Origin of the sequence: Sphingomonas fuzhouensis, from assembly GCF_034659795.1 — a bacterium.
GTDB classification, from domain to species: Bacteria; Pseudomonadota; Alphaproteobacteria; order Sphingomonadales; family Sphingomonadaceae; genus Sphingomonas; species Sphingomonas fuzhouensis.
This window is the reverse complement of record NZ_JAXSQY010000006.1, coordinates 170974-276664: the sequence shown is the minus strand read 5'-3', so window position 1 is coordinate 276664 and position 105691 is coordinate 170974. Positions and strand designations below refer to the sequence as shown.

General features: G+C 64.8%; 93 protein-coding genes, 1 tRNA gene and 2 pseudogenes (1 of these 96 cut by a window edge). 50 read left to right on the top strand and 46 right to left on the bottom strand.

What is annotated here, in order from left to right; translation table 11 throughout:
* Positions 1–29 precede the first annotated feature (29 nt).
* A protein-coding gene (locus U1H82_RS14335; RefSeq protein WP_322962882.1) for an IS3 family transposase occupies positions 30–1237 on the bottom strand; the annotation gives its coding sequence in 2 pieces (ribosomal slippage) (positions 30–913 and positions 913–1237; 1209 coding nt in all).
* Between the two features lie 675 nt (positions 1238–1912).
* Complete coding sequence (locus U1H82_RS14330; protein WP_322965637.1) at positions 1913–2503, bottom strand: NADPH-dependent F420 reductase; 591 nt, start codon at positions 2501–2503, stop codon at positions 1913–1915.
* Between the two features lie 127 nt (positions 2504–2630).
* Between U1H82_RS14330 and U1H82_RS14325 the strand changes: the two genes are divergently transcribed.
* The gene (locus tag U1H82_RS14325; protein WP_322965636.1) at positions 2631–3356 is read left to right on the top strand and encodes a helix-turn-helix domain-containing protein; all 726 of its coding nucleotides are present in this window, start codon (positions 2631–2633) and stop codon (positions 3354–3356) included.
* Positions 3357–3575: 219 nt separating this feature from the next.
* The gene (locus U1H82_RS14320; RefSeq protein ID WP_322965635.1) at positions 3576–4556 is read left to right on the top strand and encodes an alpha/beta fold hydrolase; all 981 of its coding nucleotides are present in this window, start codon (positions 3576–3578) and stop codon (positions 4554–4556) included.
* 119 nt (positions 4557–4675) lie between these two features.
* Here the strand turns inward: U1H82_RS14320 and U1H82_RS14315 are convergent, their stop codons facing one another.
* Positions 4676–5353 (bottom strand): helix-turn-helix transcriptional regulator, encoded by a 678-nt coding sequence (locus tag U1H82_RS14315; RefSeq protein ID WP_322965634.1) that lies wholly within the window; start codon positions 5351–5353, stop codon positions 4676–4678.
* An 86-nt stretch (positions 5354–5439) separates the two neighbouring features.
* Here U1H82_RS14315 and U1H82_RS14310 point away from each other — a divergent pair, with 86 nt between their 5' ends.
* From U1H82_RS14310 to U1H82_RS14295, 4 genes are all read left to right on the top strand, one after another.
* On the top strand, positions 5440–6036 hold the full coding sequence (locus U1H82_RS14310) for a hypothetical protein (protein ID WP_322965633.1): 597 nt from the start codon (positions 5440–5442) through the stop codon (positions 6034–6036).
* Between the two features lie 177 nt (positions 6037–6213).
* Entirely contained in the window at positions 6214–7047 is an 834-nt protein-coding gene (locus tag U1H82_RS14305) for a LytR/AlgR family response regulator transcription factor (protein ID WP_322965632.1), read from the top strand.
* Positions 7048–7391: 344 nt separating this feature from the next.
* Entirely contained in the window at positions 7392–9467 is a 2076-nt protein-coding gene (locus U1H82_RS14300) for a TonB-dependent receptor domain-containing protein (protein WP_322965631.1), read from the top strand.
* Positions 9468–9566: 99 nt separating this feature from the next.
* Positions 9567–10133 carry a recombinase family protein gene (locus U1H82_RS14295; protein ID WP_322965630.1) on the top strand — a complete coding sequence of 189 codons (567 nt, stop codon included), beginning with the start codon at positions 9567–9569 and terminating at the stop codon, positions 10131–10133.
* A gap of 110 nt (positions 10134–10243) precedes the next feature.
* Here the strand turns inward: U1H82_RS14295 and U1H82_RS14290 are convergent, their stop codons facing one another.
* Positions 10244–11200 carry a bifunctional helix-turn-helix transcriptional regulator/GNAT family N-acetyltransferase gene (locus U1H82_RS14290; RefSeq protein WP_322965629.1) on the bottom strand — a complete coding sequence of 319 codons (957 nt, stop codon included), beginning with the start codon at positions 11198–11200 and terminating at the stop codon, positions 10244–10246.
* A gap of 78 nt (positions 11201–11278) precedes the next feature.
* Here U1H82_RS14290 and U1H82_RS14285 point away from each other — a divergent pair, with 78 nt between their 5' ends.
* Complete coding sequence (locus U1H82_RS14285) at positions 11279–11743, top strand: GNAT family N-acetyltransferase (RefSeq protein ID WP_322965628.1); 465 nt, start codon at positions 11279–11281, stop codon at positions 11741–11743.
* 65 nt (positions 11744–11808) lie between these two features.
* Here the strand turns inward: U1H82_RS14285 and U1H82_RS14280 are convergent.
* Positions 11809–13240, bottom strand: a pseudogene (locus tag U1H82_RS14280) (ISNCY family transposase).
* A 532-nt stretch (positions 13241–13772) separates the two neighbouring features.
* Between U1H82_RS14280 and U1H82_RS14270 the strand changes: the two are divergent.
* Together U1H82_RS14270 and U1H82_RS14265 are read left to right on the top strand one after the other, a co-directional pair.
* Entirely contained in the window at positions 13773–14450 is a 678-nt protein-coding gene (locus tag U1H82_RS14270; protein WP_322965626.1) for a DUF4145 domain-containing protein, read from the top strand.
* A gap of 9 nt (positions 14451–14459) precedes the next feature.
* Positions 14460–15275: a hypothetical protein gene (locus U1H82_RS14265; RefSeq protein ID WP_322965625.1), complete on the top strand. Its 816-nt coding sequence runs from the start codon at positions 14460–14462 to the stop codon at positions 15273–15275.
* On the opposite strand, the gene U1H82_RS14260 is transcribed toward U1H82_RS14265, so the two are convergent.
* On the bottom strand, positions 15268–16179 hold the full coding sequence (locus tag U1H82_RS14260; protein WP_322965624.1) for a hypothetical protein: 912 nt from the start codon (positions 16177–16179) through the stop codon (positions 15268–15270). The two genes, U1H82_RS14265 and U1H82_RS14260, sit on opposite strands and share 8 nt — an antisense overlap.
* Before the next feature lie 279 nt (positions 16180–16458).
* Here U1H82_RS14260 and U1H82_RS14255 point away from each other — a divergent pair.
* A pseudogene (locus tag U1H82_RS14255) lies at positions 16459–16991 on the top strand (IS5 family transposase); the annotation flags it as partial.
* Between the two features lie 13 nt (positions 16992–17004).
* Here the strand turns inward: U1H82_RS14255 and U1H82_RS14250 are convergent.
* From U1H82_RS14250 to radA, 13 genes are all read right to left on the bottom strand, one after another.
* The gene (locus U1H82_RS14250; RefSeq protein WP_322965623.1) at positions 17005–18318 is read right to left on the bottom strand and encodes a hypothetical protein; all 1314 of its coding nucleotides are present in this window, start codon (positions 18316–18318) and stop codon (positions 17005–17007) included.
* A 21-nt stretch (positions 18319–18339) separates the two neighbouring features.
* Positions 18340–19185 (bottom strand): hypothetical protein, encoded by an 846-nt coding sequence (locus tag U1H82_RS14245; protein ID WP_322965621.1) that lies wholly within the window; start codon positions 19183–19185, stop codon positions 18340–18342.
* 67 nt (positions 19186–19252) lie between these two features.
* A complete protein-coding gene (locus U1H82_RS14240) occupies positions 19253–19912 on the bottom strand; it encodes a hypothetical protein (protein WP_322965619.1) in 660 nt (219 codons plus the stop codon).
* A gap of 432 nt (positions 19913–20344) precedes the next feature.
* The gene (locus U1H82_RS14235; protein ID WP_322965618.1) at positions 20345–21352 is read right to left on the bottom strand and encodes an IS30 family transposase; all 1008 of its coding nucleotides are present in this window, start codon (positions 21350–21352) and stop codon (positions 20345–20347) included.
* A gap of 113 nt (positions 21353–21465) precedes the next feature.
* Entirely contained in the window at positions 21466–22041 is a 576-nt protein-coding gene (locus tag U1H82_RS14230) for a retropepsin-like aspartic protease family protein (protein WP_322965617.1), read from the bottom strand.
* The gene (locus U1H82_RS14225) at positions 22038–22802 is read right to left on the bottom strand and encodes an MBL fold metallo-hydrolase (protein ID WP_322965616.1); all 765 of its coding nucleotides are present in this window, start codon (positions 22800–22802) and stop codon (positions 22038–22040) included. Before U1H82_RS14225 ends, U1H82_RS14230 begins: the two co-directional genes overlap by 4 nt.
* Positions 22799–23575, bottom strand: coding sequence for a TatD family hydrolase (locus U1H82_RS14220; RefSeq protein WP_322965615.1), 777 nt, complete (start codon positions 23573–23575; stop codon positions 22799–22801). Before U1H82_RS14220 ends, U1H82_RS14225 begins: the two co-directional genes overlap by 4 nt.
* Positions 23575–25131, bottom strand: a complete 1557-nt coding sequence (gene metG / locus U1H82_RS14215) for a methionine--tRNA ligase (RefSeq protein ID WP_322965614.1) — start codon at positions 25129–25131, stop codon at positions 23575–23577. Before metG ends, U1H82_RS14220 begins: the two co-directional genes overlap by 1 nt.
* A gap of 50 nt (positions 25132–25181) precedes the next feature.
* Complete coding sequence (locus U1H82_RS14210) at positions 25182–25511, bottom strand: DUF423 domain-containing protein (protein ID WP_322965613.1); 330 nt, start codon at positions 25509–25511, stop codon at positions 25182–25184.
* Positions 25512–25513: 2 nt separating this feature from the next.
* A complete protein-coding gene (locus tag U1H82_RS14205) occupies positions 25514–27262 on the bottom strand; it encodes a cation:proton antiporter domain-containing protein (protein WP_322965612.1) in 1749 nt (582 codons plus the stop codon).
* On the bottom strand, positions 27262–27702 hold the full coding sequence (locus tag U1H82_RS14200) for an iron-sulfur cluster assembly scaffold protein (protein ID WP_322965647.1): 441 nt from the start codon (positions 27700–27702) through the stop codon (positions 27262–27264). The genes U1H82_RS14205 and U1H82_RS14200 overlap by 1 nt, the downstream gene beginning before the upstream one ends.
* The gene (locus tag U1H82_RS14195; RefSeq protein WP_375339536.1) at positions 27702–28205 is read right to left on the bottom strand and encodes a CvpA family protein; all 504 of its coding nucleotides are present in this window, start codon (positions 28203–28205) and stop codon (positions 27702–27704) included. The genes U1H82_RS14200 and U1H82_RS14195 overlap by 1 nt, the downstream gene beginning before the upstream one ends.
* A gap of 176 nt (positions 28206–28381) precedes the next feature.
* The gene (gene radA, locus U1H82_RS14190; protein ID WP_322965610.1) at positions 28382–29755 is read right to left on the bottom strand and encodes a DNA repair protein RadA; all 1374 of its coding nucleotides are present in this window, start codon (positions 29753–29755) and stop codon (positions 28382–28384) included.
* A 96-nt stretch (positions 29756–29851) separates the two neighbouring features.
* Between radA and U1H82_RS14185 the strand changes: the two genes are divergently transcribed.
* Entirely contained in the window at positions 29852–30988 is a 1137-nt protein-coding gene (locus U1H82_RS14185) for a glycosyltransferase family 4 protein (RefSeq protein ID WP_322965609.1), read from the top strand.
* Here the strand turns inward: U1H82_RS14185 and U1H82_RS14180 are convergent.
* Positions 30985–31275 carry a DUF2218 domain-containing protein gene (locus U1H82_RS14180; protein WP_322965608.1) on the bottom strand — a complete coding sequence of 97 codons (291 nt, stop codon included), beginning with the start codon at positions 31273–31275 and terminating at the stop codon, positions 30985–30987. The two genes, U1H82_RS14185 and U1H82_RS14180, sit on opposite strands and share 4 nt — an antisense overlap.
* A complete protein-coding gene (locus U1H82_RS14175) occupies positions 31272–31886 on the bottom strand; it encodes a PadR family transcriptional regulator (RefSeq protein WP_322965607.1) in 615 nt (204 codons plus the stop codon). The genes U1H82_RS14180 and U1H82_RS14175 overlap by 4 nt, the downstream gene beginning before the upstream one ends.
* A gap of 125 nt (positions 31887–32011) precedes the next feature.
* On the opposite strand from U1H82_RS14175, the gene U1H82_RS14170 reads away from it, so the two are divergent.
* From U1H82_RS14170 to U1H82_RS14110, 13 genes are all read left to right on the top strand, one after another.
* Positions 32012–33352, top strand: coding sequence for a replication-associated recombination protein A (locus U1H82_RS14170; protein WP_322965646.1), 1341 nt, complete (start codon positions 32012–32014; stop codon positions 33350–33352).
* Positions 33333–34196: a hypothetical protein gene (locus U1H82_RS14165; RefSeq protein ID WP_322965606.1), complete on the top strand. Its 864-nt coding sequence runs from the start codon at positions 33333–33335 to the stop codon at positions 34194–34196. Before U1H82_RS14170 ends, U1H82_RS14165 begins: the two co-directional genes overlap by 20 nt.
* Positions 34197–34214: 18 nt before the next feature.
* A tRNA-Thr gene (locus U1H82_RS14160) sits at positions 34215–34289 on the top strand.
* A gap of 64 nt (positions 34290–34353) precedes the next feature.
* Positions 34354–35049 (top strand): endonuclease/exonuclease/phosphatase family protein, encoded by a 696-nt coding sequence (locus tag U1H82_RS14155; protein WP_322965605.1) that lies wholly within the window; start codon positions 34354–34356, stop codon positions 35047–35049.
* On the top strand, positions 35049–37331 hold the full coding sequence (locus tag U1H82_RS14150) for a patatin-like protein (RefSeq protein ID WP_322965645.1): 2283 nt from the start codon (positions 35049–35051) through the stop codon (positions 37329–37331). The genes U1H82_RS14155 and U1H82_RS14150 overlap by 1 nt, the downstream gene beginning before the upstream one ends.
* A 97-nt stretch (positions 37332–37428) precedes the next feature.
* Positions 37429–37737 carry a hypothetical protein gene (locus U1H82_RS14145; RefSeq protein WP_322965604.1) on the top strand — a complete coding sequence of 103 codons (309 nt, stop codon included), beginning with the start codon at positions 37429–37431 and terminating at the stop codon, positions 37735–37737.
* A gap of 7 nt (positions 37738–37744) precedes the next feature.
* Positions 37745–38419, top strand: a complete 675-nt coding sequence (pyrF, locus tag U1H82_RS14140; protein WP_322965603.1) for an orotidine-5'-phosphate decarboxylase — start codon at positions 37745–37747, stop codon at positions 38417–38419.
* Positions 38420–38457: 38 nt separating this feature from the next.
* Positions 38458–39099, top strand: coding sequence for a phosphoribosylanthranilate isomerase (locus tag U1H82_RS14135; RefSeq protein ID WP_322965602.1), 642 nt, complete (start codon positions 38458–38460; stop codon positions 39097–39099).
* Positions 39100–39146: 47 nt separating this feature from the next.
* Positions 39147–40379 (top strand): tryptophan synthase subunit beta, encoded by a 1233-nt coding sequence (trpB, locus tag U1H82_RS14130; RefSeq protein ID WP_322965601.1) that lies wholly within the window; start codon positions 39147–39149, stop codon positions 40377–40379.
* Positions 40376–41188 (top strand): tryptophan synthase subunit alpha, encoded by an 813-nt coding sequence (trpA, locus tag U1H82_RS14125; protein WP_322965600.1) that lies wholly within the window; start codon positions 40376–40378, stop codon positions 41186–41188. The genes trpB and trpA overlap by 4 nt, the downstream gene beginning before the upstream one ends.
* The gene (gene accD, locus U1H82_RS14120; protein WP_322965599.1) at positions 41185–42039 is read left to right on the top strand and encodes an acetyl-CoA carboxylase, carboxyltransferase subunit beta; all 855 of its coding nucleotides are present in this window, start codon (positions 41185–41187) and stop codon (positions 42037–42039) included. Before trpA ends, accD begins: the two co-directional genes overlap by 4 nt.
* Before the next feature lie 86 nt (positions 42040–42125).
* The gene (locus U1H82_RS14115) at positions 42126–43445 is read left to right on the top strand and encodes a bifunctional folylpolyglutamate synthase/dihydrofolate synthase (RefSeq protein ID WP_322965598.1); all 1320 of its coding nucleotides are present in this window, start codon (positions 42126–42128) and stop codon (positions 43443–43445) included.
* Positions 43446–43538: 93 nt separating this feature from the next.
* Positions 43539–43967: a DUF6628 family protein gene (locus U1H82_RS14110; protein ID WP_322965597.1), complete on the top strand. Its 429-nt coding sequence runs from the start codon at positions 43539–43541 to the stop codon at positions 43965–43967.
* On the opposite strand, the gene U1H82_RS14105 is transcribed toward U1H82_RS14110, so the two are convergent.
* A complete protein-coding gene (locus U1H82_RS14105) occupies positions 43961–45286 on the bottom strand; it encodes an AmpG family muropeptide MFS transporter (protein ID WP_322965596.1) in 1326 nt (441 codons plus the stop codon). The genes U1H82_RS14110 and U1H82_RS14105 overlap by 7 nt on opposite strands.
* A gap of 86 nt (positions 45287–45372) precedes the next feature.
* Entirely contained in the window at positions 45373–45804 is a 432-nt protein-coding gene (locus tag U1H82_RS14100) for a response regulator (protein WP_322965595.1), read from the bottom strand.
* Between the two features lie 108 nt (positions 45805–45912).
* On the opposite strand from U1H82_RS14100, the gene U1H82_RS14095 reads away from it, so the two are divergent.
* Positions 45913–47325, top strand: a complete 1413-nt coding sequence (locus U1H82_RS14095; RefSeq protein WP_322965594.1) for a pseudouridine synthase — start codon at positions 45913–45915, stop codon at positions 47323–47325.
* Positions 47325–47861 carry a 16S rRNA (guanine(966)-N(2))-methyltransferase RsmD gene (gene rsmD, locus U1H82_RS14090; protein WP_322965593.1) on the top strand — a complete coding sequence of 179 codons (537 nt, stop codon included), beginning with the start codon at positions 47325–47327 and terminating at the stop codon, positions 47859–47861. The genes U1H82_RS14095 and rsmD overlap by 1 nt, the downstream gene beginning before the upstream one ends.
* On the opposite strand, the gene U1H82_RS14085 is transcribed toward rsmD, so the two are convergent.
* Together U1H82_RS14085 and U1H82_RS14080 are read right to left on the bottom strand one after the other, a co-directional pair.
* The gene (locus tag U1H82_RS14085) at positions 47852–49126 is read right to left on the bottom strand and encodes an MFS transporter (protein WP_322965592.1); all 1275 of its coding nucleotides are present in this window, start codon (positions 49124–49126) and stop codon (positions 47852–47854) included. The genes rsmD and U1H82_RS14085 overlap by 10 nt on opposite strands.
* Before the next feature lie 46 nt (positions 49127–49172).
* Positions 49173–50813, bottom strand: coding sequence for an inorganic phosphate transporter (locus U1H82_RS14080; RefSeq protein WP_322965591.1), 1641 nt, complete (start codon positions 50811–50813; stop codon positions 49173–49175).
* A 200-nt stretch (positions 50814–51013) separates the two neighbouring features.
* On the opposite strand from U1H82_RS14080, the gene U1H82_RS14075 reads away from it, so the two are divergent.
* Together U1H82_RS14075 and U1H82_RS14070 are read left to right on the top strand one after the other, a co-directional pair.
* The gene (locus U1H82_RS14075) at positions 51014–53305 is read left to right on the top strand and encodes an ATP-dependent helicase (protein ID WP_322965590.1); all 2292 of its coding nucleotides are present in this window, start codon (positions 51014–51016) and stop codon (positions 53303–53305) included.
* A gap of 85 nt (positions 53306–53390) precedes the next feature.
* Entirely contained in the window at positions 53391–53954 is a 564-nt protein-coding gene (locus U1H82_RS14070) for a glycine zipper 2TM domain-containing protein (protein ID WP_322965589.1), read from the top strand.
* A gap of 53 nt (positions 53955–54007) precedes the next feature.
* Here the strand turns inward: U1H82_RS14070 and U1H82_RS14065 are convergent, their stop codons facing one another.
* Positions 54008–54349 (bottom strand): hypothetical protein, encoded by a 342-nt coding sequence (locus tag U1H82_RS14065; protein WP_322965588.1) that lies wholly within the window; start codon positions 54347–54349, stop codon positions 54008–54010.
* Positions 54350–54457: 108 nt separating this feature from the next.
* Positions 54458–56575: a prolyl oligopeptidase family serine peptidase gene (locus tag U1H82_RS14060; protein WP_322965587.1), complete on the bottom strand. Its 2118-nt coding sequence runs from the start codon at positions 56573–56575 to the stop codon at positions 54458–54460.
* Positions 56576–56796: 221 nt separating this feature from the next.
* Here U1H82_RS14060 and U1H82_RS14055 point away from each other — a divergent pair, with 221 nt between their 5' ends.
* The gene (locus U1H82_RS14055) at positions 56797–57621 is read left to right on the top strand and encodes an alpha/beta fold hydrolase (protein ID WP_322965586.1); all 825 of its coding nucleotides are present in this window, start codon (positions 56797–56799) and stop codon (positions 57619–57621) included.
* A 32-nt stretch (positions 57622–57653) separates the two neighbouring features.
* On the opposite strand, the gene U1H82_RS14050 is transcribed toward U1H82_RS14055, so the two are convergent.
* Together U1H82_RS14050 and eno are read right to left on the bottom strand one after the other, a co-directional pair.
* Positions 57654–57977 carry an FtsB family cell division protein gene (locus tag U1H82_RS14050; protein WP_375339533.1) on the bottom strand — a complete coding sequence of 108 codons (324 nt, stop codon included), beginning with the start codon at positions 57975–57977 and terminating at the stop codon, positions 57654–57656.
* A 23-nt stretch (positions 57978–58000) separates the two neighbouring features.
* On the bottom strand, positions 58001–59281 hold the full coding sequence (gene eno, locus U1H82_RS14045) for a phosphopyruvate hydratase (protein ID WP_322965584.1): 1281 nt from the start codon (positions 59279–59281) through the stop codon (positions 58001–58003).
* A gap of 158 nt (positions 59282–59439) precedes the next feature.
* Between eno and U1H82_RS14040 the strand changes: the two genes are divergently transcribed.
* The 5 genes from U1H82_RS14040 (at position 59440) to U1H82_RS14020 (ending at position 63080) form a co-directional block, all read left to right on the top strand.
* Positions 59440–59973 carry a hypothetical protein gene (locus tag U1H82_RS14040; protein WP_322965583.1) on the top strand — a complete coding sequence of 178 codons (534 nt, stop codon included), beginning with the start codon at positions 59440–59442 and terminating at the stop codon, positions 59971–59973.
* The gene (locus U1H82_RS14035; protein ID WP_322965582.1) at positions 59970–60326 is read left to right on the top strand and encodes a phage holin family protein; all 357 of its coding nucleotides are present in this window, start codon (positions 59970–59972) and stop codon (positions 60324–60326) included. Before U1H82_RS14040 ends, U1H82_RS14035 begins: the two co-directional genes overlap by 4 nt.
* Positions 60323–60574, top strand: coding sequence for a phosphatase (locus tag U1H82_RS14030; RefSeq protein WP_322965581.1), 252 nt, complete (start codon positions 60323–60325; stop codon positions 60572–60574). Before U1H82_RS14035 ends, U1H82_RS14030 begins: the two co-directional genes overlap by 4 nt.
* Positions 60575–60629: 55 nt before the next feature.
* Positions 60630–61106, top strand: a complete 477-nt coding sequence (locus U1H82_RS14025) for a hypothetical protein (protein WP_322965580.1) — start codon at positions 60630–60632, stop codon at positions 61104–61106.
* 150 nt (positions 61107–61256) lie between these two features.
* Positions 61257–63080 carry a DUF885 domain-containing protein gene (locus U1H82_RS14020; protein WP_322965579.1) on the top strand — a complete coding sequence of 608 codons (1824 nt, stop codon included), beginning with the start codon at positions 61257–61259 and terminating at the stop codon, positions 63078–63080.
* 19 nt (positions 63081–63099) lie between these two features.
* Here U1H82_RS14020 and U1H82_RS14015 read toward each other — a convergent pair whose 3' ends face one another.
* Genes U1H82_RS14015 through cyoA form a run of 7 tightly spaced genes read right to left on the bottom strand, consistent with a single transcriptional unit; the run spans position 63100 to position 69838 of the window.
* Positions 63100–63633 (bottom strand): response regulator transcription factor, encoded by a 534-nt coding sequence (locus U1H82_RS14015; RefSeq protein WP_322965578.1) that lies wholly within the window; start codon positions 63631–63633, stop codon positions 63100–63102.
* Between the two features lie 2 nt (positions 63634–63635).
* Positions 63636–64910, bottom strand: coding sequence for an ATP-binding protein (locus U1H82_RS14010; RefSeq protein WP_375339535.1), 1275 nt, complete (start codon positions 64908–64910; stop codon positions 63636–63638).
* 32 nt (positions 64911–64942) lie between these two features.
* Positions 64943–65653, bottom strand: coding sequence for an SURF1 family protein (locus U1H82_RS14005; protein ID WP_322965576.1), 711 nt, complete (start codon positions 65651–65653; stop codon positions 64943–64945).
* Positions 65653–66060 carry a cytochrome o ubiquinol oxidase subunit IV gene (gene cyoD, locus U1H82_RS14000; protein ID WP_375339532.1) on the bottom strand — a complete coding sequence of 136 codons (408 nt, stop codon included), beginning with the start codon at positions 66058–66060 and terminating at the stop codon, positions 65653–65655. Before cyoD ends, U1H82_RS14005 begins: the two co-directional genes overlap by 1 nt.
* Entirely contained in the window at positions 66057–66695 is a 639-nt protein-coding gene (gene cyoC / locus U1H82_RS13995) for a cytochrome o ubiquinol oxidase subunit III (protein ID WP_322965575.1), read from the bottom strand. Before cyoC ends, cyoD begins: the two co-directional genes overlap by 4 nt.
* 3 nt (positions 66696–66698) lie before the next feature.
* A complete protein-coding gene (gene cyoB, locus U1H82_RS13990; RefSeq protein WP_322965574.1) occupies positions 66699–68696 on the bottom strand; it encodes a cytochrome o ubiquinol oxidase subunit I in 1998 nt (665 codons plus the stop codon).
* 11 nt (positions 68697–68707) lie between these two features.
* Positions 68708–69838, bottom strand: a complete 1131-nt coding sequence (gene cyoA / locus U1H82_RS13985) for a ubiquinol oxidase subunit II (RefSeq protein ID WP_375339534.1) — start codon at positions 69836–69838, stop codon at positions 68708–68710.
* Positions 69839–70075: 237 nt separating this feature from the next.
* Here cyoA and U1H82_RS13980 point away from each other — a divergent pair, with 237 nt between their 5' ends.
* The 3 genes from U1H82_RS13980 (at position 70076) to U1H82_RS13970 (ending at position 72306) form a co-directional block, all read left to right on the top strand.
* A complete protein-coding gene (locus U1H82_RS13980; protein ID WP_322965572.1) occupies positions 70076–71410 on the top strand; it encodes an MFS transporter in 1335 nt (444 codons plus the stop codon).
* 122 nt (positions 71411–71532) lie between these two features.
* Complete coding sequence (locus U1H82_RS13975; RefSeq protein ID WP_322965571.1) at positions 71533–71964, top strand: DUF2147 domain-containing protein; 432 nt, start codon at positions 71533–71535, stop codon at positions 71962–71964.
* A gap of 69 nt (positions 71965–72033) precedes the next feature.
* Positions 72034–72306 carry a DUF1488 family protein gene (locus U1H82_RS13970; RefSeq protein ID WP_322965570.1) on the top strand — a complete coding sequence of 91 codons (273 nt, stop codon included), beginning with the start codon at positions 72034–72036 and terminating at the stop codon, positions 72304–72306.
* Positions 72307–72321: 15 nt separating this feature from the next.
* Here the strand turns inward: U1H82_RS13970 and U1H82_RS13965 are convergent, their stop codons facing one another.
* Both U1H82_RS13965 and U1H82_RS13960 read right to left on the bottom strand, forming a co-directional pair.
* Positions 72322–74370: an ATP-binding protein gene (locus U1H82_RS13965; RefSeq protein WP_322965569.1), complete on the bottom strand. Its 2049-nt coding sequence runs from the start codon at positions 74368–74370 to the stop codon at positions 72322–72324.
* Positions 74371–74410: 40 nt separating this feature from the next.
* Entirely contained in the window at positions 74411–76216 is a 1806-nt protein-coding gene (locus U1H82_RS13960; protein WP_322965568.1) for a glycoside hydrolase family 15 protein, read from the bottom strand.
* Between the two features lie 124 nt (positions 76217–76340).
* Here U1H82_RS13960 and U1H82_RS13955 point away from each other — a divergent pair, with 124 nt between their 5' ends.
* From U1H82_RS13955 to U1H82_RS13910, 10 genes are all read left to right on the top strand, one after another.
* The gene (locus tag U1H82_RS13955) at positions 76341–77474 is read left to right on the top strand and encodes a Gfo/Idh/MocA family protein (protein ID WP_322965567.1); all 1134 of its coding nucleotides are present in this window, start codon (positions 76341–76343) and stop codon (positions 77472–77474) included.
* A gap of 91 nt (positions 77475–77565) precedes the next feature.
* Positions 77566–77823 (top strand): DUF2934 domain-containing protein, encoded by a 258-nt coding sequence (locus tag U1H82_RS13950; protein WP_322965566.1) that lies wholly within the window; start codon positions 77566–77568, stop codon positions 77821–77823.
* A gap of 107 nt (positions 77824–77930) precedes the next feature.
* Entirely contained in the window at positions 77931–80033 is a 2103-nt protein-coding gene (gene glgX, locus U1H82_RS13945) for a glycogen debranching protein GlgX (RefSeq protein WP_322965565.1), read from the top strand.
* Positions 80030–81724, top strand: coding sequence for a malto-oligosyltrehalose trehalohydrolase (treZ, locus tag U1H82_RS13940; RefSeq protein ID WP_322965564.1), 1695 nt, complete (start codon positions 80030–80032; stop codon positions 81722–81724). Before glgX ends, treZ begins: the two co-directional genes overlap by 4 nt.
* Complete coding sequence (gene malQ, locus U1H82_RS13935; protein WP_322965563.1) at positions 81721–83607, top strand: 4-alpha-glucanotransferase; 1887 nt, start codon at positions 81721–81723, stop codon at positions 83605–83607. The genes treZ and malQ overlap by 4 nt, the downstream gene beginning before the upstream one ends.
* Positions 83608–83631: 24 nt before the next feature.
* On the top strand, positions 83632–86031 hold the full coding sequence (gene treY / locus U1H82_RS13930) for a malto-oligosyltrehalose synthase (protein ID WP_322965562.1): 2400 nt from the start codon (positions 83632–83634) through the stop codon (positions 86029–86031).
* Positions 86028–86591 carry a DNA-3-methyladenine glycosylase gene (locus U1H82_RS13925; protein ID WP_322965561.1) on the top strand — a complete coding sequence of 188 codons (564 nt, stop codon included), beginning with the start codon at positions 86028–86030 and terminating at the stop codon, positions 86589–86591. Before treY ends, U1H82_RS13925 begins: the two co-directional genes overlap by 4 nt.
* A gap of 105 nt (positions 86592–86696) precedes the next feature.
* On the top strand, positions 86697–86885 hold the full coding sequence (locus tag U1H82_RS13920) for a hypothetical protein (RefSeq protein ID WP_322965560.1): 189 nt from the start codon (positions 86697–86699) through the stop codon (positions 86883–86885).
* A gap of 89 nt (positions 86886–86974) precedes the next feature.
* Entirely contained in the window at positions 86975–87601 is a 627-nt protein-coding gene (locus U1H82_RS13915) for a retropepsin-like aspartic protease family protein (protein ID WP_322965559.1), read from the top strand.
* A gap of 88 nt (positions 87602–87689) precedes the next feature.
* A complete protein-coding gene (locus tag U1H82_RS13910) occupies positions 87690–90800 on the top strand; it encodes a PAS domain-containing protein (RefSeq protein WP_322965558.1) in 3111 nt (1036 codons plus the stop codon).
* Between the two features lie 363 nt (positions 90801–91163).
* On the opposite strand, the gene U1H82_RS13905 is transcribed toward U1H82_RS13910, so the two are convergent.
* From U1H82_RS13905 to U1H82_RS13890, 4 genes are read right to left on the bottom strand one after another with little or no spacing between them, the layout of a single operon-like run.
* Positions 91164–92492 (bottom strand): ATP-binding protein, encoded by a 1329-nt coding sequence (locus U1H82_RS13905; RefSeq protein ID WP_322965557.1) that lies wholly within the window; start codon positions 92490–92492, stop codon positions 91164–91166.
* On the bottom strand, positions 92489–93199 hold the full coding sequence (locus U1H82_RS13900) for a response regulator (protein WP_322965556.1): 711 nt from the start codon (positions 93197–93199) through the stop codon (positions 92489–92491). The genes U1H82_RS13905 and U1H82_RS13900 overlap by 4 nt, the downstream gene beginning before the upstream one ends.
* Positions 93200–93208: 9 nt before the next feature.
* Positions 93209–93778 carry a gamma carbonic anhydrase family protein gene (locus U1H82_RS13895; RefSeq protein WP_322965555.1) on the bottom strand — a complete coding sequence of 190 codons (570 nt, stop codon included), beginning with the start codon at positions 93776–93778 and terminating at the stop codon, positions 93209–93211.
* Positions 93778–95856: a malate synthase G gene (locus tag U1H82_RS13890; protein ID WP_322965554.1), complete on the bottom strand. Its 2079-nt coding sequence runs from the start codon at positions 95854–95856 to the stop codon at positions 93778–93780. Before U1H82_RS13890 ends, U1H82_RS13895 begins: the two co-directional genes overlap by 1 nt.
* Positions 95857–95954: 98 nt before the next feature.
* Between U1H82_RS13890 and U1H82_RS13885 the strand changes: the two genes are divergently transcribed.
* Together U1H82_RS13885 and U1H82_RS13880 are read left to right on the top strand one after the other, a co-directional pair.
* Entirely contained in the window at positions 95955–96827 is an 873-nt protein-coding gene (locus U1H82_RS13885) for a LysR family transcriptional regulator (protein WP_322965553.1), read from the top strand.
* Between the two features lie 79 nt (positions 96828–96906).
* On the top strand, positions 96907–97842 hold the full coding sequence (locus U1H82_RS13880; RefSeq protein WP_322965552.1) for a DUF808 domain-containing protein: 936 nt from the start codon (positions 96907–96909) through the stop codon (positions 97840–97842).
* 5 nt (positions 97843–97847) lie between these two features.
* On the opposite strand, the gene U1H82_RS13875 is transcribed toward U1H82_RS13880, so the two are convergent.
* Together U1H82_RS13875 and U1H82_RS13870 are read right to left on the bottom strand one after the other, a co-directional pair.
* Positions 97848–98048 (bottom strand): DUF5818 domain-containing protein, encoded by a 201-nt coding sequence (locus tag U1H82_RS13875; RefSeq protein WP_322965551.1) that lies wholly within the window; start codon positions 98046–98048, stop codon positions 97848–97850.
* Positions 98049–98085: 37 nt separating this feature from the next.
* Positions 98086–101082 (bottom strand): ligand-binding sensor domain-containing diguanylate cyclase, encoded by a 2997-nt coding sequence (locus tag U1H82_RS13870; protein WP_322965550.1) that lies wholly within the window; start codon positions 101080–101082, stop codon positions 98086–98088.
* A gap of 160 nt (positions 101083–101242) precedes the next feature.
* On the opposite strand from U1H82_RS13870, the gene dinB reads away from it, so the two are divergent.
* A complete protein-coding gene (gene dinB, locus U1H82_RS13865) occupies positions 101243–102403 on the top strand; it encodes a DNA polymerase IV (RefSeq protein ID WP_375339531.1) in 1161 nt (386 codons plus the stop codon).
* 8 nt (positions 102404–102411) lie between these two features.
* Here dinB and U1H82_RS13860 read toward each other — a convergent pair whose 3' ends face one another.
* Together U1H82_RS13860 and U1H82_RS13855 are read right to left on the bottom strand one after the other, a co-directional pair.
* Positions 102412–104169, bottom strand: coding sequence for an ATP-binding protein (locus U1H82_RS13860; protein ID WP_322965548.1), 1758 nt, complete (start codon positions 104167–104169; stop codon positions 102412–102414).
* A gap of 32 nt (positions 104170–104201) precedes the next feature.
* A protein-coding gene (locus tag U1H82_RS13855) for a putative bifunctional diguanylate cyclase/phosphodiesterase (protein ID WP_322965547.1) crosses the window boundary here: on the bottom strand, positions 104202–105691 show its 3' portion. Its footprint extends 385 nt past the window's final position; 1490 of the gene's 1875 nt are visible here — the last part of the coding sequence; its start codon lies beyond the right edge, outside the window; it ends in the stop codon at positions 104202–104204.

Below are 105691 nucleotides of genomic sequence, written 5' to 3'. Positions count from 1 at the left end.
TGATCTGGCCCCCGTTTGGCCGGACGGATTCAAGCGGTTGCAGAAACCATTGCGCGATGCTCGCGCGGGGAACGCATTTTGAGCCCTGAATGAGGGTGGTTGTCGTTGTAGTCTTCGATCCATCCGGCAAGCGATGTCAACGCGGTGAGTGCATCGGGTAGCGACGAGACGCGGACGTAATCGCGTTTGAGGGTATGCACGAAGGCTTCGGAGATGCCGTTGGATTGCGGGCTGCGGACAGGGGTGAAGCAGGGTTTGAGCCCGAGTTGCCGGGCAAAGGTCCGCGTTTCGCGGGCGGTATAGGCCGAGCCGTTATCGGACAGCATCTCAACCGGCGCGACCGTGCGCATACCGCCGAAGCGGGCCTCCACGGCTTCCAGCATGATGTCGCGCACGTCCGAACCGCTGATGCCGGCATTGGTGACGGCGTGCCAGGCGATGATCTCGCGGTCGTGGGCGTCGATGATAAAGGCGCCGCGCACGACCTCGCCGTTCCAGCAGGTGAACTCGAACCCGTCCGAGCACCAGCGCAGGTTCGAGCGGATCGCCACCACGACGCCGTCATGACCGTAATCGGTTCGCTCGGTATAGCGCCGCGCCAGCAGCAGGCGGTTGGCTGCCATGATGCGGTAGACGCGTTTGTGGTTGACCGGCACCAGTCCTTCGGCGCGCTGCTGTCGATTGAGGACCGCCGCGATGCGGCGGTAGCCGTATGTTGGCCGCTGCGCGGCGATCTGGCGAATGCGGGGCAACAGGTCCGCGTCGTCGGCCTTCGTGTATGGCCCGCGCGTCTTGGTGCTGCCGGTCAGGCGGTCGTACACCGTCGAGCGTCCGACGCCGAGCGTGCTGGCGACCAGGCTCACCGGATAGTCTCCGGCAGCGGCGAGTGCATGAGCAAGCTCGCTTTTTTTGGGCGCGAGCGCTCCAGCGCCTCCTTCAGTATCTCGACCTCCAGCGTCTTGCGGCCGAGCTGGCGCTCCAGTTCGCGGATGCGGGCTTCCATCTCACGGACCTGACGGTTGCTGGTTACGTCATCGTCGCCGACGATCGCGACGCTTCCGCCTTCCAGCATCAGCCGCCGCCAGCGGTACAGCAGGTTCGGGGCCACGCCATTGCGGCGCGCCACCACCGATATGCTCTCGCGACCATCGAGCGTTTCCTCAACGATCCTCAGCTTCTCGGTGGAACCCCAGTGACGACGCCGACCGCCGTCGGTGATGATCTCGGACACGGACATAAGCCTATGCTCAGGGGATAGCCCCAAGCCTCCTTCTTAGGCTTGAATCCGTCCGGTCAAAACGGGGGCCAGCTCAAAAGCGCTTGGTGAGCCAATGCCTGGAGCGTCAACGATGGTCATGATGTATGGTCGCGGGGGGCATCTCTCGACAGAAGAATATAGCGTTATCCTGGCGCGGGGAGCCGATGATGTGTGGCGAGGGACGGCAGTTGGGCGCAGGCAGATCTGGATAAAAGATGCGCCGTACACCCCTATGAAACGGATCGAATGGGTTCTCGACAAGGACAAGGCTCGAGAACTTGATGACGCAATCTCACGGCGTTGTTCGATCGATCGATCGGCCCTCACGCCTAAGGACACTGGGCCACCCCCTCTAGGTTACATAGCGCAGCGGATCGACGTGGTTCAGCCGAGGCAGGCTCCCGTCACCTTTTATGCATCCGAAGGAGACGGTGTAGTTGCTGCGATTATCCATCCGCCCGAGTAGAAGGCGATAACGCGACGGATTCCCATTCGTCTCGCTCGGCCAAGTTTGGGACGGCGGTGATGTTCCCGATCAACAATCCCAATGGGAAAGCCCCGGCCGTCTCGCTGGCCGTTCCCTTCGTGACAGCCCTGCTCGCCTCGCCAGATCCGTTAGCCGGCGGTCTGGCGAGGCGCAGGTTCTCATGTCGCTTACCTACCGGTGACCAGGCCAAAGCCGATCTGGTCACCACGACCCAAGCCGTAGCCGAGTTGGATCATGAGTTCGGTCATCGGTTCGAGATAGCGGGCATTCTTCAAGGGGCCGACAGCAATGGCTTCGAAGCCGAATGCCTGCGCAAGCGAGGCGACGGTTCCCACGGCATCCTCGTTATCGCCCGCGATGAAGACGGGAACAGCTGTTTCGGCACCTTCGGCGCGCCGCTTCAGGACGGCCGCGAAGACGGTGCTGAATGCCTTGACCACGCGCGCGCCAGGCAGCAGCCTAGCGATCTCTTCGGCCGCTGACGTGGTGTGGCCGACCATAAGGCTCATGAAGTCGTCGGCGAGCGGATTGGTGACGTCGACGACGATCTTGCCCGATAGCGCGCTGGCAGTGTCTGGCACCGCGGCCAGGTCAAGGGCCTGCTGGTACTTGGTCGCGATCACGACGAGGTCCGCGCTCTCCAGCGCCTCGATGGGTGCGCCCTCCCGGCCGAAGGATTGGACGTCATGCCCGGCCTTTGCCGCGAGCGCTGCGATCGGGGCTCCCATGTTCCCCTTGCCAAGGATTACGATGTTCATGGATTTCTCCTTTCTCGCTGGAATGGCCGAGACATAATCACGCGGGATGCGGTATCCTTGCCGTAGAGCGACAATGAATAGGGCGAACCGGACACATTCCGTTGACTGCGTGGACCCGGACTCCACCGTGCGCCCGGTGTTCGTGCTGGCCGATCGGCACGACCGTGCAGAGGGTCCGTGGCACCACCACCGGCGCGCGCAACTTCTGCATGTCAGCGCGGGAGCGCCCTTCGTCGAGGCGCACCGCGTCAGGATCGTCATCCCGCCGCAAAGGGCGGTCTGGATCGGCCCCGGCATGGAACACCGCATCATCAGCCGATCGCCCTTCTGGCTCACGACCTGCTATATCGAGCCGGAGCTAGTCATGGTGCCGGATGGGGTACAGGCCGTCAGCGTCGATCATCTGACTGACCAACTGCTGATCGCCGCGGCCCGCTTCGGAGGCGACTATCCGCCGGATGGACCCGAGGCGCGGTTGATCGCGGTACTGCTCGATCGGCTACCCGTCCTGGCGCCTGCGAACATCTACCTGCCCCAGCCTCAGGACACCCGACTGCGTCGGATAACCGAACGACTTCTTGCAGCGCCAGCGTGCAACGACACACTGGCTACCTTGTCCGCCAACGCCGCGCTGACCGAGCGGACGGCCGCGCGGTCGTTCGTGAAGGAGACGGGGTTGACGTTCGGTCGATGGCGTCAGCACCTGAAGTTGCAGGCGGCCCTAGAGCATCTGTCGGCCGGGGCGAGCGTTACCGAAGCCGCCTTCGCGGTCGGATATGCCGACGTGTCGTCGTTCATCGCGGCATTCAAGCAGCTCTTTGGAACGACCCCGTCCCAGATCCTGATGAGTTAGCCCGCGGCGAATGACGATGGATGCCTGAGCCGGTTGCGAGAACGCTGGTGCTTTCTCTTCTGCCCATCGCGATCGAGAATGCCCCGGCCGTCTCGGTTGTCGTTCCTAAATGGGAAAGTCTCACTATGCCCCGGCAAGTCCCCATTGCCGCCACGATCCCCGATCATGCAGCCGCTTCAGCCTTCAACTCTGATGGCGATCGGCTGACGGGGGGCGGCAGTGAAAATTTTGAAGCGGATCGGGATCGTCATAGGCGTCCTGTTGGTGTTTGGTTTTCTATATCAGCAATGGGCCGAGCATTGTGACGCTGCGCGTTTCCCGCCCCCCGGCGCATTGGTATCGGTAGGCGACCATCGCCTGCATCTATGGTGCGCGGGTCGAGGAAGTCCGACCGTCCTTCTTCTGTCGGGTGACGGCACCCCATCCGTGACGATGTATGCCGCGCAGAGCAGGATTGCGAAGTTCACCACGGTATGCAGCTATGATCGGGCGGGCCTTGGGTGGAGCGATCCCCCCGCAAAGCCGATGGGGCTTGCCGATCAGGTTCGCGATCTGAAGGAGATCGTGCAAAGAGCGCATCTTGCGACCCCGCTTGTCCTCGTGCCGGAATCCGGGGGCAATGTGATCGCCCTGTCATTCTTCGATCAGTTCCCATCCAGCGTGGCGGGCATGGTGATGGTGGATGGCTCGGAACCCGATCTGTGGTTTCGCGGCAGCCCGGACGAGTTCTCCTCCATGCGGATGATGGACCCCATCTGGCAGGCGGGATGGCGCGTCGGCGCTGTCCGGCTGTTGCTTCCCTTCTCCGTGCCGGAATGGGTGGACGCCCTTCCGGCGAACCTGCGTGGGCAGTTCGATGCCGTCTGGTCGAAGCCTATGCCAAGCTACGCGCTGGATACGATAGACCGTTGGGAGCGAACCCCGGTGGCCATGCGACCGAAGGTCGTGGCGGGCGCACTAGGATCACGCCCCTTGATCGTCATCCAGCATGGCCGTCCCGGTGGCATGGGTGTTCCCGAGAAGTACGAACCCGAATGGCCTGCCGCTCAAGCCAAGCTGGCGACCCTGTCGAGGGACACCGAAACGGTCATCGCGAGGGGCAATCATCATCCTATTGCAGAGGAAAATCCCGGATTAGTGGGCGACCAAGTGGAGAGGCTTGTCGCAAAGGTCAGGTCGGAAAATGGCGTTCCCAAATGATCGGCCTCAACAGGTTTCGGGAAGCCTTCACCGTTCCCAAATTTGATCCTTCTGGGAAGGCCCGGATCGTCTCGCAGGCCGTTCGCAATCGGGAAGCGAACTCTGACGGGTTTGGGCCGTCAGAGCGTCTTCAGATAGTCCTCGAAACGCCGACCCTTCTCGTGTCTGAATGTGGTGCCCGTGCCGCTGACGGCAGCAATTCGGTCGGCGCGGAAGTTGCGAAAGGCGTTCCTGACTTCACACCAAGCGGTAAGGAGCCAGGCTGAATCGAACAGCGTCAGCCCAAGCGGCCTTATGGTCCGCTCGCTCTCGTTATCCGAAAGGCCCACATAGATGATCCGGAGGATCAGGCGCTGGCGTATGGCATCGCGCAGTAGGGACAGGTGGGCCTTGGCGCCCTCGTTCTCCGATGTCTGCTTCGACACTGCGCGCAGCGGCAGGTTCGAATAGGCTGCTTGCCTGTCGGGTTCCATCGAGGCGGCAAACTTCGCCGATGCCCGTCGCGCGGCGGCCGCCAGCGGTTCGTCGCTACGCGCCGCGATCAGCCGCATCCCCAGCATGACCGCATCCATTTCATCATGATCCAGATGCAGCGGCGGCAGGAAATAGCCCTGCTCCAATTGATATCCGATGCCCGGTTCACCGCGAACCGGCGCCCCCATGGCCTGCAATGTCACCATGTCGCGATAGATCGTCCGCACCGACACGCCGAGCATCTCGGCCAGCGTGTCTGCCGAGATCGGGACGGACCGTCCGCGCAGGTGATCGAGAAGCGCAAAAAGCCGCAGTGGGCGCATGGGAAGGTTGTCGTTCCATCCTGACCGAAACTGTCAGGGGCGATGTGTATCTCGCGGCTTCACGAACGTCATCGTCAGGAAACGCCATGACCGCCATTTGCTATGAGATCGTCACCTACAGGACCAACGATGCGGATCAGGCGGACAGGATTCGCGACGACGCACGGGCGCTGCTTGCCCACCAACCAGGCTTCGTCGCCTGGACGTCCTTCAAAGGTGTGGACGATGCGAACGCGCGGGTCGATCTGGTCGCCTGGACCGATCATCATAGCGCCCGCGTCGCCGCTCAAGTGGTCGGGAACGCCGCTGAATTTGCGGACTTTCGCGGCTCGGTCGCGACGGTCACGAGCATGGCTCACTATATCGCGCCATCACTCGAACCGCAGCCGGTCGTGGCGGGAAATGGCATCGAGCTTGGTCGCTTCAAACTGAAACCCGGTGTCGAGGAAAGCGCGATGCGAGCCGCCTATGCGGTGATGGTGTCCCGTCATCTGGGGCACCAGGCTGGATGGCGGCGCCAGCATCTTGTGAAGCTACAGGATGGCACGTTCATCGATCTGGCCTTTGCCAGTGACCAGGATCATGCCGAAGCGATCTGCGCCGGTTGGATCGGCAACGTGGATTGTGAGCATTTCCTCTCCATGATCGATCCAGTGAGCATGGAGTTCGGCACGATCGTTTGAGTTGGTCGTTAGCGTCCGGGCTTTCCCGAAATTGATCCGTTGAGAGAAGGGGCCCCTCGTTTCGAGCCGCACTCGAGCGACCCGTGGCGAGATCGCGAGAAAAGAAGCCCCACGCCCCGCGCCGAGGGTTATTTGAACCGTTGACTAACCCCGTCTCGTTTCGCGTACCAACCGGGAATGTCGGTTCCGCAACCATCTCCTCTCGCCCGGCTGTCGGCGATGCCGTTACGGCCACCGAGCCTGCTCGTTCTCTGGACGGTCGGCGCACTGCTGCTGACTGCGCTGTATTGGGTCGTCTTCTACAATTTCTGGCCGAATGTGACGCCGCTTGTCGCGTTGCTGATGGCGGCATCGAATGTCGGGCCGCTTGCCTTGCTGGCAGCACTGACCCAGGCGGTCCTGAAGACCTACGTCATGCCGCAAGGCGTAGCGGTGCAGTATCTTGCGCATATCGTTATGGCGCCATCGTTCGCCGTGATATGGTACTGGGCCGTGCTGCTGCTGCAGGCACTGGGGGCTGCGACGCATAATGGCGGCATCCGCATCTACAGTTTCCCGCCGGTCGCGCAGGTGTGGCAGGCATTCCAGGGGTTGGTCCTCTACGCCCTCGTCGCGGCCATCTGCTATGCCGTGCGCGGCGGGCGAGAGGCGTCGCCGGTGTCGTTCGTAGAGGCCGCCCCACCGCTTGAACGCTATCTGATCCGCACCGACGACGAGTTCGTGCCGGTGCAGGTGGCGAACATCGTCTCGATCGTCGGCGCGCAGGATTATAGCGAAGTGACGACGTCGACGGGCAAGTGCCACCTCGTCCGAATGAGCCTTGGCGAGTTCCAGCAGCGGCTTGACCCGCATCGGTTCGTCCGGGTCCATCGGTCGAGCATCATCAATCTCGACCATCTCGAGCGACTGGAACCCGCCGGCAACGGCCGGATGATCGCGCATCTCACGAGCGGCCCGCAGGTCGAGGTCAGCCGATCCGGCGCGCAACTCCTCCGCAGCTTCGTGGTCTGACCTGCCACTCGGCGGACGAAGATGACCGTTCGCCGAGCAACACAGCAGTTCGCCTCAAATGGCCTGTCCGTTCGTCGTTGGACGTGTTCGTTCACGGCATTTTCCGCAACAAGCCACTGAAAAACCATAGCCCGGCTCGACCAGACACCTTTGGGAAGCCGAAGCACATGCCTCATCGAACCGCTTCACTCCGGGCCGCAATACGGGTCGCCTCGCTGCTGGGTGCCGCTCTGCCCGTACCGACCTCGGCCCAGAAGACGCCGGCAACGGTGGCTCCCTCACGCCCAGCGCCACCCGCAACCACGGTTCCTGACGGACAGAAGGAGAAGGATGGCACGATAACGGTGACGGGGTCCCGCGATGGCGTTCAGACATCGATCGACGCGACCAGTTATAGCCTGTCGAAGAACCTCCAGGCGACCAATGGCACGCTGGCGGATGCGCTGCGCGGCGTGCCGTCCGTCGACGTCGATCCTGAGGGAAACGTATCGCTCCGCGGAGATCCGAGCGTCACCATCCTGGTCGATGGTCAGCCATCCGGGCTGCTCACCGGCCCGTCCCGCGGCCAGACGATCCTGCAACTCCCGGCGGATCGCTACGCACGGGTCGAGGTGATGACCAATCCCTCCGCCGCCTATAGTCCGGAAGGATCGGGCGGCGTCATCAACCTCATCACCAAGCCGACCGCGCCCCGCGCCGGTACGACGGCGACCGGCTCGATCCGCGGCGCAGTCGGCGATCGTGGCCGCTGGACGGGCGCGGCCAGCGGATCATGGCAGCGCGGACGCTGGACCTTGTCGGGTGACATCAGCAGCCGGTACGATCCCGTCACGCTCAGCTTGTTCCGGGTGCGGGAATTGCTGGACCCCAGTACCGGGGCCGTGACGTCGACGACCCGCGACGATCAGGAGATCACGTCGAGCCAGCGGGGCACGGTCGGTCGACTGACCGCCGAATATCGGCTAGACAGCCGCACCCAATTGACGGCTGAGGCACGCGGCACGTCGATCCGGACATTCGGTACGGGCCTCGACGTGTTCGACATCCGCGATGCATCAAGCAATCAGACGGGCGCCTTCGCGCGAGATGGTTCGGCAGCGTTCGACGTCACCAACTGGGGCGGCACGCTGCGCATGCTCCGCCGCTTCGACAACGCCGGTCATGAATGGACCAACGAGTTGCGGTATGACACCAACGACACGGATAACCTGTTCCGTGTCACGACCCGCTACGACCTGCCGGCGGGGCCGGATCTGTTCGAGCGATCCGACCAGCACATCGGCCTGGCGACGCTCGGTTTCACCAGCGCCTACGTCCGGCCTCTCGCCAGTGGTGGAAAGCTCCGCCTCGGGTACGAACTGACCGACCAGCGCCCCGAGCAGCGGTTCGGGTTCCGGCGTGGTGCGGCAGTGGATCAACTCGCGGTCGTCGACGCGCTGACCAACGCCTTTCGCGGGCGCCAGACCGTCAATGCCCTCTATTCCACATACGAATGGCCGTTGAGCGCCGACCTGTCCGCGCAAGCCGGACTGCGGCTCGAACACACGGAAATCCACATCGACGATCTGAACGGCAGCGCGCCGGAGGGGCCGCACTATTTCCGCGCCTTTCCAACCGCGCATGTCGAATATCGGCTGTCCCCGACCGAGACGCTGCGCGCCAGCTTTTCCCGGCGCATCCAGCGGCCGCAGCCAGGTCAGCTCAATTCCGCCATCATTTTCGTCGACCCCCTCAACCGCCGGTCAGGCAATGCCGGATTGCGGCCGCAGGAGACAAATGCGGCGGAAATGACCTGGCAGCGACGCCAAGGTCAGGGGTTCTACCAGGCGACGCTATACCTCCGCGATACGAACCGGTCGTTCACCGATATTGCCCAGGATATCGGCAATGGGCTGCTGCTTACCCGACCCGAGAACCTGGGCGCGCGACGCGACATCGGCATGGAGCTGTCGCTGAACGGCCCGTTGCTGCCGACGCTACGCTACAGCGCCGGGACCAATCTGTTCCATCAATCGGTTCGCGCGGACGGCATTCCAGGCGGCGCGCATCGAGAGGCTTTGCTCGCCAGCGGCCGGTTCAGCCTCGACTGGCAACCCACCAAGGCGGATTTCGTCCAGCTGTCGGGCTTCTGGGTGGGCGATACGCTGCTGGCCCAGGGCGAGCGTGAGGTGGGCGGGATGCTCAATTTCGGTTACCGCCGGAAGCTCGATAGCCGCTTCTCCCTCAACCTGACCGGGCGCGACCTGCTGAACAGCTTCAGGATTCGAAGCGCCTATGACACGCCCCAGTTCCGCGACCAGTCCGGGCAGCATTTGAAGTTGCGCTCGGTGTTGATCGGCCTGACCTACAATCTGGGTTCGACACCACGGCGACAGCCGGAACAATTCGATTTCACGACGCTACCGACAGCGGGATCGTAGGGGAACGTGCGACCCAATGAGCCAGCCCTTCGGCGGAACCTCGAGTGCGGCGATCAACCACGCCGCACTCCCCGCGAACTGACAGCAAGGGGACACAAAATGCTGATAGGTTACGCGCGTGTCTCGACAGCCGATCAGGATCTGGCCCTGCAAATCGATGCGCTGACCAAGGCGGGTTGTGAAAGGATCTTCACCGACAAGGCAAGCGGTGCAAAATCCGACCGCCCCGGGCTTGCCGACGCTCTCGAGTTCGCGCGAGCCGGCGATGCGGTCGTCATCTGGAAGTTGGATCGGCTCGGTCGATCCATCCGAGGCCTCATCGAACTGGCGGCGGGCCTATCAGCGCGCAATGTCGATTTCCGATCGCTGACTGACGGCTTCGATACCGCAACATCGTCCGGACGGCTGCTTTTTCACATCCTCGCCTCGGTTGCTGAAATGGAGCGCGAACTCATCAAGGAGCGCACCATCGCTGGCTTGGCCGCCGTTCGAGCGAAGGGTGGCAGTGGTGGAGGACGGAAGGCAGCGATGACACCTGACAAGATCGATACGGCGCGCAAACTGCTCGCTGCGGGCGACAAGCCAGCCAAGATCGCGAAACTGCTCCAGGTGGGCTTATCGACGTTCTACCGTCACTGCCCCGGTGGCCAGCGACCGACAAACTGAACCGGCCTGCCTTTTCTCGCATCCAGAACCTCCACGGCAATCGGGAATGAGATGGTCGCCTCACTGGCCGTTCGTTTATGGGAACATAGCGGCCCTTGGCTGGCACAGTTCTATGCGCTCGCCCGATTGTAGCGCATGGCAACGTCGCACCTGGCATAGCGCGCGCCATAGTCTGCCATGATGCCGGGATCGTGCTGGAAGCCCAGCTTCTCATAGAGGTGGATCGCCGCGGCACAGCGACCGTTCGTCAACAGGTAGAGGGGATCGGCGCCCAGTTCCTGCGCCTTGTCGATGACGGCGTTCAACAGAAACTCGCCGGCCTTGAGCCCTCGTGCGGCCTTGCGGACTCCCATCTTGGTCAGCTCGAAGCCCGTCGTGCCGGTCTTCTGTAGCGCGCACGTTCCGATGATCCCCATCCCTACCGCCTCCACGAACAGGATGGCACCGCCAGCGTCGATGATGCTGGCGCGCGGATTTTCCAGCGTTTTTCGGTCCGTCTCTTCCATGCGGAACATGTCGGAGATCCATTCGGCGTTGATGTCGTGAAACTCTCGGGCGAGATCGTCGGAATAGTCGCGAATGGACAGCACCTCGGGCCGGGCCTGCGCCGCCAGTTGATCGAGCGGGGTTGACGCGAGCGCATCTTCCACTTGCGCGAGAATCGCCAGAAGTTCTTCGGAGCGTCCGCCCAAAAGCCGATCGACGGCCTCGGTGACCTGCGGCCAGACGAAGAGTTTGGCGCGGGCGATCGCGGCAGCACCATCGTCAGTGAGCGATATGGTTCGGTGTCGCTGATCGCTGCCTGTCTCCGCCTGCACCAGCCCCATGTCCACGAGCTGGCCGACGCCCCGCGTCACGCCGGGCTGACTTATGCCTACCGCTTGCACGAGCTGGCCGATCGTCAGGGCGCGGCCGTCCAAGGCGACGAGCAGGGGCATATGGGCGGGCTGCACTTCCAGGCCGGCACTGGTGATAACCCGTGCCGCGCCAGCCTGCATCCGTTCTCCCAACCTCTTCAGCCGACTTCCCAGGAAGCCCGCCCCCATTTCGCGGATCACATCGCTCATAAAAACCCCATTGCCTGATATATACCGCGTTATATACTGGATAGGTCAGATGGGAAGCAGGAAAGGCGGGACGGGGTTATGTCGGTCATCAGGCATGCAGAGTTTCCGGCGGACAGCGTGGCTGTTCTCGGCATCTGGCGGGAGTTCATCGCCAACTCCCCAGTGAATCTCGATTATCAGGACAACGAGGTCGAGTTCGCGACCTTCACCGAGAAGTATACCGCTCCTAAGGGCTGCGTGCTGCTCGCGGAGGCGGATGGCGCGATCGAGGGGTGCGTCGCCATGCGACAGGTCACTCCCACTATATGCGAAATGAAGCGACTGTACGTCCGCCCCCAGGCGCGTGGTCGGCAGCTAGGCCGCGCGTTGGCGGAGCGGCTAATTGAGGAGGCTCGTGCCGCTGGCTACCGCGAAATGCGGCTCGACGTGCATGGGAAGTTTGTTCCAGCCCGCACCCTGTATGCGAACCTTGGCTTTGTCGCGGCCGAGCCCATCTCTTTCAATCCCGTTCCCGGCGCTTCATTCCTCGGATTACACCTTTAATCAATCGAGGTCGGGCTTTCCCAAAATTCGATCGTTTTTGAGACACCGGCAGGCGCGGTATCCGGTCATCCTGTCTGCTGGTGGACGTACTCTCCCAAGCCACGCCCAACGAGTTCATCGTTGGAAAGGCGGGGACCTCGCTTGAGGCGCTGATTGCCCAGTTTGCGGCGATCCAGCTTCGGCCCAGGGGGTACGGGCGAGGGGGTCTTGAACATGCCGCCGGGCTGGGCGGTACGCGCAGGCTCGTTGTTGTTGCGCTTGGCGTGGTGCGGCTGCACTTGCTGGATGGCGTGAGCGAGGGCGAGTGCCGCGTCGAGGTGCTTATTGTCGACCACCGGCGCCTGGTTCACCCGGCGCATCTTGTCGAAGACGCGATAGGGCAGGACTTCGCCGTCGTGCTGGATCTCGAGCCGGCCATCCGGATACTCGCACACATCCACCTTCTTGCGGGCGAGGCCCTGTGCGACCGGGGACGGCTCCAGGATGAACATCGCCTTGTTGTAATGGAGGGTGAGGGCGCCCGTGACTGTGCGCTGCTCGCGCCAGACCATCTCGGCTTCGAGGTTCTCGTGGATGGCGAGCGGCCGGTGCAGATCGCGCGGGTCGAAGGGCGCCTTGGCGAACCGTTGATTGTGCTGCGCCATGTAGGAGGGGAGGAAGGCGTTGGCTTCGTCGATGGTGTTGATGCGGTGGAGCCGCATCGCCTTGACGAGCCGGTCCTGCAGTGTGGCATTGGCGCGCTCCACACGGCCCTTCGCCTGCGGCGAGTTTGCGCAGATCAGCTCGATGTTCAGCCGGTCCAGCGCGCGCCCAAGATGGGTCATCCCGTCGCCGTTTGCCGAGGCCGTGTTGTTGCGAAAGGCGCTGTGCTTGTCCGTGTAGAAGGCGACCGGCTTGCCGTGCCGCTCAAGGTACGTCCGCGTCGCGCGCATGTAGGAAAACGTGCTCTCGCTCTCGACCATCTCGAGGTGCATCAGCTCGCTCGTTGCGTCGTCGATGAACACCAGCAGCGTGCATTGCGGGCCGCGGTCCTCGAACCACCAGTGTTTTGAGCCGTCGACCTGGACCAGCTCGCCGCGACAGTCGCGCCGGTAGCGGGGCTGATAGGGGCGAGGGCGCCTAGCTGCGCGGTCTTTCCAGAGGCCGGCTTCCATCATGATCTGTCGCAGCGTTTCACACGACAGTCCCAGACCATGGCGCTCGGCGAGGTACTCGCGCGCGAGCGTCGGGCCAAAGTCGGCATAGTGTTCGCGCACCAGCGCGACCACCTCGGCGCGGAAGGCATCGCTAAAGCGCCGATTGCTCGGCCGCCCGCGCTTGCGCGAGACGAGGCCCGCAGCGCCTTCCTGCCGAAGACGGCGGAGCAGCCGGTAAATTTTGCCGCCGCTGGAGGCCCAGCAGTTCCATCGCGTCCGGGATCTGGATCTCGCCGCGGTCGACCCGCATCAACGTGTCGAACCGGGTGATCTCTGCAGCACTCATCGTCAGCACCGTCATACCATGCGCGTCCTCGTTGCCGAGGAAGGCTATGACACCGGCGACCCGCTGACAGCACCGGCAGTGCCATTTCTATCTAGCAGAGTGGTGTCATTTGTATTTGGCGCTGCAGTTTCAAGCCGAAGTGCGACACGCCTCGTGGCAGCGGGGGCAGCGTGGAGCCCCTCAAGCAGCGCAGCGCTGCCCCCGCTGATGCGATAACTTATCGGCTCCTGACCCCGGACCCGCTGCGCCAGCAGCGGGCTTGGTCAGCCCGGGCGAATGTCTGAGGGTGGGACAAAGCTGTCGGTACTATGCTGACAGTGGAATGGCCGAGTGCGCATAAAGCGGCCATTCCCACCAAAAAAGCCGCCGGGCAGCGCCGCGCGAAATGGCCGAGAACCGCTCATGAGCGGTTCCAGGGCATGAAGTTTAGTGCTTTGGCTAGACGCGTTGCTCGCCAAGTGGGGAACTTGCGACATCGATAACAGCAAGGACTGACTTCCAATCAGCCGTCCTTGTGCTAGGTCCGCATCAGCACGCGGGGGAAGATATGGCTAATCACCAACTAGCGGCACCCGTTGCCGCGCCTGCGCCGGTCAAGCCGGTAGCGTTGCCGCCCGGGAAGGTGGAGACACCTCAGGTAATTCAGCTGGTTATCGGCAAGCCGGAGAAGGCCGATGAAGGCATGGGCGGCCTAGAATTTTTCGCGTCGGCTATTGGTTCGCTGGCGTGGCCAGTCGCTGCCGTCATCATCGCGGCCATCTTCCACAAGCAGATCGCCAGCTTGCTCGCCAAGATACGCAAGCTGAATTGGGGCGGCGCTTCCGTGGAATTGTCTGAGCAGCTGGATAGGGTCGAGGACAAAAGCCGCGAGGTCCCTGACGATCCGGCTGTGGACCTGACTTTGCCTGACGTGCGCTTCCAACAGCTAATCGCGATTTCACCGAGCGCAGCAATCCTAGATAGCTGGGGCACGATCGAACGGCTGCTCTACCAGCTTGGCAAGGACATGAACCTCGCCCCCAAAGAGATGCGGAACCCGATCGTCATTGGCAACAACCTCCTTCATCAGAAGCGCATCACCCCTGCCGTGTTTGAAATGCTGAGAGATTTGCGAAGTATCCGAAATGCCGCCGCGCATCAGCAAGAGGTGACAACCACCGATGCGCTGCGCTTTTACGAACTGGCGGACAAGGCCATTCGCGCGCTCGACAAGATTGAGATTTAGGCTGACATCATGGCTCGATTTCGCTGGATCACCTTCTGCCGCGCACTCGACGTTCTCGAAAAATGCTGCACCAATGCCGAGTTCATCCGGCTCTTTGAAGAGCACGGCTTGGGCGAAGATCTAGACGCGGCGGCAGGATATAGCCTAACCACGCCCAAACTCCGCAACCTCCTGACGGCTACCATCCGACGCAACATGGAGCGCAGGGACACCGAGGGCGACCTAATATTCGACGTTCTCATCCGCGATGCCACGAGGCAAGTGCCCACTCGACGCAAAAGCCTGTTTAGCGACGAACCTGCCGAAGAGCTGCCGATCTTCGCGGCGCTGAGAAACAGCCTCGCTGTCGATGGTTGGGCAATCGAAGAGGGCACCCTGTTGCCCACCGCGCCGCTCCCCTTGCAGGATCAGCGATCCCGCCTCCGTCAGAACCTAGCGGATCCCATGTTCAACGAGGCGTTGAGCCGTCTCGAGCAATATGAGACGGCACTTGATGCCGGGAGTTGGGAAGCTGCCAATGGTATCGGAAGAGGCTTCCTGGGTTCTCTCTTTGTGGCAATCTGCCAAGTCGCTGAGCGGGCCAGCCAACCCCGCGAGGAAAGCGATGCCCGGAAGAAGCTGGAGGAGTCCGGCTTCTTTGCACCTTCACGGCAGGAAAAGCGCGGCTCGCCGGAGGCAGAGTTCGTGTTCAAACTTAGCGGTCTGATGGGCACCGAAGGCGTCCACGCCGGAGTGAGCACGCAGGGCACGGCCACCTATCGCTATGCCATGTCATTGCTCACTGCCGACTATTTCATGGACCGGCTCAAGCGCGGCTCTATTTGACTAGCGCTTCCTTCGGAGCCGGGGACGCAGCTCGCGTGCGCTTCTGCCGCTCAATCAAATGCAGGCAAGCGTTGATCGTCGCCAGATAGTGATAGAACATCCAGCTCAGCCAGACGGCTCGATCATAATCCAACTTCTGATCCTGCCTGAGGTGCCTGATACCAAAGTTGTTAGCCAGCTTAAACAACTCCTGCTCATCCGCCCTTAGCAGCGTTTCCTTGATCTGTGGGCGCAGCCACTCCAGCACATCGGCAAGGTCGCGAACTGCGCTTTGCCGCTCGTCCATGCTGCTACCGTAGCGACGGAACTTCTCGACCGCGATACTCACCTTGTCATTGACCGTTGCGTCCCGGGTTGGCAGCTGCGCTCTCAGAAGGTGCTGAACGCCCTCTGGCGCCACCACCATCAGTTCGCCCTTGTCGGTTAGCTCATAGCCCTCACCATACCGCACGAGCAGCGGATTGACCCGGTTGCGATATTCTTGCTGGCCCTTCGCCTTGTCGAAGTCGCTATAATGATACCCACAGCCGCTCCAGTCGTGATAATCCTTCTGCTGAGGCTCGCTGACGTGATCGAACAGGAACTCGATGACGTCGAATAGATCGGCTTCCTCATAGGCTTCCAGTTTTTCACGGATCGGCCAAATATTCTTCTTCATCAGCGTGAAGAGTACATACGCTTCGACGTTGCTGCCGATCGTGCCCTCAATGTCACCTGCATCGACGCAATACGAGCCGAATGCCTCATCGAAGAAGCCGTTGGTTTGCAGGTGCGAGTAGACGCTATCAAAAAGCGTTTTCAGGGTGTCTAGGTCGAGCCGCATCGCTCGGCTGCCGCCGCGACGTGCGCTGTAATAAGGGCGAGACTGAGCTAGGTCGGACATGCCTGCATCATACTGGATCACTGGTATGTTCGCAAAGCGTTCCGGTATTCATCTATGTGCTGCCTGAGAAACAGCAACTAGCCATCGTGGAGGAAGCGGTTGGGCGTGGTGCGCTCGTCCTCGATCGCGCCGATCAAATCCCTTACGTCGTGCCGATCGCATTCAAGGGCATTGCAGACCTATTAGACGAGCACGGAATTATCGTAGGGCGTGTTCATGTTGCGATATTAACCTGCTCGCTCAGGCGTCGAGTAAAATGTCGGCTTAGCAGTCGAGAGCCGCCCTTTTATCTCACGCCGCGAACGGTTGTTCCATGCCATGGCCGACACGCCTGACTTCGAATATGTCCTGATCGACAGCACTATCTCAAAGGTGCACGCCGATGCGACCGGTGCAAAAGGGGGGCTGAAGCTGCCGCGATCGGTCGCTCCCGTGGTGGCCTGACGACCAAGCTGCATGCAGCCGTTGACGCGATCGGCCTGCCGATCCGCATCCACCCCACGCCCGGGCAGCATGGCGACAGCCCACAGGCCAAAGCTCTCCTGACCGGCCTTCTGGGCGTCGGCCACGTCATTGCCGATGCCGCTTACGACGCCGATCCGCTACGCGCCTTCATCGCCGACGACCTCAAGGCCGCCGTGCAGATCAAGACCAATCCAAGCCGTACCAGCAAGCCGCCGATCGATTGGTGCCTCTACAAGGAACGCCATCAGGTCGAATGCTTCTTCAACAAGCTCAGGCGGTTCCGCCGCATCGCCCTGCGCTGCGAAAAGACACTCCCCGCCTTCATGGGCTTCGTCCACCTCGCCTGCGCCATGATCTGGCTACGCTAAATGCAGACAGCGCCTAGGGGTACAAGCGGTCGGGAAACCCACGTTCGCCGTAGTCGGTATATTGCCCAGTATAGCCGATAACGTGGAAGATGATGGTGTGGAGCAATCTGTAGATACGATGAAGCTGGTCGACGCGCTTCTGAAAGCTGTCCCGTTCGACGTCTGCCGCGCTTGATTTTCGGGTGTGCACGGCTGAGTTCCGTGCCTTTGTCCACGTCTTGATGTCATCCTCGATGAGCCAGCCACCCGGCACCAGGCTCATCATGCGATCTCTCGGTCGGATAGCGCTCAGCTGACCGATAAGACCCACGATACGTTGCCGATTGCCTGCGGATATGCCCTTGTCGTCCATCCAGACCGTCGCGGCCTTCTGAAAATCTGCCAACTCGGCGGTCAACGCTGACGGTGCCAATTCTATCAGGCCGGCCAGGCCCTCCACTGCGACGCAAATCCCGATGAGCCACCCGTCGATCGAGCTCTCGCTTGATCGACGTACCAGCGAGAGAAAGCTCGACGGCGCGCTCCAGATGCCTTCGTCAGGAGCGTCTGCCAGATATTGCAGGTAACACCGCAATAGTTCGACCAGTTGCTTGCTGTACAGGCCGGTGTTCGTTGCCAGCGGCGGGTAGGCTGGTACGCGACGGATGTCGGGCCGGGCCCCGCTAAGCGAAAGCGTTCGGCACGACGACACGACCTCATCAACGATAGCCGGGTTAAGCGACTGACCAACCACGAACTGCATCGCCTCGATCAAACGCCGTTCGAATGCCGGCGGGAACGGCAAATCGCACTTCGCTACGACCTTAATCTGCTCGCCCGTGAGATCCTCGAACGTAAGGTGCAGATCAGTATCATTGATCTTGATCGTGTGCGGCTCGCCGATCAGACCTTCCCAGTCTCGCTTGTTCTGTTCGAAAAAATATAGCGCCAGGATCGACGCTGTACTCCGCGTGGGCTCTTGCCTGCGCAGCGTTTTGGGAACCGCACGGATCGTCCCTGAGGCCGCCGGCAGCGAGATCGAATGGTTGGTCAAGATCCGGCCGAGATCCCAAGCAGCGTTGGTGTGATCGGTTGCCGTGGCGAGATGGTAATTGTCTTCTGGCACGAGGGCGCCGGCTTCTGAACGCATCGATCGGTTGATCATATCGACCATGGGCTGAAGCTCGTCGAAGGCGACATGGCATTTGAGTTCGATGTCGCCTCTCGCATTCTGACTAAGGCTTCCTGGCCCCTGCATCCGGTGATCGCCCGCGACCATCTCGATGCGCGGCATATCGATCTCAAACTCGCCGCGGCGGAAGGCCGCTATCGTTTCATCGAACGTCATTTGGGCTCCACAACAGGCCGGTCATTCGATTGCAAGGGCGTTCGGGCGCCCGAACCGTCGGGCACCTCGTGTAGCTTTTCCCGTCGCCGGATCAGCGACCTCGCCGAGTTCATTTCGCCATTCGATTCTTTCAAGCGTCGGTGTCATCTCGACAGGGAGGCCGTTGAAGTAGCGGCCTTGGTCGAACACCATTCCGATCTGGCGCGGGGTATCGCGCGTATACAGGGCGGCGAGCTGCGGGGGGCCTCCGGAAAGAGGGTCATCTCCAGATCTGATCGCATCGCAGAACGATGCGAGGAGCGCTCTGCTCCGTCCCGCAGCATCCGATTGCTCCCATCGATCTCGGTGAGCCTTCGCCGCCGACTTCCCCGAACCGAATGAACCGATGATGTCGGTGTTGGTGGGTATCGGCACCTCGTGAGCTTGCGTCGTGCGAGCGGTGGCGTCGAACTGGATATTCCAAGCGCGGAACGACGTGTTTGGCCAGGATTGGTCCCGGAACAGATGATGGATCGTGAAATCCAACGTCGGGGTGTTGATCGCGCTCGCGATGGCTCGCTTCACGGTCTCGAAGATCAGCGCCTGTCGCTCCTGCGCGGTTGCGATCGGCTCGAACAATATCCCGGCGTCGATCGCGCTCACGATCTGTCCCAGGATCAATGCGGGGAGCACGACATCTCCGCAGAAACCAAAAAGGTGGGGTTCGGTTTTCGCTGCGAATATTTTGCGCCCAGCTTCCCAGCGCTTCTCGGCAGAACCCCAGGTAATCTTGCTGTCCGACACCAAATAGACGGCTCGCGGCAGGTGCGTCGCTTCACCGTTATCCGAGTACGAAATCCAGGACATCAACGTCGTCATCAGGTTCAAGGCCCCGGCTGCATCTTTGACTTCGAACGTGGGGCGGCCAACCCTAGGGTCGGCCGCCCCAGGAACCTTAGTCGTCGTAATAGCGAGAATCGTCCACCTCGCCGGTCGTGGCGAAGCTGGGGTTCGAATAACCAGTCCGGCCGGCGGCCCGGTCGAAGGTGATCACGGATTCAAACGCAATCGAGTCGCCGTGGAAAGCGCGGTCTTGGTCGTTTTCGCCGTTCAGATGGCCGTTAACGGTAGCGATCAGGGCATCGTCGCCGTGCTCGACGGTCACCTCTTCAGGGTAGAGCTCATCGAAAAAGGCGTTGGTCGATGCGATCTCCCCTGACAACGCATCCTCGATCGTGAAGGCATTGTCCTGAATGAATTCGGCACCGATGTGATCAACCAGATCGCGTGTCAGCCAGACGGTTCCCGTGAACTGTCCGGACGCCTCGAGATGTTCGACTAGCAAGTCGACGATGACGTCGTTGGCCGGCAGATCCTCCGGCAGGCCGGAAAGCGCGGCACGTCGACTGTCGAGCAGCGGCAGATCGGGGACCATGATGTCCGCCTGCGACAGAAAATCGAGCGGACGCTGGGTCTCTGCCCTGAGCGCCGAGCCAGTTCCATAGCCGAAAAAGGCAGCGACGAGCTCATGTGCGTGGCCGGACGACAGCTTGCCGCCGGTAAGCGCTGCATAGTGCGTGCGCAGATGATCCGCGCAATCTTTGTGAATGGTCATTCGATCCTTCCTCCAGGCCGGCGGCTTTCTGGTGATCACAAGCGCTTCATGACCACCAAGCGCCGGCGAAAGAAGTCGCCGTTGTCGTGGTGTCGTTTGGTCGTATGCCGCCTTTAGGGTCGCTTGCAGCCCGGGCGATCGGCTCCTCCACAGGATTTGGAGTGGTGGCCTCGACGTTGCAAGCGGCACTTCGGGATTTTCTGGATCGGCGCGCTCTGGCTTGGCCAAATGGCAAGGCCGACGCAACGCGCGCTACATCCCGTTCTGGGTATGTCGCTCAGATGGCAAAGCTCCCCATGGTGGGCGGCGACTTTACATTGGCAGCAGCCATGGCATGGCGGATCCTGGCAAAAGCTGTCGGTCGCATCAATGACGCCAAATGTCTTGAGTTGGTCGGCATGGGACGCACCGTCGCGCTGACCATGAGGTCAGTCATGATCGCGTTGCAATCGCAAGGCTCACCTGCTCGGCCAGTACCTCGCTCGGCGTCCGGTAGGAGAGGCACTTCCGTGGCGTTCGATTGAGCCGATCGACCAACTGCTCAATCTCGACCGTCGGTACACACGCAATGTCGGTCTCGAGGGGCAAGAAGCGGCGCACCCTTCCGTTGCTGTTCTCCACGCTGCCCTTTTGCCAGGGAGCCGATGGCTGACAGAAATAGGCGATCATTCCGAGGCTTTCCTGAAGGCGTCCATACCCGGCGAACTCGGTGCCACGGTCAAACGTGATGGTGCGACGGAGGGAAGGGGGTAGGGCACGGAGATGACGCTCGATGCCGTCCATGATGCCCGCAGAGTGACGGCTGCCGTTGGGCGTGAGCACGATGTAGCGGCTTCGGCGCTCAACCAACGAGGTGAGGTTCGCCTTACCATTGTGTAACTTGAACGCGATAAGGTCGCCCTCCCAGTGACCGAACGCCGCGCGCTCGGCGACCTCTGGAGGGCGAGCCGCGATGGTGTGAGAAGGCGGGATATTCAGACCGCGTGGCTTGCGAGCGTAGCGCCGGCGCCGCTTCCGTCTGCCGGTGGGTAGCAGGCGTGCCAGCTTGGCGGCCTGACCGTCTGGTCCATACACGAACTGGTAGATCGTCTCGTGACTGACCCGCAGTCGACCGGTTGCCCGGTACCGAAGGTAGCCTGCGATCTGTTCGGGCGACCAAGCTGCCTTGAGGCGGTCAACGACATAATTGGCCAGTTCGGGATATCGGCTGATCTTCGCGCCTCTCAACCGTCGTCCGGCCGCCATGGATTGCGCCGTCACCGGAAAGTAACCCCGGAACATTGGTTCTTCGTCAAACCGGTGATTGCGCTTCAGCTCGCGATAGATCGTTGACGGGTGGCGCCCGAGCTCGGCTGCAGCTTGGCGCGGACTTCTGCCGGCGCCGATGAGCTGATATAGCTTACGACGTTCGTCGAGATCGAGATGCGTGTAACTGCCCATGTGCAGCCCTCAGCCGGGTTGAACCCGCACTTAAGCCGGGTTTTCGCACTTCGATCTAGAATGCACCCGCTTACATGCTGAAAGATCGATAATATGTATTATGTAAAAAGAGTTCAGTCGGCGGCGTTGAGAACCAGCACCCCCCGCTCGACCCGCCATGAGCGCAAACGGCGCAGGACGTTCATGCCGATGATGTCCTGATCACCGAAGCTGGGCGATACATCCGCGCCGACATCGGTGAGCTGGATCGGGCCGATCGCCATCTTGGCCACGGTGGTATGCGAAGCCACGACCCGGCCATTGGCGGTTTCGATCATCGTGCCGAACGGACTCTCGCCCAGGTTCAGGCCAGCCGCCCGTGCGGTGGCTTCGGACAAGGCGGTGGTCGTCGCACCGCTGTCGATCAGCATCCGCCGTGCCACCCCGTTGATGTGGACATCGGCATAGAAATGCCCATTCTGCGCCATTGGAATGCGGACGACGCCCTCTGGTGCTGCCTCATGCGGCCATAGCCCCGTCAGCCGGTCGCGTTGTGCGACGACCAGAAAGGCGGCTCCAAAGATCGCGATCCACATCAACGCCATGCGGAAGGTCTGGCCGATCGGAATACGGCGGGCCATCAAGGCGCTGAGCGGCAATAGAAGGATCAGGCCATAATAGACGATGTCCATGGCCCGATCCGTGCTCACGGGATCAACTCCATGCCGTCAAAGGCAGGTTCGACGCCGTCCGGCAGTTCGCGGCAGAGCGTCGCATAATCCATCGACTGGTCCATATGGATCAGGACGCTGCGGCGGGGCCGCAACTGCTCGACCCAATGCAGAACGGACGGCAGATCGGCATGGGCGGGATGCGGATGCCGCCGCAGCGCATCGACGACCCAAAGATCGAGGTCGCCGTACAGCGCGGCCATCTCCGGCGTCAGTTCATGAAAGTCCGTAGCATAACCGATGCTCTTGCCATCGCATTCGAAACGCAGGCCCGCCGACAGGATACGACCATGGGGTTGATCGACCGTTCGCACCCGGATCGGCCCGATCGCGACCTCGTCCTCCAGCAGCGTCATCGTTGCGGTGGGCGGATAGCCCGTCTTGCCGCGAAAGACATAGCCAAAGCGCCCCTCTAGCGAAGCGGCAGTCGTAGGTCGGGCATAGCCGGAAACGGGAGCGCCGAGAGCATGGAATATCTGCCGAACATCGTCGATGCCATGGCAGTGATCGGCATGATCGTGGGTCCAGATCACCGCATCGACCGTACCGACTTCAGCGGCCAGCAATTGCTCACGCATGTCGGGGCCGGTATCGATCAGGATGCGGGTGCCGTCATGCTCGACCAGCGCCGAACAGCGCATCCGCCGGTTGCGTGGCTCGGCAGGATCACATGCACCCCAGTCATTGCCGATCCGGGGCACGCCCGATGACGTGCCGCAACCGAGGATGCGAATTTTCACGCGCGAGTCTTTGCAAACAGCCGGTGGAAATTCTCGGCGGTCGCGCGGGTCAGTTGCTCGACCGTTTCTCCACGCAGTTCGGCGAGGAACTTGGCCGTGTCGGCCACGAAGGCTGGCTCGCCGGTCTTGCCCCGATGCGGTACAGGCGCAAGGAACGGTGCATCGGTTTCGATCAACAGCCGGTCGAGCGGCAGACGCGCGGCGATTTCCTGCAAATCCTTGGCGTTCTTGAAGGTCACGATACCCGAAATGGATATATAAAAGCCTAACGCCAATGCCTTATCGGCAAAATCTCCACTTGCTGTGAAGCAGTGGATGACGCCGGGATAGGCCCCCTTCCCCATCTCATCCGCCAGGATTGCGGCGGTATCCTCTTCCGCATCGCGCGTGTGCACGATGAGCGGTAAGCCGGTTTCGCGACAGGCGGCGATATGCGCGCGGAAGCTCGCCTGCTGGCGTTCGGGGGCGCTATGGTCGTAATGATAATCGAGCCCGCTTTCGCCGATGCCGACGACGCGCGGGTGCCGGGCACGCTCGATCAGCTTGGCGGTATCGATATGGGGATGCGCATCCGCCTCGTTCGGATGGATGCCGACGGTCGCCCAGACATCGGGCTCCCGCTCGGCGGTGGCGATCACGGCATCCCACTCGCTCTCGCGCGTCGAGATGTTGAGCATCGCGGTGACGCCGCGATCGCGCGCGCGGCCGAGGATCGCGGCCTGATCCTCCGCCAGCCCCTTGTAATTCAGATGACAATGGCTGTCGGCGAGCATCAGCCTTCTGCCTCCGCCGGAATTTCCAGACGGGGAAAGGCCGGGGTCGGTGCGGCCAGCGGTACGCCATTTGCGGCGCGGCGGGCATACCAGCCGTCATCGTCGATCGCGGCATGATCGCGCTCTTCGGCTCCCAGCGTATCCAGGACCAAGGCCGCCCCGCGCGGCACGACCGGAAGGATCGCGATCGCCAGCATCCGGATCGCGCGGACCAGCGTGCCGAGCACGGCATGCATCCGCTCCGGATCGGTCTTGCGCAGCGACCAGGGCGCCTGCACGTCGATATACTGATTGCAGGCATAGACGCCGCGCATCCAAGCCTCGATCCCCTGGCTGAGCATCAGATCGTCGAACGCGGTCTTCAACCCGGCGCAGGCGACGACGACTTCCTCGATAAGGGTCGCGTCGGCAGGATCGCTCCGTCCGGCTTCGGGCAGCGCGCCGCCCAGATTCTTGGCGATGAACGACAGAGTGCGCTGGGCCAGATTGCCGAAGCTGTTCGCCAGCTCGGCATTGACGCGGGTGACGATCGCCTCGGCGGAATAGGAGCCGTCCTGGCCGAAGCTGACCTCCCGCAGGAAGAAATAGCGCAGCGCATCGACGCCGAACGCATCGGCCAGCCCCATCGGATCGACGACATTGCCGACCGACTTGGACATTTTCTCGCCCCGGTGGAGCAGAAAGCCATGCCCGAACACCGACCGGGGCAGCGGCAGGTCCGCCGACATCAGGAAGGCGGGCCAATAGACGGTGTGGAACCGCACGATATCCTTGCCGATCAGGTGCAGATTGGCGGGCCAGAAGCGCGCCAGATCGCTGTCCTCGTTCGGGTAACCGGTGCCGGTCAGATAGTTGGTCAGTGCGTCGACCCAGACATACATGACGTGGCCGGGGCTGTCGGGCACCGGCACCCCCCAGTCGAAGCTGGTCCGCGATACGGACAGGTCGGACAGCCCACCCTCGACGAAGCGCATCACCTCGTTGCGGCGGCTTTCGGGGCGGATGAAATCGGGATTGTCGCGGTACAGGTTGAGCAGCGGCTGCTGATATTTGGACAGGCGGAAGAACCAGGTTTCTTCGGCGGTCCATTCGACCGGCGTGCCCTGCGGGGACAGCTTGGTGCCATCGTCGGCGACCGTCAGTTCGCTCTCGTCGTAAAAGGCTTCGTCGCGGACGGAGTACCAGCCTTCGTAGCGATCCAGATACAGGTCGCCCTTGGCCTGCATCGCCTTCCAGATGGCCTGACTCGCGGCATAGTGATCCGCGTCGACCGTGCGGATGAAGCGGTCGTACGAGATATCAAGACGATCAGCCATCACATGGAAATGGCTGGACATTTCGTCGGCGAACGCGCGCGTGGAAATGCCTCGCGCGCGCGCTGCCTGGGCCATTTTCAGGCCATGTTCGTCCGTACCGGTTTGAAACAGGACGTCGCGGCCCGTCTGACGCTGGAACCGGGCGATGACGTCGGCCACCACCATCTCATAAGCATGGCCGATATGCGGGCGGCCATTGGGATAGTGGATGGCGGTGGTGATATAGAATGGATCGGCCATGGCCGGTCCCTAGAACATCCCCAGGCGCAGGTGAAGCCTGCCATGTGTCTTCAGCCGCGAAGCGACCAACCCAGCCAGAGCCAGCCAATGATGAGCAGCGTGCCCCCGATCGGCGTGATCGCGCCTAGCCAGCGTGGCGCGCCAAAGGCCATCGCATAGAGCGTACCGGCAAAGATCGCCGCACCGATGACGAAGGTCCAGGCGACTCCCTTCGCCTCCATCCGCAACGCGACGAGCGCGGCGACGGCGTGGATCAACTGATACTGCCCGCCGGTGCGCAGCCACTCGACCGCGACACCCTCGGCCCGGTGTGCGCCGAACGCCCCGGCCGCGATCGCGACCGCCCCGGACAATGCCGCCAGAATCGCCACAAGTCCCATGGTCAGCCGTTCCTCTCGTCCTGCGTGATGATCCGGTCGTTGGCGGCGCGTAGATCGCCCGCGGCCGCCTGCGCGGCGAGCCGTTCCTTGTCGCGGGCCCGGTACATGGTTTCGACCCGGTCGATCTCGGCATGGTCGATCTTCAGGCTGCCCAGCGCCAGTCGCGCCATCTTCACCGCCGATTCGAGCACTTCGCGCACGACATAGGCGGCGGGCCCGCCCTTCAGGCGAAGGACCGCGCGCCGGTCATAGGCGCGGACGAAGATCGAGGCATTGGGGAAGGCCGCATGAACGCTTTCGAGCAATTCTAGCGTGATCTGATCGTCGTCCAGACAGAAGAGGATCAACTCCGCCTCCGCCGCACCCGCCTGTCGCAACAGGTCGAGCCGGGTGCCGTCGCCATAATAGACCTTGGCTCCGAAGGAGGCGGCGATGTCGATCATTTCGATATCGCGGTCGATCAGCGTGACGGGAATGTCGCTGGCGATCAGCATCTGCGCGACGGTCTGGCCGAAGCGGCCATAGCCGACGATCAGTGCATTGGCGCCGTCGGTCACCGGACCTTCGCGCTGGCCACCACGGGTGATGACCGGCTCCTCGCGGATGCGGCGGGTCGCGGCCATCAGGAACGGCGTCGTCGCCATCGACAGGGTGATGATCGCGCCGAACAGGCTGGCCGCTTCGGGGGCGATCAGATAGCCCTGCTGGGCCTGGGCGAACAGGACGAAGCCGAACTCGCCCCCCTGGCTCATCAGCAAGCCCAGCGCCAAGGCCGATCGCCAGTTCATCTTGAACGCCAGGCCGATCAGCGAAATGACCAGCGTCTTGGTCGCGATCAGCGCCAAGGCCATCACCGCGACGAACAAAGGCCGCTCGGCAATGGCGGGCAGGTCGAGCATCATGCCGACCGCCAGGAAGAACAGGCCGAGCAGGATCGAGCGGAACGGCTCGACATCGGCTTCCAGCTCATGCCGGTACGGGCTGTCGGCCAGCATGACGCCCGCGATGAACGCCCCAAGCGCGGTCGACAGGCCGAGCAGCTCCATCACGGCTGCGCTGGCGATCACGGTGAAGAGACCAGCGAAGACGAACATCTCGCGCTCGCCCATATTGCCGATCAGGCGGAAGAGCGGCCGCAACAGGAAGCGCCCGGCCACGATCAACCCGATGATCGCGCCAACCGTCTCCAGCGCAAGAATCCAGCCCGGTGGTCCGGCATGATCGGCCGGATTGCGCGACATGGCCGCAACGATAGTGATGAGCGGGACGATCGACAGGTCCTGGAACAACAGGATGGAGAAGGCCCGCTCGCCAAAGGGGGTCCGCAACCGCCCCGAAGATTGCAGCATCGGCAGCACCTGCGCCGTCGACGACAGGGCGAGCGGCAGGCCGAGCGCCAGCGCCGCCTCCATCGAGAAATGGGCGAGCAGGACGATGCCGGTGATCGCCAGACCGCACGCCGCGACCTGAAGCAGCCCCAGCCCGAAAATTTCGTGCTTCATCCGCCACAGCCGCGCGGGGTTCAGTTCCAGCCCGACGATGAAGAGAAGAAGCGTGATGCCGATTTCGGCGATGCCCAATTTGGACTCGGCGTCGCCCACCAACCCCAACACATGCGGGCCGACCACCGCGCCCGCGATCAGATAGCCCAGCGTCGCGCCCAGTCCCAGCCGTCGGAAAACGAGAACAAAGGCCAGCCCGAACCCGAGCAGAATGGCGCCGTCGCGGAGTAGTGATATCTCGCCATGCATCAGCGCTGCCCTCCGGCGATCGCCGCGTCCTCGGCCGCCTGCGCCGCCGCTTCGAACGCCAGGCGGATCGAGGGGTGGCGCGCGGTATAGGACAGCGCTGGCGTGAAGATATCGAGGCCGGGCCATTGGGGGGCCTCCCCCTGCCCGTCCGCCAGCCAGCGGGTCAGGTCGTCACGCGCTTCGGCTAGCTCGGTCACGCTGCGCCCAACGACATGGGCGGATAACAACGCGGCCGAGGCCTGTCCCAGGGCACAAGCACGGACGAGCATACCGACCTCCGCCACGCGCCCGTCTTCATCGAGATTGACGTCGACCGTCACCCGGCTGCCGCAAATGGGCGAGCGTCGCTCGACACTCGCCATCGGGTCGGTCAGACGCCGGTCGTGCGGGATGGCCGTGGTCAGCCGCAGGATTTCCGCATTGTAGAGGGGCGCGTTCATCACGGAGTCTCGCTGCTGTTGGTCGGGCCGCTATTGCCCGAGGACGTGGGGGCGCCGAATACAGGCAGACCGCGACGGCGTCGGTCGACGAAATCGGCGATGCCTGCGCTCGTGGCGTTGAGCAGCTTGTAGGTACGGCTCTTGACCATCCATTCGGGCCGCCGGGCGGGACCGCCGCTGACCGTATCGACCAGGAGGGCGACGACGAGGAAGATCAGGCTGGCGAGGATCAGACCTTTCAGCGCGCCGAAGCCGAAGCCCAATGCGCGGTCGACGGGTCCTAGCACTGATGTCCGCGTCCGGTGCCCGACCGCACGCGCGATCATCCGCCCACCCAGATAGGTCACGCCGACGATCAGCGCGAAGGCCAGCACCGCCGCACCCGATACCGTCCCGACCACACCGGTCAGGGCCTGGGCCAGCGAGATGTGGAACATCTTCAGAGCGGCGACGATCGCAACCCAGGCGAACAGGGCCAGCACTTCGGTTACGAAGCCCCGCATGAAGCCCTGGACCGCCGCGCCGAACACCGCGATCAGGACAAGAATATCTAGGGCCGTCAACGCGCTCTATCCCATATCTCAGCCCGCCCATGAACGACGCCGGTCGGGCACCCCGACCGTATCGCCGCGTCCGTTATGGGGCAAGAAACGGGCATGGCGGCGTCTTCGCTCCCTCGCTACCCGCGCCCCAGCATATGGTCAACGAACTCGGCCAGCGTGCGAAAGCCGGTCATGCGCAGACCGCCCTCGTCGCCGATCATCGAACGGGGCACCATGGCCTTTTCGAAACCGAGCTTGCCCGCTTCCTTCAACCGCAGCGCACCGTGCGCGACCGAGCGGATTTCACCCGACAGCGCGATCTCGCCGAAGACGACTGCATCGGCAGGCACCGGCCGCTCGGACAAAGCGGAGATCAGCGCCGCCGCCACCGCCAGATCGGCAGCCGGGTCCTGTACCCGGTAGCCGCCCGCGATGTTCAGATAGACTTCCGCCGACGAGAAGCTCAGCCCGCACCGCGCCTCCAACACGGCCAGGATCATCGCGAGCCGTCCATTGTCCCAACCGACGACCGCACGCCTGGGGGTGGCACCCGAGGCGAGCCTAACGGTCAGCGCCTGGATTTCGACCAGCACGGGCCGCGTGCCCTCCAAAGCCGGAAAGACGGTCGCGCCGGTCACGCCTTCGTCGCGATTGGTCAGGAACAGCGACGAGGGATTGCCGACCTCGGTCAACCCCTCGGTCTGCATGGCGAAAACGCCGATCTCGTCGGTGCCGCCGAAGCGGTTCTTGATCGCGCGCAGGATGCGGTATTGGTGGCTCCGCTCGCCTTCGAAGGCGAGGACGGTGTCGACCATATGCTCCAGCACGCGCGGGCCCGCGATCGAACCGTCCTTGGTGACATGGCCGACCAGCACGACGGCAGTCCCGCGTTCCTTGGCGAAGCGGATCAGCTCCTGGCCCGAGGCGCGGACTTGGCTGACCGTGCCGGGGGCGCCCTCGATCAGGTCAGAGTGCATCGTCTGGATCGAGTCGATGATGAGGAGCGCAGGCGGCGTGCCGATCGACAGCGTCGTCAGGATGTCGCGCACCGAGGTTGCCGCTGCCAGTCGCACCGGCGCCTGCCCGAGCCCCAGTCGCCGCGCGCGCAGCCGCACCTGATCGGCCGCCTCTTCGCCCGAGACATAGGCGACCGGCTTGCCCGCCAGGGCCAGCTTGGCCGCCGCCTGCAGCAGCAGCGTCGATTTGCCGATGCCCGGATCGCCACCGATCAGCGTCGCCGACCCCTCGACGAAACCACCGCCCAGGGCACGGTCCAGCTCGGCGATACCGGTCGCCATCCGATCGGGCAGCGGAATATCGGCGTCCAGCCCGACCAGCTGGATCGCTCGCCCCCCGCCCTGCAGATGATGCTTGGCGGCGAAGGGCGTCAGCTGCACCGGGGCCTCTTCCAACATGGTGTTCCATTCGGAACAATCGGGGCATTGCCCCTGCCAGCGGGACGACACCGATCCGCAGGATTGGCAGACATAGCGCTTCTGAATTTTGGCCATGCGCCCGACATAATGGCGCTGGAACGAAAATGGAACGGATTTGATGAGGGGGCAGGAGTGGTCTTTGTGCCCCTGCCCCGCTATGGGGCGGGCTCCATGACCCCAGACAAGTTTCGTGTCGCACTGTTCAGCGGCAATTACAATTACACGCGCGACGGCGCGAACCAGAGCCTGAACCTGCTGGTCGGCCATTTGCTGGCGCGGGGCGTGGCCGTGCGGGTCTATTCGCCGACCTCTTCGACCCCGGCCTTTCCGCCGGTCGGCGATCTGGTCGACGTGCCCGCCATACCTTTGCCGTTCCGTGCCGATTACAAGCTGGCACGGGGGCTTCCGGCGAAGGTGCGCGCCGATCTGGAGGCGTTCGCACCCAATATCGTCCATGTCTCAGCCCCGGAGTTTCTGGGGCACGCGGCGGTCCGCTGGGCACGGGAAAAGGGTGTGGGGTCGATCGCTTCGGTCCATACGCGGTTCGAAACCTATCCGGCCTATTATGGCCTGGGGTTCCTGGAACCGGCGATCATCAAATTGCTGACCCGCTTCTACAACAAGTTCGACCGGATCGTCGCGCCCAGCCCCAGCATGATCGACCTGCTGCGCGGATGGGGCGTGACCCCGCCGATGGGCATCTGGTCGCGCGGGATCGACCATGACCGTTTCCGTCCCTCGCGACGCAGCCTGGAGTGGCGGCGTTCACTGGGCATTGCGGACGACGATGTGGCGATCGGTTTCCTGGGGCGCCTGGTCAAGGAAAAGGGCCTCGACGTCTTTGCCGAGGCGCTGGCCGAGCTGCGGCGGCGCGGGGTGCCGCACAAGGTGCTGGTCGTCGGCAAGGGCCCGGCGGAGGACTGGTTCGCAAAGGCGACACCTGATGCGATCTTCGCAGGCTATCAGACTGGCGACGATCTGGGCCGGGCGGTCGCGTCGATGGACATCTTCTTCAACCCCAGCGTGACCGAAACCTTCGGTAACGTGACGACCGAGGCAATGGCGGCGGGCGTGCCCGTGGTGGCCGCCAATGCCACCGGCGCGATGGATTTGGTGGCCGATGGCGACACCGGCTATCTGGTCGGCGCGCGCGACATCACGGGCTATGCCGACGCGCTGGAGCGGATCGCGATCGACAAGGCCCTGCGCCACCGGTTCAGCGAGGCCGGGCAAGCCCGCGTCGCCGATTACCGGTGGGACAAGGTCAACGAGGCGGTGATCGACGCCTATCAGGCCCTGTTCGCTTAACCGTCGCGCCAGTCGAAGGTCAGCGGGGCCTCGCGAAAGGCGAAGCGGTCGAGATGGCTGGCGACGACCTCCCGCATCCGGGCGACCTCCCCGTCCTCGGGCACGGTCAGAACGATATCGAGCGTCTCGCTGTCGGCGCGCATGTCGAGCTTCGATCCGTTGGGGAACTGGATCGTGCCCTCTTCGGCCGTGAACGACACGTCCATCTTGTGGCTCCAATGCTTGGCAAGCTGTTGGAGATAACGGCTGGCCGACTGGGTCGGCACGCGGGCGACCGAAATGCTCATTTCAGGCGTTCCACCTTCTGGGCAAGTTCGTCGATCATCGCGGCGACCTCATGGACCATCTCCTGCGGGGCGTCGCCGCCGCCGAAGCGTTCCATCACGGCCATCTTCAGGCCGCCCATGGCCCGGCGGATCGGCGCGGCATCGACCCGCTGGCGATGTTCGCCCAGCGCCTGGAGACGGGCGAGCAATGCTTCGACCTGTTCGGCATTCTCCGCCAGATGGGTGCGGCCGCTATCGGTCGCGGCGAAGCGCTTCTTGGCACCCTCGGAGCGCTGTTCCTCGATAAAGCCCATTTCGTCGAGCAGGGTGATCGTCGGATAGATGACGCCCGGACTGGGGGCATAGGCGCCGCCGGTCATCGCCTCGATCTCGCGGATCAGGTCATAGCCGTGACGCGGCTCGTCGGCGATCAGCTTGAGGAGGACGAGGCGGAGTTCACCGCCATCGAACATCCGCTTGCTGCGTCCGCCGCCGCTGGGCCGGCGGCGATGCTCGCCATCGTTCAGTCGTTCGATCCAATGGAAGAAGCGTTCGACATCGAGTTCAGGTGCAGGACCACGCCCGCCCGCCCGATGATGACGGCCACCGCCGCCGTGAGAGAAACGAAACATTCTAGAACCTTTCAAACTATCGTGATGCGATCAAGATATATCGAGAGCAGTCGGAGTCAAGATGTTTTGCGATATATCTTGTAATCCGGGATGACGGCAGGCCGGGCGGTCCCTACATGTCGGATATGGCCGATCTGTTCGCGGGTATGGACCCCGCCCCTACCCAGCCCTCTCTGTCGGCCGACGCGCCGCTCGCCGACCGGTTGCGCCCGATGAAGCTGGCGGAGGTCGTGGGGCAGGACCACCTGACCGGGCCGGAGGGCGCGATCGGGCGGATGGTAGCGGCCGGACGACTGTCCTCCATGATCCTCTGGGGACCGCCGGGCACCGGCAAGACGACGATCGCGCGACTGCTCGCGGCGGAAGTCGGGCTGCGTTATGCCGCGATCTCGGCGGTATTTTCGGGCGTGGCGGATTTGAAGAAGGTCTTTGCCGAGGCGCGCGATCATGCCCGGCTGGGCCAGCGGACCCTGTTGTTCGTGGATGAGATCCACCGGTTCAATCGCGCGCAGCAGGATGGCTTCCTGCCTTTTGTCGAGGACGGCACCGTCACCCTGGTCGGCGCGACGACGGAGAACCCGTCCTTCGAACTCAACGCGGCGTTGCTCAGCCGGGCGCAGGTCTTGATTCTCCATCGGCTGGGCCAGCCAGCGCTCGAACAACTGCTGGAGCGGGCCGAGTCGTTGATGGAGCGCCCCCTGCCCCTGCAACCGGCCGCGCGCGATGCTCTGATCGCCAGTGCCGACGGCGACGGACGCTTCCTGCTCAACCAGGCCGAGACCTTGTTCGCAGTCGACCTGCCCGAACCGCTCGACGCCGCCGGGCTGTCGGCATTCCTGCAACGCCGGGTCGCGGTCTATGACAAGGATCGCGAGGGGCATTACAACCTGATCTCGGCGTTGCATAAGTCGATCCGCGGATCGGACCCGCAGGCGGCGCTCTATTATCTCGCCCGGATGCTGACGGCGGGCGAGGAGCCGCTTTACGTTCTCCGACGCCTGACCCGGACCGCGATCGAGGATATCGGGCTGGCCGATCCGCAGGCGCTGACCCAGTGTCTGGCCGCCAAGGATGCCTATGAGTTTCTCGGCTCGCCCGAGGGAGAATTGGCGATCGTGCAGGCATGTCTGTACTTGGCGACCGCGCCCAAATCCAACGCGGCGTACAAGGCGCAGAAACAGGCGTGGCGCACCGCGAAGGAAACCGGGTCGCTGATGCCGCCCGCCAATATCCTGAATGCGCCGACCAAGCTGATGAAGCAGATCGGTTACGGCGCGGGCTATCAATATGACCATGACGCTGATGGCGGCTTTTCCGGCGCGAATTACTGGCCGGACGAACTGCCGCCGCAGAGCTTTTACGAACCGTCCGGGCGGGGGTTGGAAAAGCGGATCGCCGAACGCATGGCGTGGTGGGACGAGCGGCGGCGGGCTCTGGCGCAGGCGGATGGCGACCATCACGGCTGATCGCTTTACCCAGTTCGTCGCGATCGACTGGTCGGGCGCGCACGGCACCGCGCATGACGGCATCCGGATCGCACGCTGCGCGACGGGCCGGGCCGCGCCGACGATCGTCGCGCCGCCGGGCCGTGCCTGGTCGCGCGAAGCGGTGGGCGAATGGCTGCTGGCGCAGGCGAACGAGCCCCTGCTGGTCGGGTTCGACTTCAGCTTCTCGGCCCCCTTCGTCGCGCGGGGCGCGCATCTGCCCGGCGATCCCGCGACGGCGGATGCGCGCGCGCTCTGGGCCTATGTCGACGAGAATAGCGACGATCCCGATCTCGGCGCACGCAGCTTTCTTGAGGCCCGGCGCGGGCAGCATTTCTACTTCGGCGCAGCGGATGGACGGAAAGCCGATTTCCTCCACTGGCGCACCTGCGAGATCGCGACGGACGGCACGCGCAAGCCGTCGACCGTCTATGACGCGATCGGCGCGTCGCAGGTGGCAAAGGCAAGTTTTGCGGGCATGCGGCTCTTGCGGCGGCTGGACGGCCGGATCGCGATCTGGCCCTTCGATCCGGTGCCGCTATCGGGTGCGCTGGTCGTCGAAATCTACACATCCGTTGCCGCGCGCGATGCCGGGCGTCCGCGTGGGCGGAGCAAGATGCGCAGTGCCGAGGCGCTGGACGAGGCCTTGGTCACGCTGGGCAGCGAACCGCACGATCCGCTTCATCGGTACGACGATCACACGACCGATGCGATCCTGACCGCCGCTTGGCTCCGCCAGGTGGCGGGGCGCGACGATCTTTGGCATCCGGCGGGCCTGACCCCGCTGATCGCGCAAACGGAGGGCTGGACCTTCGGCGTGTCTTGACGCTAGGGGGATCACAACGCCGGATTAGCACAGCGGTAGTGCAGCGGTTTTGTAAACCGAAGGTCGGGGGTTCGATCCCCTCATCCGGCACCATTTCCCATTCCGTTGCCGTTTTGGAATTGGCACCAAAAGCCCGCCGCTGCGTTACAGTGGCGGAATGATCAAGGTCGCCAGTTATAATATCCGAAAAGGCATCGGCGCGGACCGGCGGCGCAATCCCGACCGCATTCTGGATGTGCTACGCGAGGTCGACGCGGATGTAATCGCGCTTCAGGAGGCCGACCGGCGCTTCGGTGAGCGCGAAGGCGTCATCCCGCTCCACCTGCTCGACGACCATAGCGACTGGAAGCCCATCGTCTATGGCATGAAAGCCCGCTCGATGGGCTGGCACGGCAACACCATATTGGTGCGCAAGGCGACCCAGGTCCTGGACTTCGAGGCGATCCACCTCCCCTCCCTTGAGCCGCGCGGCGCGGTCATGGCCGATCTTCGCACCAAGGCGGGCGTGATCCGGGTGGTGGGTATGCATCTGGACCTGTCCGGCCTGTGGCGGCGGCGGCAGGCGGCGGCGATCCTCGCGCATCTGGCGAGTTGTCTGCACCGGCATCCGACCGTGATGATGGGCGACCTCAATGAGTGGACGCGCGCGGCGGGATGCCTGAAGGACTTCACGCGCGATTTCGCCGTGGCGGAGACGGGGCCGAGCTTCCATGCGATGCGTCCCCTCGGGCGGCTCGACCGGATCATGGTGTCGCCGGAATTGCGCATCGGGGAATGCGGCGTGCATGCGACACCGGCTTCACGGCGGGCATCGGATCATCTACCCATTTGGGCCATGGTCGGTCCTCGTTGATGCGCGAAAAGGAACTGCGACTGGCGCTGGTCTGCTATGGCGGGATCAGTCTGGCCGTATACATGCACGGCATCACCAAGGAAATCTGGCGGGTCGTGCGCGCCAGTCGTGCCTCGCATGAGGGCGATCCGCCCGCCTCGGCGGTCGATGCCGTCTATCACGAGTTGTTGGACGAGATGGCGGCACGCGGCGGAGTCCGTGTCCGTATCCTCGCCGACATCATCGCGGGTGCGAGTGCAGGCGGGATCAACGGCATCTTTCTGGGCCATGCCCTGTCGACCGGCCAGTCGCTCGACCCGCTGACCGATCTGTGGCTGGAGGCCGCCGACATCGAGTCGCTGATCGCTCCGGAGGCGGCGCCGACCTCGCGCTTTTCCAAGATGTGGGCGCTACCCATCGCCTGGATGGCGGCCGGACGCAGCGGTGAGAAGGTCGCGGCACTGGACGAGGATACCCGCGAGGAGGTGCGGACCAAGCTCGGCCATCTGATCCGATCGCGCTGGTTCGAGCCGCCTTTCGCCGCCGACGATTTCACCGGGCGCTTGCTCGATGCATTCGACCGCATGGCGCAGGCTCCGGCCGGCAAACGCCTGTTGCCGCCGGGCCAACCGCTCGACCTGTTCGTCACCGTCACCGATTTCACCGGCCAGCCGCAGCGGCTTCGCCTCCATTCGCCGAGCGAAGTGGTGGAAACCGAGCATCGCATGGTCGTCGACTTCACCGACAGCGGCGGCGGCAAGCTGGCGGCGATCCCCGAACTGGTATTCGCCGCGCGCGCGACGTCGAGTTTTCCTGGCGCTTTCCCGCCCTTCACCGTCGCCGAGCTCGACCGGGTGCTGGCGGCCCGCGACCAGGCGTGGCCCGAGCGCGATGACTTCCTGCGCCGTGTGCTGCCCCGCCATCATGCGGCGGGCGCGGCGGACAAGGCGGTGCTGATCGACGGATCGGTGCTGGTCAACGCGCCCTTCCGCCCCGCGATCGACGCGCTCGGCCGTCGCCCGGCGCGGCGGCAGGTCGATCGCCGCTTCGTCTATATCGATCCCTTTCCCGGCATGCATTTCCGCCTGCCCGGTGGCGGCGGTCATCCCGGCTTCTTCCAGACGATCATCGGCGCCATCAGCGAACTACCTCGCCAGCAGCCGATCCGCGACAATCTGGAAGCGATCGCCGCGCGGTCGGGCCGGATCGACCGGATGCAGGCGATCGTTGCCGCAATCCGGGAGGAAGTGGAGCAGGAAATCGAGCAGCTCTTCGGCGGCACCTTCTTCCTCGACCGTCCGACCGCCGCGCGCCTGGCCTCCTGGCGGGTGCGTGCGCAGGCTGCGGCGGCATCCAAGGCTGGGTTCAGCTATGCCGCCTATGGCCACTTGAAGCTGGCCAATGTCATCGACGGCATGGTCACGATCCTGGGCGAGGCGATGGGCGAGGACGGCCATCCGCGCCGCAACCGGCTGCGCGCGATGGTGGAACGGACGATCGCGGCCCGGTGCGTCGGGGGCGAGGCGATCAGCTTTACGGGCGGATCGAGCAACGGCGCCCGCACCTTCCTGCGCGCCTTCGATCTCGGCTATCGCATCCGTCGGCTGCGGCTGCTCGCCCGGCGTCTGACCGAGTTGGAGGCGGATCATAGCGAGGCCGAACTCGCACCGGTTCGCGACGCGATCTACGAATCGCTGGCCGAGTTTCTCGAACGCCAGAGCGGCGGCGCACACGGCGAACTCGCCAAGGATATCGGCGCGATCCGCGATGATGGCGGGCCGGTGCTCGATCAGCTCGAAGCGCGCCTCGACCTGATCCGGCTGGATGGAGAGACGGATGCGCGGCTGGCCGCCGCTTTTGCCGGGCTCCCCCGCGCGGCGCGGCGATCCCTGCTGCTCACCTATCTGGGATTTCCGTATTTCGACGTGGCGACGCTGCCGCTGCTTCAGGGTGAGGGGTTGGACGAATTCGATCCGATCAAGGTCGACCGCATCTCGCCGGACGACGCCACGGCGATCCGTGCCGGGGGTGCAGAGGCGACATTGAAGGGCATCCAGTTCCTGACCTTCGGCGCATTCTTCAGCCGCAGCTACCGCGAGAATGATTATCTCTGGGGGCGGCTGCACGGGGCGGAGCGGATGATCGACATCGCCGTGTCCACCCTGCCCGCCACCATTCGTTTGAAGCCCGGTGCGGTCGCCGCGTTCAAGCGCCGCGCATTCCTGGCGATCCTCGACGAAGAGGAGGAACGGCTGACCGCCATCGCGCCCCTGATCGCCTCGCTTCGCCGGGAGATCGGCTGAAGGCTGGTCATGCCCGGTCAACGCGGCTAGACCGCATCGCCAAGCGAGGTCCGCCGTCCCGTCAGGTGGGTGGCGAACCGGTGATGCGGAGAAACCCATGCAGTTCCTGAAAATGCTATTCTGGTGCCTGCTGGCCTTTCTGGCCGCGGCCTTCACGCTGGGGAACTGGACGACCGTACCGATCCGGCTGGTCGGCGGATTGGTGGCGGATGTGAATCTGCCGCTGCTGCTGTTCCTGACCTTCCTGCTCGGGCTGGTGCCGACGCTGATCTGGCAGCACGCCGCACGCTGGCGGTTGCGTCAGCGGCTGAGCGCGGCGGAAAGCGCACTGGCCGCCGCCACGGTCGAACCGGCGGTCCTTCCGTCGACCACGCCCGCCATCGTTCCCTCCCAGCCCCTGGTCTGATCCCTTCATGAGCAACCGCATCTACGTCGCCATCGATACGCCCGATCTGGCCCGCGCCCATGCCATGGCGCAGAAGGTCCGCCATCATGTCGGGGGACTGAAGCTCGGTCTGGAGTTCTTCTGCGCCCATGGTGCGGGCGGCGTGCGCGAGATGGCGCAGATCGGCCTGCCCGTCTTCCTCGACCTGAAGCTGCACGACATCCCCAACACCGTCGCCAAGGCGGTGCAGTCGCTCGGACCGTTGGCCCCCGCCATCCTGACCGTCCATGCCAGCGGCGGCCGCGCGATGCTGGAGGATGCCAAGGCGGCGGCGCCGACCGGCACCAAGGTCGTCGCCGTCACCATGCTGACCAGCCTGGACGCCAGCGATCTGACCGACACCGGCGTCACCGGATCGCCCGCCGACCATGTCCGTCGCCTGGCCGATCTGGCGGCGGAGTCGGGCGTGGACGGCATCGTCTGCTCGGGCGCAGAGGTGGCGGCGGTGAAGAAGGCGTGGCCCAAGGGCTTCTTCGTCGTCCCCGGCGTCCGTCCGGCAGACGGTGTGATCGGCGACCAGAAGCGGGTCGTCACGCCGCGTGCGGCGGTTGATGCCGGGGCCTCGATCCTGGTCATCGGTCGCCCGATCACCCAGGCGGACGACCCCGATGCCGCGGCACGCGCGATCGCCGCCACGCTCTGACCCGTTTTTCTCGGACCCTCCCATTCGGGGAAACGATCATGACCACCACTGCCAAGATCTGCGGACTGACGACGCCTGCCACGCTCGACGCCGCGCTGGGCGGCGGGGCCAGCCATGTCGGTTTCGTATTCTTTCCCGCCTCGCCCCGCCATTTGACCTTCGATATGGCGGCGGGGTTGGCGGGGCGCGTGCCCGATAATGTCCAGCGGGTCGGCGTGTTCGTCGATCCCGACGACCAGTTGCTGGAAGCGGCGGTACGCGCCGGAATGCTCGACGCGATCCAGCTTCATCGCACCGCGCCCGCGCGCGTCGCAGCGATCCGGGCGAAGTTCGGTCTAGAGGTCTGGGCGGCGGTCGCGATCAAGGCGCGTGGTGATGTCGAGAAGGCCCGTGACTATGCCGGCGCCGCCACCCTGATCCTCTATGATGCCAAGACCCCCGACGAGGCCTCGCTGCCCGGCGGCATGGGCCTGCGTTTCGACTGGAGCCTGCTCGACGGCGTGCGCCATCCGTTGCGCTGGGCATTGTCGGGTGGCCTGGACGCGGGCAATGTGGCCGAAGCCATTCGCCGGACCGGTGCGCCGCTGGTCGATGTGTCGTCGGGTGTCGAAAGCGCGCCGGGCGTCAAGGATATGGACAAGATCGCACGCTTCCTTAAAGCCGTTGCGACAAATCAGTGACAGGATCGTTTGCAGGGGTCGCCCCGCCAACGCCCAAGGAATAGACGATGAACGCCCCCAACTCCTTTCGCGCCCAGCCTGACGAGCGCGGCCATTTCGGTGATTATGGCGGCCGTTACGTCGCCGAGACGCTGATGCCGCTCATCCTCGACCTGGAGCGCGAATATCGCGCATCGCAGGTCGATCCGGCCTTCAAGGCCGAGTTCGACGGCTTGATGACCCATTATGTCGGCCGTCCCAGCCCGATGTACTATGCCGAGCGGTTGACGGAAATGCTCCGCGAGCAGGCTCCGCAAGGCAAGGGGCCGAAGGTCTATTTCAAGCGCGAGGAACTGAACCACACCGGCGCGCACAAGATCAACAACTGCATCGGCCAGATCCTGCTCGCCAAGCGGATGGGCAAGACGCGGATCATCGCCGAGACGGGCGCGGGCCAGCATGGCGTGGCGACCGCGACGGTGGCGGCGCGCTTCGGCCTGCCCTGCACCATCTTCATGGGCGCGCGCGATATCGAGCGGCAGGCGCCGAACGTCTTCCGCATGAAGTTGCTCGGGGCGGAGGTGCGCCCGGTGACATCGGGTGCGCAGACGCTGAAGGATGCGATGAACGAGGCGCTGCGCGACTGGGTCGCCAATGTCCACGACACCTTCTACATTATCGGCACCGCGGCCGGGCCCCACCCCTATCCGGAGATGGTCCGTGACTTCCAGTCGGTCATCGGCACCGAATCGCGGGCGCAGATCATGGAGGCTGAGGGCCGCCTGCCCGACCTGCTGGTCGCGGCGGTCGGTGGCGGGTCGAACGCCATCGGCCTGTTCCATCCGTTCCTTGACGATCCGGACGTCAAGATGCTGGGTATCGAGGCGGCGGGCCATGGCCTCGCCACCACCCAGCATGCCGCTAGCCTGACCGGCGGCAAGCCCGGCATCCTCCACGGCAACAAGACCTATCTCCTCCAGGACGAGGATGGCCAGATCACCGAGGCGCACTCGATCTCGGCCGGTCTCGACTATCCGGGCATCGGCCCCGAGCATAGCTGGCTGAACGACACCGGCCGTGTCGTCTATGAGGGCATCACCGATACCGAGGCGCTTGAGGCCTTTCAGCTTTGCTGCAAGATCGAGGGTATCATCCCGGCGCTGGAGAGCAGCCACGCGCTGGCGGGCCTTATCAAGCGTGCGCCGACGATGGACCGCGATCAGATCGCGCTCGTCAATATTTCGGGTCGCGGTGACAAGGACATCTTCACCGTCGCCGACGCCATGGGAGTGAAGATGTGAGCCGGATCGCCGACACCTTCGCGGCCTGCGCCCAGGCGAAGCGCGCCGCGCTCGTGACCTTCGTGACGGCGGGCGACCCGACGCCGGGCGACACCGCCGCGATCCTCGACGCGCTGGTCGAGGGGGGTGCCGATCTGATCGAGTTGGGGATGCCCTTCACCGATCCGATGGCCGATGGCCCCGCAATCCAGAAGGCCAATATCCGCAGCCTGGGGGCAGGCACCCGCACGGCGGATGTGCTTGCCATCGCCCAGGCGTTTCGCGCGCGTCATCCGGACGTGCCGCTGGTCCTGATGGGCTATGCCAACCCCATGACGGTGCGCGGTCCCGAATGGTTCGCGGAAGCCGCCAGCGAGGCCGGGGTGGACGGCGTCATCTGCGTCGACGTGCCTGCCGAGGAAGACGATGCGCTGGGCGTCGCGCTGCGCGCCAAAAGCGTGGCGTCGATCCGGCTCGCCACGCCGACCAGCGATGCCGCACGCCTGTCGACCATTTTGACGGGGGCGGACGGTTTCCTCTATTATGTCTCGGTCGCGGGCATTACCGGGCAGCAGCAGGCGGCGCAGTCCTCGATCGAGGACGCGGTCGCACGGTTGAAGGCGGCCACGCATCTGCCGGTCGCGGTCGGTTTCGGCGTCCGTACGCCGGAGCAGGCGGCGGCGATCGGCCGGGTCGCGGACGGCGTCGTCGTGGGCTCGGCGATCGTCGACCTGGTCGGCGAACATGGGGCCGATGCCCCCGCCCCGGTCCGCGCCTATATCCAAACTCTGTCGTCGGCGCTGGCCGATGCACGCAAGGAACTCGCATGAGCTGGCTTAACAGCGTCCGCAACGTCATCCCCTTCGTCGTCAAGAAGGAGACGCCCGATCATCTCTGGCACAAGTGCAAGGGATGCGGTCAGATGGTCTTCACCAAGGAGCTGGAGGACAATCTGAACGTCTGCCCGAAATGCGATCATCATGACCGTATCGGGCCCAAGGTGCGCTTCCGTCACCTGCTCGACGAGGGCAGCTGCAACGAGCTGCCCGCACCCAAGGTGCCGGAGGACCCGCTCAAGTTCCGCGACTCCAAGCGTTATGCCGATCGCCTGAAGGCGGCCCGCACGAGCGCCGCCGAGACGGACGCGCTGGTCAATGCGCGCGGCACCATCCATGGCCACAAGGTCGTGGTCGGCGTGCAGGACTTCGCCTTCATGGGCGGCTCGATGGGCCTGGCGGTCGGCGAGGCGTTCGTGCGCGGGGTCGAGGCGGCGATTGCGGACAATTGCCCCTATGTCATCTTCACCGCTTCGGGCGGCGCGCGGATGCAGGAAGGTATTCTCAGCCTGATGCAGATGCCGCGCACCACGGTTGCGATCCAGATGCTGCACGATGCGGGCCTGCCCTATATCGTCGTGCTGACTGATCCGACTTCGGGCGGCGTGATGGCGGCCTATGCGATGCTGGGCGATGTTCAGATCGCCGAACCCAAGGCAATGCTGGCCTTTACCGGCCGCCGTGTGATCGAGAACACCATCCGTGAAAAGCTGCCAGACGATTTCCAGACTTCGGAATATTATCTCAACCATGGAATGCTCGACATGGTGGTCCATCGCCGCGACCTGCGCGAGCGGCTGGCGACGGTCATCGGCTATCTGACGGGATCGCGCCACGCGGCGTGAGCCGTCGCCTTTTCCGATCGATCGCATTAGAGGGGCGGGCCGAGAGGTCCGCCTCTTTTCATATACGCCCATTAGAGACCGGCCCGATGCCCGACCATGCCCGTTCCGATCACCCGGCCGTCCAGGCGCAACTCGACCGGTTATGGAAATTGTCGCCGGGGGCCGATATTCTGGGGCTGGGCCGGATCACGACCCTGCTCGCGCGGCTGGGCGATCCGCAAAGGCATCTACCCCCGGTGTTTCATGTCGCTGGCACTAACGGCAAGGGGTCAACCTGCGCCTTTCTGCGCGCCGCGATCGAGGCCTCCGAGCAGAGCGTCCATGTCTATTCCAGCCCGCATCTCGTTCGTTTCAACGAGCGCATCCGGCTGAACGGCCAGTTGATCGACGACGATGCGTTGGCGGCGGTGCTCGACGACGTGCTGGACCATGCCGAGGGGATCGGGGCAAGCTTCTTTGAGGTGACGACGGCGGCAGCCTTCCTGATGTTTGCCCGCACGCCCGCATCGGCGGCGATTATCGAGGTCGGGTTGGGCGGTCGGCTGGACGCCACCAACGTCCTGCCGCAACCGGCGGTCTGCGGCATCGCGGCGCTTGGCATCGATCATGAGGCATTTCTGGGCCGCCGATTGACCGGCATCGCGCGCGAGAAGGCCGGGATCGCCAAGCCGGGCACGCCGCTCGTCACCATGGATTATCCCCGTCCCGTGCGTGAGGCGGTCGCGGAGGTCGCGGCGGCGGCTGGCGCACCTGTATTCGCACGGGGGCAAGCATGGTCGAGCAATTCGATTCGTGGCGGCGTCACCTATGAAGACCGTAACGGCCGCCTCACCCTGCCCCGACCGAGTCTGGCAGGCGCTCACCAGTCGCGCAACCTGGCTCTGGCAATTGCGATGCTGCGCCATCAGCAGGCCATTGTCGTGCCTGAGGATGCGTTGCGGGAGGCCGCCACATGCGCGTCTTGGCCTGCCCGGATGCAGCGACTGGGTCGGGGCCCACTGACCGAACGACTGGCCCCGACGACACAATGCTGGCTCGATGGGGCGCACAACCCCTCCGCCGCGACGCCGGTCGCGCGCGCCATGGCGGGGTGGCGTGAAGAGGGGCCGACCGCGCTCGTCTTGGGGATGCTGGCGAACAAGGAGGCTGGTCCGGTATTGGAGAAGCTGGGCCGCATGGTCGACCTGATCGTCACGGTGCCGGTGCCTGACCATGGCTGTCATGCGCCCGAGCATTTGGCCGAGCAGGCCCACGCGTTGGGCATGACGGCGGTCGCGGCCGGTGATCCGGCCCAGGCGCTGGCCATCGTCTCCGAGCGCTTGGACAAGCCAGCCCATGTCCTGATTGCCGGGTCCCTCTACCTCGCCGGACAGGTGCTGGCGCAGAACGGCGAGCCGCCGCGCTGACGCGACAAACAGATCATCGCATCCTCATTATTTGCGATTGACTATCAATAGCGGCTGATTAGCATGGGACCCGTAATCACGGAGTCCCAGCCGATGGCCGAAACCACCACCCTCGCAACCGCCCTGCCCCATATGCTGCCGGCCTGCCCTCATGCCCGGATCGCGCTGTTCGCGATCCGCCGGATGGGCGCACATGGGCTGGCGGATGCGCGGGCGGCGCATACGCTGTTCACCGTGTTCGGACAGGATTTTCGGCGGCCGCTGATCCTGATGCGGACGTTGATGGCCGATCTGGCCGCCCATGCGTCGGGCCAGATCGCGATCGCGCCCTGCTGCTGCGGGCGGATGACGGCGGCGGAGGCGGCATTGGTCACCGTCCTGGCGCAGATGGAGATTGCGCCGGAAAAGGCCCGCTTCCTGATGGCCGATCTACTCGGCATCCGTCGGGTCGACAGCGTGCTGGCGAGCGCCGCTGCCGTCAGTGCCGCCTTTGCCGATGAGGGGCGGCCGATCGCCTATTGAGGTGCAGGGTCGCGGCGGGTGTCGCCGTCGCCCTCGACACCCGCGCTGCCGATCGAGCGGTCGACCAGCCCCGATCGCGCCATCCACCAGAACAGGACGACGCCGGGCACCGCGACGACGGTGGTCAGCAGATAGAAATCGACATAGCCGAAGGTCTCGACCAATGCGCCCGCCGTCGTTCCACTCAGGATACGCCCGACCACGCTCGCCGCCGCCGAGATCAGGGCATATTGCGCAGCGGTGAAGCGCAGATCGGTCAGCGCCGAGAAATAGGCGACCACGGTGACGCCGCCGATCCCACTGGAGAAATTCTCGAACCCGATCGCACCCGCCATGCCCCAGTTTGAATGGCCGAGCGCCGCCAGCCCGGCAAAGGACAGGTTCGACACCGCCATCAGGACGAGGCTGATGAGCACCGATCGCTTCATGCCCAGCCGGGCATAGAGCACACCGCCGACGAACACCCCGATCAGCAGGGCCCAGAATCCGACCCCGACGTCATAGAGCGCGATCTCGTCCTTGCTGAACCCCAGATCGTTGAACAGCAACCGGAAGGTCAGGTTGGCGAGCGTGTCGCCGATCTTGTGGACCAGGATGAAGGCGAGGATGATGACCGCGCCCTGACGGCGGAAGAATTCGGCGAACGGGCCCACCACGGCGCGGACGAGCCCTTCGGTTGGCCGCTTGGCGGTGATTTCGTGATGGCGGGCGGGCTCGCCCATCACCAGCGCGGTCAGCACGGCGGGCAAGGCGAAGGCACAGCTGACCATATAGGCGACGCTCCAGCCCGCGCGCGTCGCGATGACGAGCGAGAGCGAGGCGACGAGCGCCGATCCGATCCGCCAGCCATATTGGCTCATCCCGGCCCCGACGCCCAGCTGGCGCGGTTCGAGCAACTCGATGCGATAGGCGTCGATCACGATGTCGAAGGTGGCGCCAGCCACGCCCAGCGCGATCGCGGCCATCGCCGTCTGCGCCAGCGATACACGCGGATCGGACAGGCCCAGGCCGATCGCAGCGGCGCAGACCAGCACCGCCACCACCAGCAGCCAGGACACGCGCTGACCCAGGCGATGGAGGACGGGGATTTTCACGCCCTCGACGATCCAGGCCCAAAGCCATTTCAGATTATAGGCCAGGATCACCAGCGCGAAGGCGGTAACACTCTTCTTTTCGATCCCCGCCTCCGCCAACCGGCTGGCCAGCGTGGCGTTGATCATGGTCAGCGGGAAGGCCGAGGATATGCCGAGCGCGAGCGAGGCCAGCGGTGCGCGTTCGACATAGGGCCGCACTCCATCCACCCAACGCGCACTCGCCATCCGTTAACCGCCCGCCTTATTGTAAAGCACGGACCGTATAGGGCTTGGCGACCAGGGGCAACGGGCGCTTGGTGGCAGGTGAGGCGTCACGCGCGGGCGAACAGGCGAAATCCGCTCGGCAATCGGCTGGGTGGCTTGCCAGCCCGCCGTTCCTCGATGACGTCGATCGCACCCAGCAGTTCGCGCGGGCCGTAGGGCTTCATCAATATGCCCTCCGCCAGATCCTCGGCGCCATCGGGGGGTGTGCCGGTGATGAACAGGACGGGGATGTCGCGGGCGTGAGCGGCGCGCGCAACGTCCAGCCCGCTGCCATCCGCCAGCCGGACATCGGCCAGGACCAGGTCGATCGCCGCGCCGCTTTCGATCAAGGTAACGGCCTTGCTGACCCGGTCGACGGTCGCCACCACCTCGTAATCGGCGTCGGTCAGGACATGCTCGTTGTCGAACGCGACCAACGGTTCGTCCTCGACCACGAGCAGCTTGACCAGTTGTCGCTTCTTACGCCCGAAGAATCTCATCGCGCTCTCGGCCTGTTCCTGCTGCCCCACTCGCTGGCGTAACGCTTTGTCCCCGGAAACGACGCAATTAATTTCCTTTGGCCGATACCCTCTGTATCAGCGTCGATCATGACACCTGATCAACGTATTGCCAAATTGCTCGCGCGGGCCGGAGTAGCATCCCGCCGCGAGGTCGAGCGCATGATCGCCGAGGGCCGGATCGCGCTGAACGGCGTGACGATCGACACGCCTGCGACCCTTCTCTCGACGCTCGACGGCGTGACCGTGGACGGCGAACCGGTCGCCGCGCCTGAACCCACGCGGCTGTTCCTCTATCACAAGCCCACCGGCCTGCTCGTCACCGAGCATGATCCCGCCGGGCGGCCGACCATCTATGACCGTCTGCCCGAGGGACTGCCGCGGCTGGTTCCGGTAGGGCGGCTCGACCTCAATACCGAGGGTCTGTTGCTGATGACGACGGATGGCGGGTTCAAGCGTCAGCTCGAACTGCCCGCCACCGGCGTCGAGCGGACCTATCGCGTCCGCGCCTATGGCGAGATCAGCCAGGCACAGCTGGAAGACCTGATCCACGGGATCGAGATCGACGGCATCCGTTATGGCCAGATCGACGCCAATCTCGAACGGCGGACCGGCGCCAATGTCTGGATCGAGATGACGCTGCGCGAGGGCAAGAACCGCGAGGTCCGCCGGGTGCTCGAACATCTGGGACTTCAGGTCAGCCGGTTGATCCGGCTTCGCTACGGCCCGTTCGTACTGGACGAATTGCCGGTCGGGGAGATCGGCGAGGTCAGGGGCGCCGACATCGTTGAGTTTCGCCGGTCGCTGGAGGGCGGCATTCCCGCCGATGCGATCCGGCCGACCAAGCCCAAGCCCGGCTTCCGCACCCCGCCGACCCGCGCCCCGAGCGAGCGTCCGACGCGGAACGCCGCGCCAGCGGCGCGTGATGGAATCGGCGAGCGCCCAAGGACGCAGGAACGCAGGGGGACGAGTGAGCGGCCCCGTCGTGACGATGGGCGGCCCTCCTCGTCCTATGGTGGGGGCGATCGCCCTGCCCGTGATGGCGTTCGGTCCGACCGGCCGCGTCGGGATGCCAATCCCTATGCCAAATCTCCGACCGGCGATCGTTCCGGTGCCGGTGGCCAGCGGACGTCACGCTATGATGACCGTGCGGAGCGGCCCGCCCGCGATGGTGCACGCTCCGACCGCCCGCGCCAGGGTGCCAAGCCCTATGCCAAATCTCCGATGGTCGAGGGTGTGCCCCGCTATAACGATCGGTCGAAGCGGCCCGCCCGTGACGGTGCCCGCTCCGACCGTCCGCGTCAGGATGCCAAGCCCTATGCCAAATCCCCCTCAGGCGATCGGTCCGCTCCCGGTGGACAGCGGCCAGCACGGGCCGATGGTCGCGGCGAGCGCCCTGCTCGTCCTTCGCGTGGCCCGCAGGGGGCGGCGGGTCGACCCACGAGGTCGGGGCGGCCCGACGGGGGCGGCTCGCGTCCCGGTCGGCCGGGAGGGCGGCGCTGATGCGCGTCATTGCCGGACAGTGGCGGGGGCGTCCGCTCGTCGCGCCCAAGGGCGATGTGACCCGCCCCACCGCGGACCGTACGCGTGAGGCGCTGTTCTCGATGCTGACCGCGCGTCTGGGAGATTTCGACGGGCTGGCGGTCGGCGATTTCTTCGCGGGCTCGGGCGCGCTCGGGATCGAGGCGCTGTCACGGGGCGCGGCGTCGTGCCTGTTCGTCGAGCAGGACCGTGCCGCGCTCGATGCCCTGCGGGCCAATCTCGCCAAGCTGGAGGCGCAGGGTGATGTTCGCGCGACGTCGGTGATGGCGCTGGGACCTGCCCGTGCGCCACTAGACCTGATCCTGATGGACCCGCCTTATGGAACGGGCGCGGGCAGCGTCGCGCTCGACAAGCTCGCGCGGCTGGGCTGGGTCGGCGCCGGCACCTGGATCAGCATCGAGACCGCCAAGCAGGAGGAGGTCGCACTCGCGGGCTTTACCGTCGATGCCTCACGCGTCCATGGCAAGGCACGACTGACCCTGTTGCGTCAGGGCTGAGCGACGGCCCTTCCCCGCATCAGCGACAGCCCGGCGAGGCTGAGCAGACCGGCGGCGACCAGATAGCCGCCGACGAAGTTCAGCCCGCCGCGCTCGGTCAGCGCCTGGGCGGCGATGGGGGCAAGCGCGCCGCCGATAATGCCGCCCAGATTGAAGGTCATCGACACCCCGGTATAGCGCACGCCCGCCGGAAACAGCGCGGGCAGCCAGCCGCCCAGCGGCCCATAGGCAAAACCCATCACGAACAACGCCAGCGCCAGCCAGACGAAGACGATGGCCAGCGACCCAGATCCCAGCATCGGCCCCATCGCGATCCCGACCAGCACGCATCCGGCAAAGCCGAGCCTGAGCATCATCGGTGCGCCGCGCCGGTCGGCCATCACGCTGGAGACGATGACGCCCAGCGCCAGGAACAGGATCGCGACCAGCTGGACGCCCAGGAATGCCTCGCGCGGATAGCCGAGAACCGTCGTGCCATGGCCCAGCGCAAAGGCGGTCGCGAGATAGAAGATGGCGAAGCACGCAATCACCCCGCCCGTCCCCGCCAACAGCGCGCGACTATGGCCTTGGAGCAATGTAGCGATGGGCACACGCGGCAGTGCCTCGGCCTTTTTCGCTTCGGCGAAGTCGGCCGTCTCGGTCAGACGCAGACGCACCCACAGGCCGAGCAGCACCAGCACTGCACTGGCGAGGAACGGCAGACGCCAGCCCCAGGCGCGGAACTGGTCGTCGGTCAGGATCAGCCCGAGGATCAGGAAGAAACCATTGGCCAGGATGAAGCCCACCGGTGCGCCGAGCGGCGGGAACATGCCCCAGGTGTTGCGCTTGCCAGGCGGGGCATTCTCGACCGCGAGCAACGCTGCGCCGCCCCATTCGCCGCCCAGGCCCAGCCCCTGCCCCAGCCTGGCCATGCACAATAGCAGCGGCGCGATCCATCCGGCCTGGGCATAAGTGGGCAGGAAGGCGATGGCGACGGTCGATCCACCCATCAGCATCAGGCTGACTACCAGCGTCGACTTTCGCCCCACCCGGTCGCCGAAATGCCCGAACGCAATGGCACCGACGGGCCGCGCGATGAAGGCCAGACCGAAGCTGGCATAGGACAGCAAAAGCTGCGCCGTTGCCGAGGAGGCCGGAAAGAAGAGCGGCCCGAACACCAGGGCCGCCGCCGTGGCGTAGATATAGAAATCGTAGAACTCGACCGCCGTGCCGGTCAGGCTGGCCAGCAGGATATGGCGGTGCGACGGGGGCGATCCATGGGTCATGCCCCGCTCGTGCAGAAGCGGAGCCCTGTCGTAAAGCCCTATCCGCTCACGCCGCCAGCGCGTGGGCCAGTTGGAGAAGCAGCCAATAGAGCGTGCCCGACAGCAGCATGGCGATCGGCAGGGTCATGATCCAGGCCAGCGCCATGTTCCGGATGGTCCGCATCTGAAGCCCTGCGCCATTGGCGACGGAGGCACCGGCAACGCCCGAAGACAGGATATGGGTTGTCGACACCGGAAGGGCGAAACGGTCGGCGAGCAGGATGGTGGCGGCCGCCATCAACTCGGCGGACGCGCCCATGCCATAGGTCAGATGGGTCTTGCCGATCCGCTCGCCCACGGTCACGACGATGCGCCGCCAGCCGACCATGGTGCCAAGCCCCAGCGCGAGTGCGACCGTGATCTTCACCCAAAGCGGAATGTAGCGCGTGCCACGCTCCAAATCCTTGGCATAGCTGTTTAGCGAGTCGACCTCGGCGGCGGTGAAGCGGCTCTTTGCGCCCTCGTCCTTCACGACCAGTCGCGTGGTGTCTAGGACGAGGTACATGTCGCTGCGAAGATTGGGAACGATTGCGGCAGGCACGCGGCTGAGCGCACCGTAATTCGCGATCCGCTCGCCAATGTCGCGCGACAGGACGGAAAGCCCGGCATAGACATTGGGACTGTCGATCGTCTTGGTCCGTACCCCGTCGACCACGACCGCGCGCGCCCGGTCGACGGACAGCGTCTCCCGGCCCCCATGTGCCGCATAGGCCGTTGAGGCGATCTGGGCGCTGTGCACGAAGGCGGGCATCGCGCTTTCGGGTAGCGTGCGGTTGAGGGCATAGGCCGTGGGCGCGCAGCCGATCAGGATCAGCATGATCAGCCCCATGCCCTTCTGCCCGTCATTGCCGCCATGCGCGAAGCTGACCGCCGTACAGGTGAAGATCAGGAGCGCCCGGATACCGCGCGGCGGCGGTGCATTGCCCTCCGGCTCGCGGTACAGCCGCTTGTCGCGCAGGAAGCGCTTCATCACCAGCAGCAGCATCAGCGCGCCGACAAAGCCGATCAGCGGACTGAACAGCAGCGCCGACAGCACTTTCCAGACCTGCGCCATGTCGACGCCGGAGGTGCCAGGGACATTCGACAGAAGCTGATTGGCCAGCCCCACGCCCAGGATCGATCCGATCAGCGCATGGCTCGACGAATTGGGCAGGCCGACCGCCCAGGTGGCGAGGTTCCAAAGAACCGCCGCCAGCAACAGGGCGAAGATCATCGCAAATCCACCCGCCGATCCGACATGCAGCATCAGGTCGATCGGCAACAGCGTGATAATCGAATAGGCCACCGCCCCGGTCGAAGTGACGACGCCAAGAAAGTTGAAGAAGCCCGACCAGACCACGGCCAGCGGTGCGGGCATCGAATGGGTGTAGATGACGGTCGCCACCGCATTGGCGGTGTCATGAAAGCCGTTGACGAATTCGAACCCCAGCGCGATCAGCAGCGCCAGACCCAGAAAGGCGAAGACCCCCATCGCCATCGGCTCGCCGACGCGCGCGGTGTCCACCGCGACGCTATACCCGGCATAGGCGAGGCCACCGACCAGCAAAGCGGTAAAGACCCAGCGCCCCATGGGGTGAAGTCCGGCGTCGAGACGCGGACCGCGAGCGCGGGATTCGGATTGGCCACCGGCGAGCGCATAGGATGTCATGACGGATATGCGTTGCGCCCTTCCGGTGACAATTTGATGACGACAAACACGGCGCGACGGATACACGCATCCAGCCGAGCGCGATCGTCGATGCGGTAGAGGTCGAGATCGGCGTCGTGGACGTTTCCATGACGCGCCCGGCGATGAAAGGATCGCGACGGGTGGTTGCCCCCATTGCAAACGTTCCCTAACTGTTCGCGATGACCGTCGCTTCCCCCGATCCCGCCGCTTCGCTGGCCGACTATCCCTATCTGCGATCGCTGAACGAGGCGCAGCGTGAGGCGGTACTGACGACCGATGGTCCCGTCCTGGTGCTGGCGGGGGCCGGCACCGGCAAGACGGCGGCGCTGACCGCGCGGCTGGCGCACCTGCTCTACACCCGCAAGGCCTGGCCGTCGGAGATCTTGTCGGTCACCTTCACCAACAAGGCGGCGCGCGAGATGCGCGAACGGGTCGGGCGGCTGGTCGGCGATGCGGTGGAGGGGATGCCGTGGCTGGGCACCTTCCACGCGATCGGTGCCAAGATGCTGCGCCGTCATGCCGAACTGGTCGGGCTGCAGTCCAATTTCAGCATCCTCGACACCGACGACCAATTGCGGCTGCTTAAACAGTTGATCGTCGCGGCGGATATCGACGAGAAGCGCTTTCCGGCGCGTGCGCTCGGTGGCCTGATCGACGAGTGGAAGAACAAGGGGCTGGTCCCTGCCGATATCGATGCGGGCGAAGCCGAGCGCTATGCCAATGGCCAGGGCGCTGAACTCTATCGGCAATATCAGGAGCGGCTGCGCAGCGTGAACGCCTGCGACTTCGGCGACCTGCTGCTCCATATGCTGACCATCCTGAAGACGCACCGCGACGTGCTTGAGCATTATCAGCAGCGCTTCCGCTACATCATGGTGGACGAATATCAGGACACCAACAGCGTCCAATATCTCTGGCTGCGGCTGCTGGCACAGGCGCGCAAGAATATCGCCTGTGTCGGCGATGACGACCAGTCCATCTATTCGTGGCGCGGCGCGCAGGTGGAGAATATCCTGCGGTTCGAACGCGACTTCCCTGGCGCCAAGGTGATCCGGCTGGAGCAGAATTACCGCTCCACCCCGCATATCCTGGGCGCGGCGTCGGGCGTGATCGCCAATAATGGCGGACGGCTGGGCAAGACGCTGTGGACCGAACTAGATGTGGGCGAAAAGGTCCGGGTGCTGGGCGTCTGGGACGGCCCCGAGGAAGCCCGCCGCGTCGGCGAGGAGATCGAGGCGGCAAAACGCTCCGGCACCTCTTATGGCGATATCGCCATTCTGGTGCGCGCCTCGCACCAGACCCGCGAGTTCGAAGACCGGTTCATCGCGATCGGCCTGCCCTATCGCATCGTCGGCGGCTTCCGCTTTTACGAGCGTGCCGAAATCCGCGACGCGCTGGCCTATTTGCGGGTCGTCAATCAGCCATCGGACGATCTGGCGTTCGAGCGGATCGTCAATGTCCCCAAGCGCGGGCTGGGCGACAAGGCGCTGTCCAAAATCCATCAATTGGCACGGGCCGAAGGCCTGCCGCTGACGATTGCGTCCGCGCGCATCCTCGACACCGACGAACTGACCCCGCAGGCGCGGCGGAGCCTGGGCAATCTGATCGGCGACATCGCGCGCTGGCGGGACATGGCGCGCGATCTGGCGCATCCCGAATTGGCCCGGCAGTTGCTCGACGAGAGCGGCTATACCGCCATGTACCAGAACGAAAAGTCGGCGGAGGCGGCCGGAAGGCTGGAGAATCTTTCCGAACTCGTCCGCGCGATGGAGGATTACGAGTCGCTGGGCGCGTTCCTGGAGCATGTCGCGCTGGTGATGGACCGTGACGGCGACCAGCGGGAACCCGAAGTGACGATCATGACCATCCACGCCGCCAAGGGGCTGGAATTCGACACGGTGTTCCTGGCGGGTTGGGAGGAAGGGCTGTTCCCCTCGCAACGCGCGATCGACGAGGGCGGGACGCGCAGCCTGGAGGAGGAGCGCCGCTTGGCCTATGTCGCCATCACCCGTGCGCGACGAAAGGCGATCATCCTCCACGCCGCCAATCGCCGCATCTACGGCCAGTGGACGTCGAGCCTGCCCAGCCGCTTCGTCGGCGAATTGCCGCCCGAGCATATCGAGAGCGAGACCAGCATGACCGGCGGCGAGAGCCTGTGGCGAGCCAACTGGTCCGAACATGCCGACCCCTTCGCCAATGTCGCGCGGGGCACCGGCCGGGGGCCGGGCTGGCAGCGGGCGGCAACGGGGCAGAATGCCGCCCCCGCCCGGCCTGCGCGGATCGTCGAGTCCCGCTCACCCTCGGTCGGGCTGGGGCAGAAGGGGCGCGATGACCTGAGCGTCGGCGACCGCGTCTTCCACCAGAAATTCGGCTATGGCGAGATCGCCGCGATCGAAGGCAACAAGCTGGAGATCGATTTCGAGCAGGCCGGGCGCAAGCGGGTGATGGACAGCTTCGTCACCAAGGGGTGAGGCGCCTCGCCGTTCAGGAACCATATCAGTGCGCAACCGTATCGGTCGCCTCACCCGATCACCGGGTCTAGGAGGGACAGGACCGATGGGCTTTCGCCGTCTGACCATCATGGCAATCACGACGGCCGTCACGATGACGGCCGTTCCCGCCGCGGCCCAGACCGCAGCCGATGACGCCCGATTCCGGGCGGCGCAGGCGCGTTTCAACCGCGAATATCAGCTCTATCACCAGGAAGTCGACCTGTACCTCTCGCGGGTCGGTCGCGGTTATGACGATGGCGGCTATCGTCCCGGCCCGCCGCCGCCCGGTCCGGGCCCCGGCGGTTACCGGGTTGCCCCGCCGGTTCCGGCGGACGGCTATGACCGTAATGCCGAACCCTATTATGATCCGGTCGGCGACTATCGCGAGGGTTCGCAATATCGCGAGCGGGTTCTGCAACCCCAGGACCGGGTCTATGCGGGCACCGATGGCCGCTATTATTGCCGCCGTCCGGACGGCACGACCGGCCTGATCATAGGCGGCGCGGCGGGCGGTATTCTCGGTAATCTGGTCGGCGGGCGCAGCAGCACCATCGCCACGCTGCTAGGGGCCGCCGGCGGCGCGCTGGCCGGACGCTCGATCGAGCAGAACCAGGTTCGCTGCCGCTGATCGTCAATCGGCGCCGCGCCCATGAGGGGGCGGCGCTCCGATCGGCATGACCCTCAGGCCGGATCGATCATCATCAGCGCGGCACCCTGATATTTCTCGGCGTCGCGTTCCAGCAGGGCGCTGGGGGTGAAGCGGCGCGGAGTCAGGCGCAGCGCACCCAGCCCGGCGAGCTTGAACGTCCCCATCTTCTCTTCGCGCGGCGGTTTGCCGTCGCGCTCGATCGTCGTGGCATCGACATAAAGTTCGTCGTGCCGCGTGTAGATCACATGGGGTGCCAGCACCACTTCGCCGCGATTGTACATGGCGGACACCGCCCGCATCTTGACGATGGCTTCGAAGATGATGGCGGGAGCGCCTGCCGCCGGTTCAGCCGGACGGCGCTCGGTCGTCGTCATATCGGTCATCCCCTGCATTTGCCCGTCCTGCCGCAACGCAGCAAGAGCCTTATTGCCCCATCGGCCTTCGGAAAAAAGCCGGGCGCTCGTCACGCCCGGCTTGCGCAATTACCGTTTTGGCGCATCCATCAGTTTCTGCGCGAAATAAACCATCTGCTGCGCATTCAATCGCGCACCTTGTGCAATGTCGGCGTCGCCGGAGTGGCCGCCTGCCGTATCCTCGTAAAAAAGATAGGGTATGCCATATTCCGACAGGCGCGCGGCGAATTTGCGCGCGTGCTGCGGCCCGACGCGATCGTCCTTGGTCGTCGTCCAAATATAGGGCTCGGGATAGGCCACGCCCTTACGGATATTGGCATAGGGCGAAATCTTGCGCAGGAAGGCGGCCTCTTCGGGCACGTCGATCGAGCCATATTCGTCGGTCCACGAATCGCCCGCCGCGATCTTCTGATACCGGACCATGTCGAGCAGCGGCACCTGGATCGTCACCGCCTTCCACAGATCGGGATGCTGGGTCAATTCGACACCCATCAGCAAACCGCCGTTGGAGCCGCCATAGATACCCAGCTTCTGTGGATTGGTGATGTGGCGCGCGAACAGGTCCTTCGCCACCGCGGCAAAGTCGTCATAGATGATCTGCCGCTTGGTCTTGCGCCCCGCATCATGCCATTTCGGCCCGAACTCGCCGCCGCCCCGGATATTGGCAAGGACATAGGCACCACCCCGCTCGGTCCAGATCTTGCCGGTCGACCCCAGATAATAGGGCGTCATCGCGACGTCGAACCCGCCATAGGCCGTCATCAGCGTCGGGATCGTACCATCAAGCTTCGCGCCGTTGGGCAATACGACAAAATAGGGGATTTTGGTGCCGTCGGTCGACGTCGCCTCATATTGATGGACGGTCGTGCCGGTCGCATCGAAACGGGCGGGAAGCGTCTTAAGTATCCGGGGCGCGGCGGGATGCCCGGCGTCGAAGCTTGACAAAATGGTCGGGGTCGTGAAGCCCGACGTCGTCAGATAGACGATGTCCGAACGGTCGCTGGTGCTGACGACATTCACCGCCATATTGTCGGGCACCTGCACCGCTGAGGCGGACCAGCCCGTCGCGGTGGGTGCAAAATCGCTCACGCGCCCGCGGACATTGTCGATATAATCGACGAGGACCCGGTCCCTGGTCGTCGAAACGCCCTCGACCGACTGACGGTCGGTTGGCGTGAACAGGGTGCGTGGGGTGATCGTGCCCGCTTCCAGTTCGGACAGCGGCGCCCAGACGACCGCACCGGCCGGATGACCGCCCCAGGGATCGCTGGTCTGGAAGATGACCCGACCATCGACCATCCCGACCGGAAAGGCGCGCGGGGGCATGGCGATCGGCCTGGCTCCGCCGGTCGGTGTCCAGAACAGCTTGTCGCCACCGAAGAAGGTCTTGCGACGATCGATCACCACGGCGCGGTGCCCCTGGGCGTCGGTCAGGACGCTGGCATAGGTGCCGAGTTCATCGGTCTGCGCGCCGCGATAAATCTCCTGCGCCTGATCGAGCGGCTGGCCGCGCTTCACCATCTTCACGACGAAGGGGTAGCCGGACTTGGTCAACGTCCCCGCCCCCCAGTCACGGCTGACGAGCAGCGTGTCCTTGTCGAGCCATGCGGCGTCCTGTTTCGAGGTCGACAGGCGGAAGCCGCCCGGCACGAACTGGCCCGCCTGCATATCGAACTCGCGATATTCGATCGCATCCTCGCCCCCCTCGGACAGCGCGACCAGGCAGAGCCGCTCTTCGGGGCTGAGGCAGGTCACACCCTTCCAGACCCATTTCTTGCCTTCCGCCTTGCTGAGCGCATCCAGGTCGAGCAGCGTCGTCCATTTCGGATTGGCCGAGGCATAATCGGCCTCGGTCGTCCAACGCCACAGCCCCTGCGGATGGTCGGTATCGCGCCAGAAATTGACGATACGGCCGTAAAGCTGGCCCGGCATCGGAATACGGTCCTTGGCCGAAGCAATCGCCAGAGCCTCGGAATAGAAGGTCTTGTAGCGGGGATCGTTCTGGAGGCGCGGCAGCGTCTTGGCATTTTCCGCCTCGACCCAGGCCAGTGCCTTGGGGCCGTCCTTGTCTTCCAGCCAGATATAGGGATCATTCTCGGTCATCGGGCGCATCTGGGCCATGGCAGGCCCCGCGACAAGTTGTCCGGCCAGCATCGTCCCCGCCAGCATCCCACGCCATCCCCGCATTCCGTCACGCTCCCTCTCAATCGTGCATGATGGCAATGTGACTTCATCACGTGGCTGTGGCAATCGGCCCTTGTTACTTTATTGCCGCCCTGATCGGCCGCATTCCAAGCCATGGGGATCGATGTGCCCGACCACCTTGTGCTGACGGGGTGCAAACGGAACGCCCCATCGATCGGCCCGTTGAGGCCGCTCCTACCGACCGACATGTCCAGGAGCCGACGATGCCCTATGTGAAGACCCGCGACGGGACCGATATCTATGTCAAGGATTGGGGCGAAGGCCGTCCCGTCGTGCTGCTCCATGGCTGGCCGCTGTCCGCCGACATGTGGGACGCGCAGATGATGGCGCTGGCCGAGGCGGGGTTCCGCGCCATCGCCTATGACCGGCGCGGCTTCGGACGGTCGGGACAGCCCTGGTCCGGCTATGATTACGATACGCTGTCCGACGATCTGGCCGATGTGCTGGAGGCGACGGGCGCACGGGACGCGGCGATCATCGGCTTCTCGATGGGCGGCGGCGAAGTTGCCCGTTACATGAGCCGCCATGAGGGCAAGGGCGTACTCGCGGCCGGGCTGATCGCCTCGGTCGTGCCGTACATGCCCAAGACCGCCGACAATCCCAACGGCACCGATCAGTCGGTGTTCGACCAGATCGGCCAAGGCCTGCGCGAGGACCGCGCGCATTTCCTGCGCCACACCTTCTTCAAGCAGTTCTTCGGGGTCGGCTATATCTCCAGCCCAGTCAGCGACGAGGTGCTCGACTGGGCGACCAGCGTGGCGATGCAGGCGGGGTTGAAGCCGACGCTCGCCTGTGCCGAGGCGTTCAGCCAGACCGACTTCCGCCCCGATCTGCCCGCCTTCCGGGTGCCGACGCTCGTCATCCACGGCACCGGCGACCAGACCGTGCCGATCGATCCGGCGGGCCGCGCGGCGGCCGAGGGGATCGCGCAATCGCAGCTGGTGGAATATGACGGCGCGCCGCACGGGCTGAACGTCACGCACAGCGATCGCCTGACCAGCGACCTGCTGACCTTCCTGGGTCGGTAAAGAGAGAGGGCGGCCTCGCGGGGCCGCCCTTCTTATTTCAGCGGGACGATGACCTCGTCCGGATGCGCGACGTTCAGTTCCTTACGCACCATCTCATCGACCATGTCCGGATTGGCATGATCGGGATCGAGCAGCGCGACGCGGTTCTTCAGGATAGTCCGCTTCTTGTCGAGCGCGGCATAATCATGCTCCCGCTTGACCAGCTGACGCTGATACTCGCCATAAGCGAGCAGGCCGTTTCGCCCCAACACCGCATAGGCGCCGAAGAACGCAACGATCGTCAGACCAAGGGCGGGCAGCGCGGCCCGCCGCATGGTCCGGATGAAAGGCGACGGTTTCCTGCTCACAGCGGCCATAATCGTACCGACGCCTTTCGATTTCAAGCGCGGATCAAAATATCGCGACCGGCATAGCGTGCCGAGTCACCCAGCTCTTCCTCGATGCGGATCAGCTGGTTGTACTTGGCGAGCCGGTCCGAACGAGCCAGCGAACCGGTCTTGATCTGACCGCAATTGGTGGCGACCGCCAGGTCGGCGATCGTCGCGTCCTCGGTCTCACCCGAACGGTGCGACATGACGGCGGTGTAGCGCGAACGCTGCGCCAGCGACACGGCCTCCAGCGTCTCGGTCAGCGTGCCGATCTGGTTGACCTTGACGAGCAGCGAGTTGGCATAGCCGCCCTCGATGCCCTTCTTCAGGCGCTTGGGATTGGTGACGAACAGATCGTCGCCGACCAGCTGAACCTTGTCGCCGATCATGTCGGTCAGCGCCTTCCAGCCCTCCCAATCGTCCTCGGCCATGCCGTCTTCGATCGACAGGATCGGGTACTGGCGGGTCAGGTTGGCGAGATACTCGGCCATCTCATGGCTCGACAGGATCTTGCCCTCGCCCGAGATATTGTACTTGCCGTCCTTGAAGAACTCGGTCGCGGCGCAGTCGAGCGCGATCATCACGTCGTCACCCGGCTTGTACCCGGCCTTCTCGACCGAGGCCATGATGAAGTCGAGCGCTTCGGTGGTCGAGGCGATGTTGGGGGCGAAACCGCCCTCGTCGCCCACGCCGGTCGCCAGCCCCTTTTCGTGCAGTGCCTTCTTCAGCGTGTGGAAGATTTCCGAACCGCAGCGGACCGCTTCCATGATGTTTGCCGCGCCGACCGGCATGATCATGAATTCCTGGAAGTCGATCGGGTTGTCGGCATGTTCGCCGCCATTGATGATGTTCATCATCGGCACCGGCAGCAGATGCGCCGAGACGCCCCCGACATATTTATACAGCGGCAGGCCGCGCGCTTCGGACGCGGCCTTGGCCACCGCCAGGCTGACGCCCAGGATCGCGTTCGCACCCAGGCGGCCCTTGTTCTCGGTGCCGTCCAGTTCGATCATGACGCGGTCGAGATCGGCCTGATCCTCGGCGTCCATGCCCAGGATCGCGTCGGTGATCTCGTCATTGACCGCTTCGACCGCCGCCTCGACGCCCTTGCCCATCCAGCGGCTCTTGTCGCCGTCGCGCTTCTCGACCGCCTCATGCGCGCCGGTCGACGCGCCCGATGGCACGGCAGCGCGGCCGAAGCTGCCGTCTTCGAGCAGAACGTCGACCTCGACCGTGGGGTTGCCCCGGCTGTCCAGGATTTGACGCGCGTGGATGTCGATGATTGCGGTCACGTAACGATGCTCCTACATCAGCCTTGAAGGTCTCGGCGCGGCTCTACCTTGTGACTGGGGTTAGGGCAATTGCGGTAAAAGCATGGAACCGTGCTTCCGTCGTCGGGGTTAACAGGCAAACCGCCCGTTCGCACGGGCCGATACGAAAGGGTTTTCCGATGGCTGACACCGACAGCACATTCCCCGCCAGCGATACCGTGACGCCCGGCTTCGGCGCCAATACCGGCGTTGCCCCCGAAGTGGCCGCGCCCAGTGCCTCGATCGGCACCGAGGACGATGCCGCAAAGGCCAAGCCGGGTCTGGCCGATGCCAAGCAGCAGGTGAAAGAAGGCGCCAGCAAGGTGCAGCAGCAGGCGGTGGACAAGGTCTATGCCTTGGCCGGTGACGGCAAGGCGAAGGCCGGGTCGGCGCTCGATCAGGTCGCGCAGTTGCTGAACGATGCGGCCGGTCAGGTCGATGAGAAGCTGGGCAGCCAATATGGTCAATATGCCCGCTCGGCCGCCGACACCGTGTCGTCGCTGTCCGGGGCGATCAAGGACAAGGATGTCAAAGAACTGATCGACGACGCCCGCGCCTTCGTCACGAAGAGCCCGGCGGTTGCGGTCGGCATCGCGGCGGCGGTCGGCTTCGCCCTTGCCCGCGTGGTTCAGTCGGGCATCGAAACCCGCCAACCGGATGATGCCGCGGCGTGACGCGCATCGTCGAACCCCTGGCGACGGCCGTGACGTCGGAACCGGAGACGCTGACGTCGCTCGTAACGCAGCTGGTCGATGACGGTCGCTCGTTCATCACCGCCGAGATCGACCTGGCCAAGGCGCGGGCCACCGACAAGATCGGCCGCTATCGCAGTGCCGCGATCTTCTTCGGGATCGCAGCGGTCCTGGGGCTGTCGGCCTTGGTCGCCCTGCTCGTCGGGTTGATCTTCGCGCTCGCTCCGCTGACCGGGCCTTTCGCCGCGACATTGATCGTGGTCGGCGCGGTGCTGGTGATCGCCGGGGTGTTGGCGATGATAGGCAAGTCCCGTCTGTCCGGAGACCACGCATGACCGTCGTCGAAGCCGAAATGCGGGCGGCCGCAGCACGCGAACGCCTGAACGGCACCGCCGCGCGTATCCAGGCGCGATTGGAGCCGCAGGCGCTCGCCGCCCAGGCCCGAGAAGCGGGTGTGTCGGCGGCCAAATGCGGGCTGGAGTCCGCAAAGAGCAATCCGGCCGCCGTCGCGGGCGGCGTCGCGGTGCTCGGTCTGCTTCTTAACCGTCGGCGGATCGCCCGCCTGTTCAAGCGCAAACGCTGATTTGGTTCGCAGGGGGACCGCTTCCCCCTCGACACTGCCCAGAAGGATGTTCGCAATGACCACCGAAACCCACCAGGATCAGCCGACCGACCGCCTCCGCGAGACGATCGACCATACGCGCGAAACCGCGTCGCAGGTCTATCACGACGCCAAGGACAAGGCCGCCGCAGCGTTGCACACGTCGAAGGACAAGGCTGGCGACCTGGCGCAGAAGACCGCCCGCACGATCGAGGGCAATCCGCTGGGCATCCTGGTCGGCGGTCTGGTGGTCGGCGTGATCGCCGGTGCGCTGATCCCGCGTTCGGCGCGCGAGAAGGAATGGCTGACCCCGATCGGCAAGAAGCTGGGTGAGACGATCCGCCAGGCGGCGCAGGCGGCGCGTGAAACCGGCCTACGCGAGCTGGAGAATGCGGGCTTGACCAAGGACGCCGCCAAGGATCGCGCCAAGTCGCTGTTGGACGATGTGGTCAAGGTCGCGAGCAATGCCGGTTCGGCTGCTGCCAAGGCTGCGACCAACAAGACCTCGGCCTGACGACGGGGCGCTCCGTCCGGGCACGTCACGCCCCGCGATCCGATGGTGATCGCGGGGCGTTTCTTTTGCCTGGACGGGACAGCAGCGGCTTGCGGGGCGGACACGGGCTTTCTACCAAGATCGCCTCGTCGCTCTCACCGGGATATCCGCTTGCGCCTTCTCTCCCTCGCCATCGTCCTTTCCGCGTCGACCATCGGCGCCCCCGCCATAGCATTGGCTCAGGCCACGCCGATCGCGGCGCCCCAGCCGGGCGAGGGCAAGGAAGATGCGCGCCTGAAGCAGCTATTCCATGACAGCGACGAAGCCAGCCTGGCGCGCAATCCGATCAACGGCATATTTCGCGGCGACATGCGCCGCGCCGACCGGATCGGCGATTTCTTCTCCGACGCCTGGATCGCGGCCGAGCGCGCGGCGGGCCAGAAGGACCTGAAAGCGCTCAGCCAGATCGACCGGGCCAAGCTGACCCCGACCAATCAGGTCGCCTATGACGTCTTCAAGCAGCAGACCGAAACCGCGCTGAAGGGCTATGATCCGGCGATCGTCGCGCTGACGATCGTGCGACCGATGGACCATTTCTACGGCATCCAGACCTTCTACCCCGAATTCGCCTCGGGCCAGGGGGCTGCACCTTTCAACACGGTCTTGGATTACGAGAATAATCTGAAGCGCAACGTCGAATATGCGCATCTGCTCGACGAGGCGATCACCCGCTTCCGCCAGGGCATGGCGACCGGCATCGTCCAGCCCAAGCTGGTCGTCCGAAACATGATCGCACAGTTCGACAATCTGCTGGCCGTGCCCGTCGAGCAATCGACCTTCTACGGTCCGGTTCGGAACTTCCCCGCCTCGATCCCGGCGACGGAACAGGCGCGGCTGAAGGCCGCCTATGCCACGCAAATCCGCGATGTCATCGTGCCAGCCGAGAAGCGGATGCGGGATTTCCTGGCCGACACCTATCTGCCCGCCGCGCGCGACACGGTCGGGTTGTCGGGGATGCCGGGCGGCGACAAGCTCTATGCCTATCTGATCGAACAGAACACGACCCTGCCGCTCAAGGCCGAGGACGTACACCAACTGGGCCTGTCCGAGGTCGCACGCATCCTGAAGGCGATGGAGGTTCAGAAACAGGCGGTCGGCTTCAAGGGCAGCCTGCCGGAATTCTTCACCTTCCTGCGCACCGATCCGCGCTTCCAGCCCAAGAGTGCGGCGCAGCTTCGCGAAGGCTATGAGGCGATCGGCCGCCGGGTCGACGCGCGTATCCGCGAGCAATTCTCGCTGATCCCCAAGACCCCGCTCGAAATCCGCCCCGTCCCGGCGTTCAAGGAAAAGACCGACGCGGGCGGCTCCTATCAGGGGGGCACGCCCGATGGCACGCGGCCGGGTGTCTTCTACTACAACACCTATGACCTCCCCTCGCGCTATATGTGGGAGATGGAGACGCTGTACCTGCACGAAGCGGTGCCGGGGCATCATTTCCAGATCAGCCTGGCGCAGGAGAACACCGCCCTTCCCGCCTTCATGCGCTTCGGCGGCAACACCGCCTATGCCGAAGGCTGGGCGCTCTATGCCGAGACGCTGTGGCCCGAACTGGGCATGGAGACCGATCCCTATCAGCGGATGGGCGGCCTGAACGACGAGATGCTGCGGGCGATGCGGCTGGTCGTCGATACCGGCATCCATGCCAAGGGTTGGACCCGCGATCAGGCGATCGATTATATGCTCGCCAATTCCCCTATGGCGCGCACCGATGCGACTGCCGAGGTCGAGCGGTATATCGCCATTCCGGGCCAGGCGCTCGCCTACAAGATCGGGCAGCTGACGATCAGCCGTCTGAAGGCAAAGGCGAAAGCCGAATTGGGCGCGAAGTTCGACCCCCGCCGTTTCCATGCCGAGGTACTCGACACCGGCGCGCTGCCCATGCCGGTGTTGGAAAAGAAGATCGCGGACTGGATCGCGGCCGAAAAGCGCCGCTGATCAGGGTGTAGGCGCCGCGTCAGGGGACGTGGCGCTTCTCCAGTTTCCGTGCCAGCGTGCGGCGGTGCATGCCCAGGCGCCGCGCGGTTTCCGAGATGTTGAAGTTCGTCTCGGCCAGCGTCTCGTTGATCCGCTCCCATTCCAGCGTCTTGATCGAACTGGGCCGATCGGTGATCGCGGTCGTCGCGTCGCCGCTCGCCTTGTGGAAGGCGGCCTCGATATCGTCGGTGTTGGACGGCTTGGCGAGATAGTGGCACGCGCCCAGCTTGATCGCCTCCACCGCCGTCGCGATGCTCGCAAAACCGGTCAGCACGACGATCAGCATCGCCGGATCATGGGCGTGAAGCGTCTGGACACAGGCAAGGCCGGACGCTTGCCCCAGCTTCAGGTCGACCACGGCGTAGCGCGGCGTCGTCTCGGCTAGGATGTCGCGCAGCGCATCCGGGCTCGGCGCCACCCATACGCGGTAGCCGCGCCGCTCGAACGAGCGTTGCAGGGTGCGGGCAAAGGTTTCGTCATCCTCGACGATCACCAAGGCGCGTTCGTCGTCCATCATTACTCCTGATCCGATACGCCGATCATACTTAAAGGTAGGGTGAGCGTAACGACTGCGCCACCCTCCGGCCTATTGGCGGCCTCCACCCGGCCGCCCAATTTGCGGACGACGCTGGATACCAGGAACAGACCGACGCCATGCCCCTCGCCCTTGGTCGATTGCTGAGGCCGGCCGACCTGCGACAGGGTCGTCGAGGTGAAACCCGGCCCCCGATCGGTGACGCGGACCGCCACCGCCCCACCCTCGCGCGCGACACTGAGTCCCACCCAGGCGGGCGACGCTTCGGCGGCATTGTCGAGCACGTTCCACACCGCCTGCTTGATCGCCGGGTCGGACACGATGGCCGCGTCATCGTCGGTCCGCTGATAGTCCAGCACGACCTGACCATGGCTCCCGCGCCATTCCTCGACGATGGCGTCGATGAACCGACCGACCTCGGACAGCTCCGCCGCCTCGCCACGCGGTTCGCCCGCCGATTGCAGGATGCGGGTGACGATCGCCTTGCACCGCTGAACCTCCGCCTGCATCTCGGCGATCTCGCCCATCAGTTCGGCATCGTCGCGCAGCTTGGGCATGCGCCGCCAGTCGCTAAGGATCACCGACAGGCTGGCGAGCGGCGTCCCCAGCTCATGCGCTGCGCCCGAGGCCAGCAGCCCCATGCGGACGATATGGTCCTCCTCCGACGCCTGTTGGCGCAGATCGGCCAGCCATGCCGCGCTTCGGCGCATATTGGCGCTGATGCGGGTGACGAACAGGATCAGCAATCCCGCCACCAATGCAAAGCCCAGCCAGTTCCCCAGGGTATGAAGCCCGGCAATGTCGCCGAACAGCCATGGCGGAAAAGCGAGCGGCCGATGGTGGAGCGACAACAGCCCGAAACACAGCCCGGTAATCCCCGCCAGCGCCCAGGCGGACCAGGTTTCCAGCAACACCGCGCCCAGCACGACCTGGATCAGATAGAGCGAGATGAACGGATTGGTCGCGCCCCCCGCCAGGAACAGTTGGAGCGTCAGCGTGCCGACGTCGAACATCAGCGCGAAGAGCAGCTCGGTATTGGTGATCCGCTGAAAACGCAGTCGGACATGGCTGAGCAGGTTGATCGCCACCGCCATCACCAGCACGCCCATCATCGCGCCAATGGGCAATTCGACCCGCATGACACGGTTGACGAACAGGATGGTCACCAGCTGTCCCGCCACCGCCATCCAGCGCAGATGGATGAGCTGGCGCATATTGGCAGTGCCCGCCGCCACATCGGGCTCCCGCGGACGCATGGTGAAGGGCAGAAAGGGCGGATCGCCCGGCGTCACTCCCGCCCTCGTCGCCACAGGATGACGATGCCGACGCATGTCAGGACGGCGAGCGCAAACCAGGTCAGCGCATAGGACAAATGGCTGTTGCGGAACGCAACGACGGTCAAGCCGCCGACCGGATAGCCGCCGGGATTGGGCGTGGCGTCGGCGTCGATGAAATAGGGGGCAACTGCGCCGAGGCGTTTCGCCTTGGCGATCGCCGCGACGTCGCGTGAATACCAGCGGTCGGCGGCAGGATCGTTGGAACGGAGGAAGGCCCCGCCCGGCTCGGTCACCCGAACCAGCCCGGTGATGCGCACGGGTCCGTCGGGGCGGCTATGGTCGGCACGCTTTTCGCTCGGTACGAAACCGCGATTGACCAAGATCGTGAAACGGGGGCCGACGAGCGGCGTCAGCACCCAGAAGCCCGGCCCGCGCTCGGTCACCGCCTGGACGAAGGTCTCGCGGTCGTTGCGGAACCGGCCTTCGACAGTCACGCGGCGATAGACGTCGAATGTGTCGGCTGTTGGGGGAGCCGCGACGGGCGGGGCGTGAAGCCGCGCATCCACCGTCGCGATCAGGTTCAGTTTCCAGACCCGGCGCTGCAACTGCCATACGCCGAGCGACAGGAAAACCGCGACCAGCGTCACGCCGATCGCGGTCAGGATCGCCAGCGTCAGTGGCGAACGGCCGCGCCGCCCGCCGCTCACGCCGACATCGGCCATTACATGCCGCCGCCCAGCTGGGCGGCCATGTCCGGCATCATGTTGGTGTTCATGTGATACATGACCCAGATCGATCCGCTGAGCGTGATGACGACCAGCACGGCGGTAAAGACCAGCGCCATCATCGTCCAGCCACCTTCAGACTTGGTGTTCATGTGAAGGAAGTAGATCATGTGGACGACGATCTGGACGAAGGCCAGACCCATGATGACCAGCGCGGTCGTCTGGGTATCACCCAGCGCGCCGGTCATGACCGCCCAGAACGGGATCGCCGTCAGGATCACCGACAGGACGAACCCGATCATATAGCCCTTCAGCGAGCCATGACCATGAGTGTCGCCGTGCGCGTGAATGTCGTGGCCGTGGTCGGCGTGGTCGCCATGACCATGGGGGTTATGAGCGCTCAACGGAGAACTCCCAGCAGATAGACAAAGGTGAAGACACCGATCCAGACGACGTCCAGGAAGTGCCAGAACATCGACAGGCACATCAGGCGGCGCTTGTTCGCCTCGATCAGGCCGAAGCGACCGACCTGCACCATCAGCGTGACCAGCCAGATCGAACCGAAGGTGACGTGCAGGCCGTGGGTGCCGACCAAGGTGAAGAAGGACGACAGGAAGGCCGAACGCTGCGGACCGAACCCTTCATGGATGAGGTTCGAGAATTCGTAGAGTTCAATGCCCAGGAAGGCGAGACCGAACAGGCCGGTGATGCCCAGCCAGATGAGTGTGTTCGACTTCTGGTTCTTCTCCATCGCGATCATGGCGAAGCCATAGGTGATCGACGACAGCAGCAGCATCGAGGTGTTGAGCGCGACCAGCGGGAGTTCGAAAATCTCCTTCGGGGTCGGCCCGCCCGCATAGCTCGTGCCCAGCACGCCATAGGTGGCGAACAGGATCGCGAAGATGAGGCAGTCGCTCATCAGATAGAGCCAGAAACCGATGGCGGTCGCGCCACCGGATTCGTGGTGATGATCCTCGTCCTCGACCAGATAATAGGTCGGATTCTTCGCCGGATCGGCGCTCAGAACGTCGGTCGACATGGATCAGGCCCCCTGACCGAGCAGACGACGCCGCTCGTTTTCCGTTGCCACGACTTCATCGACGGGGATGTAGTAATCGCGGTCATAGTTGAACGTGTGCCAGATGGCGACGACGACGACACCGATCAGGCCAAGCGCGGCAAGCCACCACATGTACCAGATCAGCCCGAAGCCGGCGGCCGTGGACAGGGCGGCGATGATGACGCCCGTGCCGGTATTCTTCGGCATGTGGATCGGCTGATAGCCTTCGGCCGGCTCTTGCGCCTTCTTCTCCTTCATGTCGTACCAGGCGTCCAGTTCATGGATGACCGGCGTGAAGGCGAAGTTATACTGCGGCGGCGGCGACGAGGTCGCCCATTCCAGCGTACGGCCGTTCCAGGGATCGCCCGTCGTGTCGCGCAGCTCTTCCTTCTTCCAGATCGACACGCCGATCTGAACCAGGAAGGCCCCGATACCGCCCGCGATCATCAGCGCACCGAAGGCGGCGATGATGAACCAGATCTGCAGCGACGGATCGTCGAAGTGACGCAGGCGACGGGTCACGCCCATCAGACCCATGACATAGAGCGGCGTGAAGGCGACCCAGAAGCCGATGACCCACAGCCAGAACGACACCTTGCCCCAGAACTGGTCGAGCTTGAACCCGAAGGCCTTGGGCCACCAATAGTTGATCGCGGCAAAGGCACCGAACAGCACGCCGCCGATGATCACGTTATGGAAGTGCGCGATCAGGAACAGCGAGTTGTGGAGCACGAAATCGGCGGGCGGAACGGCCAGCAGAACGCCGGTCATGCCACCGATGGTGAAGGTCAGCATGAACGCGATGGTCCACATCATCGGCAGCTCGAACCGGATGCGCCCCTTGTACATGGTGAACAGCCAGTTGAAGATTTTCGCGCCTGTCGGGATCGAGATCACCATGGTGGTGATGCCGAAGAACGAGTTGACGCTGGCACCCGAACCCATGGTGAAGAAGTGGTGCAGCCAGACGAGGTACGACAGGATCGTGATGACGATCGTGGCGTAGACCATCGAGGTATAGCCGAACAGCCGCTTGCCCGAGAAGGTCGAGGTCACTTCCGAGAACACGCCGAACAACGGCAGGATCAGGATGTACACCTCCGGGTGACCCCAGATCCAGATCAGGTTCACGTACATCATCGGGTTGCCGCCGAGATTGTTCGTGAAGAAGTTGGTGCCGACATAACGGTCGAGCGACAGCAGGACGAGGGTTGCGGTCAGCACGGGGAAGCTGGCGACGATCAGGACGTTCGCGCACAGCGAGGTCCAGCAGAACACCGGAAGCTTCATCATGGTCATGCCCGGCGCGCGCATCTTGATGATGGTCGCGATCAGGTTGATGCCCGACAGGGTGGTGCCGACACCGGCCACCTGCAATGCCCAGATATAATAGTCGACGCCGACATCGGGACTGAAGTCCAGTTCCGACAGCGGCGGGAAGGCCAGCCAGCCGGTCCGCGCGAACTCGCCGATGAACAGCGAAGCCATGACCAGCACGACGCCACCGACGGTCATCCAGAAGCTAAGATTGTTCAGATACGGGAAGGCCACGTCGCGCGCGCCGATCTGGAGCGGGACGACATAGTTCATCAGACCGGTGATGATCGGCATCGCCACGAAAAAGATCATGATGACGCCGTGGGCGGTGAACACCTGATCGTAATGGTGCGCGGGCAGGAACCCCTGATTGTCACCGAAGGACATGGCCTGCTGACCACGCATCATCAGCGCGTCGGCAAAGCCGCGCAGCAGCATCACGATGCCCAGCACCATGTACATGACGCCGATCCGCTTGTGATCGACGCTGGTGAACCACTCCGTCCAGAGATAGCCCCACAGCTTGAACTTGGTGATGAGCGCCAGCACCGCGAGCCCGCCCACCGCGACACCCAGAAAGGTGAAGACGAGGATCGGCTCGTGGATCGGCAGGGATTCGAGCGACAGGCGCCCGAAAATTGTCTTGAGTAATGTCTGATCCATAATGGCGTGCCTCAGCCGCGACCCACACCGGCATGGCCGGGGGTCTGCGGGGTGGAAAGGAAGGACATACGGCGGTTCTTGATGTCGCCCGGCTCCTGCACGCCGTTGGACGGCAGCGGTTCCTTGCTCTGGTGCGGCGAGGCTTCATATTCCTCGGGCGACTTTTCCAGGGCCCCCTTGGTGCGATCCCCGTGCATCGGGCCGGTGTTGTTGACCGGCGGATTGCCCTCGCCGACCTTCATCTTGTGCGGGTCGCCGCCGCCCTTCATGCGGTCCTGCATCATGACGTGCGACATGCACGGCGTGTTGTCGGCGACGCAGCGGTTGACGACGCGGTCGAACAGATCGCCCTGGACGCCGTTGAAGTACATGGCGGGCACGTCCTCGCTCGGCTTTTCCAGGTTCAGGAACAGCGCGCGGGTCAGTTCGCCGCGTCCCTTGCCCTGCCCCGCCTGCGCGGACCGGACCTTGTCGACCCACTGGTCGAAGCCGTTCGCCTGAAGCGCATAGACCGGGAAATGCATGCCCGAGAAGCCGGCACCGCTATAGTGCGACGACAGACCCTCGAAGGTGCCCTCACGGTTCATGACCGCGTGCAGCTTCGTCTCCATGCCGGGCATCGTGTAGATCATGCCGGCCATCGCGGGAACGTAGAAGGCGTTCATCACCGAGGTGCTGCTCAGCCGGAACTCGACCGGACGGTCGACCGGCAGCGCCAGTTCGTTGACCGTGGCGATGCCCTGCTCCGGATAGATGAACAGCCACTTCCAGTCGAGCGAGACGACCTGGATTTCCAGCGGCTTGACGTTCGCCGCGACGGGCTGCCCCGGAGCGGTGCGCTCGATCGGGCGATAGGGGTCGAGCAGATGGGTGCTGGTCCACGTCACCGCGCCCAGGCAGATGATGATCAGCAGCGGTGCCGACCAGATGACCAGCTCCAGCATGGTGGAGTGATCGAACTCCGGATCATATTCGGCCTCCGTGTTGCTCTTGCGATAGCGCCACGCGAACAGCACCGTCAGCGCCATCACCGGAATGATGATGAGCAGCATCAGGGCCGTCGCGATCAGCACCAGATCGCGTTGCTGCACGGCGACGTCACCGGCAGGGTTGAGCACGACCGCGTCGCATCCCCCCAGCATGGCCAGGAGGGGCAAGGCGGCCCAGCGAAGAGGGCGCAGGCGCGCAAGGCTCGACGAATGAGACATATGGCATGGGCCGCTACGCCTTTGCTGCACCTGCGCACATTGGACAGTTTGTCCAATCCCCGTGGGGACACGAAAGGCGCATAGGCGACGCAGAATGGCGGTCATGTGCGGTCTTTTTGCATCGTACATGCGTCGCCTCAATAACTTGGAAGAAGTCAGGACTGGCAGCCGATGAGCGCAGAGTTAACCGCATCGACCTCGACGCCCCTTGAGCGGGACGCGCGGCTGGTCAATGCCCGCGATCCGCACCATGTCGCGCCGGGCGATATCGCCATCGGCGTCATCATCGGCCGTACGTCGGAGTTTTTCGACTTCTTCGTATACGCCATCGCCTCGGTGCTGGTGTTCCCGTCGCTGATCTTTCCCTATGTCGACGCGCTGACGGGCACGATCTATTCCTTCGCGCTCTTCTCGCTGGCGTTCATCGCGCGCCCGATCGGCACCTTCATCTTCATGGCGGTCGACCGTAACCTGGGTCGCGGCGTCAAGCTGACCATCGCGCTGTTCCTGCTCGGCGGCTCGACCATGGCGATCGCCTTCCTGCCCGGCTATGCGCAGATCGGCCACTCGGCCGCCGTGCTGCTCGGCATCTTCCGCGTGATGCAGGGTCTGGCGCTGGGCGGTGCCTGGGACGGTCTGCCGTCGCTGCTGTCGCTGAACGCGCCGGAGCGTCGTCGCGGCTGGTACGCGATGATCCCGCAGCTGGGCGCACCGCTCGGCCTGCTGGTGGCCAACGGTCTGTTCGCCTTCTTCCTGACGACGCTGAGCAATGCCGACTTCCTCGACTGGGGTTGGCGCTATCCGTTCTTCGTGGCGTTCGCGATCAACGTGGTGGCGCTGTTCGCCCGTCTGCGTATCGTCGCGACGCCGGAGTTCCAGCGCCTGTTCGAGACCCGCGAGCTCCAGCCCGCGCCGGTGGGCGAAACGCTGAGCACCGAGGGCCGCACCGTGATCCTCGGGGCTTTCGCGCCGCTCGCCAGCTTTGCGATGTTCCACATCGTCACCGTGTTCCCGCTGTCCTGGGTCGTGCTGTTCAACAAGGAGCGGCCGCAGGACTTCATGATGATCGAGATCATCGGCAGCATCGTCGGCGTGTTCGCGATCCTCGCCTCGGGCAAGATCGCCGACCGCGTCGGCCGCCGCACCTTGCTGGGCTTCTCGGCTGCCGCGATCGCGGCCTATGCGGGCTTCGCGCCGCAGCTGCTGGATCAGGGCGGCACCGGTGAGACGATCTATATCGTTCTCGGCTTCCTGTTGCTGGGCCTGGGCTTCGGTCAGTCCTCGGGCGTCATCAACTCGGGCTTCTCGCCGCTGCGCCGCTATACCGGTGCCGCGATCACCTCGGATCTTGCCTGGCTGATCGGTGCGGGCTTCGCGCCGCTGGCCGCGCTGCTGCTGTCGAGCAATTTCGGGCTGTTGGCGGTCGGTGCCTATCTGCTGTCGGGTGCGGTCTGCACGCTGGCCGCGCTGGGCATCAACAAGGAGCTCGCCAAGCGCGCCTCCTGATCGATCCACGCTGACCGAAACGAAGTGGCCGGCGGGGCGACCCGTCGGCCGTTTTGCTTTCATACAGGCAGCTTCCTACATTCCGGGCCATGACAGGGACTTGGATCGGGATAGGACAGCGAATGAGCAAAGTTCTTTTGCGCGCCGCGGGCATTGCCGCCGCGATGATGGTTGCGGGGTTGGCAGCCAGTGCAGCGGAGGCGCGGGTTCCGCAGGGGACCTGGGCCAATCCATCGAACACGGTGCAGGTCCGCTTCGCACCCTGCGGCCGGGGGCGCGATGCGCAACTGATGTGCGGCACCGTCGTCTGGGCAAGCGAGCAGGCCAAGGCCGATGCCGCGCGTGGTGGTTCGCCGCGCCTGGTCGGCACCCAGTTGTTCAGCGATTTCGAAGAGGAAGAGCCGGGTCGCTGGTCCGGCACCGTCTATGTTCCCGATATCGGCCGCGAGGTTCAGGGCACCATCACCCAGATCGATGCGCGCACGCTGGTCGGCGAGGGGTGTCTGTTCGGCAGCCTCGGTTGTCGGGAGCAGCGCTGGCGCCGGGTCAAATAAGCTGCCGGGACAAGGGAACCCATGGGCGTTTGCGGCGTCCCCGACGCACGGCAACAGGAAAGGAATGCCATGGCGGAAGAAGCGCTGACCATCGTCAAGGGCACGGTCGAAGACAATGTCTCCGATCGGCAGGTCGAGTTCGTCGGGGAACTGGACGGCGAGGAATATCAGTTCGCGGTCCAATATGACCTGCTCGAAGCCCTTAGCGGCGACGTGCCCGAGGGCGATGCGGTCGAATTGTTCGAACGCTATTCGGACGACATTCTCGAAGCGGCGCTGACCGCGCTCGGCCGGGACATGGAACAGTCGCTGGTCGTGGTCAGCGAGAACGACCTCGACTGATCGACGATCGGCGGGTCAGCCGCCGAACAGTCGATCGATCTGCTGCGCAAGTTCCGCCACGGTATAGGGCTTGCGCAGCAGGGCGAAGCCATGGCTGCCCTCGTCGGCGATGACCTGGCTATAGCCGCTGGTCAGCAGGATGCGCAGATGCGGGTAAAGGCGGCTGATGCCATGGGCGAAGTCGATCCCCGACTGACCCGGCATCATCACGTCGGAGAAGACGAGGTCGAACCGCTCGGCCCCCGTCTTCAGCTCTTCCAGCGCGACTGCGGCATTGTTGGCGATAACCGTCCGGCATCCCAGTGTCTGAAGCGCTTCGACGGCGAATTGGCCGACCTCGATATTATCCTCGACCACCAGGACGCAAATGTCCGTTCGGGCCGCGACGCCCGACCCACCGAGGCCATGTTCGGGCAGTGGCAGTCCATCGATCTGCGGCAAGACGAGCGTGAAGGTCGCGCCTTCGCCCGGTCTGCTGACCACATGCACGTCACCGCCCGACTGCCGCGCAAAGCCGAAGACCTGGCTGAGCCCAAGCCCCGTGCCTGCCCCCAGCTTCTTGGTCGTGAAGAAGGGTTCGAAAATCTGGTCGAGCCGTTCGGGCGGAATGCCTTCGCCGGTGTCGGTGATGGCGATCCTGACTTGCTTCTGCCCGTCCGGTGCCTTTTCCTCGCGCACCCGGATCGTCAAATGCCCCTGCCCCGCCATCGCATCGCGTGCGTTTACCGCCATGTTGATGACCGCGGTGTCGAGCTGGCTGCGATCGACATGCGCGTGGCATGGTGCCTCGGGCAGGTCGATGTTCAGGATGATGCCCGGCCCGCATAACGTCGTCATCATGTCGGTCAGGGTCATGATGCTGGCCCCGACATCGACGACCTCGGGGGTCAGCGGCTGGCGACGGGCAAAGGCTAGCAATTGCGCGGTCAGCTTGGCGGCACGGTCGGCGGCATCGGCGATCGCATCGATCTGGCGCGGGCGACGGGCGACCGGAAAGTCGGGACGGCGCAGAAGGTCGATCGAACCACGGATCACGGTCAACAGATTGTTGAAGTCATGCGCGACGCTGCCGGTCAGTTGCCCGATCGCCTCCAGTTTCTGTGCCTGACGAAGCTGTTCCTCGGTATCGCGCAACGTCTGCTCGGCGGCTTTCTGTTGGGTGATATGCCGACCGACGGCAAAGATTTCATGGCTGCTCGCCGCACCGACCCAGGCGATCCATTCATCATGACCCAGCGCATGGCGCATGCGCAATTCGATCCGGGACTCCGGTCCGGTCAGTGACGTCGCCAGCGCGCGTTCCGCTGCGGCCAAATCGTCAGGATGGATGAAATCCATGACCGACCAGCCGATCAGCGTCGCAGGCTCATAGCCGAGCAGGGCCCGCCAGGCGGGGTTGGCGCGCCGGACGATCCCCTTGGCATCGAGCACGGTCAGCAGATCGGGGGAGACGTCCCACATCCGGTCGCGCTCGGCAGTGCGCTCGACGATCCGCTGTTCCAGCGTCACGTTCAACGCGCGCAATTCCTCCAGCGCGTCCGACAATTGCGCCTGGCTGTCCCGCAGCGCCGCATCGGCATGGACGCGCGCGGTCGTTTCGTTGGTGAAGATGAAAAGACCGGCGACTCCCCCCTGCCCGTCCAGGACACGCGAATAGGAGAAGGACCAGAAGGTATCCGCCTCACCCCGATCGGTATCGAGTTTCCAGGGCAGGTCGACGAAGCGCTGCGTCCGCCCGGCCAGTGCATCATCGATGATTGGCCGCGCCTGTTCCCATGCATCGGCCCATACCTCATCGAACCGCGATCCCATGGCCCAGGGCAGGCGCGGTCCAAGCAAGGAAAAATAGGTTTCGTTGAAGAAGAAATGGAGGTCCGGTCCCCATGCAAGGATCATCGATTCGGGCGAATTAAGGACCAGGCTGAGGGCGACGCGAAACGCTTCCGGCCATTGCTGCGGCGGGCCAAGCGGGTGGTCGGTCCAGTCGCGCGCAAGGATCAGGCGCGTGGCCTCACCCCCTCCTTCGAGGAAAGCCAGTTGCGGATCGGGAAACGCACCACTCATCGGCTAGGCTGCTAGCAAGTCCGGACTTTTTTCGCCACCATCACAGTTCCTCCCCTGCCAGGGTCGCTGCGGCCTGGATAACGGCGAGATGGGTCAGGCCCTGCGGCATATTGCCGAGATAATGGCCCGTCTTGGGATCGATCATCTCGGCGTAAAGCCCGGCGCCATGGCTATCCAGTGCCTGGGTCGCTGCATCGAATGCGGCCTTGGCCGCCTCCTCCTGGCCCAGGATCGCGCGCGCCTCGATCATCCAGAAGGTGCAGGCCAGGAAACAGCCCTCCTCCTTCTCGACGCCGGAATAGCGATAGTGGAATGCGCCCGCCCCCAATTCGCGGTCGAGCGCGTCCAGTGTCCGGGCGAGGCGGTCCTGCCCGTCGAAACGGAAACGCACCGCCAGGGCCAGGCTCGCGTCGAGTGCCTCGCTGGCCGGATGCATCAGATAGGCGCCGCGTTTCTCCGACCAGCAATGCTCGCCGATCCAGACCTCGATCCGGTCGCGCTCGCGCGCCCAGCGGTCGCGACAGGTGGTCGGGATCTGACCCTGGTCGGCCAGTTCGACCGCGCGTGCCAGTGCCTGCCAGCAACTGATCTTGGACATGGTGTAATGGCGTTCCTCCGGCAGTTCCCAGATGCCTGCGTCGGGCAGCCGCCAGCGGTCGGCACAGGCATCGGCCAGATGCGACAGCGTCTCGGCGCTGGCGGTGTCGAGGAAATTGCCGCACGCCACGAAGCGGCTCGCGGTTTCGAATATGTCGCCGTAAATACCGTGCTGGTGCTGGCCGCCCGCCAGATTGCCGACGCGGACCGGCTTCGATCCGCGATAGCCTGCGACCGCGATCTCGCGTTCCGGGGGCACGGGGCAGCCGTTCAGCGTATAGCAGACCTGCGGCTCCCCTTCGCCCAGGCGCTTGAGCAGCCAGGTAAAGGCCGCCTTCGCCTCGCCATGCGCGCCGATGCGCAGGAATGCCTTGATCGTATAGCCTGCATCCCGGACCCAGGCGTAGCGATAGTCGTAGTTCTTCGCGCCACCGATCCCCTCGGGCAGCGAGGTCGTGGCCGCTGCCGTGATCGCGCCGGTCGGTGAATAGAGCAGCAGCTTGAGCGCCAGCGCGCTGCGCAGGATACGGTCGCGGTGCACCTCCGGCACCTTCAACCCGCCGGTCCATTGCCGCCATTCGAAATCCGACAGATCGATCCGCGCATCGATCTGCTCGATATCCTGGCAAACAAGCGGCTCGTCCTCCCCCGCGATGATCGCTATACGGGCACGATCGCCGGGGCCGACCGAGGCCGTACCGGTGACGAGCCCATCCTCGATCCGGTCGATCGTCACGCCACCGCAATGGCGGAAGACACCCAATACCCGGTCGACATGGAAGACATTATGCCCGCCCGCGGGCGCGAAATAGGGACTGACCGTGTCGGCCCGGCGACTGAAGCGCAAGGTGACAGCGAAGCGGACGAAACCGTCCAACCCCTCCACGCGCCGCGCCAGTTCCGCCCAGGGCAGGCGTCCGGCGGGGCCGCTGTTGATCGACTCGACCAGCTTGGCCCGGCCGCTCGGCGTGGTGAAGATCGTCTCCAGCACGTTACTGTCCGGGCGATAATGTCGCTCGACGGTGAAGGGCTCGACGGGCGTGATCGAAAAGGTGCCGCCACGCTCCCCGTCGAGCAGCCGATCGAACAATGGGGCGGAGTCCATGTTCGGCACGCACCACCAGTCGATCGCACCGTCCGCACCGCTCAGCGCCACGCTTCGCCCGTCCCCCAGGGCGGCATAGTTTTCAAGGTCCAGAAACCCGTCGGCGTCACGAAGCGGATCGGGATGCTGATCGGGCAGGGTCACGATGGCGGGGCTCCGTTAATGCAGGTTAGGCCGATGAAAACTCGCCAGAACCGTTAAGTCTCCGTGGGACCTTCCCCGGATTGGCGCGTTGCAGCAGCCGTTACGTGATTTGGGAGATACGGCGATGAGCCTGGCATCGGCATTCGGTTTCGGCACGAAGAAGGTCCGCTACGCGGTCGTAGGCGCAGGCGACATCACCCAGTCGGCGATGCTGCCCGGTATCAAGCACACCGGCAATTCGGAACTCACCGCGATCGTCACCGGCGATGCGGAAAAGGGGCGGCTGCTTGCCGAGAAATACGGCGTCGAGCATGTCTATTCCTACAACGAGTTCGACAAGCTGCTGACCGCGAATGTCTGCGACGCGATTTATCTGGGCACGCCCAATTGGCGCCATGCCGAGTTCGCCATCCCCGCGCTCGATGCGGGCATCCATGTGCTGTGCGAAAAGCCGTTGGAAATCTCGGTCGAGAAGGCCCGTGAAATCCAGGCGGCCGAGCGCCGGTCGAAGGCCAAGCTGATGACGGCCTATCGGCTGCATTTCGAGCCCGGTACGCTCGATGCAATCACCAAGATCCGGAACGGCGAATTGGGCGAACTGGTCGCCTTCACCTCCTGTTTCGGGCAGAAGCTCGATCCCGACAATCACCGGGCCAAGCATGGGCTGGAGGCCGGGCCGCTGTTCGACATGGCCCCCTACCCCATCAATGCCATCCGCTATCTGTTCGGGGCCGAGCCGGTCGCGGTGGAAAGCGCCGTCGCCACCCGCCAGCCGAGCGCGGGTCTGGGCGACCTGGACGATACCTTCGCGGTCGTGCTGCGGATGCCGGGCGACAAGCTGGCGAGTTTTACGGTCAGCTATGCGATGAACAATGTCGACAGCCTGATCGTCGCCGGGATGAAGGGCTCGATCCACATGAGCCCGGCCTATGGTTTCCAGTCGGCGATCGAGCAGAACGTCACGATCGGCGACGAGCAGAGCCATGAAAAATTCAAGCACACCGATCATTTCGGCGGCGAGATGCGCTACTTCTCCGACTGCATTCTGAACGATCGCGATCCCGAGCCGGACGCCGAGGAAGGGCTGTCCGACCTGCGCGTGATCGAGGGGATCGTGAAGGCGATGCAGACCGGACAGCGCGTCGAATTGCCGCCCTTCACCCGCACCCGCCGTATCGATCCCGAGAGCCAGCGCCAGACCCTGTCGGCCGTCACGCCGCCCGAACAGATCAAGGCGAAGTCGCCCACCGGCAATTGATTCGGATCAAGGCGATTTTTGGGGAGCGGATCGGTCGTATCGATCGTTACGCCTGCGATAACAGATGCAATGTCACGATAGGGAGGTGACGGTGGACGACCGGGAAGAACAGCTACGGCAGCGCGCCTATGGAATCTGGCAGTCGGAAGGCGAGCCGCATGGCCGCGACCGCGACCATTGGGAAAGAGCCGAACGCGAGCTGACCGAGCTTCCCCCGGAAGAACCCGCCGTGGCGCCCAAGCCGACCGCAAATCGGCGCAAGAAGCCAGCCTCCGCGCCGCAGACTATCGCGGCCGAGGAAACAGAATCGAAGCCAAAGGCCCGCAAACCCAGGGCCAAAACCGCCTGACCAGGGCCCGGTGCAGTTTCCCGCGGGAAACTGCACCGGGCCCTCTCCCCTATCCCTGCCTGAAACCGTTACACGCATAGTCACCCGACTTTTGCCGGAGAGCCCCTTTGACTGATTTGCCCGACCAGATTCTGCCCGGCTCCGCATATCCACTGGGCGCCAGCTTCGACGGCGAAGGGGTGAATTTTGCCGTATTCTCTGCGAACGCGGATCGCATCGAGCTGTGCATCTTCGACCCTCAGGGCAAGCGCGAGTTGCGGCGCTATACCCTGCCCGAATGCACCGATGAGGTGTGGCATGGCTATCTGCCCGATGTCGGGCCGGGCCTGCTCTATGGTTACCGCGCGCATGGGCGCTATGAGCCCGAGGCGGGGCATCGTTTCAACCCGAACAAGCTGCTGCTCGATCCCTATGCGCGTAAGTTCCACGGCGAGATCAAGTGGACCGATGCGCTCCACGGATATCAGATCCGCTCGAAGAAAGAGGATTTGAGTTTCGACAAGCGCGACAGCGCCGCCGCCATGCCCAAGGCGGTGGTGGTCGACGATCATTTCGACTGGTCGCGCGACGTGAAGCCCAACACGCCCTGGTCCGAAACCGTCATCTACGAAGCCCATGTGAAGGGTCTGACCAAGCTGATGGAGCTGGTCCCGCCCCGTGAACGCGGCACCTATGCCGGGCTGGGCCATCCGGCGGTCATCAAGCATCTGAAGCGGATCGGCGTCACCGCGATCGAGTTGCTGCCGATCCACAGCTTCACCCAGGATCGCTTCCTGCAGGAAAAGGGGCTGCGCAACTATTGGGGCTATAACACGCTGGGTTTCTTCGCGCCCGAACAGGCCTATTTCGCGACCGACACCCAGGATGAGCTTCGCCGCGCGGTGCACAAGCTGCACAAAGCGGGGATCGAGGTCATCCTCGACGTCGTCTACAACCATACCTGCGAGGGTTCGGAAAAAGGCCCGACCCTCTCCTGGCGCGGGCTGGACAATGCCAGCTATTACCGGCTGGTCCAGGATCAGCCGCGCTACACGATCAATGACACCGGCACCGGCAACACGTTGAACCTGTCCAAGGCGCGCGTGATCCAGATGGTGGCGGACTCGCTGCGATATTGGGCGACCAGCTTCGGGATCGATGGTTTCCGCTTCGATCTGGGCCTGACGCTGGGCCGCGAGGCGGACGGGTTCGATCCGGGGGCGGCGTTCTTCGACGTGCTGCGACAGGACCCGGTGCTGGGACGCCTCAAGCTACTGACCGAACCCTGGGATGTCGGGCCGGGCGGCTATCAGCTTGGCAACTTCCCGCCGGGCTTTTCCGAGTGGAACGACAAGTACCGCGACACGGTGCGCAAATTCTGGCGCGGTGACCCCGGCCAGCGTGGTGAACTGGCCGCGCGGCTGGCGGGGTCGGGCGATCTGTTCGATCGGCGTGCGCGGCGTCCCTGGGCCAGCCTCAACATGCTGGCGGCCCATGACGGTTTCACGCTGGCCGATACGGTCATGTACGAGGAACGTCACAACGAGGCGAACAAGGAGGATAATCGCGACGGCCATTCGGAGAACTATTCCCGCAATTGGGGCGCCGAGGGCCCGACCGATGACGAGGGGATCAAGGCCGCACGCGGTCGTGTGATGCGGTCGATGATGACGACCCTGCTTGCCTCGCTGGGCACGCCGATGATCGTGGCGGGCGACGAGTTCGGCCGGACTCAACATGGCAATAACAACGCCTATTGCCAGGATAACGAGATCAGCTGGCTCGACTGGAAGGCCGCCGCGTCGGACGAGGGCGAGGCGATGATCGCCTTCACCGCGCGACTGGCCGAGTTGCGCCGCCGCTTCCAGGTGCTTCGGTCGCCCAGCTTCCTCTATGGGCAGGATACGCCCGGCCACGGCATCAACGACATCGAATGGTGGGACGAACGCGGCGAACAGCTTAGCCCCGAGGATTGGGACAATCCCGAGGGCCGCGCGCTGATGATGCGTCGTGCGAGCGCGACGGACGATGGACGAGTGGAGGCGGTCTCGCTGCTGCTCAACGCCTCGCCCGATCCCATCACTTTCACTCTGCCCCCGCCCCATGCCGCGCGTACCGTCCTGATCGACAGCGCCAAGCCGGAACAGGGCGAGATCGCTATCGACGATAGCTATGAGGTCGGGCCGCAAAGCGCGGTGCTGATCACCTGGCAGGACACGGTCGAGGCATGACGCACTGGGGCCCTGAGCTCCGCGACAGCGCGGACACGCGGTTTCGCCTATGGGCACCCGATCGCGATGCGGTGACGCTGGAGATCGATGGCGCGCCCTCCGTGCCGATGACAGGTGACAAGGAGGGCTGGTTCACGGCCATGGCCCCTGCCCCGGCGGGCACCCGTTACCGGTTCCGGCTCGACGCCGATCTGGCAGTGCCCGATCCGGCGTCCCGGCTCCAGTCGGGCGGGGTGCATGGCTGGAGTGTGGTCGTCGATCCGTTCTTTGCCTGGAGCGCGACCGAATGGTGCGGTCGCCCCTGGGAAGAAACCGTTCTGCTGGAAGTTCACGCCGGAACGCTGGGTGGATTCGCTGGCATTCGCGAAAAACTGCCCGCCATCGCGGCGTCGGGGATCACGGCGATCGAGCTGATGCCGATCAACGCCTTTGGCGGCACACGCAACTGGGGCTATGACGGTGTGCTGCCCTATGCGGTCGCCGAGCCCTATGGCTCCCCGGCCGAGTTGAAGACGCTGGTCGATACCGCGCATGGGCTGGGCATTTCGGTCTTTCTCGATGTGGTCTACAATCATTTCGGGCCGGACGGGAATTACCTCAACGCCTATGCCGGGGCCTTCTTTCATAAGGAGATCGACACCCCTTGGGGCGGCGCGGTGGCGGTCGATGCCGATCCGGTGCACCGCTTCTTCGTCGACAATGCGTTGATGTGGCTGCGCGATTACCGGATCGACGGGCTGCGCTTCGACGCGGTCCATGCCATCGAGAATGATGCCTTTCTCGACCGGATGGCGCGCGAAATCCGTGCGGCGCTCCCCGAGCGGCATGTCCATCTGGTGCTCGAGAACGAAAAGAACGACGCCGATCGCTTAAGGCCCGGCGGCTATGACGCACAGTGGAACGACGATTTCCACAATGTCCTTCACGTCCTGCTGACCGGCGAGACCAGCGCCTATTATGGCAACTTCGCCGACCACCCTGCCGAACGGCTCGCCCGGTGTCTGAAGGAGGGCTTCATCTATCAAGGTGAAGGCTCGCCTAATCACGATGGCAAACCGCGCGGCAAGCCCTCGGGCGATCTGCCGAGCACGGCCTTTGTCGCCTTTCTCCAGAACCATGACCAGGTCGGCAATCGTGCGATGGGCGACCGGCTGATTCGGCTGACCGACCGGGAACGGCTGCGCGCGGCGACCGCGTTGCTGCTGCTGGGCCCGCAAATTCCGCTGCTGTTCATGGGCGAGGATGAGGGGAGCGAAAGCCCCTTCCTGTTCTTCACCGATTTCCATGACGAACTGGCCGATGCCGTGCGCGAAGGCCGTCGGCGCGAGTTCGCCAAGTTCGATGCCTTTGCCGATGAGGAAGCGCGGGCCCGCATTCCCGACCCCAACGCGCGCAGCACCTTCGACGCCTCGATCCCGCAGCCGGGCCCGGCGGCCGGAGAATGGCGGGCGCTGTACCGCGAACTGATCGGGTTGCGGCAGGCGCATATCGTGCCGCGTCTGAAGGGCACGGTCGGCCTGTCCGCCGACGCCACCGGCCCAGCGCGGGTCAAGGCCCGTTGGCGCATGGCGGACGGCGCGACGCTGACCATCGTGATCGATCTCGGCGATACGCCTGCGCCGATCGGCGAAGAGGAGGGCCAGGCGATCTACCGCGACGGCGATCGCTTCGCCGCCTGGATCGTGGAATGAGCGACCTTCACGCCCGAGCCGAAGCGGCTGGCCTGTCGCGCGAATGGCAGGATGCAAAGGGTCAGGACCAATGCGTGTCCGACCAAGCCCTGGCGGCCATTCTCGACCGGCTCGACACCGATGTCGGCGATACCGTCTTCGTATCGGGCGAACGGGGTGAAGCGGTCGTTCTGCCCGGTGGCTGGCGTGACGGCCCCGCGCGGCTGGTATTGGAGGATGGCGAAACGCTGTCCGTCCTGATCCGGGATCAGGTGCTGCCCGGTGTCGCGGCAGTGGGATATCATCAGCTGGAACAGAGTGGGCAGCAGCTGACCGTCGCCATCGCGCCCGCGACCTGTCCCGCTCCCCCGCCGGGGCGTCACTGGGGCAGTGCGGTCCAGATACCTTCCTTGCGCGAGGGCGGCGGGGCGTTCGGCGACTTCGCCAGCTTGGCGAAAGCCGCCAAGGCATTCGGACAGGCGGGCGCGGCGGCGCTGGCGATCAGCCCGGTTCATGCGCTGTTCCCTGCCGATCCCCAGCGGTTCAGCCCCTATGCCCCGTCGAGCCGCCTGTTCCGCAACGTCTGGCTCGCCCCGGCAGGCGAAGCTGTAGCGGACGTACCGACGCTGATCGACTGGCCGAGCGCCGCGCCCGATCGGATGCGCGACCTGCGGCTGGTCTATGACCGGCTGGGGGACGATCACCGCCAGGCGTTCGCGGCGTGGCGGCAAGCGGGCGGCGAGTGGCTGGAGGCCCAAGCCCGTTTCGATGCGCTTCACGCCTATTTCCATGGCCGCGACCGGGCGGGCGGCTGGCCGGACTGGCCTGCGGACTATCGCGATCCCGGCAGCGATGCCGTGTCACGCTTCGCGGCCGACCATGCCGATGCCATCGCTTTCTACGCCTTTGCCCAATGGTGGGCCGACCGTGCGCTGCGCGATGCCGCCGAGGCGGCGCGGGACAGCGGCATGGCGATCGGCCTGATCGCGGACCTCGCCATCGGGGTTGCGATGAACGGTGCCGATGGATGGAGCCGACGCGACGATCTGCTGACCGGCCTGTCGATCGGCGCGCCGCCCGATCCGCTCGGCCCCGATGGCCAGAATTGGGGCATCACCGCCCTGTCGCCTTTCGCGCTGCGGCGGCAGGGCTTTGCCCCGTTCATCGCCACCTTGCGCGCCGTATTCGCGCATGCGGGGGGCGTCCGGATCGATCATGCGCTGGGGCTCTGCCGTCTCTGGGTGGTGCCCGATGGCGCATCGGCGGACCAGGGTGCCTATCTGGCGATGCCCTTTGCCGACATGCTGCGCATCCTGCGGATCGAGGCACACCGCGCCAATCAGGGCCGTGGCGCCATCGTCATCGGCGAGGATCTGGGCACCGTTCCGCCGGGCTTTCGCGACATCATGGCGAAAGCGGGCATGCTCGGCATGCGTGTCCTGCCGTTCGAGCGCGACGCGGAGGGGCATTTCCTGCCCCCCGAGCAATGGAGCGAGCAGGCGATCGCCATGACCGCGACCCACGACATCGCCACGGTCGCGGGATGGTGGCAGGGCCGCGACCTCGACTGGCGGGCGCGGATCGCGGGTCGGCCGATCTCCGCAGAGGATCAGGCGAACCGGGCCGAGGAACGCGAGGCGCTGTGGCAGATGGTCGGCGACGGCACGCCCACGGCCGAGAACCCGTCGGCGGTTGTCGATGCCGCCATCGCGGCAGTGGCGCGGACACCCTGCCCGCTTGCCATCGTGCCGGTCGAGGATTTGCTGGGGCTGGAGGAACAACCCAACCTCCCCGGCACCATCGACGAACATCCCAATTGGCGACGTCGCCTGCCCGATACGCTCGACCGGTCGCTTGCCGATCCGGTCGTCGCTTCGCGTATCGCCACTCTCAACGCCCGCTGACATGTCTTGCAAAGGACGCCGCCCATGACGCCGCGCGCCACCTATCGCTTTCAGTTTCACAAGGGCTTTCCCTTCGCCCGCGCCGAAGCACTGCTGCCCTATCTGGAGAGGCTGGGGATCAGCCATGTCTATACCTCGCCGATCACCACGGCGGCCGCAGGGTCGATGCACGGCTATGATGTGATCGACCCGACGCGGATCAATCCGGAGCTGGGCGGGGAAGACGCTTTCCGTTCGCTCGCCAAAGGCGCGCGCGCGCGGGGCATGGGGGTCATCATCGATATCGTACCCAATCACATGGGCGTGGCGGGCGGCGGCAATCGCTGGTGGAACGATGTGCTGGCAAAGGGTGAAGCCAGCCGCTTTGCCCGCTTCTTCGACATCGATTGGTCGCGCAAACTCGTCCTGCCGATCCTGGGTGATCCACTGAGCAAGATATTGGCCGAGGAGCAGATCGCGGTCGAACGTCGGGACGGCCGCGCGGAGATCGTCGCTTATGGCGAGCATCGCCTGCCGCTGCGGGACGAAGACCAGGACGATGCCGAGGGTGCCGACCTCGCTCAATTGCTGGCGCGCCAGCATTACCGTCTTGCCTCGTGGCGGGTGTCGAACGACGAGCTGAACTGGCGGCGGTTCTTCACGATCAACGATCTGGCGGGGCTGCGGGTCGAGGACGAAGCGGTCTTTGCCGAAACCCATGCGCTGTATTTCCGGCTCTATGAGGAAGGGCTGATCGATGGCGTCCGGATCGACCATGTCGATGGCCTGACCGACCCGATCGGCTATTGCCGGACGCTCCGCGCGCGGTTCGACGCCATCCCGCGTGATGATGGCAACCGGGCCTATATCGTCGTCGAGAAGATCCTCGCCGCCGACGAACCGATGGGCGAGGACTGGGGCGTCGACGGCACCAGCGGCTATGATTTCATGGAAGAGGTGTCCGCCCTGCTGCACGCGCCCGAGGGTACGCGCCCCCTGGCCGAACTCTGGGCGCAGCTGAGCGGCCGATCGGAGCAGTTCGGGCCAGAGGAGTTGCAGGCGCGCCAGGACCTGCTGGCATGGCAATTCGCCGGACAGCTCGACCAGTGCGTAGCGGCCTTCGCCGCGCTGGTGGCGTCCGCTCCTGAACTCGACGGCGCGATCACCACGCCGATGCTCCGCCGTGCGATCGAACGGCTGCTTTGGGTCTTTCCGGTCTATCGGACCTATGGCCCCGATGCTCCGACAAGCGACGCCGCGATCCGCAAACTCGCACGGGAGCGGGTCGAGCCCCTGATTCCGCCCGGCGAGGCCTTTGTCGTCGATCAACTGCTTGCCTGGCTGGCTGGCGACGGACCGGGTGACCGGCCGTGCCTGCACGACGCCGTCCGGCGTTTCCAGCAACTCTCCGCCCCGATCGCGGCCAAGGCGGTCGAGGATACGGCCTTTTATCGCCACGCCATCCTCCTCTCGCGCAACGACGTGGGTTTCGATGCGGGCCGCCTGAGCCTGTCCATCGCGGCCTTTCATGACCGGATGAAGGGGCGCGCAGAACGCTTCCCGCTCGCGATGCTGACCACCGCCACCCATGACCATAAGCGTGGCGAAGATGTCCGCGCCCGCCTCGCGGTGCTGAGCGCGATGCCCGAGGACTGGCGTCGTCAGGTCGAGGCATGGCGTATCCAGACGCTGGACCTGTCCGAAGGCGTCGATCCCGCCGACTGGTATATGTTGATCCAGACCCTGGTCGGGGCGTGGCCCAAACCGGGCGATATGGCCGATTTCGCCGAACGGATCGCAGGCTGGCAGGAAAAGGCATTGCGGGAAGCCAAGCTGCGCTCATCCTGGGAGGCACCCGACACGGATTATGAGGGCCGCTGCAACCGGCTGGCGAAGACCTTGATCGATGAGGAACAGGGCGCGCCGTTCCGTGACGGCATGACGTCATTCCTCCATCGGATCGGCCCGGCGGCATCGGCCAATTCCCTGGTCCAGGTGGCGCTTCGCTATACGGTGCCGGGCATTCCCGATTGTTATCAGGGGACCGAATTCGCCGATTTGAGTCTGGTCGACCCGGACAATCGGCGGCCGGTCGATTATGCGGCGCGCGAAGCGGCTCTGGAAGACGGCTCTGCGCCGAAGCAGCGGCTGATCGCCGATCTGCTCGGCATTCGGCGGCGCTATCCGGACCTGTTGACGTATGGCAGCTATCAGCCGCTGGCGGTGACGGGCCATGGCCGCGATCGTGTCATTGCCTTTGAACGGCGGCACGGCGATGCCGTTCTGACCTGCGTCTTCGGCCTGAGGTTGGAGCCGCTGATGGATGACAAGGGCGCGGTCGACTGGCGCGACACGGCGGTCAGCCGGGAAGGCCGATCCCTGCGGCTCGCCGAACTGCTGGCGACCTCGCCCGTCTGGTACGAGTTGCGCGACAAGGGCGAATGACCCTTCCCCTCGCCTTCTACGAACAGGGGGTGGACGAGGTCGCACGAGCGCTGATCGGCGTCACCCTGACCGTCGCGGGCGTGGGCGGCGTGATCGTCGAGACGGAGGCTTATGATGCCGCCGATCCCGCCTCGCACAGCTTTGCCGGACGGACGGCGCGCAATGCCGCGATGTTCGGGCCGGTCGGCCATGCCTATGTCTATCGCATCTACGGCCTGCATCATTGCCTGAATATCGTCTGCGGAACCTCGGGCAGTGCGGTTCTGATACGGGCGCTGGAGCCGATGCACGGCATGGAAACCATGCAGATGCGCCGGGGACCGGCGGGACGAAACATTCGACAGCTCTGTTCTGGGCCCGGCAAGCTCTGCACAGCGCTCGACATTGATCGCCGCCTTGATGGCGCGTCGCTCGAAGCGCCACCATTTCTCCTGACCGCGCCAACGGTGCCGCAGCCGATCGCCATTGGGCGGCGGATCGGAATCACCCAGGCCGCCGATCGCCCACGCCGGTTCGCACTGAAAGATTCGCAATGGCTCAGTCGGCCGATGATCGATTGAATATGGCATCGCAGCATCACTCTATTGCAATGCAGCGACTAATTTACTTGATCTTCACCATATTAACAGCGAGCCTCGCTCCATAATAGAAAAGAGGGCGAGTCGATGGAGTGGATCAAGGTCCTGGCGTTGGTTGCCATGGTCTATGGAATCTGGGCGGCTTATAGGTCACTGGGCTCGCCAGTTCTTCACGAAGGCTCGCGCTATTTTCGCCAACCGGATGGAAGTTTTCGCCGCTGGTATGGCGGCCGCCGGTTCACCGCGTCGGAAGTCGGAATGCCCGATCAGGGCTGATCCGATCGGTCAGCAACGGTAAAGTCAGACGCCCCTACTGCCCGGCCTTCGCTCGCCCCATATGGGGTGACCGAAGGAATGGAACCGCGATGTTTGCCGATCTGGGCGTCCCTCTACCGCTGATTGCCGTCGTCTTTGCGGTGATCCTGGCTGGCATCATCGCACGTCGTGTACCGGTGCTGCGTGTGGCGATCAGTCTGTTCAGCTGGATCTTGCTGGGCGGTCTGCTCTTCGTGCTGCTGCAACAACGCGAGCAGTTCGATCCCTATATCCAACGGGCGCTGCAAGTGCTGCACTTGCAGGACCAGAATGTCGTTGGCGACACGGTGCGTATCCGCATGGCGCCCGATGGCCATTTCTGGGCGCGGGTCACGGTCGACGGCGTCAGCCGCCGGATGCTGGTCGACAGCGGAGCGACGCTGACCGCCTTATCCACCGCGACGGCGCATGCGGCTGACCTGCGCCCCGCCAAGCCCGCCTTTCCCGTCATACTCAACACCGCCAACGGCATGATCCGCGCCAAAACCGCACGCGTGAAATCGCTTCGCATCGGTACGATCCGCGCGGACGATGTGCCGGTGGTCGTGTCGTCCGCGTTCGGCGAAACCGATGTGCTCGGCATGAATTTCCTGTCGCGGTTGAAAAGCTGGCGGGTCGAGGGGTCGACACTGATCCTGGAGCCGCATCATCCCCAGCCATTAACCGAGCGCTCATGACGTTATGCTAGGCCAACGTAATGGAAATCAACGTGATTGGTGTAGCGGCCGATTGACTTGACGGTATAGCTTTTTCATGCGTCTGCCTATGAACACTCCCCCGTCGCGCATGCTGTCGCTCCCGCCGCAGCTCGACCGATATGTTGCCGAAGCCGTGGACGCAGGGGACTTCCCCGACGAACAGGCGCTGCTGATCGCCGCGATCGAGCGAATGCGCGCCGATGGGCCGTCTGCCGATGGCCATAGCTGGCTGATCGGGGGTGGCGAATGCGGGCAGATGGTACGCGACCATGACTGGGCGGCGAGCCCCCTGGGGGCGATCGCAGCATGGCCGGGCGTCTTGCGCACGACGGTCGCCAACATCGTCCACTCGCCGATCGCCAAGGTCCTGATGTGGGGCCCCGACCATGTCATGATCTACAATGATGCCTATCGCTCCATCGCCGGGCCGCGTCATCCGGACGCGTTTGGCGGGCTGGTGCGGCAGGTCTGGCCCGAAATCTGGGACTGGAACCGCGCGGTCCTGGAACGCGGTTTTCGCGGTGACGACATCGCCTATCGCGACCAAAAGCTGATCGTCACCCGCGCGGGCGCGGAGGAAGAGGTCGTGTTCGACCTCTATTATACCCCCGTATATCTGGAATGCGGGCGGGTCGGCGGCGTGATGTGCACGGTTGTCGAGAATACCGGCCGGGTCGCGGCCGAGCGGCGCGTGGCCGAAAGCGAGGCGGAGCTTCGCGTCATCACCGATTCGCTGCCGGTGCTGGTCGCCTTTGTCGACTGCGAGGAACGCTATCGCTTCGCCAACAACTATTACCGCGATTTTCTGGGCATCGATCCCGAGTCCATGCTGGGCAGCCGGATCAGCGACGTCCTGACCGAGTCCGATTATGCCGAGCGGCGTCCTTTGATCGAACGCGCACTGGCGGGGGAAGCGGTGGTCGCCGACGTCCATCTCCACCACCGCGACGGCAGTCGGCGGCAGGCCGAGACGCGCTATATCCCGCGGCGCGGCGAAGACGGATCGGTCCTGGGCTTCCACATCCTGGTCTTCGACGTCGACGAGCGGGCACGCCATGCCGAGGCGATCGAGCGCAGCAATCGCCGGTTCCGGGCCGCCATGGATGCGGTGCACGGCGTGCTGTGGACCAACAGCGCCGATGGGCGGATGGTTGGGGAACAGCCCGGCTGGTCCGCGATCACCGGCCAGACGCCCGAGCAATATCAGGGCTTTGGCTGGGCCAGTGCCGTCCACCCCGATGACGCGGCGGCATCGATCGTCGCGTGGAACGAGGCGGTGGCGGCCAAGGGCATGTTCATCCACGAACATCGCGTCCGCCGTCATGACGGCGAATGGCGCACCTATGCGATCCGGGCCCTCCCGATCATCGGCAGCAATGGCGAGTTGATCGAATGGGTCGGCGTCCACACCGACATCACCGAACAGCGTGCCGCCGAACAGGCACTGCGCGACCAGGCGACGCTGCTCGCGCGTCAGGTGCATCACCGCGAGCGGGCCGAGGCACAGCTTCGCCAACTCAACGAGACGCTCGAAAGCCGCGTCATCGAGGAGATTGCCGAGCGTCGGCAGGCCGAGATGAAGCTGGCCCAGGCGCAGAAGATGGAGACGATCGGCAAGCTGACCGGCGGCGTCGCCCACGACTTCAACAATCTGCTTCAGGTCGTGTCGGGCAATCTGCAACTGCTCGGCAAGGACGTCGCGGGCAACCAGCGCGCCGAACAGCGGGTGGCAAACGCCATGGCGGGCGTGTCGCGCGGATCGAAGCTCGCCGCGCAGTTGCTGGCCTTTGGCCGGCGGCAGGCGCTGGAGCCCAAGGTGGTCAACGTCACCCGCTTCGTTCAGGGGATGGACGACATGCTGCGCCGCGCAATCGGCGAGGGCGTGGAGATCGAGACGATCGTGGGCGGCGGCCTGTGGAATACCTTTATCGATCCAGCGCAGATCGAAAATGCGCTGCTGAACCTTGCGATCAATGCCCGCGACGCGATGAACGGCCAGGGCAAGCTGACCATCGAACTCGGCAACGCGCATCTCGACGATGACTATGCCCGCACCCATGACGAGGTCGTGCCCGGCCAATATGTCATGTTGGCCGTGTCCGACACCGGCAGCGGCATGTCGGACGAGATCATCCACAAGGTCTTCGAACCCTTCTTCTCGACCAAGAGCGAGGGCAAGGGGTCGGGCCTCGGCCTGTCGATGGTCTATGGTTTCGTCAAACAGTCGGGCGGCCATGTGAAGATCTATTCCGAGGTCGGCCACGGCACCACGATCAAGCTCTACCTCCCTCGCGCGATGGAGGCCGAGGATGTCGAGGTGGCGGTCGATACCGGTCCGATCACCGGCGGCACCGAGACGGTGCTGGTGGTCGAGGACGATGCGGAGGTCCGCGCGACCGTTGTCGAGCTGCTGTCCGACCTGGGTTATCGTGTCCTGAAGGCGGTGGATGCGCAGAGTGCGCTCAACGTTATCGAAAGCGGCATTCCGATCGATCTGCTGTTCACCGATGTCGTGATGCCCGGCACGCTCAAGAGCCCCGAACTGGCCCGCAAGGCGCGCGAGCGCCTGCCCGATATCGCGGTGCTCTTCACCTCGGGTTATACCGAGAATTCGATCGTCCATGGCGGGCGGCTGGACAAGGGTGTCGAGCTGCTCTCCAAGCCCTATACCCGCGAGGCGCTGGCGCGGAAATTCCGCCATGTGCTCGCCAATCAGCGGCAGCGGCGGATGCCGATGGAGGATGCGACCGCGCCGTCGCGGGATGCGCAAGGCACCGAAGCACCGTCCGCCCGCCCGATGCAGGACGGGCAGACCATATTGCTGGTCGAGGATGACGACCTGATCCGCACGAACACGGCCGAGACGCTTCAAGATGCGGGCTTCGTCGTGGTCCATGCGGTCACGGCGGAAGAGGCGATGACCGCGCTGCAAACCGCGCAGATCGATGTGCTGGTAACCGACATAAACCTGCCCGGCGAGTCGGGGGTGGAACTGGCGGTGCGGGCACGGCAGTTGAGGCCGACGCTGTCGGTCGTCTTTGCGACGGGGGACGGTGGGCTTGCGGCCGAGGCGGCGGATATGGACGCCGCGCTGCTGACCAAGCCCTATACGGCAGGGCAGCTGATCACGGCGATCCGCGGTCGGTTGGAGATGTTGGAGCAGACGACCCGGCGCTGAGCCGGGTCGCCTACCCCTTTCCGGTCGGGCCCATGCCGGAGGGGGGCAGCAGAGGAGCCGTTGCGAAAGTCGTAATGCGGATCAGCGAGCCTTCCAGCCCTCGATCGCGGCGAAGGTGATGATCACCGCCAGCACGAGCAGGGCACCCTGCAATTCCAGTGCGGTCAAGTCGAACTCCATCGTCATCGGTCAAGCTCCCGAATGATCATGCCTGTATACGCCGCCCGCCGTCATCCACGGGAATGAGGGCGAACACCAAAGTCGGTGAGGGCGATACGGGTCCGGGTAACCGGTGGCGTCTCGCCCTCTGCCATCAGCATATACGCATCGATTTTTGCTGCCGTGCAGCGCCAACGTGACAAATTATGTCCGACAATGCGGCAGGCGGATTTCGGCGCAAAGACCGCCCTCCGGCCGGTTGGCCAGCGTCAATTCACCGCCCTCGGCCGCGACGACCCGCGCCACGATCGACAGCCCCAGACCGAACCCCACCGTGTCGCGCCGCCGTGCGGTATCCAGCCGGACAAAGGGCTCCAGCACCAGCTCCAGCGATTCGTCCGGAATACCGGGGCCGTCATCCTCGACCCGGATACGAACATCGTCACCCGGTTCGGTGCGCAAGCTGATGACCGCATGCTCGCCATAATGGAGGGCATTCTCGACCAGGTTGGTCAGCGCCCGCTTCATCCCGAACCGGCGCAGGCGACAATCGAAATGGTCGGGCCCGACATAGCGAACGTCGCGGCCATGATCGACCGCATCGTCGGCCAGGTTGGCGCACAGGATCGCAAGGTCGGTCAGCTCGGGCTGTTCGACATCCCCCTCCCCGCCCAGAAAGGCGAGGAGTGACGACACCATCGCTTCCATCTCTTCGATATCGGTGCCGATCGCTTCGCGCACCTCGTCGTCGCGGATCGAGTCGGCGCGCAGCCGCAACCGGGCGAGCGGCGTGCGCAGATCATGGCCGACCGCCGCCAGCGCACGAGTCCGCTCGTCGATCAGCCGCCCGATCCGCGCCTGCATCCGGTTGAAGGCGCGGGTGACATGGCGCACTTCGCCCGGCCCCCGTTCGGGCACGAGCAGCGCCGCCCCCTGCCCGCCCTGCCCCCGGCCCAGCTTGTCTGCCGCACGCGCCAGCATCCGCAGCGGATGAAGAATACGTCCGATCAATGCACCGCTCAGCAGCATCAGGGCGATGGCCGGGATCAACGCCAGGAGAACCCGCCCGAGCGCAAGGTCGAGCGTCCGAACCCCCTCGCGCATCCGGAAGCTGAGCAGTGACCCGTCATCCAGCCGCAGATCGCCCGACACGACCGAGGTCCGCCCCGGTGAGGTGAGGCGCAGATGGATGTCGGTCGCCGCAAGGGACGGCTCCCAATCGACGATCTGACGCTGCATGCTGTCCATCGCAGGCGCGATGGTCGGGCGCGGCGGGGCATCCGGCGACCAGCTGACGATATAGCGGTCGGTGGTCAGTTCCTGGGCCACTTCTGGCCGTTCGGACGCCGGGCGCTCGTTCAGGACACGACGCGCGACGATCAGATGCTCGGCCAGCCGCCGCGCCTCGTCGTCACGGACCGAAACATGACTGGCCCGCTCATAGAGATAGGTGGAGACCGCGAACTCGATCGTCACCGCCAGCAACAGGATCGCGACGATCCGGCCCAGCAGGCCGACCGAGGGGCGGATCACCGCCGCTCTACCGGCACGTTGAGCATATACCCGACGCCGCGCACCGTCACGATCGGCGCAGCACCGCCAGCACCCGACAGCTTGCGGCGAAGGCGGCTGACCAGCACGTCGATGCTGCGGTCCGAGCTGTCGCCGATCCGGGCGCGCGAGAGTTCGATCAGCCGTTCACGCGCGATGACGCGCTGGGCGTTATCGAGAAAGGCGACCAGCAGGTCGAACTCGGCGCCGGTCAATTCGACTTGCGCGCCCGATGGCGACATCAGTTCGCGACGCGGGAGATTGGCGGTCCAGCCGTCAAAGCCTAATATCCCCGCCTCCCGCTCGCCCGGCGCTTTCTCCAGGCCACCACGGCGCATGACCGCGCGGATACGGGCGACCAGCTCGCGGGTGCTGAACGGCTTGGGCAGATAATCGTCGGCGCCCAGTTCCAGGCCAACGACGCGGTCGACCTCGCTGCCCTTGGCGCTGATGAAGATGATCGGGACCGCGTTTTTCTGGCGGATTTGGCGGCACAGGTCGATGCCGCTCGTGCCGGGCAGCATGATGTCGAGCAGGATCAGGTCGATCTGCCCGACCTCCAGCGCCTGCCACATTTCGGGCGCGGCATTGGCGAGCTTTACGGCGAAACCATTTTCCTGAAGCGCGCGGGCGGTCAGGGTACGAAGGGCGGGATCGTCCTCGACGATCAGGATGGTGGGCGGGGTCACGCCCTGTGGCTAGGCAGGTGGACCGCCCGCGTCAACGTCCGTTCCGGCCCGATCATCGTCCAATCGCTTGAGTTGTGCGGCATAATGTTGTGCGCGTGCGGCATAGCCCGACGCGGAGCCGCGCAGGCCTGCGACCTGATCGGGGGCCAGGGTGCGAACGGCGCGGGCGGGCGCACCGACGATCAGGCTGCCCGGCGGGAACAGCTTCCCCTCGGTGACCAGCGCCCCTGCGCCGACCAGCGATCCCGCCCCGATCACCGCATCGTTGAGGATGGTCGCGCCCATGCCGATCAGGCATCCATCCTCGACCGCACAGCCATGCAGCACCGCGCGGTGGCCGATGGTACAGTCCGCTCCGATGGTCAGCGGACTGCCCGGATCGGAATGGAGCACCGCCCCGTCCTGAATATTGGTCCGCGCGCCCACCTGCACCGGGCCATTGTCGGCGCGCACCACCGCGCCGAACCACAGGCTGACCTGCTCCGCCAACACGACCTCGCCAATCACGTCGGCCGAGGGCGCGATCCAGGCGGTATCTTCCACGACGGGCCGTTTGTCTCCAAGAGCATATAGCGGCATCAGGCGATCTCCTCCTTGGCGCGGGCACGATAATGGTGGAGCAGCGGCTCGGTATAGCCATTGGGTTGCGCCAGGCCTTCGAAGATCAGCGCGCGGGCAGCCTGCAACGCCAGACAATCGGGGGCGTCCGCCATGGGGCGGTACAGCGGATCGCCTTCATTCTGGGCGTCCACCTTCGCCGCCATGCGGGCGAGCGCCTGTTCGATCTGATCGGCCGTGACGATGCCGTGATGCAGCCAGTTCGCAATATGCTGCGACGAGATGCGCAGCGTCGCGCGGTCCTCCATCAGGCCGATATCATGGAGGTCGGGCACCTTGGAGCAACCGACCCCCTGGTCGATCCAGCGCACGACATAGCCCAACAGCCCTTGTGCATTATTCTCGAGTTCGGCCGCGATCTCATCCGGCGTCCATGCGGGCGCCTCGGCGATCGGCGGGGTGAGCAGCCGGTCCAGCGAAGCGATCGGCTCGGCCGCGCGGGCGGCTTGCCGGGCGGCGACATCGGTGCGGTGATAATGGGTGGCGTGCAAGGTGGCTGCGGTCGGTGACGGCACCCAGGCCGTGGACGCTCCGGACAGAGGGTGCGCACCTTTCTGGGCGAGCATGTCCGCCATCCGGTCGGGTGCGGCCCACATGCCCTTCCCAATCTGCGCCCGCCCGGCAAAGCCGCAGGCCAGGCCGATCTGGACGTTGCGATCCTCATAGGCCGATATCCAGTCGCAGGCCTTCATGTCCGCCTTGCGAACGACGGCCCCACCCAGCATCGCGGTATGGATTTCGTCGCCAGTCCGGTCGAGGAAACCGGTATTGATGAAGACGATCCGGTCCTTCACCGCATGGATACACGCGGCAAGGTTGGCGGAGGTGCGCCGTTCCTCGTCCATCACCCCGATCTTGATCCGATGGCGGGCAAGGCCCAGCATATCCTCGACCGCATCGAACAGCCGATCGGCGAAGGCGACCTCTTCGGGGCCATGCATCTTGGGCTTCACGATATAGATCGAGCCGGACGCACGCATCGCGATCAGGCTGGTGACAGCCGCGTCCAGGATGCCCTCGGGGGCATCCCGTCCATCCGCCAGCCGGATGGCCGGCGTGGTCATCAAATGGCCCACATTGCGGACGAACAACAGGCTGCGTCCCGGTAGCGTGAACGCAGTGCCGTCGGGTGCGCGATAGGCGCGGTCCGGGGCCAATCTGCGCGTGATCGTCCGGCCGCCCTTCTCAACCTCCGCGGTCAGCGTCCCGTCGATCAGGCCCAGCCAATGGCGATAGCCCGCGACCTTGTCCTCGGCGTCGACCGCCGCGACCGAATCCTCCAGGTCGCAGATGGTGGTCAGCGCGGACTCCAGCACGATGTCGGCGATCCCGGCGGGATCAGTTCGGCCGATGGGGTGCGCGGGATCGACGATGATCTCGATATGCAGGCCGTGATGGCAGAACAGCCAGCCCTTCTCGCTCCGCCCGCGAAACAGCGTTGGGTCATCCAGGCGCTCGACGGCCGAGGCGAGGTCGGTCACGCCCTCCCAGCCGCCCGGAAGAGGCAGCGCATCGTTCAGGAAATCGCGCGACCAGCGGATCACCGCCGCCCCGCGTGCCGGATCATAGCCCGTGCCGCCCGCCAATGGCATGATCGCGTCCGTGCCGTAGAGCGCGTCATAGAGGCTGCCCCAGCGCGCATTGGCCGCATTCAGCAGGAAGCGGGCGTTGAGCATCGGCACGACGAGTTGGGGCCCGGCGCGGGATGCGACCTCCTCATCGACATGCGTCGGTGCGATGGTGAAAGGCGCAGGCTCCGGGACCAGATAGCCGATCTCGGTCAGGAACGCCCGCTGCGCCGCACCGTCGCGTGGCCCGCCCCGGCGATACCAGTCGTCGATCCGGGCCTGTAGCGCATCGCGGCGATCGAGAAGCGCCGCATTCTCCGGCGCGAACCGGGAAAAGACCTCCGCCAGGCCCGCCCAGAAACGGTCGGGCGCCACGCCGCTGCCCGGTAAGGCATAATCCTCCAGAAACCGAACCAGCGCAGGGGCCACGGCCAGACCGTGGCGATCGATCATGCGGCTGTCGTGAAGCATGGCGGCTCTCCTCTTCGCTCGATATCGACACGATAGGGCATCGCCATTCCCCGCGGTAGTAGGCATAATCGATCCGCTGTCGATCGCTGGAGGAACGAATGGACCCCGATATCGCGTTGTTCGTCGATGTGGTTCGCGAGGGCAGCCTGGCGGCCGCCGCGCGGGCCTGGCGACTGTCGCCCGCCATGGCGTCGAAACGGATCGCGCGGTTGGAAACGCGGCTGGGGGTGCGACTGCTCCACCGAACGACACGGCGGCTCGCTCCCACGGCGGCAGGCGCGGCCTTTCATGCCGAGGTCGCGCCGCTCGTCGCCGGGCTGCGGGCGGCGGAGGCGCGGGTGACGCAAGCGGGTACGGGGCCCGCCGGTCCGCTCCGGCTCAGCGCCCCAACCTCGTTCGGGCGATTATGGATCGCGCCCTATCTCACCGCTTTTCTCGATCGCTATCCGGCAGTTCGCATGCGGCTTGATCTGACCGATGATTTCGTCGACCTGATCGACGGCGGCATCGATGTGGCGATCCGTATCACGGCTACGCCGCCTGGTGGATTGGCCGCGCATCGGCTGGCCGACAATCGGCGCATCCTGTGCGCCAGTCCGGCCTATCTTGCCCGAGAGGGCACGCCAAAGACGATCGCCGACTTGCGCGATCATGCCCTGCTCGCCGCGAAAGGCCAGTTTCCCTGGCGGCTGACCGGTGCGACGGTCAATGGCGAGAGCCGGGTCGAGACCCAGTCGAGCGAGGTGGTGCGGGAGTTGGTGCTGGGCGGTGCCGGGATCGCCTTGCGGTCGCTATGGGATGTGGGGGATGCGCTGGCGGACGGGCGGCTGGTGCGCGTGCTGGCGGCGCATGAAGGATCGGCGGCGGTCGGCATCTGGGCGTTGCATGCGCCGGTCGGCACCCCGGCGGCGGTGCCCGCCCTGCTCGACCATCTCGCCACCGCGTGGCGTGGCGCCCCATGGATGACATGACGGACCCGTCATTTTTCCGTGCATCGCGATCCGCCAGGCTCTAGGCACGGCCGGGTACGGAACAGGGAGTAGTGGGTCGATGGCAGGGGGTCTGGTCGCATTGCTGGACGACGTGGCGGCAATCGCCAAGCTGGCGGCGGCGTCGCTCGACGATGTCGCGGGCGCGTCGGCGCGGGCGGGAGCAAAGGCGGCGGGCGTGGTCATCGACGATACCGCCGTCACGCCGCGCTATGTCGTGGGGCTGGCGCCGCAGCGGGAATTGCCGATCATCGGCAAGATCGCGCTGGGGTCGCTGCGCAACAAGCTGCTTTTCCTCCTCCCCGCCGCCTTGCTGCTCAGCGCCTTTGCGCCCTGGGCGATCACGCCGATCCTGATGGCGGGCGGCGCGTTTCTGTGTTTCGAGGCGAGCGAGAAGATTCTCGAAACGCTGACCGGCGGGCATGAAGAGGCCGAGGATGCGGCCCCGGTCGATGCCAAGGCACTGGAGGACCGGCAGGTCTCTGGCGCGATCCGTACCGACCTGATCCTGTCGGCGGAGATCATGGCGATCGCCCTGTCCGAACTACCCGACCTGTCGATCGGGACGCAGGCGATCGCGCTGGCGCTGGTCGGCATCGCGATCACGGTGGGCGTCTATGGCCTGGTCGCCGCCATCGTGAAGATGGACGATATCGGCCTGCATCTGGCACGCCGTGACAATCCCGGCGCGCAGGCGATCGGGCGCGGGTTGGTCAAGGCGATGCCGGTCATCCTGCGCGTCCTTGCCGTCGTCGGGACCGCCGCAATGGTCTGGGTCGGCGGTGGCATCATCGTGCACGGCATGGAGGAATTCGGCTTCACCACCCTGCCCCATCTGATCCACGACACCGCCCATCATGTCGGCGAGGCGCTGCCGGCCGGCGGTTCGGCCGTGGCGTGGCTAGTCGGCGCGATCGGCTCGGCGATCATCGGCCTGATCGTCGGGGCGATCATCGTCGGTGTCCTGCACCTGCTGCCCCGCAAGGCTGCGCATTAAACGCCTCAGCCGCCCCTGACCCCGTCGACCTCCATCAGGTCGGGGCCGAGCATATGGCCGGTCACCGCCACCGACTTGCCGACATGATCGACGGGCACGCGCATCAGGCGTAGCTCCAGCACCTTGCCGTCATCGCCCTCCAGGATAAAGGCACCGCCCCGGCGGACCAGGCGGCCGCTCTTTACCAAGGGCAGGTCGTTCGTCATGCCATCCCAACCCCGGCCATGAGGCGGAGTTCCGGGATCACGCGGCCCGCGCGACCTGATCGCGGCCGCCGCGCTTCGCCCCATAGAGCGCGGCATCCGCGCGGCGGATCATGGCCGCCACATCCTCGCCCGGCAGCCACTCGGTCACGCCTGCGCTGAAGGTCACCCCGATCCGCTGATGGCCGACGACGACCGGCTCCGCGGCCATCTCGATGCGCAGGCGCTCCACGATCCCGATCGCGGCATCCAGCGTCGCGCCCGGAAACAGGATCGCGATCTCCTCGCCGCCATAGCGCGCGACGATATCATCCAGCCGAACGCCCTCTTTCAGGCTGGAGGCGACGGCGACCAGCACCTCGTCCCCGGTCGCATGGCCAAAGCCGTCATTGATGCGCTTGAAATGATCGATGTCGAGCAGCGCGAAGGCGAAGCGGTCATCATCGTTCATCGCATGATCGCGCGCGCCCTGGAGCGCGCCCATCAAGGTCCGCCGATTGGCCAGGCCGGTCAGGGGATCGGTGCTGGCAAGACGGTCCAACTGTTCGTTGGCGGCGCGCAAGGCGCTCGTCCGTTCCTCGACCATCTTTTCGAGCATTCGGGCGCGGCGACGGATGACGGCGGTGACCAGCAGGAACGCGACACCAATCGCCAGGAGGACGAGCGCCGCCATGGCGATACGGGCAGGCCAGGTCTCATACCATTGCGGATCGACATCGACACGCACCCGGCGCGTGATCGTCTGGGCGGCGAGCCCCGGAATATGCGCGCGCAACTCCAGCCAGTAATGGCCAGCGGGCAGATTGGTATAGGTCGCGCTGGCCGGGGTTCCGGCGGGCACTATCATCCAGTTCCGGTCAAACCCCTCCAGCCGATAGCTGTACCGGATTTCGTCCGGCGCATCGTAATCGGCCAGTGCGAAGTCGATCCGCAATGTCCGGCCATCGATCCCCCATTGCAAGGCGAGTTGCTTCGCCGAGGAATCGAGCGCGTGACCGTCGATGTCGGCCGAACTGACGATCAGTCGGGCAGCATTGTGCCGTCCCAGCCGTCCGAGCAACAGGTCCGGTTGCAACACCACCAGCCCGTCCGGCGCGCCGAACAGCAAGGACCCATCCGCCGTCCGCGCCACCGCACGCTGGTTGAACGCACTCACGCCCAGTCCATCGCGCTGGCTCATCACCCGTACGGTCCGCCCATCACGATCGATGACGGAGATGCCACCCGCACTCGCCACCCAGGGCCGCCCATGCGTATCGAGGATCAGCGACGCGACATTGTCACCCGCCAGCCCTTGCGCCTCGGTCACGGCGTGAAAGTGCCAGCCGCCGGGCACGGCATGGCCCAGCGCCACCCCGCCATAGGTGCCGACCCAGATATTCCGGCCGGTCGGAATGATCGATCCTGCATAATCCTGGGGCAGGCTCCCTGGCTCACCCGACCGGCTGGAGAAGTTCGTGAAGCGACCGCTGGCCAGGTCCATCCGGCCTACCCCGCCGGGCGTCGCGATCAGGACCACTCCGCCCGGCTGGACGACGATGTTGATGACTTCGTTATTGGGCAGGCTGTGCGGATCGGCCGCGTCATGTTCGAACACGCGGACCTGTCCGTCGCTGCGGCGGCGAACGAAAAGCCCCTTATAGGTTCCGATCAAAAGGGCGTCGGGCGTCTCGGCCAGCGAGATGACCGGCAGATCGCCCAAGCCCTTCACCTCTAATGGTCGCTGCGCCAAGGTCCGGGGATCGATCGTCACAACACCGCGCGCGCCGACCAGGATCGTGCCGTCGGCCGCTTCCTTCAGCGCCTTGATATCCTGTCCGCCATGCTGACCGTGCAGCGTCAGGCGGCGGACCTGCCCCGCCGCACGGTCAAGCCGGTCGACCATGCCGTTGCTATAGCCCAGCCATATCCGGTCGTGTCGGTCGACCATGATGCCACGGACATTGTCGTCGGACAGCGACATGCCCGGATCGGGCATCGCCGATCCGATATGCAGGGTTCCGCCGCCCGGCCCCTGGGTCCGTGCCGCCCCCATTTCGGTTGCGGCCCAGACGCCGTCCGATCCGTCCAGGGCGAGTGCGCGGACCGTGTCACCGGGCAAGGATAGCGGGTTGGCTGACAGATGCCTCAGCGGAATGGCCGCAAACCCATGCACGGGGTCCAGCAGGATGATGCCTTTGCCATCGGTCCCGATCCAGATGCGGCCACGTCCGTCCTCGACCAGGGCCCGGATCGTCCGGTGCCCAATCAAGGGCGCCGCGCCCGTCAGGATCGGCATTTGCGTGAAGCGCGGGCGCCAGTCCCGGTCGGTGGACATATAGAGGCCGTCCGATCCGGTTCCGATCCACAGCCGCCCCTGGCGGTCGCGCAGGATCGACCAGATATCCTGGTCGCCTGCCTCATGGTGCAACGATGTCGGGACGAAGCGGCGGGTTCCAGCCGGGCGCACCCATAACCCGTCCTCGCATCCGGCCCAAAGCGTACCATCCGCATCGCGGTGGACGGCGAATGCGACCTGGCGGCGGCCATCGGCACCCTTGATCGCCTCGGCGGTCATCGGGTCGATCCGGTCGGAGCCCGCGACATAATGATGGATGCCGCCGTCCGACGCGACATAGGCGCCCCCCGCACCATCGGGAGCAAAGCCAAAGATGCGCGTTCCGATCCGCCCCTTAAGCGCCTTCAACCGAATGAAACGACCGCTGGCTGGGTCGTAACGCGCCGGGCCGCCAACATTGGTCCCGATCAGCAGGCCGCCATCGGGCAAGGCCAAAAGCGAGCGCACATAATTGTCGGGCAGCGAAAAGGGATCGCTCTGACGCTGTCGGAAGCTGCGGACCCGCTGTCCGTCATAGCGGCTGAGCCCGCCACGCGTGCCGATCCACATCGTGCCGTCGCTCGCACGGACGATCGCGGTCGCGGTGACATGCGGCAGACTGACCGCGTCACCGAGCCGCGTGAAACTGGCCGATTGCCAGGCCGCCCATGGGTCCCGCGCCTCACCCCGAACCACCGAGGGCAGACACAGAAACAGCAACAGGACTGCGGCGCCAAAGGATTGAAAGCGTATCAAATCTCTCACCGCCGCACGGTCTATAGTGAATTTAATAAAGCCAGATTAACTTCCGTCAATTTGTGCCGCGCGTTGCTATCGCACCAGGGCTTGACGCCGTCGCCATGTTCCTGTTTCGTTTTACATGCCCGTGGCGTGCGGGTGTGTGGATCGTCCTGGTTTCTCCGTGTCACTCCAATCCCCACCCCCTGATGCACCGGCGCGGCGCGACGGGCGCAAGATCATCCATGTGGACATGGACGCCTTCTATGCATCAGTCGAACAGCGGGACGATCCGAACCTGCGCGGGCGGCCGGTGGCGGTCGGTGGGTCGCGCGCGCGGGGCGTGGTTGCTGCGGCAAGCTACGAGGCGCGAGTGTTCGGCGTCCGTTCCGCCATGCCCTCGGTAACGGCGATACGCCGCTGCCCCGAGCTGGTCTTCGTACCGCCCAGGTTCGATGTCTATCGCGAGGTGTCGCAACACATCCGCGCGATCTTTGCTCGCTTTACCGAACTGATAGAGCCGCTCTCGCTCGACGAAGCCTATCTGGACGTGACCGAGGACCGGGCGGGCATGGGTTCGGCCACCGCGATCGCCACCGCCATTCGCACCGCGATCCGGGCCGAGACGGGGCTGACCGCATCGGCGGGTGTCAGCTATAACAAGTTCATCGCCAAGCTCGCCTCGGACCAGAACAAGCCCGACGGACTATGCGTCATCCCGCCGACGCATGGCGCGGCGTTCGTCGCCAGCCTGCCGGTCAAGCGCTTCCACGGGGTCGGCCCCGTCACCGCGCGCAAGATGGAGGCGCTGGGTATCCTGACCGGGCAGGATTTGTGCGATCGGCCGCTGGAGTTCCTGCAACGCCATTTCGGCAGCTATGCCGATTATCTGTACGGTGCGGCACGCGGGATCGATCACCGGCCGGTCCGCGCCCAGCGGATCGCCAAGTCGGTCGGCGCCGAACGCACCTTCGAGACCGATCTCTCGGATCGTACGGCCCTGCACGAGGCGTTGGAACGGGTGGTCGAGGCCGCCTGGACCCGTATCGCGCGCAGCGGCGTGACGGGCCGGACGGTGACGTTGAAGCTCCGGCACAGCGATTTCCGGACCATTACCCGCGCCCGATCGGCCACGCATCCGATCGACGACCGAGCCGCCTTCCTCGCGATCGGACTGGACCTGCTCGACCAGCAATTGCCCATAACGGGCGGCGTTCGCCTGCTCGGCCTGACCCTGTCCGGTTTACGTACTGGCGATAAAGAGGACTCCGCAGGCCCCAGCCAGCCCGAACTGCCGCTCTGAATGCGCGATCAGGCCGCCAGTTCGGCCATGGGCTCGCCCCTGATATCGGCGTCCAGCGTCAGGATCGCCACCGCCCCCATTCCGCGCCCCGCGCTGCGAAGCTCCAGGGTCCCGCCCATCGCCGCCATCGAGTTGGCGCACCAATGGAGGCCAAGTCCGCCCGACTTTTCCGTGCGGGTCGAATAGCCCGACTGGAACAGGCGTGTCGCCTGGGCAGGTTCGAAGCCTTCACCATCGTCGATGATATGGATGGCGAGGCGGCCGTTGCCGGGCGGGGCGATCTCGACCGAGATCATACCATGGTCGCGCCCGGTCGCGACGATGGCTTCGACCGCGTTGGAGAAGAGATTGCCGATGACTTGGCTCAGGATCACCCGATTGGCGAGAACGTGCTCGGTATGCGCCGGGACGGTGAAATCGATCGACACGCCCTGGGCATAGCGGGCGATTGTCGCATTGCGGGCGACGATATCGGCAATGTCGCAGCGTTCGCGCGGTGGACGCTCATTGGCACGCGCCTGTTGCGCCCCGATGATTTCCAGCGTCTGACGCATCGCATCGCGCCCGACTTCCAATTGCAGGCGCACCGCATCCCGTGCCACCGCTTCCGCATCAAGCGCGGTCGCGACAAAGGTCACGAGCTTGGCGCGGCGTTCGGGGGTAATGTCGTCACGCGCCAGTTCGGCCAGCGCCCGGTCGAGCAAATCGCGCTTCGCCGCCGCTGGCTGATCGATGCCATGGCTCAGGATCGTGCCGAGCGGCGCCAGCGCATTGCGGACATTGTGCAGCACCGCGACCGCGCTTTCCGAACGGCCTAGGGCAAAACTCTGGATCTCGTTGCGTTCGCGCAGGTCGTTGAGCTGGTTCAACATCGCATTGAAGCTGCGTCCCAGCGAGTCGAATTCCTCGCAACGATTATGTCGATCCTCGAACGGCAATAGTGCGCCATATGCCTGGACCCGCTGCATATGCCGTTCGACCCGGCTCAACGGGGCGAGCACGAACCAGCCCAGCGCACGGCGCAGCATCAACAGCATGAGAACCAGCAGCAGGATCGATCCGGCCGCCGCCAGGAGAAGCACCCGACGCCCGAGCAACATGACCTCGCGCGAAATCGGGAAGGTCGCGGTGGCGATGGCTCGGCCGTCCGCACCGCCGATCGGCACGATGACCTCGATCGACCGGGCTTCCCTCTGCGCGGCATGGGTCGGCATCGATGACAGGGTGTCGATGCCAACCGGCCTGCCCAAGGCCTGCGAGAGGCGCTCGGCCGTCAGCGGACGCGCGACCGCGACGTAACCGCGGCCCCGCGCATCCTCGGCTAGCCCGACCGCCATGATATGGCCCCCGACCGGCAGATAGAAATGCGCCGAACGATCGGCACCCAACAGTGTATCGATATCGAGTCGACGCAACGCCGCGATAAGCATCGTCTCGACTCCGGCCGATCGCACCGGGATATGGCTGCGAAAAGACCATTCGCCCCTCGGCGCCCGTTGATGAAGGACGGCGTTGGACGCTTGTACCGAAACCGAACCGACAGCCTGGGCCTGCTCGCGCGCCATCACCTCGGTCAGCGCCGCGAAGTCCGATAATGTGGTCAGCGCCCTGGCGCGATACCCCTGGGTGGCGCGGTTCTCCAATTCGGCAAATCCAGGGGAGATGACGAGCGCGAGGAGCCCGGCCAACGCCAAGGCGCCTCCGATCCCCGTCAAGGTCAGGATCGACACCATCGTCTCACGAAGCGATCGGGGCCGTTCCCGCACCCGTCGCCACCATTCCATCACAGGCATGCCGATTACCGCCCCGCAGTTGCGGCCAGCGACAGTTCTTGTACCTCCCCGGACAGGGACAGGAATTTGCGCTCCGCGAGTTCCCGCGCTTCGGCGGCGGGCACCGGCTTGGAAAGGAGATAGCCCTGCAAATGGCTGGCCCCGGCGACGCGCAGCGCCTGCGCCTGGGATTCGGTTTCGACCCCTTCGGCGATCACGCCCAGCCCCAGCGCGCGGCCGAGATGGATGATCGAATGGACGATTGCAGCCGATTCCCGCTCGCGGCCCATGCCATCGATGAAGCTGCGGTCGATCTTCAGGCAATCGAGCGCGAATTTGCGGATATTGTACAGGCTGGAATAGCCGGTCCCGAAATCGTCGAGCGCGATGCGAAAGCCAAGCGAGCGCAGTTCGTACAGCGTCTGCGCGGCATGTTCGGCATCGTCGAAGATCGCCGTCTCGGTGATCTCGATCTGGACGCGGCTCGGCGCGACACCTGCGCGCTGGACGCTGTCCATGACATGGCCGACGAAATGCGAACGCCGGAACTGGATCGGGCTGAAATTGACCGACACATATTGGCCGGGCCAATGCCGAAGCTCGGCCAGCGCATGGTCCAATATCCAGTCCCCCAGATCGTGGATCAGATGGCTTTCCTCGGCGAGCGGGATGAAGATCGCCGGGCTGATCGGCCCACGCTCCGGCGTGTTCCAGCGGACCAGCGCCTCGAAGCCGACGATGTCCAGGCCGACCCGGCTGACGATCGGTTGAAAGGCCAGGCTCAGCTCGTCGCGGGCAATGGCCCGGCTCAACCCGGCCTCGATCTGGCGGCGCACGCGGATGCCTTCGTCCATTCCGGCATCGAACACCCGGACCACGCCGCGCCCCGATCGCTTGGCTTCGTTCAACGCCATATCGGCCTGACGGACCAGATCGGTCGGGTCACGCCCCTCACCCGGCAGGCTCATCACCAGCCCGCAGGAGGCACCGCACCGCACGGCATGGCCCAGCACGTTGAAGCTGGACGCACAGGCGGTCACGATCCGGTCGCAGGCGGCAACGGCCACGCCCTCATCCTCGGCATCGAAGAAGATGCCGAACTCGTCCCCGCCCAGCCGCGCGACCATCGCGCCTTCGGGCACATGCGCCTGGATGGTGGCACAGACCTCGCGGATCAGTTCGTCGCCCGCCAGATGTCCCAGCGTGTCATTCACCAGCTTGAACCGATCGAGGTCGAGCATCGCGGTCACGAACGCGCCGTCCTGCCGTCCACGCTCGGTCAACCCACGCAGAAAGGCAACACGGTTGGGCGCATCGGTCAGCGCGTCGTGCATGGCGATATGCATCGCCCGGCTTTCATTCGCCTCCAGCTCGGCGCTTTTTTCCTCCAGCGTCGCCACCTGTTCGGCGAGCAGACGGCGGGCGACGGCCAGCTGACGATCATTATCCCATCGGCGGCAAAGCGCGCGCGCCATCTGCTGGATCTCCGTCACCTCGAAGGGCTTGGCGATGTAGA

What these genes read in the sequence shown, in the direction of transcription:
- U1H82_RS14330 (WP_322965637.1), bottom strand. Translation starts at nt 2,503, where the DNA reads ATGAACATCGTAATCCTTGGCAAGGGGAACATGGGAGCCCCGATCGCA.
- U1H82_RS14315 (WP_322965634.1), bottom strand. Translation starts at nt 5,353, where the DNA reads ATGCGCCCACTGCGGCTTTTTGCGCTTCTCGATCACCTGCGCGGACGG.
- U1H82_RS14310 (WP_322965633.1), top strand. Translation starts at nt 5,440, where the DNA reads ATGACCGCCATTTGCTATGAGATCGTCACCTACAGGACCAACGATGCG.
- U1H82_RS14305 (WP_322965632.1), top strand. Translation starts at nt 6,214, where the DNA reads ATGTCGGTTCCGCAACCATCTCCTCTCGCCCGGCTGTCGGCGATGCCG.
- U1H82_RS14295 (WP_322965630.1), top strand. Translation starts at nt 9,567, where the DNA reads ATGCTGATAGGTTACGCGCGTGTCTCGACAGCCGATCAGGATCTGGCC.
- U1H82_RS14290 (WP_322965629.1), bottom strand. Translation starts at nt 11,200, where the DNA reads ATGAGCGATGTGATCCGCGAAATGGGGGCGGGCTTCCTGGGAAGTCGG.
- U1H82_RS14285 (WP_322965628.1), top strand. Translation starts at nt 11,279, where the DNA reads ATGTCGGTCATCAGGCATGCAGAGTTTCCGGCGGACAGCGTGGCTGTT.
- U1H82_RS14270 (WP_322965626.1), top strand. Translation starts at nt 13,773, where the DNA reads ATGGCTAATCACCAACTAGCGGCACCCGTTGCCGCGCCTGCGCCGGTC.
- U1H82_RS14265 (WP_322965625.1), top strand. Translation starts at nt 14,460, where the DNA reads ATGGCTCGATTTCGCTGGATCACCTTCTGCCGCGCACTCGACGTTCTC.
- U1H82_RS14250 (WP_322965623.1), bottom strand. Translation starts at nt 18,318, where the DNA reads ATGACGTTCGATGAAACGATAGCGGCCTTCCGCCGCGGCGAGTTTGAG.
- U1H82_RS14240 (WP_322965619.1), bottom strand. Translation starts at nt 19,912, where the DNA reads ATGACCATTCACAAAGATTGCGCGGATCATCTGCGCACGCACTATGCA.
- U1H82_RS14235 (WP_322965618.1), bottom strand. Translation starts at nt 21,352, where the DNA reads ATGGGCAGTTACACGCATCTCGATCTCGACGAACGTCGTAAGCTATAT.
- U1H82_RS14220 (WP_322965615.1), bottom strand. Translation starts at nt 23,575, where the DNA reads ATGCTCGCCGACAGCCATTGTCATCTGAATTACAAGGGGCTGGCGGAG.
- metG (WP_322965614.1), bottom strand. Translation starts at nt 25,131, where the DNA reads ATGGCCGATCCATTCTATATCACCACCGCCATCCACTATCCCAATGGC.
- U1H82_RS14210 (WP_322965613.1), bottom strand. Translation starts at nt 25,511, where the DNA reads ATGGGACTTGTGGCGATTCTGGCGGCATTGTCCGGGGCGGTCGCGATC.
- U1H82_RS14205 (WP_322965612.1), bottom strand. Translation starts at nt 27,262, where the DNA reads ATGCATGGCGAGATATCACTACTCCGCGACGGCGCCATTCTGCTCGGG.
- U1H82_RS14200 (WP_322965647.1), bottom strand. Translation starts at nt 27,702, where the DNA reads ATGAACGCGCCCCTCTACAATGCGGAAATCCTGCGGCTGACCACGGCC.
- U1H82_RS14195 (WP_375339536.1), bottom strand. Translation starts at nt 28,205, where the DNA reads ATGCGGGGCTTCGTAACCGAAGTGCTGGCCCTGTTCGCCTGGGTTGCG.
- radA (WP_322965610.1), bottom strand. Translation starts at nt 29,755, where the DNA reads ATGGCCAAAATTCAGAAGCGCTATGTCTGCCAATCCTGCGGATCGGTG.
- U1H82_RS14185 (WP_322965609.1), top strand. Translation starts at nt 29,852, where the DNA reads ATGACCCCAGACAAGTTTCGTGTCGCACTGTTCAGCGGCAATTACAAT.
- U1H82_RS14180 (WP_322965608.1), bottom strand. Translation starts at nt 31,275, where the DNA reads ATGAGCATTTCGGTCGCCCGCGTGCCGACCCAGTCGGCCAGCCGTTAT.
- U1H82_RS14175 (WP_322965607.1), bottom strand. Translation starts at nt 31,886, where the DNA reads ATGTTTCGTTTCTCTCACGGCGGCGGTGGCCGTCATCATCGGGCGGGC.
- U1H82_RS14170 (WP_322965646.1), top strand. Translation starts at nt 32,012, where the DNA reads ATGGCCGATCTGTTCGCGGGTATGGACCCCGCCCCTACCCAGCCCTCT.
- U1H82_RS14165 (WP_322965606.1), top strand. Translation starts at nt 33,333, where the DNA reads ATGGCGACCATCACGGCTGATCGCTTTACCCAGTTCGTCGCGATCGAC.
- U1H82_RS14155 (WP_322965605.1), top strand. Translation starts at nt 34,354, where the DNA reads ATGATCAAGGTCGCCAGTTATAATATCCGAAAAGGCATCGGCGCGGAC.
- U1H82_RS14150 (WP_322965645.1), top strand. Translation starts at nt 35,049, where the DNA reads ATGCGCGAAAAGGAACTGCGACTGGCGCTGGTCTGCTATGGCGGGATC.
- U1H82_RS14145 (WP_322965604.1), top strand. Translation starts at nt 37,429, where the DNA reads ATGCAGTTCCTGAAAATGCTATTCTGGTGCCTGCTGGCCTTTCTGGCC.
- pyrF (WP_322965603.1), top strand. Translation starts at nt 37,745, where the DNA reads ATGAGCAACCGCATCTACGTCGCCATCGATACGCCCGATCTGGCCCGC.
- U1H82_RS14135 (WP_322965602.1), top strand. Translation starts at nt 38,458, where the DNA reads ATGACCACCACTGCCAAGATCTGCGGACTGACGACGCCTGCCACGCTC.
- trpB (WP_322965601.1), top strand. Translation starts at nt 39,147, where the DNA reads ATGAACGCCCCCAACTCCTTTCGCGCCCAGCCTGACGAGCGCGGCCAT.
- accD (WP_322965599.1), top strand. Translation starts at nt 41,185, where the DNA reads ATGAGCTGGCTTAACAGCGTCCGCAACGTCATCCCCTTCGTCGTCAAG.
- U1H82_RS14115 (WP_322965598.1), top strand. Translation starts at nt 42,126, where the DNA reads ATGCCCGACCATGCCCGTTCCGATCACCCGGCCGTCCAGGCGCAACTC.
- U1H82_RS14110 (WP_322965597.1), top strand. Translation starts at nt 43,539, where the DNA reads ATGGCCGAAACCACCACCCTCGCAACCGCCCTGCCCCATATGCTGCCG.
- U1H82_RS14105 (WP_322965596.1), bottom strand. Translation starts at nt 45,286, where the DNA reads ATGGCGAGTGCGCGTTGGGTGGATGGAGTGCGGCCCTATGTCGAACGC.
- U1H82_RS14100 (WP_322965595.1), bottom strand. Translation starts at nt 45,804, where the DNA reads ATGAGATTCTTCGGGCGTAAGAAGCGACAACTGGTCAAGCTGCTCGTG.
- U1H82_RS14095 (WP_322965594.1), top strand. Translation starts at nt 45,913, where the DNA reads ATGACACCTGATCAACGTATTGCCAAATTGCTCGCGCGGGCCGGAGTA.
- rsmD (WP_322965593.1), top strand. Translation starts at nt 47,325, where the DNA reads ATGCGCGTCATTGCCGGACAGTGGCGGGGGCGTCCGCTCGTCGCGCCC.
- U1H82_RS14085 (WP_322965592.1), bottom strand. Translation starts at nt 49,126, where the DNA reads ATGACCCATGGATCGCCCCCGTCGCACCGCCATATCCTGCTGGCCAGC.
- U1H82_RS14080 (WP_322965591.1), bottom strand. Translation starts at nt 50,813, where the DNA reads ATGACATCCTATGCGCTCGCCGGTGGCCAATCCGAATCCCGCGCTCGC.
- U1H82_RS14075 (WP_322965590.1), top strand. Translation starts at nt 51,014, where the DNA reads ATGACCGTCGCTTCCCCCGATCCCGCCGCTTCGCTGGCCGACTATCCC.
- U1H82_RS14070 (WP_322965589.1), top strand. Translation starts at nt 53,391, where the DNA reads ATGGGCTTTCGCCGTCTGACCATCATGGCAATCACGACGGCCGTCACG.
- U1H82_RS14065 (WP_322965588.1), bottom strand. Translation starts at nt 54,349, where the DNA reads ATGACGACGACCGAGCGCCGTCCGGCTGAACCGGCGGCAGGCGCTCCC.
- U1H82_RS14060 (WP_322965587.1), bottom strand. Translation starts at nt 56,575, where the DNA reads ATGCGGGGATGGCGTGGGATGCTGGCGGGGACGATGCTGGCCGGACAA.
- U1H82_RS14055 (WP_322965586.1), top strand. Translation starts at nt 56,797, where the DNA reads ATGCCCTATGTGAAGACCCGCGACGGGACCGATATCTATGTCAAGGAT.
- U1H82_RS14050 (WP_375339533.1), bottom strand. Translation starts at nt 57,977, where the DNA reads ATGGCCGCTGTGAGCAGGAAACCGTCGCCTTTCATCCGGACCATGCGG.
- U1H82_RS14040 (WP_322965583.1), top strand. Translation starts at nt 59,440, where the DNA reads ATGGCTGACACCGACAGCACATTCCCCGCCAGCGATACCGTGACGCCC.
- U1H82_RS14030 (WP_322965581.1), top strand. Translation starts at nt 60,323, where the DNA reads ATGACCGTCGTCGAAGCCGAAATGCGGGCGGCCGCAGCACGCGAACGC.
- U1H82_RS14025 (WP_322965580.1), top strand. Translation starts at nt 60,630, where the DNA reads ATGACCACCGAAACCCACCAGGATCAGCCGACCGACCGCCTCCGCGAG.
- U1H82_RS14015 (WP_322965578.1), bottom strand. Translation starts at nt 63,633, where the DNA reads ATGGACGACGAACGCGCCTTGGTGATCGTCGAGGATGACGAAACCTTT.
- U1H82_RS14010 (WP_375339535.1), bottom strand. Translation starts at nt 64,910, where the DNA reads ATGCGTCCGCGGGAGCCCGATGTGGCGGCGGGCACTGCCAATATGCGC.
- U1H82_RS14005 (WP_322965576.1), bottom strand. Translation starts at nt 65,653, where the DNA reads ATGGCCGATGTCGGCGTGAGCGGCGGGCGGCGCGGCCGTTCGCCACTG.
- cyoC (WP_322965575.1), bottom strand. Translation starts at nt 66,695, where the DNA reads ATGTCGACCGACGTTCTGAGCGCCGATCCGGCGAAGAATCCGACCTAT.
- cyoB (WP_322965574.1), bottom strand. Translation starts at nt 68,696, where the DNA reads ATGGATCAGACATTACTCAAGACAATTTTCGGGCGCCTGTCGCTCGAA.
- cyoA (WP_375339534.1), bottom strand. Translation starts at nt 69,838, where the DNA reads ATGCTGGGGGGATGCGACGCGGTCGTGCTCAACCCTGCCGGTGACGTC.
- U1H82_RS13980 (WP_322965572.1), top strand. Translation starts at nt 70,076, where the DNA reads ATGAGCGCAGAGTTAACCGCATCGACCTCGACGCCCCTTGAGCGGGAC.
- U1H82_RS13975 (WP_322965571.1), top strand. Translation starts at nt 71,533, where the DNA reads ATGAGCAAAGTTCTTTTGCGCGCCGCGGGCATTGCCGCCGCGATGATG.
- U1H82_RS13970 (WP_322965570.1), top strand. Translation starts at nt 72,034, where the DNA reads ATGGCGGAAGAAGCGCTGACCATCGTCAAGGGCACGGTCGAAGACAAT.
- U1H82_RS13965 (WP_322965569.1), bottom strand. Translation starts at nt 74,370, where the DNA reads ATGAGTGGTGCGTTTCCCGATCCGCAACTGGCTTTCCTCGAAGGAGGG.
- U1H82_RS13955 (WP_322965567.1), top strand. Translation starts at nt 76,341, where the DNA reads ATGAGCCTGGCATCGGCATTCGGTTTCGGCACGAAGAAGGTCCGCTAC.
- treZ (WP_322965564.1), top strand. Translation starts at nt 80,030, where the DNA reads ATGACGCACTGGGGCCCTGAGCTCCGCGACAGCGCGGACACGCGGTTT.
- malQ (WP_322965563.1), top strand. Translation starts at nt 81,721, where the DNA reads ATGAGCGACCTTCACGCCCGAGCCGAAGCGGCTGGCCTGTCGCGCGAA.
- treY (WP_322965562.1), top strand. Translation starts at nt 83,632, where the DNA reads ATGACGCCGCGCGCCACCTATCGCTTTCAGTTTCACAAGGGCTTTCCC.
- U1H82_RS13925 (WP_322965561.1), top strand. Translation starts at nt 86,028, where the DNA reads ATGACCCTTCCCCTCGCCTTCTACGAACAGGGGGTGGACGAGGTCGCA.
- U1H82_RS13920 (WP_322965560.1), top strand. Translation starts at nt 86,697, where the DNA reads ATGGAGTGGATCAAGGTCCTGGCGTTGGTTGCCATGGTCTATGGAATC.
- U1H82_RS13915 (WP_322965559.1), top strand. Translation starts at nt 86,975, where the DNA reads ATGTTTGCCGATCTGGGCGTCCCTCTACCGCTGATTGCCGTCGTCTTT.
- U1H82_RS13910 (WP_322965558.1), top strand. Translation starts at nt 87,690, where the DNA reads ATGAACACTCCCCCGTCGCGCATGCTGTCGCTCCCGCCGCAGCTCGAC.
- U1H82_RS13895 (WP_322965555.1), bottom strand. Translation starts at nt 93,778, where the DNA reads ATGCCGCTATATGCTCTTGGAGACAAACGGCCCGTCGTGGAAGATACC.
- U1H82_RS13890 (WP_322965554.1), bottom strand. Translation starts at nt 95,856, where the DNA reads ATGCTTCACGACAGCCGCATGATCGATCGCCACGGTCTGGCCGTGGCC.
- U1H82_RS13885 (WP_322965553.1), top strand. Translation starts at nt 95,955, where the DNA reads ATGGACCCCGATATCGCGTTGTTCGTCGATGTGGTTCGCGAGGGCAGC.
- U1H82_RS13880 (WP_322965552.1), top strand. Translation starts at nt 96,907, where the DNA reads ATGGCAGGGGGTCTGGTCGCATTGCTGGACGACGTGGCGGCAATCGCC.
- U1H82_RS13875 (WP_322965551.1), bottom strand. Translation starts at nt 98,048, where the DNA reads ATGACGAACGACCTGCCCTTGGTAAAGAGCGGCCGCCTGGTCCGCCGG.
- dinB (WP_375339531.1), top strand. Translation starts at nt 101,243, where the DNA reads ATGCCCGTGGCGTGCGGGTGTGTGGATCGTCCTGGTTTCTCCGTGTCA.